The organism is Clostridium sp. HGF2, from assembly GCF_964240115.1.
In the GTDB taxonomy this organism is placed as follows: domain Bacteria; phylum Bacillota_I; class Bacilli_A; order Erysipelotrichales; family Erysipelotrichaceae; genus Clostridium_AQ; species Clostridium_AQ innocuum.
Genome location: NZ_CAXSSO010000010.1, coordinates 1 through 115,343, shown reverse-complemented (window position 1 = coordinate 115,343; position 115,343 = coordinate 1). Strand labels below are relative to the sequence as shown.

General features: G+C 44.3%; 105 protein-coding genes, 2 tRNA genes, 2 pseudogenes and 1 CRISPR repeat array (1 of these 110 running past the window's edge). Of the genes and pseudogenes, 25 read left to right on the top strand and 84 right to left on the bottom strand.

The window, feature by feature from the left end:
* From ACESPQ_RS16475 to ACESPQ_RS16445, 7 genes are all read right to left on the bottom strand, one after another.
* On the bottom strand, positions 1–193 hold the beginning of the coding sequence (locus ACESPQ_RS16475; protein WP_002608463.1) for a uracil-xanthine permease family protein. The gene continues 1,142 nt to the left of window position 1, outside the view; the window shows 193 of its 1,335 coding nt (coding positions 1–193); it begins with the start codon at positions 191–193; the stop codon falls past the left edge of the window.
* Positions 194–305: 112 nt separating this feature from the next.
* Positions 306–2,879 (bottom strand): cation-translocating P-type ATPase, encoded by a 2,574-nt coding sequence (locus ACESPQ_RS16470; protein WP_002608462.1) that lies wholly within the window; start codon positions 2,877–2,879, stop codon positions 306–308.
* 285 nt (positions 2,880–3,164) lie between these two features.
* A complete protein-coding gene (locus tag ACESPQ_RS16465; protein WP_233105398.1) occupies positions 3,165–3,584 on the bottom strand; it encodes a hypothetical protein in 420 nt (139 codons plus the stop codon).
* A 32-nt stretch (positions 3,585–3,616) separates the two neighbouring features.
* Entirely contained in the window at positions 3,617–4,714 is a 1,098-nt protein-coding gene (ftsZ, locus tag ACESPQ_RS16460) for a cell division protein FtsZ (RefSeq protein ID WP_002608460.1), read from the bottom strand.
* A gap of 22 nt (positions 4,715–4,736) precedes the next feature.
* Entirely contained in the window at positions 4,737–5,993 is a 1,257-nt protein-coding gene (locus ACESPQ_RS16455) for a cell division protein FtsA (RefSeq protein ID WP_373144553.1), read from the bottom strand.
* Positions 5,994–6,166: 173 nt separating this feature from the next.
* Complete coding sequence (locus ACESPQ_RS16450) at positions 6,167–7,588, bottom strand: cadherin-like beta sandwich domain-containing protein (RefSeq protein WP_373144552.1); 1,422 nt, start codon at positions 7,586–7,588, stop codon at positions 6,167–6,169.
* Between the two features lie 4 nt (positions 7,589–7,592).
* A complete protein-coding gene (locus ACESPQ_RS16445; protein WP_002608457.1) occupies positions 7,593–9,371 on the bottom strand; it encodes a dockerin type I domain-containing protein in 1,779 nt (592 codons plus the stop codon).
* Positions 9,372–9,767: 396 nt separating this feature from the next.
* Here ACESPQ_RS16445 and rpmB point away from each other — a divergent pair, with 396 nt between their 5' ends.
* Complete coding sequence (gene rpmB / locus ACESPQ_RS16440) at positions 9,768–9,959, top strand: 50S ribosomal protein L28 (RefSeq protein WP_002608456.1); 192 nt, start codon at positions 9,768–9,770, stop codon at positions 9,957–9,959.
* 289 nt (positions 9,960–10,248) lie between these two features.
* Here the strand turns inward: rpmB and ACESPQ_RS16435 are convergent, their stop codons facing one another.
* The 9 genes from ACESPQ_RS16435 to ACESPQ_RS16395 form a co-directional block, all read right to left on the bottom strand.
* Complete coding sequence (locus ACESPQ_RS16435; RefSeq protein WP_257337019.1) at positions 10,249–11,946, bottom strand: nucleoside kinase; 1,698 nt, start codon at positions 11,944–11,946, stop codon at positions 10,249–10,251.
* Between the two features lie 102 nt (positions 11,947–12,048).
* Positions 12,049–12,654: a thiamine diphosphokinase gene (locus ACESPQ_RS16430; RefSeq protein WP_008818931.1), complete on the bottom strand. Its 606-nt coding sequence runs from the start codon at positions 12,652–12,654 to the stop codon at positions 12,049–12,051.
* Positions 12,642–13,307, bottom strand: coding sequence for a ribulose-phosphate 3-epimerase (rpe, locus tag ACESPQ_RS16425; RefSeq protein ID WP_373144551.1), 666 nt, complete (start codon positions 13,305–13,307; stop codon positions 12,642–12,644). Before rpe ends, ACESPQ_RS16430 begins: the two co-directional genes overlap by 13 nt.
* Before the next feature lie 47 nt (positions 13,308–13,354).
* Positions 13,355–14,224 carry a ribosome small subunit-dependent GTPase A gene (gene rsgA, locus ACESPQ_RS16420; RefSeq protein WP_118002482.1) on the bottom strand — a complete coding sequence of 290 codons (870 nt, stop codon included), beginning with the start codon at positions 14,222–14,224 and terminating at the stop codon, positions 13,355–13,357.
* Complete coding sequence (pknB, locus tag ACESPQ_RS16415) at positions 14,221–15,954, bottom strand: Stk1 family PASTA domain-containing Ser/Thr kinase (RefSeq protein WP_002608451.1); 1,734 nt, start codon at positions 15,952–15,954, stop codon at positions 14,221–14,223. The genes rsgA and pknB overlap by 4 nt, the downstream gene beginning before the upstream one ends.
* Positions 15,947–16,696, bottom strand: coding sequence for a Stp1/IreP family PP2C-type Ser/Thr phosphatase (locus ACESPQ_RS16410; protein WP_002608450.1), 750 nt, complete (start codon positions 16,694–16,696; stop codon positions 15,947–15,949). The genes pknB and ACESPQ_RS16410 overlap by 8 nt, the downstream gene beginning before the upstream one ends.
* The gene (gene rlmN, locus ACESPQ_RS16405; RefSeq protein WP_002608449.1) at positions 16,693–17,748 is read right to left on the bottom strand and encodes a 23S rRNA (adenine(2503)-C(2))-methyltransferase RlmN; all 1,056 of its coding nucleotides are present in this window, start codon (positions 17,746–17,748) and stop codon (positions 16,693–16,695) included. Before rlmN ends, ACESPQ_RS16410 begins: the two co-directional genes overlap by 4 nt.
* An 802-nt stretch (positions 17,749–18,550) precedes the next feature.
* Positions 18,551–19,882 (bottom strand): TldD/PmbA family protein, encoded by a 1,332-nt coding sequence (locus tag ACESPQ_RS16400; RefSeq protein ID WP_002608447.1) that lies wholly within the window; start codon positions 19,880–19,882, stop codon positions 18,551–18,553.
* Complete coding sequence (locus ACESPQ_RS16395) at positions 19,875–21,272, bottom strand: TldD/PmbA family protein (protein WP_002608446.1); 1,398 nt, start codon at positions 21,270–21,272, stop codon at positions 19,875–19,877. Before ACESPQ_RS16395 ends, ACESPQ_RS16400 begins: the two co-directional genes overlap by 8 nt.
* A 224-nt stretch (positions 21,273–21,496) precedes the next feature.
* Between ACESPQ_RS16395 and ACESPQ_RS16390 the strand changes: the two genes are divergently transcribed.
* From ACESPQ_RS16390 to ACESPQ_RS16375, 4 genes are read left to right on the top strand one after another with little or no spacing between them, the layout of a single operon-like run.
* Positions 21,497–22,375, top strand: coding sequence for an AraC family transcriptional regulator (locus ACESPQ_RS16390; RefSeq protein ID WP_373144550.1), 879 nt, complete (start codon positions 21,497–21,499; stop codon positions 22,373–22,375).
* Positions 22,365–22,823, top strand: coding sequence for a GyrI-like domain-containing protein (locus tag ACESPQ_RS16385; RefSeq protein WP_002608444.1), 459 nt, complete (start codon positions 22,365–22,367; stop codon positions 22,821–22,823). Before ACESPQ_RS16390 ends, ACESPQ_RS16385 begins: the two co-directional genes overlap by 11 nt.
* Complete coding sequence (locus tag ACESPQ_RS16380; RefSeq protein ID WP_002608443.1) at positions 22,820–23,767, top strand: ABC transporter ATP-binding protein; 948 nt, start codon at positions 22,820–22,822, stop codon at positions 23,765–23,767. The genes ACESPQ_RS16385 and ACESPQ_RS16380 overlap by 4 nt, the downstream gene beginning before the upstream one ends.
* The gene (locus ACESPQ_RS16375) at positions 23,764–24,519 is read left to right on the top strand and encodes an ABC transporter permease (protein ID WP_009269400.1); all 756 of its coding nucleotides are present in this window, start codon (positions 23,764–23,766) and stop codon (positions 24,517–24,519) included. The genes ACESPQ_RS16380 and ACESPQ_RS16375 overlap by 4 nt, the downstream gene beginning before the upstream one ends.
* 523 nt (positions 24,520–25,042) lie before the next feature.
* On the opposite strand, the gene ACESPQ_RS16370 is transcribed toward ACESPQ_RS16375, so the two are convergent.
* From ACESPQ_RS16370 to ACESPQ_RS16295, 16 genes are all read right to left on the bottom strand, one after another.
* The gene (locus ACESPQ_RS16370) at positions 25,043–25,921 is read right to left on the bottom strand and encodes a DUF4261 domain-containing protein (RefSeq protein WP_257328231.1); all 879 of its coding nucleotides are present in this window, start codon (positions 25,919–25,921) and stop codon (positions 25,043–25,045) included.
* 9 nt (positions 25,922–25,930) lie between these two features.
* Positions 25,931–26,653: an SWIM zinc finger family protein gene (locus ACESPQ_RS16365; protein ID WP_257328230.1), complete on the bottom strand. Its 723-nt coding sequence runs from the start codon at positions 26,651–26,653 to the stop codon at positions 25,931–25,933.
* A gap of 4 nt (positions 26,654–26,657) precedes the next feature.
* Positions 26,658–27,458, bottom strand: a complete 801-nt coding sequence (locus ACESPQ_RS16360) for a DEAD/DEAH box helicase (RefSeq protein WP_373144549.1) — start codon at positions 27,456–27,458, stop codon at positions 26,658–26,660.
* Positions 27,459–27,463: 5 nt separating this feature from the next.
* Positions 27,464–27,790 carry an SNF2-related protein gene (locus ACESPQ_RS16355; protein ID WP_257271190.1) on the bottom strand — a complete coding sequence of 109 codons (327 nt, stop codon included), beginning with the start codon at positions 27,788–27,790 and terminating at the stop codon, positions 27,464–27,466.
* Between the two features lie 10 nt (positions 27,791–27,800).
* Positions 27,801–29,138, bottom strand: a complete 1,338-nt coding sequence (locus tag ACESPQ_RS16350) for an SNF2 helicase-associated domain-containing protein (protein ID WP_257328228.1) — start codon at positions 29,136–29,138, stop codon at positions 27,801–27,803.
* A gap of 344 nt (positions 29,139–29,482) precedes the next feature.
* Entirely contained in the window at positions 29,483–30,127 is a 645-nt protein-coding gene (locus tag ACESPQ_RS16345; protein ID WP_002608435.1) for an ATP-binding cassette domain-containing protein, read from the bottom strand.
* Positions 30,124–30,966, bottom strand: coding sequence for a DUF1430 domain-containing protein (locus ACESPQ_RS16340; RefSeq protein WP_257328227.1), 843 nt, complete (start codon positions 30,964–30,966; stop codon positions 30,124–30,126). The genes ACESPQ_RS16345 and ACESPQ_RS16340 overlap by 4 nt, the downstream gene beginning before the upstream one ends.
* The gene (locus ACESPQ_RS16335) at positions 30,967–32,112 is read right to left on the bottom strand and encodes an ABC transporter permease (protein WP_257337069.1); all 1,146 of its coding nucleotides are present in this window, start codon (positions 32,110–32,112) and stop codon (positions 30,967–30,969) included.
* 758 nt (positions 32,113–32,870) lie between these two features.
* A complete protein-coding gene (locus ACESPQ_RS16330; RefSeq protein ID WP_257271192.1) occupies positions 32,871–33,482 on the bottom strand; it encodes an ABC transporter ATP-binding protein in 612 nt (203 codons plus the stop codon).
* Positions 33,479–34,201, bottom strand: coding sequence for a hypothetical protein (locus ACESPQ_RS16325; RefSeq protein ID WP_009587813.1), 723 nt, complete (start codon positions 34,199–34,201; stop codon positions 33,479–33,481). The genes ACESPQ_RS16330 and ACESPQ_RS16325 overlap by 4 nt, the downstream gene beginning before the upstream one ends.
* Positions 34,202–34,859: 658 nt before the next feature.
* Positions 34,860–35,252 carry a hypothetical protein gene (locus ACESPQ_RS16320; RefSeq protein ID WP_233108953.1) on the bottom strand — a complete coding sequence of 131 codons (393 nt, stop codon included), beginning with the start codon at positions 35,250–35,252 and terminating at the stop codon, positions 34,860–34,862.
* A 255-nt stretch (positions 35,253–35,507) separates the two neighbouring features.
* Positions 35,508–36,800 carry a hypothetical protein gene (locus tag ACESPQ_RS16315; RefSeq protein WP_373144548.1) on the bottom strand — a complete coding sequence of 431 codons (1,293 nt, stop codon included), beginning with the start codon at positions 36,798–36,800 and terminating at the stop codon, positions 35,508–35,510.
* Positions 36,801–36,941: 141 nt separating this feature from the next.
* A complete protein-coding gene (gene rsmB, locus ACESPQ_RS16310) occupies positions 36,942–38,189 on the bottom strand; it encodes a 16S rRNA (cytosine(967)-C(5))-methyltransferase RsmB (protein ID WP_002608428.1) in 1,248 nt (415 codons plus the stop codon).
* The gene (locus ACESPQ_RS16305; RefSeq protein WP_002608427.1) at positions 38,186–38,965 is read right to left on the bottom strand and encodes a phosphatase PAP2 family protein; all 780 of its coding nucleotides are present in this window, start codon (positions 38,963–38,965) and stop codon (positions 38,186–38,188) included. The genes rsmB and ACESPQ_RS16305 overlap by 4 nt, the downstream gene beginning before the upstream one ends.
* Before the next feature lie 10 nt (positions 38,966–38,975).
* Positions 38,976–41,144, bottom strand: a complete 2,169-nt coding sequence (priA, locus tag ACESPQ_RS16300; RefSeq protein ID WP_257328224.1) for a replication restart helicase PriA — start codon at positions 41,142–41,144, stop codon at positions 38,976–38,978.
* Positions 41,145–41,534: 390 nt separating this feature from the next.
* On the bottom strand, positions 41,535–41,879 hold the full coding sequence (locus ACESPQ_RS16295) for a hypothetical protein (RefSeq protein WP_002608425.1): 345 nt from the start codon (positions 41,877–41,879) through the stop codon (positions 41,535–41,537).
* A gap of 114 nt (positions 41,880–41,993) precedes the next feature.
* On the opposite strand from ACESPQ_RS16295, the gene ACESPQ_RS16290 reads away from it, so the two are divergent.
* A complete protein-coding gene (locus ACESPQ_RS16290) occupies positions 41,994–42,647 on the top strand; it encodes a Crp/Fnr family transcriptional regulator (protein WP_257328222.1) in 654 nt (217 codons plus the stop codon).
* Positions 42,648–43,066: 419 nt separating this feature from the next.
* Here ACESPQ_RS16290 and ACESPQ_RS16285 read toward each other — a convergent pair whose 3' ends face one another.
* Positions 43,067–46,375: an EAL domain-containing protein gene (locus tag ACESPQ_RS16285; RefSeq protein WP_257379437.1), complete on the bottom strand. Its 3,309-nt coding sequence runs from the start codon at positions 46,373–46,375 to the stop codon at positions 43,067–43,069.
* 445 nt (positions 46,376–46,820) lie between these two features.
* The gene (locus tag ACESPQ_RS16280) at positions 46,821–48,200 is read right to left on the bottom strand and encodes an MATE family efflux transporter (protein WP_002608422.1); all 1,380 of its coding nucleotides are present in this window, start codon (positions 48,198–48,200) and stop codon (positions 46,821–46,823) included.
* Between the two features lie 104 nt (positions 48,201–48,304).
* Between ACESPQ_RS16280 and ACESPQ_RS16275 the strand changes: the two genes are divergently transcribed.
* Positions 48,305–48,979: a Crp/Fnr family transcriptional regulator gene (locus ACESPQ_RS16275; RefSeq protein WP_009587892.1), complete on the top strand. Its 675-nt coding sequence runs from the start codon at positions 48,305–48,307 to the stop codon at positions 48,977–48,979.
* Between the two features lie 96 nt (positions 48,980–49,075).
* On the opposite strand, the gene ACESPQ_RS16270 is transcribed toward ACESPQ_RS16275, so the two are convergent.
* The 24 genes and pseudogenes from ACESPQ_RS16270 to ACESPQ_RS16155 all read right to left on the bottom strand — a co-directional run bounded on the left by ACESPQ_RS16270 (position 49,076) and on the right by ACESPQ_RS16155 (position 65,474).
* On the bottom strand, positions 49,076–50,227 hold the full coding sequence (locus ACESPQ_RS16270; RefSeq protein WP_257379436.1) for a DUF349 domain-containing protein: 1,152 nt from the start codon (positions 50,225–50,227) through the stop codon (positions 49,076–49,078).
* A gap of 544 nt (positions 50,228–50,771) precedes the next feature.
* Complete coding sequence (locus ACESPQ_RS16265; protein ID WP_002608419.1) at positions 50,772–51,536, bottom strand: EFR1 family ferrodoxin; 765 nt, start codon at positions 51,534–51,536, stop codon at positions 50,772–50,774.
* Positions 51,533–51,898, bottom strand: coding sequence for an ArsR/SmtB family transcription factor (locus ACESPQ_RS16260; protein WP_008818968.1), 366 nt, complete (start codon positions 51,896–51,898; stop codon positions 51,533–51,535). Before ACESPQ_RS16260 ends, ACESPQ_RS16265 begins: the two co-directional genes overlap by 4 nt.
* Before the next feature lie 12 nt (positions 51,899–51,910).
* Positions 51,911–52,684 carry a nitroreductase family protein gene (locus tag ACESPQ_RS16255; RefSeq protein WP_257376898.1) on the bottom strand — a complete coding sequence of 258 codons (774 nt, stop codon included), beginning with the start codon at positions 52,682–52,684 and terminating at the stop codon, positions 51,911–51,913.
* A gap of 592 nt (positions 52,685–53,276) precedes the next feature.
* A complete protein-coding gene (locus ACESPQ_RS16250; RefSeq protein WP_257379435.1) occupies positions 53,277–53,939 on the bottom strand; it encodes a hypothetical protein in 663 nt (220 codons plus the stop codon).
* A gap of 152 nt (positions 53,940–54,091) precedes the next feature.
* Positions 54,092–54,364, bottom strand: a complete 273-nt coding sequence (locus ACESPQ_RS16245) for a transporter (protein WP_257379434.1) — start codon at positions 54,362–54,364, stop codon at positions 54,092–54,094.
* A complete protein-coding gene (locus ACESPQ_RS16240) occupies positions 54,361–54,558 on the bottom strand; it encodes a DUF4177 domain-containing protein (protein WP_257379433.1) in 198 nt (65 codons plus the stop codon). The genes ACESPQ_RS16245 and ACESPQ_RS16240 overlap by 4 nt, the downstream gene beginning before the upstream one ends.
* Positions 54,555–55,016 carry an NUDIX domain-containing protein gene (locus tag ACESPQ_RS16235; protein WP_257379432.1) on the bottom strand — a complete coding sequence of 154 codons (462 nt, stop codon included), beginning with the start codon at positions 55,014–55,016 and terminating at the stop codon, positions 54,555–54,557. The genes ACESPQ_RS16240 and ACESPQ_RS16235 overlap by 4 nt, the downstream gene beginning before the upstream one ends.
* Before the next feature lie 55 nt (positions 55,017–55,071).
* Positions 55,072–55,323: an HAD hydrolase family protein gene (locus ACESPQ_RS16230; protein ID WP_109770980.1), complete on the bottom strand. Its 252-nt coding sequence runs from the start codon at positions 55,321–55,323 to the stop codon at positions 55,072–55,074.
* A gap of 175 nt (positions 55,324–55,498) precedes the next feature.
* Entirely contained in the window at positions 55,499–55,651 is a 153-nt protein-coding gene (locus tag ACESPQ_RS16225; RefSeq protein WP_156346805.1) for a hypothetical protein, read from the bottom strand.
* 24 nt (positions 55,652–55,675) lie between these two features.
* Positions 55,676–55,888, bottom strand: a complete 213-nt coding sequence (locus ACESPQ_RS16220; protein WP_002608411.1) for an ATP-binding protein — start codon at positions 55,886–55,888, stop codon at positions 55,676–55,678.
* 370 nt (positions 55,889–56,258) lie between these two features.
* Positions 56,259–56,759 carry a GNAT family N-acetyltransferase gene (locus ACESPQ_RS16215; protein ID WP_109770979.1) on the bottom strand — a complete coding sequence of 167 codons (501 nt, stop codon included), beginning with the start codon at positions 56,757–56,759 and terminating at the stop codon, positions 56,259–56,261.
* Between the two features lie 40 nt (positions 56,760–56,799).
* The gene (locus ACESPQ_RS16210) at positions 56,800–57,153 is read right to left on the bottom strand and encodes a n-acetylglutamate synthase (RefSeq protein WP_109770978.1); all 354 of its coding nucleotides are present in this window, start codon (positions 57,151–57,153) and stop codon (positions 56,800–56,802) included.
* A 70-nt stretch (positions 57,154–57,223) separates the two neighbouring features.
* Complete coding sequence (locus ACESPQ_RS16205; protein WP_002608408.1) at positions 57,224–57,481, bottom strand: hypothetical protein; 258 nt, start codon at positions 57,479–57,481, stop codon at positions 57,224–57,226.
* Positions 57,472–57,981 (bottom strand): annotated as a pseudogene (locus ACESPQ_RS16200) (class I SAM-dependent methyltransferase). Before ACESPQ_RS16200 ends, ACESPQ_RS16205 begins: the two are co-directional and overlap by 10 nt.
* 755 nt (positions 57,982–58,736) lie before the next feature.
* On the bottom strand, positions 58,737–59,183 hold the full coding sequence (locus tag ACESPQ_RS16195; RefSeq protein WP_181952835.1) for a pyridoxamine 5'-phosphate oxidase family protein: 447 nt from the start codon (positions 59,181–59,183) through the stop codon (positions 58,737–58,739).
* 69 nt (positions 59,184–59,252) lie between these two features.
* Complete coding sequence (locus tag ACESPQ_RS16190; RefSeq protein ID WP_002608405.1) at positions 59,253–59,609, bottom strand: winged helix-turn-helix transcriptional regulator; 357 nt, start codon at positions 59,607–59,609, stop codon at positions 59,253–59,255.
* Between the two features lie 60 nt (positions 59,610–59,669).
* Positions 59,670–59,996: a MazG nucleotide pyrophosphohydrolase domain-containing protein gene (locus ACESPQ_RS16185; protein WP_002608404.1), complete on the bottom strand. Its 327-nt coding sequence runs from the start codon at positions 59,994–59,996 to the stop codon at positions 59,670–59,672.
* A gap of 25 nt (positions 59,997–60,021) precedes the next feature.
* A complete protein-coding gene (locus ACESPQ_RS16180; protein WP_153810621.1) occupies positions 60,022–60,189 on the bottom strand; it encodes a hypothetical protein in 168 nt (55 codons plus the stop codon).
* A gap of 329 nt (positions 60,190–60,518) precedes the next feature.
* Positions 60,519–60,961: pseudogene (locus tag ACESPQ_RS16175) on the bottom strand (GNAT family N-acetyltransferase).
* Positions 60,962–61,159: 198 nt separating this feature from the next.
* Positions 61,160–61,840 carry a dihydrofolate reductase family protein gene (locus tag ACESPQ_RS16170; protein ID WP_257366783.1) on the bottom strand — a complete coding sequence of 227 codons (681 nt, stop codon included), beginning with the start codon at positions 61,838–61,840 and terminating at the stop codon, positions 61,160–61,162.
* 752 nt (positions 61,841–62,592) lie between these two features.
* The gene (locus tag ACESPQ_RS16165) at positions 62,593–63,099 is read right to left on the bottom strand and encodes a hypothetical protein (RefSeq protein ID WP_044905376.1); all 507 of its coding nucleotides are present in this window, start codon (positions 63,097–63,099) and stop codon (positions 62,593–62,595) included.
* A gap of 113 nt (positions 63,100–63,212) precedes the next feature.
* The gene (locus ACESPQ_RS16160) at positions 63,213–64,007 is read right to left on the bottom strand and encodes a polysaccharide deacetylase family protein (RefSeq protein WP_257379430.1); all 795 of its coding nucleotides are present in this window, start codon (positions 64,005–64,007) and stop codon (positions 63,213–63,215) included.
* 6 nt (positions 64,008–64,013) lie between these two features.
* Positions 64,014–65,474 (bottom strand): aldehyde dehydrogenase, encoded by a 1,461-nt coding sequence (locus ACESPQ_RS16155; protein WP_257379429.1) that lies wholly within the window; start codon positions 65,472–65,474, stop codon positions 64,014–64,016.
* A gap of 327 nt (positions 65,475–65,801) precedes the next feature.
* Between ACESPQ_RS16155 and ACESPQ_RS16150 the strand changes: the two genes are divergently transcribed.
* On the top strand, positions 65,802–67,316 hold the full coding sequence (locus ACESPQ_RS16150; RefSeq protein WP_002608396.1) for a 4Fe-4S dicluster domain-containing protein: 1,515 nt from the start codon (positions 65,802–65,804) through the stop codon (positions 67,314–67,316).
* A 336-nt stretch (positions 67,317–67,652) separates the two neighbouring features.
* On the opposite strand, the gene ACESPQ_RS16145 is transcribed toward ACESPQ_RS16150, so the two are convergent.
* Positions 67,653–68,561, bottom strand: a complete 909-nt coding sequence (locus ACESPQ_RS16145) for a cation diffusion facilitator family transporter (RefSeq protein WP_008818984.1) — start codon at positions 68,559–68,561, stop codon at positions 67,653–67,655.
* Positions 68,562–68,813: 252 nt separating this feature from the next.
* Here ACESPQ_RS16145 and ACESPQ_RS16140 point away from each other — a divergent pair, with 252 nt between their 5' ends.
* Positions 68,814–70,745 (top strand): NAD(+) synthase, encoded by a 1,932-nt coding sequence (locus ACESPQ_RS16140; RefSeq protein ID WP_002608394.1) that lies wholly within the window; start codon positions 68,814–68,816, stop codon positions 70,743–70,745.
* 129 nt (positions 70,746–70,874) lie between these two features.
* Here the strand turns inward: ACESPQ_RS16140 and ACESPQ_RS16135 are convergent, their stop codons facing one another.
* The 4 genes from ACESPQ_RS16135 to ACESPQ_RS16120 form a co-directional block, all read right to left on the bottom strand.
* The gene (locus tag ACESPQ_RS16135) at positions 70,875–73,097 is read right to left on the bottom strand and encodes a GGDEF domain-containing protein (protein WP_257379428.1); all 2,223 of its coding nucleotides are present in this window, start codon (positions 73,095–73,097) and stop codon (positions 70,875–70,877) included.
* A gap of 474 nt (positions 73,098–73,571) precedes the next feature.
* Positions 73,572–75,311 (bottom strand): carbohydrate-binding domain-containing protein, encoded by a 1,740-nt coding sequence (locus tag ACESPQ_RS16130; RefSeq protein WP_257379427.1) that lies wholly within the window; start codon positions 75,309–75,311, stop codon positions 73,572–73,574.
* Entirely contained in the window at positions 75,301–75,972 is a 672-nt protein-coding gene (locus ACESPQ_RS16125) for a DUF4956 domain-containing protein (protein WP_257379426.1), read from the bottom strand. The genes ACESPQ_RS16130 and ACESPQ_RS16125 overlap by 11 nt, the downstream gene beginning before the upstream one ends.
* On the bottom strand, positions 75,954–76,658 hold the full coding sequence (locus ACESPQ_RS16120; protein ID WP_002608390.1) for a polyphosphate polymerase domain-containing protein: 705 nt from the start codon (positions 76,656–76,658) through the stop codon (positions 75,954–75,956). Before ACESPQ_RS16120 ends, ACESPQ_RS16125 begins: the two co-directional genes overlap by 19 nt.
* A gap of 134 nt (positions 76,659–76,792) precedes the next feature.
* Here ACESPQ_RS16120 and ACESPQ_RS16115 point away from each other — a divergent pair, with 134 nt between their 5' ends.
* Positions 76,793–77,905: a 4-hydroxybutyrate dehydrogenase gene (locus tag ACESPQ_RS16115; protein WP_009269424.1), complete on the top strand. Its 1,113-nt coding sequence runs from the start codon at positions 76,793–76,795 to the stop codon at positions 77,903–77,905.
* Positions 77,906–78,386: 481 nt separating this feature from the next.
* Here the strand turns inward: ACESPQ_RS16115 and ACESPQ_RS16110 are convergent, their stop codons facing one another.
* Together ACESPQ_RS16110 and ACESPQ_RS16105 are read right to left on the bottom strand one after the other, a co-directional pair.
* Positions 78,387–78,986: a DUF308 domain-containing protein gene (locus tag ACESPQ_RS16110; protein WP_257334322.1), complete on the bottom strand. Its 600-nt coding sequence runs from the start codon at positions 78,984–78,986 to the stop codon at positions 78,387–78,389.
* Positions 78,983–79,258 carry a hypothetical protein gene (locus tag ACESPQ_RS16105; protein WP_257334321.1) on the bottom strand — a complete coding sequence of 92 codons (276 nt, stop codon included), beginning with the start codon at positions 79,256–79,258 and terminating at the stop codon, positions 78,983–78,985. The genes ACESPQ_RS16110 and ACESPQ_RS16105 overlap by 4 nt, the downstream gene beginning before the upstream one ends.
* A 287-nt stretch (positions 79,259–79,545) precedes the next feature.
* Here ACESPQ_RS16105 and ACESPQ_RS16100 point away from each other — a divergent pair, with 287 nt between their 5' ends.
* On the top strand, positions 79,546–80,262 hold the full coding sequence (locus ACESPQ_RS16100) for a NifB/NifX family molybdenum-iron cluster-binding protein (RefSeq protein ID WP_002608386.1): 717 nt from the start codon (positions 79,546–79,548) through the stop codon (positions 80,260–80,262).
* 670 nt (positions 80,263–80,932) lie between these two features.
* On the opposite strand, the gene ACESPQ_RS16095 is transcribed toward ACESPQ_RS16100, so the two are convergent.
* From ACESPQ_RS16095 to ACESPQ_RS16080, 4 genes are all read right to left on the bottom strand, one after another.
* Positions 80,933–81,139, bottom strand: coding sequence for a heavy-metal-associated domain-containing protein (locus tag ACESPQ_RS16095; RefSeq protein ID WP_233105384.1), 207 nt, complete (start codon positions 81,137–81,139; stop codon positions 80,933–80,935).
* Between the two features lie 41 nt (positions 81,140–81,180).
* Entirely contained in the window at positions 81,181–81,738 is a 558-nt protein-coding gene (locus ACESPQ_RS16090; protein ID WP_109770973.1) for a hypothetical protein, read from the bottom strand.
* The gene (locus tag ACESPQ_RS16085) at positions 81,735–81,917 is read right to left on the bottom strand and encodes a 4Fe-4S binding protein (RefSeq protein WP_257328207.1); all 183 of its coding nucleotides are present in this window, start codon (positions 81,915–81,917) and stop codon (positions 81,735–81,737) included. The genes ACESPQ_RS16090 and ACESPQ_RS16085 overlap by 4 nt, the downstream gene beginning before the upstream one ends.
* Positions 81,918–81,980: 63 nt before the next feature.
* Complete coding sequence (locus ACESPQ_RS16080; protein ID WP_109770972.1) at positions 81,981–82,745, bottom strand: 4Fe-4S binding protein; 765 nt, start codon at positions 82,743–82,745, stop codon at positions 81,981–81,983.
* A gap of 348 nt (positions 82,746–83,093) precedes the next feature.
* Here ACESPQ_RS16080 and trxA point away from each other — a divergent pair, with 348 nt between their 5' ends.
* Positions 83,094–83,402, top strand: coding sequence for a thioredoxin (gene trxA, locus ACESPQ_RS16075; RefSeq protein ID WP_002608382.1), 309 nt, complete (start codon positions 83,094–83,096; stop codon positions 83,400–83,402).
* A gap of 795 nt (positions 83,403–84,197) precedes the next feature.
* Here trxA and ACESPQ_RS16070 read toward each other — a convergent pair.
* The 3 genes from ACESPQ_RS16070 to ACESPQ_RS16060 all read right to left on the bottom strand — a co-directional run bounded on the left by ACESPQ_RS16070 (position 84,198) and on the right by ACESPQ_RS16060 (position 86,650).
* Entirely contained in the window at positions 84,198–84,659 is a 462-nt protein-coding gene (locus ACESPQ_RS16070; RefSeq protein WP_257334320.1) for a pyridoxamine 5'-phosphate oxidase family protein, read from the bottom strand.
* 95 nt (positions 84,660–84,754) lie between these two features.
* Positions 84,755–85,402, bottom strand: a complete 648-nt coding sequence (locus tag ACESPQ_RS16065) for a DUF5680 domain-containing protein (RefSeq protein WP_257379461.1) — start codon at positions 85,400–85,402, stop codon at positions 84,755–84,757.
* Between the two features lie 465 nt (positions 85,403–85,867).
* Positions 85,868–86,650 (bottom strand): PHP domain-containing protein, encoded by a 783-nt coding sequence (locus ACESPQ_RS16060; protein ID WP_002608378.1) that lies wholly within the window; start codon positions 86,648–86,650, stop codon positions 85,868–85,870.
* A gap of 138 nt (positions 86,651–86,788) precedes the next feature.
* On the opposite strand from ACESPQ_RS16060, the gene ACESPQ_RS16055 reads away from it, so the two are divergent.
* The 4 genes from ACESPQ_RS16055 to ACESPQ_RS16040 all read left to right on the top strand — a co-directional run bounded on the left by ACESPQ_RS16055 (position 86,789) and on the right by ACESPQ_RS16040 (position 88,980).
* Positions 86,789–87,109: a DUF6442 family protein gene (locus tag ACESPQ_RS16055; RefSeq protein ID WP_002608377.1), complete on the top strand. Its 321-nt coding sequence runs from the start codon at positions 86,789–86,791 to the stop codon at positions 87,107–87,109.
* Complete coding sequence (locus tag ACESPQ_RS16050) at positions 87,106–87,321, top strand: helix-turn-helix transcriptional regulator (RefSeq protein WP_035303272.1); 216 nt, start codon at positions 87,106–87,108, stop codon at positions 87,319–87,321. Before ACESPQ_RS16055 ends, ACESPQ_RS16050 begins: the two co-directional genes overlap by 4 nt.
* Before the next feature lie 314 nt (positions 87,322–87,635).
* A complete protein-coding gene (locus tag ACESPQ_RS16045; protein ID WP_257379425.1) occupies positions 87,636–88,295 on the top strand; it encodes a TetR/AcrR family transcriptional regulator in 660 nt (219 codons plus the stop codon).
* Complete coding sequence (locus ACESPQ_RS16040) at positions 88,279–88,980, top strand: M23 family metallopeptidase (protein ID WP_257379424.1); 702 nt, start codon at positions 88,279–88,281, stop codon at positions 88,978–88,980. The genes ACESPQ_RS16045 and ACESPQ_RS16040 overlap by 17 nt, the downstream gene beginning before the upstream one ends.
* A 23-nt stretch (positions 88,981–89,003) precedes the next feature.
* On the opposite strand, the gene ACESPQ_RS16035 is transcribed toward ACESPQ_RS16040, so the two are convergent.
* From ACESPQ_RS16035 to ACESPQ_RS16015, 5 genes are all read right to left on the bottom strand, one after another.
* Positions 89,004–89,276: a DUF1905 domain-containing protein gene (locus tag ACESPQ_RS16035; RefSeq protein ID WP_257375934.1), complete on the bottom strand. Its 273-nt coding sequence runs from the start codon at positions 89,274–89,276 to the stop codon at positions 89,004–89,006.
* Between the two features lie 226 nt (positions 89,277–89,502).
* Positions 89,503–90,411, bottom strand: coding sequence for a phosphocholine cytidylyltransferase family protein (locus ACESPQ_RS16030; RefSeq protein ID WP_002608372.1), 909 nt, complete (start codon positions 90,409–90,411; stop codon positions 89,503–89,505).
* Positions 90,412–90,501: 90 nt separating this feature from the next.
* On the bottom strand, positions 90,502–92,088 hold the full coding sequence (locus ACESPQ_RS16025) for an ABC transporter permease subunit (protein WP_257277671.1): 1,587 nt from the start codon (positions 92,086–92,088) through the stop codon (positions 90,502–90,504).
* Complete coding sequence (locus tag ACESPQ_RS16020; RefSeq protein WP_373144547.1) at positions 92,078–92,863, bottom strand: ABC transporter ATP-binding protein; 786 nt, start codon at positions 92,861–92,863, stop codon at positions 92,078–92,080. The genes ACESPQ_RS16025 and ACESPQ_RS16020 overlap by 11 nt, the downstream gene beginning before the upstream one ends.
* The gene (locus tag ACESPQ_RS16015; protein WP_055201170.1) at positions 92,851–93,828 is read right to left on the bottom strand and encodes an extracellular solute-binding protein; all 978 of its coding nucleotides are present in this window, start codon (positions 93,826–93,828) and stop codon (positions 92,851–92,853) included. The genes ACESPQ_RS16020 and ACESPQ_RS16015 overlap by 13 nt, the downstream gene beginning before the upstream one ends.
* 184 nt (positions 93,829–94,012) lie before the next feature.
* Between ACESPQ_RS16015 and ACESPQ_RS16010 the strand changes: the two genes are divergently transcribed.
* Positions 94,013–94,612, top strand: a complete 600-nt coding sequence (locus ACESPQ_RS16010; protein WP_002608368.1) for a hypothetical protein — start codon at positions 94,013–94,015, stop codon at positions 94,610–94,612.
* A gap of 158 nt (positions 94,613–94,770) precedes the next feature.
* On the opposite strand, the gene ACESPQ_RS16005 is transcribed toward ACESPQ_RS16010, so the two are convergent.
* Positions 94,771–95,484, bottom strand: coding sequence for a phosphocholine cytidylyltransferase family protein (locus ACESPQ_RS16005; RefSeq protein ID WP_257337194.1), 714 nt, complete (start codon positions 95,482–95,484; stop codon positions 94,771–94,773).
* Positions 95,481–96,536, bottom strand: a complete 1,056-nt coding sequence (locus ACESPQ_RS16000; protein WP_002608366.1) for a pyridoxal-phosphate-dependent aminotransferase family protein — start codon at positions 96,534–96,536, stop codon at positions 95,481–95,483. Before ACESPQ_RS16000 ends, ACESPQ_RS16005 begins: the two co-directional genes overlap by 4 nt.
* A 768-nt stretch (positions 96,537–97,304) precedes the next feature.
* Between ACESPQ_RS16000 and ACESPQ_RS15995 the strand changes: the two genes are divergently transcribed.
* The 3 genes from ACESPQ_RS15995 to ACESPQ_RS15985 all read left to right on the top strand — a co-directional run bounded on the left by ACESPQ_RS15995 (position 97,305) and on the right by ACESPQ_RS15985 (position 98,860).
* A tRNA-Cys gene (locus ACESPQ_RS15995) sits at positions 97,305–97,378 on the top strand.
* 8 nt (positions 97,379–97,386) lie between these two features.
* Positions 97,387–97,474 (top strand) — tRNA-Leu (locus tag ACESPQ_RS15990).
* A gap of 282 nt (positions 97,475–97,756) precedes the next feature.
* Complete coding sequence (locus ACESPQ_RS15985; protein WP_373144546.1) at positions 97,757–98,860, top strand: DUF2974 domain-containing protein; 1,104 nt, start codon at positions 97,757–97,759, stop codon at positions 98,858–98,860.
* A 102-nt stretch (positions 98,861–98,962) separates the two neighbouring features.
* Here ACESPQ_RS15985 and ACESPQ_RS15980 read toward each other — a convergent pair whose 3' ends face one another.
* Positions 98,963–100,033, bottom strand: coding sequence for a metallophosphoesterase (locus ACESPQ_RS15980; RefSeq protein WP_109770964.1), 1,071 nt, complete (start codon positions 100,031–100,033; stop codon positions 98,963–98,965).
* A gap of 234 nt (positions 100,034–100,267) precedes the next feature.
* On the opposite strand from ACESPQ_RS15980, the gene ACESPQ_RS15975 reads away from it, so the two are divergent.
* Positions 100,268–101,404, top strand: coding sequence for an anaerobic ribonucleoside-triphosphate reductase activating protein (locus ACESPQ_RS15975; RefSeq protein WP_109770963.1), 1,137 nt, complete (start codon positions 100,268–100,270; stop codon positions 101,402–101,404).
* 18 nt (positions 101,405–101,422) lie between these two features.
* The gene (locus ACESPQ_RS15970; RefSeq protein WP_008819017.1) at positions 101,423–103,801 is read left to right on the top strand and encodes a ribonucleoside triphosphate reductase; all 2,379 of its coding nucleotides are present in this window, start codon (positions 101,423–101,425) and stop codon (positions 103,799–103,801) included.
* Positions 103,802–104,060: 259 nt separating this feature from the next.
* A CRISPR array of direct repeats spans positions 104,061–104,768; the repeat unit is 33 nt; unit sequence GTCTAGCCTCTCCTGAGGCTAGTGGATCTAAAT.
* A gap of 97 nt (positions 104,769–104,865) precedes the next feature.
* Here ACESPQ_RS15970 and yunB read toward each other — a convergent pair.
* The 4 genes from yunB to rbr form a co-directional block, all read right to left on the bottom strand.
* Entirely contained in the window at positions 104,866–105,549 is a 684-nt protein-coding gene (gene yunB / locus ACESPQ_RS15965) for a sporulation protein YunB (protein WP_002608361.1), read from the bottom strand.
* A gap of 115 nt (positions 105,550–105,664) precedes the next feature.
* Positions 105,665–106,342 (bottom strand): potassium channel family protein, encoded by a 678-nt coding sequence (locus tag ACESPQ_RS15960; RefSeq protein WP_002608360.1) that lies wholly within the window; start codon positions 106,340–106,342, stop codon positions 105,665–105,667.
* A gap of 12 nt (positions 106,343–106,354) precedes the next feature.
* Positions 106,355–107,752: a TrkH family potassium uptake protein gene (locus ACESPQ_RS15955; protein ID WP_002608359.1), complete on the bottom strand. Its 1,398-nt coding sequence runs from the start codon at positions 107,750–107,752 to the stop codon at positions 106,355–106,357.
* A gap of 246 nt (positions 107,753–107,998) precedes the next feature.
* A complete protein-coding gene (gene rbr / locus ACESPQ_RS15950) occupies positions 107,999–108,535 on the bottom strand; it encodes a rubrerythrin (protein ID WP_002608358.1) in 537 nt (178 codons plus the stop codon).
* A gap of 335 nt (positions 108,536–108,870) precedes the next feature.
* On the opposite strand from rbr, the gene ACESPQ_RS15945 reads away from it, so the two are divergent.
* The 3 genes from ACESPQ_RS15945 (at position 108,871) to ACESPQ_RS15935 (ending at position 115,254) form a co-directional block, all read left to right on the top strand.
* Positions 108,871–110,964: a glutamine synthetase III gene (locus ACESPQ_RS15945; RefSeq protein WP_009269443.1), complete on the top strand. Its 2,094-nt coding sequence runs from the start codon at positions 108,871–108,873 to the stop codon at positions 110,962–110,964.
* A 224-nt stretch (positions 110,965–111,188) separates the two neighbouring features.
* Positions 111,189–112,862, top strand: coding sequence for a Na/Pi cotransporter family protein (locus ACESPQ_RS15940; RefSeq protein WP_074747598.1), 1,674 nt, complete (start codon positions 111,189–111,191; stop codon positions 112,860–112,862).
* Positions 112,863–113,586: 724 nt separating this feature from the next.
* Complete coding sequence (locus ACESPQ_RS15935) at positions 113,587–115,254, top strand: Na/Pi cotransporter family protein (protein ID WP_009269444.1); 1,668 nt, start codon at positions 113,587–113,589, stop codon at positions 115,252–115,254.
* The last annotated feature ends 89 nt before the right edge of the window (positions 115,255–115,343 follow it).

The window sequence follows — 115,343 nt, the reverse complement described above, 5'->3', positions numbered from 1 at the left end:
AGCCCGTCAGTGTAGGCACCAGGATCGTTGCCCCAAACATTGCAAATACGTGCTGAAAGCTCAGAAACAGCCATTGCAGAAGCGGCGGGCGATCCCCGACATCCAGAATCATATCCGTTTGTTTTGTATCAGAACATTCCTCTTCGTCCAGAATGAGAGAAACATCCTCAACATGTTCTTCAAAATGCTTCATACATCTACTCCTTTTCAAAAAGACCATAGAAAAAGCAGGCACACAGGACCAGAGTCATATGTACCTGCCAATGGTCAACAGGAGTAGTATACCATATTTTTATGGCTACATGCTACCTCTCTTTGGCTATCCATTTACTGATTTCATTGATAAGGATAATACTGAAGGACATGCCGAGAACCATTGTCCAGGAGGACAGATCCAGCGGAACGGTTTTCAGCAGCATATTGAAGATTGGCAGCTGGCAGACTGCAATCTGCAGTGTGATTCCAAACACCATTGTCAGAATCAGCCACTTATTGCGCATGATTCCAACCTCCAGTATGGAATGTGTACGGGAGCGCAGGTTCAATGCATGGAACAGCTGGGAAATCGATAATACCATGAAGGCCATGGTCTGTGCCTTGGCAGGGCTGACATCCAGACCGTTACGGAAGGCAACCAGAGTAATGGTACCGATGAACATACCGTTCATAATCGTGAATATCATACCGCCGTGCGCAAACAGACTTTCTCTTCGGTCCCGCGGTTTTTCTTCCATGATGAATTTATCCATCGGATCAACGCCAAGCGCCAGTGCCGGAAAGGCATCTGTCACAAGATTGACCCACAGTATCTGTATGGCAGATAGGGTGGAGACAACATGCGGCATAAAGACAATGGCAAGAAACAGCGACATGATTTCACCGAGATTGCAGCTTAGAAGATAAAGCACAGCCTTCTGAATATTCAGATATATATTTCTTCCCTGCTCCACTGCCTCAACAATCGTTGCGAAGTTATCATCCGCAAGAATCATATCGGAGGCCTGCTTGCATACATCAGTTCCCGTCTTTCCCATAGCGATACCGATATCGGCATTCTTTAAACTCGGTGCATCGTTCACGCCGTCTCCTGACATGGCAACGACAAGCTGATGCTTTTTAAATGCGTTGACGATTCGCACCTTATGCTCCGGTGTTACACGGGCATATACACAATAGCTTTGTACATGCTGCGCCAGTGTTTCCTCATTCATTTCATCCAGATCTTTTCCGGTGATCACCTGCTGCTCCGTTTTTGCGATTCCCAGATTGCGGGCAATGGCAAATGCAGTGAGCGGATGATCTCCTGTAATCATAACAACCTGTATTCCAGCCTTGTGGCACAGCCTGATGGAATCCCGTACCTCCTCGCGAGGCGGATCGATTAAGCCGGCAAAGCCTATAAACGTCATTTTACTCTCCACAGCACTTTCATGCGGACTTTTCAGGGAGCGCATTGCTAAAGCGAGAACACGCTGCGCATCACTGCTTACCTTTTTGCTTGCTTCCAGTATGCGGTTTTTCTCATAGCTGCTCATCCGCACGGTTGTGCCATCCATACGAACCTGTGTGCACAAATCCAGTACCTTTTCCAGGGCACCCTTGGTGAATGCCACATACTCTTTTCCATGCTGATGAATCGTTGTCATGAGCTTACGTGTGGAATCGAAGCTGATCTCATTCACTCTCACGTAGGACAGGTCTTCTGCGTCCTTATGCATCCCGTTTTCTTCACAGAACGCCATCAAAGCGGCTTCGGTAGGCTCTCCGAGGATTTCCTCCTTCTGCACGGTTGCATTGTTGCATAAACAGAAGCCGCGCAGCAGCTCCTCACTGCGGTTCTGCAAGGCACCGTTTGCATAGGAGGAAACCACATGCATTTTATTCTGTGTCAGCGTTCCTGTCTTGTCGGAACAGATGACACTTACGGAACCAAGTGTTTCCACAGCATGCAGCTTACGGATAATGGCATTGTTGCGGCTCATGACCTGAACCCCCAATGCAAGTACAATGGTAACGACTGCAGGAAGTCCTTCCGGTATGGCAGCGACAGCGAGAGAAATTGAAAGCAGCAGCATATCAAAGAGGTCTCGTCCCTGCAATACAGCAACTACAAACATCGCAATACAGATACCGACGGAACCGATTCCCAATATTTTAGACAGATGGGCAAGACGCACCTGCAGCGGTGTCATGTCCTCTTTGGTTTCATCCAGCATCCGCGCAATTTTACCGACCTCACTGCTCATGCCGGTGCGTACAACAATGCCTCTGGCCTTTCCATATGTAACATAGGTGGACATAAAGACCATGTTTCTCTGATCGGAGATATTGATTTCCTCATCATATACAAGGGCCGCATCCTTTTCCACCGCTTCACTTTCTCCAGTCAGTGTACTTTCCTCCACCTTCAGATTGACGGATGACACCAGACGCATATCGGCCGGTATGTATCCCCCCACTTCCAGCTCCACCAGATCGCCAACAACCAGCTCCTTGGAGTCGATTTCCTTGAGAAAACCCTCTCTGACAACAAAAGCCTTCGGCGTAGACAGCTTTTCCAGTGCATCAATTGCTTTCTCCGCCTTGAATTCCTGTACAACGCCGATGATGGCATTCAGGATAATCACAGTCAGAATGATGGATGCATCAATATACTCCTTTAAAAATATGGATACGATTGCTCCGATAATCAATATAATTACCATCGGATCCTGAAATTGTTCCAGAAACATCTGGAAGACAGTTTCCTTTTTCTTCTTCAGCAGCTCATTTTTTCCCTGATCCCGGAGTCTGGCGGCAGCTTCCTGTTCACTCAGCCCCTTATCCAGATCACTGTAGGTTTCCTGAACTACCTCCTGTATGTTCATTCGATAAGGCATATACACCCTCCTTCACTACCACAATGTATGTGCCCGTACAGGATATATGTGTGCTTCGACAAAACCTCTGTGAAACAGACAGAAAAAAGTAAGCTCATAGCTTTGGGATTTTTCAAGAAGGAATACAAGCATCATCTAAACCGATCTGCTTTATCCTATATTCATATCCGAAAGCAGAAAGCCATTTGGCTTATAGGCCTTCGATTGTACTCACCCCTAGCTTTATCTGCCCTGAAAGCTTCTGCATAAGAAAAAAAGGACAGCCGCAATGACATGTCCTCGTATTCAGCTCAGGATTGATTTCTTTTTCTGCAGCATCTGCAGCTTCTCACTGAGCATCTCTTCCAGCTCCTCTACAAAGCTGTCCATATCGGATGCATCATGCTCCATAAACAGCTCCAGATAGATACGCTCGCAGGCAGCACGCTTGGTATCATAGGCTACAAAGGAACCGCTGAAGCTCTGCATTTCGGGAAAGCCCTCTACGCAGAGAAAGCCGTTGCGAAGATCTCCGCGAACACCCTGAAATTCAAACTGAGCCGGGCTGGCAAGCACGGTCGTACGCTTCATGGCATCCACAAAGTGCTCTAACTGCGGATGATTCTTTTGTGCTGTACTTACCAGCACAAGATCTGCCGGATGATGCTCCATCCAGCATTCAAAACGATGCAGAACAGCTGTAGCAAACTCATTTCTTGCCAGCATACTGTCATCAATATAATAAAATATCATGATGGTTAACGACGGGAGAAAAAGGATGGAATACCTTCACGGTCATCTTCTTCCAATTCCTGATACCGCGGCTTTTCCTCTGTCTGCACTCTTGCACTTGGCCGGGAAACCGGCTGAGTAAATGCGGATGCCGCTGGAATTTCTTCCTCTTCTTCCTCTTCCTTGTCAAAACCGGTCGCAATAACGGTTACGATGATGGAGTCTCCAAGCTTTTCATTGATAGCAACACCGAAAATCGCATCGATGTCATTGCCTGCAGCTTCCCGTACAAGCGCCATAGCATCCTCTGCGTCAAACAGTGTAATCGATTCCCCACCGGTGATATTAACGATGGCATTGCTCGCTCCGGTAATCTGCGCTTCCAGCAGTGGAGACTGTATTGCTTTTTCGGCTGCAGCACGGGCTTTGTCTTCGCCCTCTGCCATACCGATTCCAATCAGTGCAGAGCCCTGATTTTCCATGATGGTGCGCACATCCGCGAAGTCCAGGTTGATCAGTGCAGGAACAGCAATCAGATCGGTAATCGTCTGTACACCCTGCCGCAGCACATTGTCCGCCGCCTGGAAGGCCTCTGTCAGCGGACGACGGCCAATGACTTCAATCAGATTGTTGTTGGATACGATAATCAAAGAATCCACATACTGCTTCAGCTCGGCAAGACCGTCCTCGGCAGATTTCATTCTCTTCTTTCCTTCAAAGGTGAACGGTTTTGTAACGATACCTACCGTTAATGCCCCTTCTTCCTTTGCAATTTTCGCAAACATCGGAGCAGCACCGGTTCCGGTTCCTCCCCCGAGTCCTGTGGTGATAAACACCATATCGCTTCCCTTGATGGCTTCCCGGATTTCATTTTCATTTTCCTGAGCAGCACGTCTTCCCATTTCCGGATTCGCACCGGCACCCAGACCCTTGGTCACTTCCCGTCCAAGGACAATTTTATTTTCAACAGGAGAAATATTCAGTGCCTGAAGATCTGTGTTGGCAACATAAAACTCCACACCCTTGACACCTTCGGAAACCATGCGGTTTACGGCATTGCAGCCGCCTCCGCCAATACCAAACACTTTAATATTTGCTACCTGTTCAAACTGTAAATCGCTCATCGTTATTCCTCGCTCTCTCTTTTTATTTATCGCTTAACAGAATGCTTTTCAGTTTTCTTGTAAATCCGCCCTCTTCATCGACGGAGCTTTTCTTCGTAACCGTAGCCATGGTTTCTTCCACTTCCTGCGGATTACAGCAGACACGATCATCCCTGCGGATTGCCATCTGCTCTCTCCAGCTGTAGAACAGACCCAGACAGGTTACATAGGAACAGTCGCGGACACCAATGGTCTGCGGAACATAAATCTGTGCAGGTGCATTCAGATAGCGCAGCAGCTCCTGCAGGGAAGGTATTTCACAGCCCTCTCCGCTCAGCAGATAGCGCACATCGCCACTCTCAATAATCGGAGCACAGGTTTCGTTGATCATATTCAGCCAGTCCTTCACATGGGGAACTATGGCTTCACACGCCTGCTTTTCGCTGATTTGCTTCTGTTCACCGAACTTTGACCAGATATAGATGATTTGATCCTTTGCGGAGTCCGCATCAAAGGTACAGGTATTCTGTGCCAGTCGATAGCTTACATTGCCGCTCAGATGATACTGTTCCATCAGATCCTGCAGCCACACTCCATATCCATCCTCAATAACTTCACAATTCACGAGCTTGCCATGTGTAAACAGGGAAAGCGTTGTATGATCTCTCGCAAGATCGATTTGTATAACATATTTATCGACTGTTTGTTCAAATACGGCTGCTTCATTGGCCATGGCATAGGAATCCAGACATACATCCAGAATTTCCAGTCCTGCTTTCTCAATGCAGCGCGCATAGGCATATACAACCTCTTTATCCGCATACAGCAGATCCACATTCATGATCAGAACCTCTGCTGTTTCATCAATCGGCATTTTTCTGGACGTGATACCGTTTGTTATGTATTTGACGCAGCCGATATTTACCAGCTCCAGCTGTGGATCCGGTTTAAAGCTGACCGCTTCATTCAACCCCTTTTGAATATCACTGAGACGAATGCGTTTACTGCTTGCTTCCGGAACAACGCTTACTTTTTTGTTATGACGCTGTACGTTGACGGAAGGGATCGCCGCAAGAACACGCTCGATATGATATCCAAGTGCATCCTCAGCCTGCTTCTTGGCCTTGATAATGCCGTTCACAACATTCTGTTCATCCATGATTTTCTGTTTTTCAATTCCCTGTATGGGAGCTTTTTCCACTCTTAGAATATTAAACCGCGTTTCATAAAATTCACCGACAACCAGTCGCACTTCATGATCCGCTACTTCTATCGAGGCATATATTTCCTTTTTGTTCATAAGGTTACCTCCTTACCCACACTGGCTAAGCCAGCCTTTGGCGTACATTTATACTCATATATGATATCATAATTTAAGCGGTTTAAAAACCATTTCCAAGGATTTCTCATAAATTTTTTCTTTTTTTTCAAAGAGGTGCACAAAGGTTAAAATAAAGAGAGGTTTTCCCTCTCTTAATTGTCATCGGATATGTTTCTCAAAGCGTCCGCCTCCGCATCTCTTCTTGAATCAGAGATTGTCCGCTTCTGATATTTCACCGTCTTTTTCCTGCGGAAGAAGATAACTGCACTCAAACCTGCGAGTACCACACAGCTGCCGGCCAAGCCATAGATGACCCACTTATGCTTCTTCAGCGACGCATCTACATCCTTGCGATACTGATCATAGGCACTCTGCGGTATCGTTGCGGCACCGGAATACAGCTGCAGCGTTTTTTCCGTAGCTTCGTACTGGTAATACACCATGTTGCCTTTTTCATCCATGACATAGATCAAAGCGTAATTCTCAAATGCCGTATCCTTGAAGGTCCAGCCGTTGAGTTCATAGTTATCGATTTTCACCGTTGTGAAATTCATCCCTTCGCGCGTCTGGAGATTCTTCGGCACATCAACGACAAACACATTGTTTCCCAGCAGAGCCATCGGACGCAGCATAGTCTCGACTGTATTGGTATCCGTATTATAGATATAGTAATTCTTTTCCTTTGTTTTATCATCCTGCAGATAGACAACCGTCTTCTTCAACAGGTTGCTTTTCCATGCCTTTACTTCCTTGCCGTCCACCTTGATTTTCACAGCTTCAAAGGATTTCGCAGGCTTATCGACGCCATCCAGACTGCGGACAAAGCCGAGCTTCGCTCCATTGTAGCTTACGTATACAAGCGGTGTTTCATCGACATTAACTGTAATCGTATATTCCTTCGTGCTTCCATCCTCTGCCGCAACACTGACGGATATCGTGTTTTTTCCGGGCTTCAGGCTCTTTGTGCCTGTTCCATATACCATAGCCTTGCTGTCGGCAGCTGTTGCATTCACCTTGATACTGGAAACATCCCCATTCAGATTTACGGTATATTGCGTTTTAGAGGCGGTAAATTTCGGGCTCAGAGTTCCCTGTGAGATACTCAGACTTGCCAGATTGGCATTGCTTGACAGCTTCTTTTCTTCCTGCTTTTTTTCCTCCGGCTTTTGTGTTTCCTGTTTCTGAGGTGTTTCATTTTTCGGAGTTTCTTTCGGTCTTGTGACAACCTGCACGGATGCAGAACCGGATACCGGCACATCCTTTTCCGTATTAAAATCTCCCAGCGTACCGGATGCTGAAACAGTCAGAGTTCCTTCTGCAGAAGCAGTCACCGTAAAGGATTGTGAGCTGTTTTCCAGCCAATAGGTTCCATTAGCCGCTCCGCTGACACTTATATTTCCCGCACCGCCGGATGCGCTAACCGTAAAGGTAACACTGTCACCGACATATATCGTACTTGCACTGGCCGTAACACTCAGACTGGCTGCATGTATAAAGCCGGACAGGTTTAAGATTCCAGCCGCTACGATGAACACAGCTGCCAGTTTTACAAATTTCAGTTTGAATTTCTTCATCAAATTACTCCTTTATCGTACTCTTCCCCATAATATGGTTCTTGATTTTCACATAATCGGCAGGGGTGATTTTTCCATCCTTATTCACATCGGCAGCCGTTAATGCTTTGCCGCTCAGTGTGGATTTCTTCATGATATGGTTTTTTACCTTGACATAGTCGGCAGGGGTGATTTTTCCATCGTTATTCACATCCCCCAGCTTATAGGCACCGCTGTTATTGCCGGAATCACTTCCGCCGGAGGAGTCGCTTGTATAGCCGTTTTCAGACAGCAGAGAGCTGTGTACATAGCCGTAGCTGGTTCCGAAATTATAGCTGTTTCCGGAATAATCAATCGCCGTTCTCGCACTGTTCAACGGTACATCCAGCTGAATTTTATACCAGTCTGTACTTCCGCTTACGCTTTCTCCCTTTACCTTCCCGAGGATGTTAAAGGACATATTTCCATTTTTCGGTGTTGTATACAGGTTTGCTGAGGAGGTTGTCGCTTCCTTGCGGATATTGATTGCCCCCTGATCTTTAAAGACCAGCTTTTTGGAGCCTGCATCACTTTTTCCACTGACGTATTCATCCAGCTGCCACATCCAGTGCGCTGCACTCTCACCCCAGTATGGATCGGAAGCATAGGAAACATTCATACCGCTTGCCTTATCGCCCAGGAATGCTCCGTGATAGGTTGCATATTTCGGTGTGGAATACCACAGATTCACATAGTATTTATCATGATCCAGAATACTGTTTTGCGGTGAGGAATAGCCGTTTGCCAATCCGGGATCAGAATCCACCGCATTGTGCCCGAACAGATTGTTCTTGCTTAACGCGATAGAGCTGGTACCAAATGCACTCTCATTGACAGCAACACCAAAGGATGACAGTGCATAGGCACCATATGTATTCTGATAATTAATAAAATATTTTCCCATTTCATACATCTTTGTATCCTTGGTGTTATATAAATCATCCAGATAGCTCTTCACATAGCCGTTTATATCACTGGCAGTAAAGCTCGTTTTCGTACGGGATGAAACATACTGATAATAATTATAATACGGCTGTGACGGATTGATTGAATTCTTTCTTGTATTGGCCTTGTAGTCATCAATCATCTTCTGATAGGTCGTATAGAAATAATGCCCGTCATAGCTGTAGTATACCGTATTGCTCTTCATATAGCTCTGCTGCTTGCCGACCATTGCTGTACTTGTATAATACGGCTGCCGGATATTCAGCGTGATGGAATGATAAATGTTTCCGTTTTTGCATATGTAATAGTTTACGGACTGCACCGTATCCTCGTCCTCATAATTCAGAATCTCCACCTCATCGGCATCCACCAGACCGACAACACCGGCCAGCATGAACTTCACCTTGGTACCATTGCTTTCATATCCAAGAAACGCCCCGTCGGCAGCATAATATCCGTTGGTATAACCGGTATAGCCGGTCCCCACCTCTGTATAGCTGGTGTTTTTTCCGGAATCTGACTTCGTCTTGAAATTGACAACACCATATTTAATATCTCTGGCACCGCCGATTCCCTTTACCTTTGCCATGTTTTCTCTGGCCGCCTGTTCCTTTTTCGTTTCAGCCTCCAGCTTGGCAGTATCCTCGATGATGATTTTACCGTTTTCATCTATTCTTTTAAACACATGATTCTCCGGAAGTCTGGAGGAAACAGCCTCCGGTTCTTTTTCTGCAGTATTCTGCGCTCCTATGTAGCCCTGCTGAAGCAGTATGCCACCACATAAAAGAGCCGCTATACCTATCATAATTTTCTTCTTCATATCATCACATTTCCTTTTCATATAAAGTTTGTCAGTCTAATTATATAAGAAAGTAGGAGAACATGCAATTTTATTTCCACATGAAATTCTTAAGTTTTTGCGGAAGAGAAAAAAAGACAGGAATTCCGGAATATTTTACCTGTCGCCTTCTCAATCACAAAACTGTCACAGGAAACTATTTTACGTCAGGCTTTTGAAGCTTACTTGAAACCGCTTTGTTATGAGGCATTTACATCTATCAGGCAGAAGGTCTTTGCATTAGGTTGTAAGTGATTTTTATTGATACTGAATTCCCTGTACAATTTTTGAAAATTATTGTTGCATTTTACATTATAAGATGGTATGATATCTAAGCAAATTGTGTTTTAAAGTATTGTACGGAAGGAGGTAAACGGTATGTCAAAAGTTTGTGCAATTACAGGTAAAGGACCTTTATCAGGTAATAAACGCTCTCACTCTATGCGTGCTAGTCGTCGTAACTGGAATGTAAACTTACAGAAAGTTAAAGTCGTTGTTGATGGAAAACCTCAAACGATCCGTATTAGTGCTCGTGCATTAAAAACGCTGAAAAACAAAAAAGCTATCTAAGAGTGGATATGAAACAGGGTAACCTGTTTTTTTCTTTCTTTAGGAAACAAGGAGCCAATCATAGAGAAAGCAGATCATCCTGAAATACACAGGTGATCTGCCTTTTTGTAATACCATCAATGATTGCTTCTATTTAGAAATACCGTCAATATCCTGTTTATTGCAGGCATAAATCCATATCTGAAGCAGACATATAGCGTGCGCAAATACATTGGGATATCAATTCCTGTTTATAGTGCGGAATCATACACTGTATTACTTAATCATACTGCATGAAGGGAGTAGGAGATCAGACATCAAAAACACTGTTTCCTATGAATTCCGCAAGAATGCTGCTTCTTGGCACTGCCTCCTCGCTGCCATCCACAAAGTAGGCAAGCAGCTTTTTCAAACGATTAGCCTCCAGATACGCTGCTTCATGAGGATGCACCTGTTCCAGCAGCGGAATCACAATTTTCTTAAGAATGGACATTTCATATACCATGGAGGAATTGAAAATGGCATCTGCCTCCTCCTGATACGGATAGATGTTTTGATCCTCTCCCTGCTTTACATTCTTCCAGAAATGAATGGTATTTTGGGCACTCCAGCTGCGAAACTGATAGTCTCTGGCAATGCGTCGGATCAGACGGTAATCACTTGTGGGTATACGATTATGCTCATCCAGATTCAAGTGCGTCAATGCATTGATATAAATACGAAACTTCGCCTCTTCCGGCAGATCGGCGGAGGTCTTAGGATTCAATCCGTGGATACCTTCTATAATCAGGATATGATCATCCTCCAGCACTGTTTCTCTTTCCTTCCGCTCGCGCAGCCCCGTTTTGAAGTTGAACAGCGGCATATGCACCGCTTCCTTATGCAGCAGTTTCAGCATGGTGTCATTAAACAGCTCCAGATCCAGTGCCTCCAACCCTTCAAAATCATAGCTTCCATCCGGCAGCCTTGGACAGTCCTCGCGGTTTTTATAGAAATCATCCATAGAGATCGGCATCGGTTTTTTCCCAAGAATCTTAAGGTGAATGGCCAGACGTCTGGAAAAGGTTGTCTTTCCTGCAGAGCTCGGTCCTGCAATCAAAATGAATTTCGTATGCGGATGCCCCTGTACAATGGACGCCGCGAGCTCTGCCAGCTTCTTTTCTACCATCGTTTCGCTCATCAGCACCAGATCATCCATATAGCCCTGCTGAATCTGTGCATTCAGCTCTGCAATATTGGATACACCGATCAGCCTGCCCCAGGTTTCAAACTCCTGAAACACATGAAACAGCTTTGCCTGATTCTGAAATCCGTTTCCTGCGGACAGCCAGACACCCGGTGCATAAAAACGAATGGAAAAATGTGTGAGATAGGAGGTATCCGGCAGCATGATGCCGTAAAAATAATCATCATATCCGCACAATGTATAAATACTGCTGGTCGCACTTTTCCTGCATGCCAAAAGATTCGCCTTGTTTTTCATTCCCAGACGGTCAAAATAGGCCTGTGCCTCTGCTGTGGCCACAACACGTCGGTGAATCACCTCGTTTGCGGCAATGAGCTCCTTCATCCGCTTTTCAATTTTACGTACATCCTGCGGCTTACAGTATCCTTCCTTATCGATTTCGCAATACTGACCGCCACTGAGGGCATGCTCCATGCGGACACGGGCATCGGGAAACAGACTGCGCACCGCTACAATAAACAGAAAATTCAAGCTGCGCTCATAGATAAGCTTCCCGGTTTCACTATCCGCATAAATATAATCCAGTGCACCGCTTTTTTTGATTCGATAATTCAGATCATGCAGCTTTCCATCCAGCGTAACTGCATAAACCGCCTCCTTTACGTTCCATGCTTCCAGCAGCTCATGAACATAGGCACCTGCTTCACACTGCTTCACCTCACCGCTTTTCAGCTTCAACTCCAGCATAATCAGCCCTCCTTTTTCATCAGTATATGTCAGACAGCCCTGCTTCATACAGCTGTCGTTTATATTCCCCTTCATTATACCCGCTTCCCGGTAAAAACAAAAGAAAAAGGAACATGTCGTATAGACATGCTCCAAAGAAAGCATTTTTAAAGCTTCCTATATGTTTATTCCGTTTTGTTATGCGTCCCTGCACTGCATCATCAGCACACGCCCGTAATGTATGGTGATCCTCGCAATATTGCCATTGATTTCATTGGAAAGCGGATAAATATCCGTAACCTTCAAAACGCGTTCCTTCAAGGGATAGGCAACCCCCTCCTCACTGATGCAGGAATCCTCCAGAGGTAGAAAGGACAAGTAGGTATGCAGCTTTTCGACCTCATAGATTCCCGGATGCAATACCTTGATGATATTTGTATCATTCATCAGGGTCAGCGGAAGCTCACGATAGATCATCAGATGCAGATTGGCCATTTCATGATCCAGACGTCCACCCAGGCCGCCGTATAGGATAATGTCATCATAGCCCAGCTGCAGTGCTGCTTCGATTGCAACCTCAGTATCGGTTTCATTTTTATGGGAGGGGAGCTTTTCCACCTCACAATACTGCTTGAGCTGTGCAAGCTCCTCCCTTGTTATGCTGTCAAAGTCCCCTACGGCCTTGCGCATGGCAATACCCTGCCGCATGCAGCAGACAGCTCCATGATCTACGCCGATATAATCGGCATGTGCAATGACCGGCGCAGTCTCACACATGCCGGCAACGAGAACTACCTTTGACATGCCAACAGCTTATCCACGGATTCCGCAATATCGTTTTTGAACACATAGCTTCCGGCAACCAGCGTATCCACTCCGGCAGCTACGGCCAGCTTTGCCGTTTCCCCATTGATACCGCCATCGATTTCAATACGTGTATTCAGACCTTCCTTTTCAATCCGCTCACGCAGTACGCGCACCTTTTCCAGCGTATCCTCCATAAAGGACTGTCCGCCAAAGCCCGGCTCCACCGACATGATCAAAACCAGATCCATTTCCTTCAGATGTGCCAGCAGTGCGTCCACACCGGTTTTCGGCTTCACAGACACACCTGCCTGTACACCCATTTCACGGATTTTTCTGCACAGCTGAATGCAGGCATCCACATCCTTCACAGCTTCCAGATGGAAGGTGATAACATCTGCACCTGCCTTGGCGAAGATTTCCGCAACCATATCCGGATTTTCTACCATGATATGAACATCCATTACCATATCCACTGCTTTTTTAAAGCCCTTGAGAAGGTCCGGTCCAAAGGTCAGATTCGGTACAAAATGGCCATCCATAACATCAAAATGCATCCATTTCGCATTGCTTTCATCCAGCTCCTTCAGCTGTTCACTCGTTCTGGAATAGTCCAGTGACAGAATGGACGGAGCGATTACTAATTCTTTCATAACGTGTGTCCTCCTTCATAATTGTATTGTATTTTCTGTATGCTGTTTCAATACCGCGGCTTTGCTTTTTGTATCATATCCACAATTTCCAGATAATGCGCATAGCGTTCCCTGCGTATCATCCCATCCTCAACAGCAGCACGTATGGCACAATCCGGTTCATTGACATGAATACAATCGCGAAATCTGCATGCATCCTGAACATTTTGAAAATCAGGTATGCATTCGGCCAGCTGCGTGATATTCATCGCAGTAAAATCCAGTGAGGAAAAACCGGGGGTATCCGCCACCCAGCCGCCGGCAATCTCATGCAGCTCACAATGCCGTGTTGTATGCTTTCCTCTACCCAAAGCCTTGCTGATTTCCTGTGTTTGAAGATGAAAGGTAGGGTCAATCCGGTTTAACAGGGAGCTTTTTCCTGCGCCGCTCTGCCCTGTCAGCACACTGATATTTCCCTTCAAGGCCTGTATCAGATCCTCACTTGCATAGCCTTTCCCACTCTGATACACTTCATAACCGCTGTCGATATAATGCTGGATTTCCTCATGGATTGCATCATTTTCAGCGATGAGATCCAGCTTGGTGATGCATAAAACAGGACGGATTCCCGCATAGCATACACTGAAAATCAAGCGGTCAATCAGGGTTGTTGAAAAATCCGGGTCCTTGCAGGACATGACGATGATCGCCTGATCCACGTTGGCAATGGATGGGCGGACGAGGGCATTTTTACGGGGCAGAATTTTCTGAATACCGTTTTGATCCGCAAAGCGTTCAAATTCCACCAGATCGCCGACAACCGGAGAGTGCGCCTTACGCAGCTTTCCCATGGCAACACACAGCACCCGCTCCTGATTGGCTGCCAGCACCTCATAGCGGCTGGATACGATCTTGATAATTCTTCCTGTTTCTGTCATTTGTAAAACCTTATCGTTATAACATTCGGATTCTCCATCTGCTGGACATATTCCGTTCCCTCTGCAGGATCCACGTCTGTAACGACTCCTTTTTTAATGGTCTTTTGTTCCTCTTCACTCAGGTCATCATAGGAACGCTCATCCGATACCGGAAGTATTCCCGTCTTTTCTTTAATTAAAGCAATGGCCTCTTCTGCCGTTTTTCCTACAACGCCCTCTATCTTCCAGCTCATCAGCTGACTGACAGTTATTTTTAATGTATATTCTTTATCCGGATCCAGCTTTTCTCCGATTTCCAAGCCGCTTTGTTCCGCTATATATCCGGGCCACGTATTCGCCCTTTGCTCATAGCTGATTTCCAGCTTGATGTTTGGATTCTGTTCATTCAGTTCCTTTTCCACTTCCTCCGGTAAACGATGGCGGTAATCCTTTACCACAAACCAGGTTCCTCTGGAAACAGTCAGCGTCAGCTTGGATTTTTCACCAATTTCCTCTCCGGTATCCGGGGATACACGGATAACATGACCTTTTTCCACATCATCACTCAGCTCCTGCTTAATCGTAATATTATCCTTTTTAAACCCGCTGGAGGTCAGCGTCTGAATTGCCTCCTGCTGCGTCTGTGATGTGGACAGCTCCGGGACCTTAATCATCTTTTCTTTATCAAAAATTCCGCTCATCAGTACAAAGGCCGCAACACCGATCACACACAGCCCAACAATCATAGCAATGATGATTTTTGTGATTTTCCGATTACCGGAATCATCCTCTTCATCCTCTTCAATCGGCTCCACATGCTTTTTGCGCACCTCAGTTTTCTTAGTCTGCTTCTGCTTGCGCTGCTCCATGACCATTGTCGGCTGCGGATGCTCTTCCTCAAACACCAGCTTTTCGACATGTGCATATTCCGGAAGCAGGCAGCGGTGCAGGTCATACAGCATATCCTTCGCACTCTGATAGCGCAGCTTGCGGTTTTTCACGGTTGCCTTGATGATGATGTTCTCCACGGACTGCGGCAGTGTCGGATTGAAATCACGAACACTTGGTATCTCCTCACGCAGATGCTTCATTGCAATCTGGACGGGATTGTCTCCATGGAAGGGAACATTCCCGGTCAAAAGCTCATAAAACACGATACCAAGCGCATAGATATCCACCTGATTGCTTGGTGTTTCTCCCCGTGTTGTTTCCGGAGCCAGATAGTGCGCACTGCCCAGTACCGCATCACTTTGCGTCAGCTGTACCGTATCGTGCGCCAGCGCAATTCCGAAATCGGTAATCTTTACCGTACCATCATCCTTAACCAGAACATTCTGCGGCTTGATATCCCGGTGAATAATATCGTTTTCATGGGCATGCTGTACGGCGCTGGTCAGCTGAATCATGATGTTTACAGCCTCTTCCTGATGCAGTGCCCCACGCTGGGAAATCAGCTGCTTCAGTGTACGGCCGCGTACATATTCCATTACGATATAGTGACGTCCCTCAAACTCTCCGACATCGTATACATCCACTACATTGGGATGGTTCAGCTTGCTGACCGCATTGGCCTCCCGCTGAAAGCGCAGCAGTGTCACCGGATCCTTGCTGAGCTCCCCACGCAGCACCTTGATCGCCACCTCACGGTTCAATATGGTATCGATTGCCAGATAGACATCCGCCATACCGCCTTCCCCCAATGAAGAAACGATCATATAGCGCTCGGCAATCATTTTGTTGTTGTTATTCATGGAGATCACCTGCCTGTTCCACGATGATGACACTCACATTGTCATAGCCGCCCGCAAGAAGAGCCTTGTCAATCAGCATGCGTACCTTATCCTCCACGCTGCGCTTACTTTCCAAAATCTCGCGAATAATCGCTTCACTGACATAGCCGTGTAAACCATCACTGCAAATCAGCAGCGCCTTGTAATCATTTTTAATTTTATTGATATCGATGCGTACAGTATCCCATATGCCGAGGGCATTGGTCAGCATGTTGCGATTCGGATGCACCGCTGCCTCCTCTTCGCTCAATTCTCCGCGCTTCAGCATATCCGCAATATAGGAATGATCCTCTGTCAATGCCAGAAAATCATCCGCATACAGCCCATAGGTACGGGAATCTCCGACATTGAAAATGTAGGTCGTCGTTTCACATTTCAGAATACCAACTAGTGTGGTTCCCATTCCCTTTTGTTCTGTATTGCGTGTTGACTGCGTAAAAATCAGATCATTTGCTTCCTGTATGGTATCCTGCAGCCAGTGCTTGACCTGAACATCCGAGCTGCATTTTTCCATTTTCAAAAAGCTTTCCTTCATATGCTCAATAGCCATACGACTCGCAACATCTCCTGCAAGACCGCCGCCAATGCCGTCACAGACTACAGCTAACAGAGCATGCTCTCCGTTTTCCAGAAAACAGATGCTGTCCTGATTATTTCTTCTTCGAAGTCCGACATGACTCGCTCCATAATATTGAATACTCATGAACGGCTCCCTTCCTGTTCCTTCTTCAGATGCTTAACACGCAGCTGTCCGCATGCCGCGTCGATATCCGCACCATGCTCCTTACGAATCGTACAACGCACTCCCTGCTTCATGAGTGCATCATAGAATACCATGGCATGGGCATGATCCACTCCCTGAAAGCCGTTTTCATCCACAGCGTTGTAGGGAATCAGATTCACATAGGCATTCAGACCCTTTAACAGCTTTGCCAGCTGTGCCACATGCTCCTTCTGGTCATTGACCCCGCGCAGAAGAATATATTCAAACGTCAGACGGCGATTGTTCTCCCGTGCATAATACTGGATTGCCTCCATCAGCTCCTCCAGTGGATAGGCACGGTTGACCGGCATCAGACGATCGCGGAGTTCATTGTTTGGCGCATGCAGAGAGATTGCCAGATTGTATTGTGTGTGCTCCTTGGCAAATTCATAAATTTTCGGAACGACACCGCAGGTGGATATCGTAATATGACGCGCACCGATTCCCAATCCGCGATCATGATTGACAGTAGAAAGGAAATTCATCACATGCTCGTAATTGTCAAACGGTTCCCCCGTTCCCATTACCACAATATGACTCAGCCGATCCTCCTGCTTATCCAGATCACGCTGCACATACAGCACCTGGGCCACCATTTCTCCACTTGTCAGGTTGCGTTTCTTTTTTGTCAGACCACTGGCACAAAAGGCACAGGCCATATTGCAGCCTACCTGTGAGGTAACACAGATACTCTTACCATAATCAAACTGCATCAGCACACTTTCAATCAGGGAGCCGTCCTCCAAAGCAAACAGATATTTCGTCGTCCCATCGCTTGCCACCTGCTTATCACGCAGCTTTAGCGGCGTGAGAGAAAACTGCTGCTTCAGGGTCTCTCTGGTGTCCTTGGAAAGATCACTCATGTCATCTATGCTGACTGCACGTTTGCGATACAGCCATTGAAAGATCTGATGTGCACGAAATTTTTTCCAGCCCTGCTCCAGAGCCATATCGCCCATCTGATCGTATGTAAAATCATATAAACTTTTCATTTTATCACCGTATCCTATTTTACCATAGAATCCTTGCAGGGACCAAGGAGTTTCCATTTCTTAATAAAGTTTTCAGAAACTTACGATATTATCGGAATGAAATCCACATGGAAGGCAGAGAGAAGAAAATGAATAGCGTGTATAGGGGCTTACCCAATTGTGGTTAAATTCAAAATCTGAAGAATGCAACACGATTGTACTTATCAATAGAATTTGAATCTGTCTTTTCGCAAACACACAAAACTAGAAAGAAACATAAGACACTTCTTTCTATGAGATACAGTTTATCAAATTTTACAAAAAAATTTATTTCCTTTAGGAGTTTTGTATATTGCATTCGTATGTATATATGTAGGAGGTTCATCGGTATGCATACACTATACCTTAGAAATGCACCAGGTGAAAGGAGGAAGGATGGATTACATATTCTGGTTTCTCATCGCACTGATTGGTATCACACCGAAAGTGCTGCGGGAGCTTGGAATCATCCTGTACATCGTCCTGAAATACAAACGGCGGCATTAGTAAGCAGATAATCTCAGTGTTCTGTTAACTGGGATGATACTGCTACGGAAAGGAGTTGAACTCGCCGTTTTCATTACTCCTGGATTTGGTGCCTCTTACTGCGTCAAAAGGGACAGAGTTATGTGGAAGATACTCTGTCCCTTTCTTTTGACCTTTCGGTCTTTGGATTTGGCACCTATATTATAGAATATTTTCATGCCATTTTCAATGTAAAATTCATGCTTTTACGCAGACTTTTACGCAGCTGTTACACCAGCCATACAATGCCTGTATCACATTATAAACCACTGACAGAAAGCGATGTAAACAAAATACTCGGTGAACCAATAGATCCAGCATTCAGCTTTCCATCATTCCCCAGCATCTCCACCTGCTTCATTGCCTCCAGAAAATTACCAGCGATCGTGATCAGATTGACCGGCTTGACCTTTTTTCCGTCCTTCACATACCAGCCCTGAGATTGCAGTGAAAATTCACCTGTCATGGCATTCAGTCCGGCATGCAGACCTGTTATTTCCGTAACAATGATTCCTTCCTCCATCGATGCAATCATTTCATCCATAGATGTACTTCCATTTTCAATAAACAGATTGCTTGGAGCTATACCGACATTGGATGCATATCCCGCCTTAAATCCATTGCCCGTCGTTTCACAATTCATAAGCTTTGCGGATTTCAGATTGTGCAGATAGGTCTTTAAAACGCCTTTATCAACCAGTATCTTATTCCTGCAGGCAACCCCCTCATCATCAAAGCTTCTCGAGTTATAGCCGTTCTTCAACAACGGATCATCCACAATTGTAATTTTATCACTGAAAATCTGTTTCTCAATACTGTCATTCAATAATGAAATACCTTTGTAAGCATTTTCTCCGTCAAACATACCGCTAAAGGCCGCCAGCAAATCTGCCATTGCCTCATTTTCAATCAGAACCGGATACTGTGCACTCTGCACACTTTCAGCAGACAGCTTATCCAGCACCTTACGGCTCACACCTGCTGCAAATTTTTTCGCGTCGAAGCAAACATCATCATACAGATACTGCCAGTCACCTGCAATCTTTGTATCCTCTTGATCCTTCGCCATAACTGCTGTACTGATATACGCCGCATGCTGTGCATCATGCAGATGAACACCTAATGTATTATCAATGGCAATTTCCACATCGACTTCGCCATAGCTGGTATTCATAACCTGAGCGATTCTGGCATCCGATTCCTTTATATACTGCTCCACCGTCTTCAGCATTTCGATCTTTTCTGCATCCGGATGTGTATTCCATGTACAGCTGCGCAGCTGCAGCTGGGGATACGCAGAATCACCCGCATAAATTTCCACTTCATCCCTGCTTGTAATCACCTCCGCATTTTCCTTTATCCTGCAGAGCGTGTCCTCCAGTAAGGCATCATCATCCTGTTCCAGAAAACAGATACCCATATTTCCTTTATATATACCACGAATCGCAAATCCGTTACACTCACTGATGGTGTAGCCGTCCACACTTCCTTCAAACAGCCGTATGGATGTGGATCTGCTTTTCTGTTCATAGATTTCCAACTGTTCGATACCCGCAGCCTTTGCCGCGTCAAGCCAACGTTGCTTATGCATGTTCCTTGCCTCCCTTACTGCCACCAACCGTCATTTCACTAACTCGTATTGCCGGCTGACCGACATCTGTAGGTATGCTTCCGCTGCTGGATCCGCACATTCCCTGTGCACGCGCAAGATTACCTGCGACTCGGTCAATTTTCAGCAATGTATCCGAGCCGTTTCCAATCAGTGTTGCGCCCTTGACAGGTGTTGTTATCTTTCCGTCCTCGATCAAATATGCTTCTCTGACAGCGAAATTGAAATCACCGGTTGCCTGCACACTGCCACCAGCCATTGTCTTTGCATATAGTCCATACGAGGTTTCCTTTATCATATCCTCCAGCTGATCCGTACCGTTCAACAGGAAGGTATTGGTCATTCGGGACGTTGTTTCATATTTATAGGACTGCCGTCTGCTGGATGCCGTGGAAGGCATGTTCAATCGGCGTCCATTCAATGTATCCACCAGATAACTCTTCAATATTCCCTTTTCAATCAGTACCGTGCGTCGTGTGAAATTTCCCTCATCATCGATATTTGCACTTCCCCAGGCATTGGGAATCGTACCGTCATCCACAGCCGTTACACATTCACTCGCAATTCTCTGTCCCAGCTTTCCTGCAAAATTGGATTGATTTTTCGCAACCCCGCGTGCCTCCAGAGAGTGTCCGCAGGCCTCATGGAAGATGACACCGCCAAAGCCGTTGTCGATAATAACCGGCATAACACCGCTGGGACACGGCTGTGCATACAGCATCGTCATCGCAATGCGCGCCGCCTCTTTTCCGATATCCTCCGGTTTGTATGTATCATAAAACTCCATTCCTTCACTGCCTCCGGGAGAACAGCTTCCGGTTTCCCGCAATGCTCCATCCTGTGCAACGGCAGATACCGCCATTCTAGTCCGAATCCGGACATCACGAATATATTTTCCTTCCGAATTGGATATTGCGACATGCTGCTCATCATCCTGATAATTCACAATCGCCTTCGTTATATGCGAATCATAGGACTGTGCAGCTTCGCTAGCACGCCTCATAAGCGCCACTTTATCCTTTAGCGCAGTTTCGCGCGGTATGCGCCGTATGATATGAGCATTTTCATACGTTATTTCCTTTAATTGCACAGGAATATGCTTTCCCTGTTCCCCCAGACTGTCCGCCAGCTTTTTCGCAAATTCCTTCAGATTTTTTTCATCTGTATCATTGGTATAGCCGTACACGGATTCCAGTCCATGATAAATCCGCAGACCCAGCCCGCAGCGAATACCGCTGTTGGTGCTTTCAACCTCGTCATTCAGCATGGATATTCTGGTACTGTAATTGACTTCTTCAAAAATCTCCGCAAAATCACCCGTCGTACTGCAGGCAATTTCCAGTACATCTTCCAATATGTTTTTCTCTAACATAACGTCACCTCTCATCTGTTCATCATTATACGCCATCTTAAAGAGAGATTGCAAACAAAAGAGCCTGCATATATGCCTTTCCATGCACTTACGGTATTCCTGGTATGAAAATTAGGGATACTTGCACACAATTTTTATATAGCGTATAGTTTACAAAAGAGCGCAGGAAAAGCGAGGATTAAAAAAACGTATTGGCATATCCTATATGCAAGGGAGGAAAAGAAATGGAATGGTTAAGAAAGCTTAGTGATGCCATCGCATACATAGAGCAAAATCTTGATGCAGAGATATCGTACGAGGAGGCAGCCCGTATCGCATGCTGCTCCACCTATTATTTTCAAAGAATGTTTTCCTATGTCGCCGGCATATCGCTGTCAGATTATATCCGAAGACGAAGAATGTCGCAGGCTGCCTTCGATTTGCAGCGCTGTGATGCCAAGGTGCTGGATGTTGCCCTCAAGTATGGCTATACCTCACCAACCGCATTTAACAGAGCCTTTCAAAAGGTTCACGGTATCCCTCCGACAGCCGCAAAGAATATCGGCAAAACACTGCATGCATATCCGCCGATACAGTTTTCTGTCAATATCACAGGAGGAAGTCCTATGGCCTATCATATAGCAGAAAAAAAGGAGCTGCGCTTTGCCGGCATCCGGATACGCCTATGCGAGGAGATGGAGGAGAATCATAAAATTGTCCCCCATTTCTGGAAGGAAACAATGCAAAGTCCGCAATACACAGAGCTCTGTCAGCTATCTGATGCCGGTACGAATGCAATCTTCGGCATCAGCGTATATGAGGATCCCGATCACATTTTCTACTATATAGCAGTTGCCACAAGCAAAAAGATTCCATCCCGGTTTCATGAGCTGCGCATTCCTGCCGCGACCTGGGCTGTGTTTGAAAACAAGGGGAATTTCAAGGAAAATGTACAGGATATTTTCCGCCGGTTTTATACCGAATGGCTGCTGTTTTCCGGTTATGAATATGCACGGCTTCCCGATATTGAAGCATATCCTGTGCAGACGCAGGCACCATACGACAACCAATGCGATGTATGGATTGCCATTCAGAAAGAAGAGGAGAAGAAACATGGAATATAAAATCGAAATACGAGAGATTGAGCCGCTTTGTGTGGCATACATGAGTTATGAAGGAGATGTTACAAAAGCAAACCGGGTATTTCCCAAGGTGTTTCAATCAATACACGGGAAAACAAACGGGGCACCGTTTTTCAACTATCTGTCTATGAATCCGGAAACAAAGCAGGGAGCACTGGAGCTCTGTGTTCCAACGGATGAAGTGCCATGCACTCAGGATATTGAAGTAAAGCGAATGCCCCGCATCAAAGCGGTATGTGTTACCCATATCGGCTCCTATGCGACACTGCCGCTTGCCTATGCCGCAATTGATCAGTATGCGGTCAAACACAGCCTAAAGATTTCTGCACCCTTTCGGGAGGTTTTCATCAAGGGGCCGGGAATGCTGTTCAAGGGAAATCCGAAAAAATATATCACGGAAATACAATTTCCGATTCTGGAGGAAGCATGAGTGCCATACAGGTAAAGCAGGTAGTCAAGCAGTATAAAAACGGCGTACAGGCACTGAATGGTATATCTCTTTGCGTTGAACGGGGAGAGATTTTCTCTTTGCTTGGACAAAACGGTGCCGGTAAATCCACACTGCTCAGAATACTGACAACCTATTTGCAGCCGACATCCGGTAGAATAACAATGCTGGGGAAGGATTTGTGTAGGGATGCAGCCTCTCTGCGCTCGCAAATTGCCTGCGTTGCCCAGCAAACCTCCATTGATACGTATTTATCTCTGGAAGAAAATATGCTGCTTCATAGCCGTTTGTACAGAATCCCCAAAAGGGATGCCGAAAAACGGATGGAAACGCTCATTGTTGATTTCGGTCTGGAGCCGTATCGGCGCTATCCGGTATCCTCTTATTCCGGCGGTGTGAAACGGCGTCTGGATATTGCCCTGAATATGATGACGAATCCGAAAATTCTGTTTCTGGATGAGCCTACGGTGGGAATGGATGTACAGTCCCGTATTGCGATGTGGGGAATGATGAGAAAAATCAGAGATGATTTTGGTGTCACGATTTTTCTTACGACACATTACCTGGAGGAAGCTGATCAGCTCAGCAATACCGTCTGCATTATGAAGGATGGCAAGGAAGTAACACAGGGATCCCCCGCACAGCTGCGCTCTTTACTGCGGCAGAATTCGATAGAAATCACCTTTTCCTCTGAAGCAGAGGCAAGAAAAGGCTGTGGCATCCTAAAGGAGCAGATGTCAAAGGAAATCCTTCTACGTGCTGAAAAGCTTCTGATTTATACGCAGACCCCGCAAAGCGATATAGAAGCAGCAACGGCAGTATTATTGAAAAGGCATGCGGCATTTCAGGGAATAGAAATCGCTCAGCCGACATTGGAGGATGTATATCTGAGACTGACACAGAGTGAAAGGAAGGAATGTGTATGAGTGTTTTTACCCTTTTATACAGGAATATAAAATGGAGATTCCACAACAAATTCACCATTGTTATGACAGCTTTACAGCCGATTCTGTGGCTGATACTTTATAGTGCAATCGCTTCTTCAACGATGCAGCATTCCGGCATCGAAAATTATACGGCGTTCATGCTTCCGGGACTGATTGTCCTAATCAGCTTCTCGACCTGCAGCAGCAGTGGAATTATGAATTATCTGATGAAATCGGATGGCAGCTTCGATCGTATACTGATTGCTCCGCTCACACGCAGCTCCATTGTGCTTGCACAGCTTTTTGAAGCCGTATTGTGTACCTTTCTGGAGGTAGGAATTATGATAGCTCTCAGTCTTCTGTTTTCTGTCAGATTTTCCCTGCCACTCTCTGGATATCTCATCTTTATTTCACTGATTTTTCTGACCTCATTTTTTATGGCAGGGCTGTCTTATGGAATCAGCATGCTCCTTCCGAATGAGGTGATATACGAAACTGTTATGAACGCGATTGTACTTCCGGTGTTTTTTCTCAGCAATGCACTGTTTCCCATGACAGGTATTACCGGTTTCTTACATACTGCAATCAATCTCAATCCGTTTACCCATATGATCCAGGCATTGCGTTCTCTGATTCTATATGGCAGAATAGACACAGGGAATCTGACAGCTGTTTTGCTGCTGTTTATCCTTATGGGAAGCCTCAGCTTTTTATGGGCGTGCCGGCAGCTGGAAAAAAAGACAAATCTGTAGCTGAGGATAGTGTGATTACTTATGTATGCATGTTCCATATCTCTATGTAATCAGGAATCATGTAATACCGGAAGCAATGTTGTGCTATTTTTTAAACCTGGGAATAACCTTAAACAATTGTAAAAAGACGAGCGGTATATACTCGTCTTTTCTTATTTATAGGCGATTTTGTTTGATAGCCTCAAGAGAAGTCTAGCTCAATCATTCCTTTTATCTTCAAATTAACATCCATAAATTTAGACATATAATCCTCGAGGAGGGGCTAGACATTTGTCAGATACAATTGAAAAAGGAGCTGCCAGAATTTAGATACGCTAGCCTTGGAGAGGCTATACTGGGGTTACGATTGCTTAACCATATCATAGTTGCATTTAGATCCACTAGCCTCAGGAGAGGCTAGACCGAAGGCCCAAAAACAGCATTCATCCATAATAAAATTAGATCTATAGGATTAGAATAGCACTTGACTTACTAACAATCACCATAGCAGCTGAATCTCACATTATAATCTTTGCTGCCTTGTTTATGCTTCCATTTGCTCAACACGCTTTCCAGCACCAAATTCACCGGGATTCACATCAATAACCACCCGACTTGGAGAAACTAATGCATCCTCGTGCTGACAACGCCATCGCTCCTGTGCATTCCTACCATCCATAGTATCTCCGTCTTTGATAATATCTTCTCCCTGTGCATAAAGATAAGATGTAAAATTAAACATATAGCGAATAATAAAATCTATATCCAAATCATGAAAGTGACACTGCAAATCACACAATCCTATCGCTGTCAAACCGGTCGTATCCACAATCTTTTCCGAGCTCTCCGCAATATTGAACAATCGCACATTGACACCGCCATCAAGAAAATGCAGCGCAGGATTGCTCCAGCTGCTGTTTAACCAGTCAGCTCTTGGTACAATCTTTCCTGCATGCGGCCAGTACATCGCCACTGCCTCCGGATAAACCTCCATCATAATATCCGCAAATGCTGCAAGTATTTCACAACGCTCCCGCACAGGAAGCCCACTTGCCATAAAATCGGAAAACATGATTTCATATTGACAGTCTTCGAGTAGCTCCTCAACATTTTCACAGCTCCAGCATTGTTGCAAAACCAGTTCCGGTATCGTCGTTTTATCAAACGCAATCATCTGCGTTATAAACAACTGCGATGGCACCTTCATATCATCCTTATAGGTTACTTTATGATTACAGAGTGCATAGGAATACATACCCTCCTGCTCTATAACATCATCTACTTCGTTAAACCTCTTTAGCAGTCGCTCCCAGATTGCAAGAGCACGACTTTCAACCGGCTCCTTCAGCAGCAACTTTATGTAATATACACCCGCATACTTCCCCATGAACGCATCCATGGACACACTTTTTCTTTTTTCCATAACATCTCCTTATAATCCAAATACATCGTGAATTGCCACATTATCCATAATACGTGCACTTTTTTCATTTGCATGCTCCAGCATCATTTCCACTTTATTCCCAATCGCAACGTCGATAAATTTAGCTAAATCAATTCCACGCAGTGTAAAAAACAGAAACGGATTTTCATCCAGACGATTTCCTACTCCATACAATACTGCCGCAACATGCTTGCACATAATCGCCCAGTCGGGGCAGCTGCATTGAAAGCTGATTTCTCTTGGACTTGGGAAGAGGCCGCTCTCACCGGTAAACAGCTCCTGCAGACTCTGTGGGAATTCACCGCTGAGCAGTGCTTCCAGATTTTCAATCTGATTGGCACAAGCCTGCATTATGCGCTGGCAGTCTTCTTCCTTTAATGGTGATATGTGAATTTCCACCTTGTACGGTGCTTTCCGCCGGCCCTGAACCCGAGCTTGAATTCTTCCTGCACGAATCTGTAGATCAATCACAGTTCCCGTACGCACATATCGCTCTCCACGCTCCAGCCGTGATGCGAAATCTGCATATTTTTCAAGATTCTCACACCATGCCTTTCCCCACCAGCTGCTGGTGATTGCTCTTCCTTCTATCGTGACCGGCTCCATGCTGCGGCCCTTACTTTCTGCTTTCCTCATACTTTCCTCAGCCTTATATCGCAGCTCCTCTGCCGATAGCTGAGAATATTCTGCTGTTTTCCAATATCTGCTCATATGCTCACCTCGCATCCAAACGAAGAAGATTCATCAATTCCTCATTGTTCATCTCCGTAATCCATGTTTCTTTACCATCTCCGATTACCTGCTGTGAAAGCTCCACCTTGGATTTTATCAGTTCGTCGATTTTTTCTTCCACCGTTCCCTTACTGATCAGCTTATGTACAATTACATTCTTTTTCTGACCGATGCGAAATGCCCTGTCCGTTGCCTGATTCTCAACTGCCGGATTCCACCAGCGGTCAAAATGAATCACATGATTTGCGGCTGTCAGATTCAATCCGGTTCCAGCTGCTTTTAAGGAAAGAACGATATAGGGAACATAGGCTTCCTGTTGAAATGCGGCAACAATCTCTGAACGTTTTTTCACCGGTGTACCACCGTGCAGAACATAGCCCTCCTGATGGAAAATTTTGGCCAGAGTAGCATGCAGGTACGGAATGATTTCTTTATATTGTGTAAATACCAGAACCCGTTCTCTTTTTTCATATATCGTTTCACAGATTTCTTTCAGCATTTCCAGCTTTCCGCTATCCTGTATCCGGTACGATTCCTCTCCAAGATACTGATCCGGATGATTGCATATCTGCTTCAGCTTCGTGATGGTGGACAGCACAAGACCACGGCGTTCCATTCCTTCAGACTCTTTGATTTTCTCTTCCATATCGGCAATCAGCTTCCGATATAAGACAACCTGTTGTTTGCTGAGTGTGACATACTCATCGGATTCCAGCTTTTCAGGCAGATCCGCTATAATGGTTTTATCCGTTTTCAAACGCCGAAGCATAAACGGAGCAATCATCGCTTTCAGCTTTTGATATCCTTCCGGATGTTCCTCCAGACGTTTACAAAGGCTTTAAATTCCGTTGCTGTGCCCAGCAATCCCTTATTCAGCAAATCAAACAAGGACCATAAATTTGACAAATCATTTTCAATCGGTGTACCGGTCATGGCAATTCGCATCGCCCCCTTAAGCCCTTTGAGTGCCCTGGTCTGCTTGGTCAGTGGATTTTTGATTGCCTGCGCCTCATCCAGGATGATACAGTCCCATTCCTCATCCTTCAGGCAGCTCAGCTTTGCGGCCATTCCATAGGTTGTGATGGTAAGGAACACATGCAAGTCTTCATAATCCATACAGAGCTTATCACTTGTTTTGCCATGCAATATATGAAAATCCATCTTTGGTGTAAAGGAAATGCTTACCCTCACTGCTCCAGTTCCCCAGCAAAGAAGCAGGGACAATGAGTAGAACTTTGCTATCCGGCTTCTCCAGACGCAGCTCCTCCAGAAAGCTCAATACCTGAAGCGTTTTACCAAGCCCCATGTCATCCGCAAGACAGGCTCCGAAATGAACCTGCTGCATCTGCCGCAGCCAGCTGTAGCCTGCCTTTTGATAAGGACGAAGCACTGCCTGAAGTGTCGCAGGCACATGATCGCTCTGATGTTCAGCAGGCTTGCGAAGACTTTGGAGAAAAGACTGGAGCCATTCCCCATTGCATATGCTTACATCATCCTCTGTTTGCTGTTCTTCTTTTAGATTGGTTCTTAAAGCTTCCATTAACGTAATACTTTCATTTTCTGAATTTTCCATCTGCTTTAAAAGAGCCTGCAGCTTTTTATGGTTGACTTCAACCCATTTCCCCTTTAAAAAGGCAAGACCCTCACTTTGCAGAAGCAGCTGTTCGATATCTTCCTTGGTTAAAGCAACACCGTCCACACTGAATTCCGGTTGTATTGACAATAGAGAATCAAAACCGAGCAGGGAAGGCTTTTTCTCCCCCATCTTCATGGTTACAGAAACACCGGCATATTTTTTCCGCCACCAGTTCGGGATTCTGCATAAGATTCCACAGGCTTCAATTTCTTCTGTATGCTTCAGGATTTCATAGGCCTCCTGTGTCTGCAGGCGCAAAGGATGAAACAGCTCTCCATGCGCAATAAAGGAATCCAGTAAGTCACATGTCTTTGCAGCCTTGTTCAGACAGGATAACAGAGTCAGCAGACGGTCGCGCTCCTGCTTGAATTCTTCCAAAGCGTAACGAAGCGGCATGTGCCGGATCCTGCCTTCCGTATCCTTCGTCGCATAGGTTGCCAGAAAAGCAAATGGAAAATCCTCATCCTTGCTCTCAACCAAATGAAAGAAAATACGCTCTGCCACCTTTAGATTCTGATTTTTCTCAGCAAGATATAGTTTTACACTTCCCTCATACCTGCGGATTTCCCTGCAAAATACCTCGTGCAGGTGAACAAAGATATTCTGTACCCATTCATAGGTAATGAACTCACTGCCAATAGCAAAAGGCAGCTCCTTCTGCAATTGTTCCCATATGTCAACTGGCAATGTGATTTGCACCTGCTCTCTGGCGATTTCCAGCTCGCTTAGGGATGTTAAAACATGGATAAACAATTCTGCTGTACGATGAAGGAAACCGGTGGAAGCATGCAGTTGATGAATGCGTTCCTGAAAGCCGAAATCATACAAGGCACTGTATTAATCCTCCTGAAATCGTTGAAACCATTTAGAATCTTGCTGTTCTCTATCAACGGTATCCAACACAAACCCTGTTTCCGTAAACAGAAATGACAGATTTCTTACCTCTTCTTTTACCATAAAATCCCTCCATTTGTTATGTACAGTATATCGTATTTTTATTGCTGCATATATACTTTTTCATGAAATTTGAAGATTTTATCATAGCCAATGCATTTATCTGTGTTTCGGAAAATAAATTCTCACACACGATAAGCATCTCTTTTCACCATAACAATAGAATATACGAAAACTGGAGGCATATTCCGATTTTCAAAATCACTGCCTCCAGCTTTTTATATGTGTTTTTCCAATAAAATGACCTCATCACAACGCTTCGCAAGCACAGGATCATGCGTAACCATAACAACCGTCTTTCCTTTCTGATTCAAATCACGCAAAATCGAAAATACTATATCCCGATTTTCCTCATCCAAATTTCCCGTCGGCTCATCCGCAAGGATCAGTTCACAGGGCTTTACCATCAGCTTTGCCAGCGCTACACGCTGCTGCTCTCCACCAGACAGCTGACAGATTTTCTGTTGTTCGATACCGTACAGTCCCACCTTTTCCAGCGCCTGCGCAATGCATTTCTTTTTCTCTTCCTTACCGGTCTTCACATATTCCATGGCACTCAGCATATTCCACAAAACCGTATCATTATCCGACAATCCGTAATTTTGAAACAGGAAGCCGATTGTGTAGCGGAGCTTTTTCACCGCTCTGCTGCTGTTTGCGCGAACCTCCATTTCATCATACTGCACACTTCCCCTGCTCGGACGCTCCAGCAAGCCGATAATATTGAGAAGCGTTGTCTTTCCACAGCCGCTTGGACCGCATATCGCAATCATTTTTCCTATGGGCAATGATAGGGTGACATCATGTAGAACCGTATGTTTTCCGTATGTGTGTGTAATATTCTTTAACGTGATCGACTTCATCCGATATGCACCTCCCTGCTTTGATTTCGTACACCCTTATCTTTTACATAGACAAACAGCATCGACGCAATCAGACTGATCATCAGAAATACACCTGTGATTTTCCATTCCTCCTGTTGATGAAACAATGCGATTACAAACACAAAGGGTGCTGACAGCTCAGTAAACAACCGTAGATATACCCTGAAAAAGGAGGTTCCCTGTACCCGTCTGACAAAAATACGCTGTCGAAAGAAAAGCAGATACAAATGTGTATACTCTGCCATAACCAGCAGAATCAGCAATGCGGAGGGAACAAATACCATTCCCTGAAGAAGCAGCTCCTTCTCCAGTGTCTGCATGCGCTGCTGCAAACGCTCGCGACTGTTGACAAGCTCCAGATGCTCCCCGTTATGAACTGAGGTCAAAGTGCTCAGCTTATCCATATCCATATATACATAATTTGTTACCTTCTTCCTCAGACGAAAGGCATCATCACTATATACAACATAAAACATCGGGGAAGCTGTATCCAGCATACTGTCCAGCAAAGAAAAATCCACAGCATCCACCTGCTCATCCTGAATATACAGCCTCTCAATCCGATTGCCGTATGTTTCAAGATAGCTGACATCCACAGTAGTAAGCGATTCAGGAAGCAGGATATACACCGTATCCTTTTTGTCCGTTAATTCAATAAGGCTGCCATCCCGTTTTCTAAGAGGAAAGCGCTTTGTATAATTCAGATTCACTTCCGCATACGGCTGCAGCTCCTCTCCTTTTGGGATAACATCCTTTCGATAATAGATACCTCCTTCTCTATTTATCTTTTCGTATTCCTGCAGGTATATCCGATACATTTACATTTCATTCTTAATTGGCTTTTTGTTTCTGTAATCTTCCTCTATGGATTGCTCATCATAGCCGTCAAAGCGAAATCCGTCCTGATAATCAAATGCATACACATAGGAATCCAGCATATCCCGTTGGCGCAATAGTGCTTGAAAGGTAGGCAGATTCAATTGCATTTGTTTCCATGCAGTTATGCAAAGCGGCATCAGGACAAGAAGGGCGAGAATACCATATAGATAGTTCAGATTCATAAACCGTCTGGTGAAGCTTCTATTTTTTATAAATGCATAGACAGGACAGCGTAGAATCAACAAAACCGTACCTGCAAATACAAGAAACATACCGATTGAAAATCCAATCCAGAAGAAAGAAAGCAAAAGGATTGCCTCATAGGTCTGTCTGGCGACAAAGCCTATCATACAGATATAAGCAACAACAATACTGAGTAACGATACAGCCAGGATTTGAAAAAACAGCTTCTGATACAGTAACCTTCCAATGCGCAGCCCAGACATTCCCATACTTTTCAATATGCCGATGGTTTTTAATTTCTGATTCACCAGCATGATGAGAAGCAGCCCCAGCAATAGGAATGTTATGATTCCCATCGGAATTATGTTCTCTTTCAGATAGGATGAAAGCGTAAATGCATGTCGTTCAAAAGCTCCCATATCCTGTATTGCACCCGGATACTGCTGAGAGATATCGGTAAGAAAGGCATCTTTATCTGTATCCTGATCAAAATACAGGATATAATCTCCTGCGAGATTTTGAAATCTCTGATTCAGATTTTGAAATGGCTGAATAACCAGACGAATGTCCTGATTGAATAAGCGCAGGCTGTTTTGTTTTGTATCATAGCGCAACTGATTCTCATATACAAGATCATGCTCACTAATCTTGGAAATATCCATGTATTGAAAAATATCATAGGGACTATAGAGATACCAGATATACTCAGAATCATGCTGTTCTGTTCTTATCACCGTACAATTAAATTTTTGAGATAAGGCCTCCATGGTATTTATCATTTGTTTATGATCGAATTCATTGCTTTGCGGGGTTATTTCGAAAAAAGTCGCTTCCTTTTCTCCTTCCAATCCAAAGAAGCCCTGGATATCGGAAATATCGCGTTCATAAAATGCAAACTTCACGCAATAAACAACAAGAATTTGAGAAATACAGACCAATATGCATATTATTTTTTTCATATCGTAGCAAGAAAAACGGTATATATTTGTACCGTCACTCATCTATGCTTGTCCACCTCCATGCGTATGAGAATCATAATCTAGAAACAAGCTTTAAATATTGGATATCTATATTTGTTTCTACTGTGCGATTTGTAACTTTAATTGTTGATTTGACCTTAATTCTGCCATTAACGCTATAGAAAATCCAATGCTTACGGATTAAAGTCCTTCCCTTTGACTTCTTATATTCTATATACAAAAATAATAGAAAGCATATCGCGTCATAATTAATAAAACAAATTGAATCATCAGCTGTTTTTCTTGTGAAAGTCGCTGAAAAAGTATCATTACAAGCGTAAAAATGAGCCATTCTCCGATTGTATATAGCATAATAACTGCGATAGATACACGAATAGCTTTGCTATTATATTGCAAAAAGATTCTAAATAAACATAAAATCATGCAAGACATACCGCTGTATTTTACATACCATGTATACATCCCATGCTTTTGAAGTCGAATTGCCATTCCATATTTCATACGAAAATAAGGGAGTAACATATCACTATAGAAAAGCATATCACAGATAAGCCATAATAACATGGCATACATGAGCTGTATTTTTGGTATACCAAACAAAATCATCATGATATCTTCAGCCTCAAGAGCAGAAAACACTATTAGCAAAATAACTTTTATATACAGGAATCTTCCTTTCTTTATAATTCCATTATCTTTCCATTTTCTACACATAGTTTTCTATCAAATTCAATTTCATCCATAACATCATGTGATGCAATGATTACGGTTTTCCCTTCCTCATGGAGTTCCTGTATTATTTCATAAAACGTTTGCTGCGCCTCTTTATCCAATCCACGCATTGGTTCATCAAGCATAATAAAATCTTGATGTTCCATGATGGCCTGAATGATTCCCACTTTCTGAAGCATCCCTACACTATACTTTTTTAAAGGTTTTTTATTGTACAGAGCAAGATTAAATCTATTAACCAGCATCTCTACTTCCTGTTTATGAAAGGGTGAAGTTAACTGATATAAAAAACGAAGATTATCAAATAATGTTTCACATCCCATATACTCAGGATTCTCAATTAACGCACCTATTTTCACCTTTTTCATCCAATTCAATGTACCAGTGTCCGGTTCTAGTAAACCGGCTATGATTTTAAATATTGTAGATTTACCACTTCCATTCTTCCCACACAAATAAAGAAGCTCACCTTCATAAACCGTCATATTGCCATCTGATAAAATGCTTTGGTGTCTAAATGATTTTGAGACATGACATATTTCCAAAATCGCCTTTTTCATAAGAAAGCCTCCTTTTTCATTTTTCTGCAGGCAATAATTAAAATACTGATTCCACCTCCAAAATACACAATGGTTCCGATAATAAAATTATAAAATCCAATAGCTTCCATTAAACTACCCGGCGCAAATAAAGCAATCGGCAATATGCAGGATGGCATAGCCATAATCTCCGAATTTTGAGCATACCATGAGAATTGTAACAGAAATGGGTGTAAGAAACTGGATATGGAAAATATACCAATAAATAACAGTAGAGGCGTAAAGAAAACATATAGATATCGATTGCGTATGACATAACAAAGAGAAAACATGAAAATAGAATATATGCATATTCCTATAACAGTCGTAATAAAATAAATGAGAAAATCCGGAATATCATATGTTCCCAGAAAATAAGATAAAAGCTCTTGTCCAGATGGAATACCGTTCGGCTGTATGAATGCAATTACATAGCTGTTGAATAAAACCACTGCATATAACAATATCGAGAAAATTAATGTATATTTTGTGATTTGCTTAATGGAATAGAAAAACATCTGTTTTATTCCCACTCTAATCATCATTTGATGGATGTAACCACTACTTACAGCTTTATGATAATCCATCAATATTACATAAGGAAATAACAGCATCAAAAGCATTTCAAACCATATACTTCTTGGAAATGATGTTGTGAAATAAAACTGATTCAGCGGTGTCGCTTCTTGGTAAGCCTCCATATAGGTTATCACCCATTGCAATATGGTAAGGATAACCAATATCGTCGCTACTCTAAAACAATATTTATTTTTAGAAAGCATCATGTTTACCCCTTTCTATAAAAATGCGACTGGTATGAATATAAAATGAAAAAAAAGATTTAAGACAACAAGCAATAATAACATTATTTTATGAATATCTTCTGTAATGCTATAGATAACAATTCCTTCCAATAGAAGAAACAGAATGAAATTTGCAAATAGAAACAGTATCACTAAAACTGTATTCTGAATATACTGAACATTAAACGAACAGAGAACGATATAGTTTGAGACAACAAACAGGCTTGCATCTGCAGCTGCATTTCTCCATAATATCCTTTCAAATTTGTGCTTCATTAATCGAACAATTATGGTTTTATGTATAGATTTATATATTGAATATTTTCTATATAAATAATAGATGATGATATTATTTGATATCAATGTGATGTAATGGATTCTCATAAGATAATCATCAATTGATATATCTCTTGTATATGCGCAAATATAATATACAATACTCAGCAGATAAAAAAATGCTAGCAATATATTTTTTTTAAAATATCTCGTTTTTCCCCACATCATAATTAACCTTCTCTCTCAATAAATGAGACAGAATTCCTCTGTCTCATTTATTTTACCATGGTGTAAATTGTACATCGACAGTAATATTATTTGGTTCAGCGCCCTGTGAGAAAACTCTTCCTCTGAACAAACTACCTGTTAAATAGACGCCCTGATCAATATCCAGAGGTTGGAGACTACTATTTAATTTTTTTTGTCCCTGTCTCGCAGCAGGATTTCCATCACTGTGACAAATTCTTCCATAAGCACCAAGCCAGGCACTGGTAACACCACTCATCTTTCCATTATTCGTAGCATTTACCTTCATTCTTGAACCGGTCATATCTGAACTTCCGCCACCAGGAATAGACAGTCTACCTTGATAATATTGAGCAGATGCTGCACCGACACCTATTGTTGTGAAAAATAACATACCTGTAAATATCAATGCGTATAATTTTTTCATAAATTTTTAAGTGCTTACTTTGGATGAAGGCTGCACTTTCCTCCTTTTTATTCCTCTATAATAATACCTCAACCTCTAGATTGTATGCCTGGACCTGTTATTATTCCTGCATCTGAATACAGAAACGCCGGGCATACAAACGGTAAAATAAGTTTTTTCACAGCTATCATTTTATTTTCCTCCTTATTTTATATAATTATTATAAATTACTCCTTAACGACATACAAGACATGCAGCTAATCATAAAAAATCTTCTTATTTTCCTCGTTTATTCATGATTCTCATCGATTTTTTCCGCACATATACATGATAATCATAGATTGCTTTATATCCTTTCCCGTTATCACACAATAACTCAAGCTCCTCCTCTAAAATTTTAAGATAGAGTTTATCATTTATTTCAAGAAATGGTAAAACCTTTTTTATTAGATATTTCTTTTGTTCTTCATTATTAACTGTTTCAAGATTATAAAAGAACACATATAATAACCAATCAACCATATCGCCCTTTGCAACATCATCCGTTATCAAGTATTGATGCGGTATTGGAAGCCTCAACATGCGATATGCATGAGAGATACAGATTTCGCAACGCACAAGCTTCCTGTCAGAAAGCTTAATAGCTTCCTCCAGATATTCAATACTATCCTCATATCTACCTGCATATAACAAAAGTGTCCCCATATTCATATAACCGGTACTTTTTTGACGCAAAGATAGTTCATCATTGGTCAATAGAAAATTTTTAATTTTCTCTATATATTTACATGCCATACTGATATCAATATCAATATAAGCTGCTATTAACTTCATATATAAATAATACAATTGAATCTTATTATTTGTTTCCTGAAACAGTTTCTCCAATTCTTTTCCAGTATCTAAAAAATTCAGTATTTTGCCCTTTCGTAAATCTGCATTCATTGCAAACAACTGATTGGATAACAGTTGCGATGCATGATACTCATATTTATTCAACACATATCCTATTTTTTCATCTTCATTATGATTCGCATATACATATAGATAATACATTGACAATTGCTTCAAATCATTATGAAATACGGTAGTAATCGCATCAAGATGATAGAATTCACTTTCAGTGATGACTTGATCCATAGCACTGAAATATGCTTTTAAAATTTCAAACAGCCATAAGATTTCTTCATAGTAGAGAACCCCTCTACAAATTTCAAGCCTTCTACATGCTTTTTCCAACACATTTATGCTTTCCTTTTCTTTTCTAAAATCCATGAGTTTACATACCTGATGCGCTGTTTTATCTATAATCTGATTCCATTCATCGTCTTCCATCACTCGTTTGTTTAGTTTTTCTGCAGCGAATTCATATATAGCATCCCGTACCAGCATACGTTGTTTTTCCAAACCGCAGTATAGCTTTGAAGAACATACAGGAAGCTTTGTATTGCTATTTGTATAAAATGCTGACTGTTGCCAAATACCTTCCCCTGTTTCCTTCAAATTCTGATTCCTATAATAGGGTATCAATATATTTAATTTCTGTTTATATGAATCCGTTAATTTCATATAGCATCATCCCTTTCCCCAAGCTAAATATAACATATAGCATATATAAAAAAAAGACAGAATTTTCTGCCTTGCTCTATTAATACTATATTTAATGCTGTTAAGCTTTCATTATTTTATTAGGCGATACCATAATTTACTTCATGAAATCCTCTGCAGCTTCGCCATATAAAATCCATCCGTATGTGCAGTATACGGAAATATCGTTCGTTCCTCTATCAGGGTGAAGTTCTCATGCTCCTTTAAAAACGCCTGCACCTGCTTTTCGTTTTCTTTTTTATTCAGCGTACAGGTGGAATATACAAGAATCCCATGTTCCTTTACATGCTCGGCACTCTTTGCAAGGATCGCCTTTTGAATCGGAATCAGCGTATCCATATCACCGCTTTGCATATGAACCTTGATATCACTTTTTCTGGCTAATACCCCATATCCGCTGCATGGCACATCGCATAATACACGATCAAACAGAATTCCTTCGACTTCCTTGAGCTCTGTCGCATCCATAACCTGCGGCTTTAAAATCGTGATACCAAGACGCGCAGCACCCTCCCTGATCAGCTCTACTCTATGCTCATGAATATCGCCGCATACAATGCTGCCATCATTCTGCATCAGCTCAGCCATATGGTTCGCCTTTGTACCCGGTGCACTGCACACATCAAGAATCTGTTCTCCTTTTTGCGGATCCACGATACGTGCAATCAGCTGACTCGCTTCATCCTGTATGGAAAGCAGTCCCTGCGCATACCATGGTGTTGCGGCCAGCGATGCATCATACAGCAAAGCATCCTCACTCAGATATCCCTTTTGAAAGGAGGAATCCTGCTTCATCAGCTCATCTCTTGTTATTTTCCATGTATTTACGCGGGCAGCGTTTGGCTTTGTTTCCATATCCGCTTCACAAATCTTTTGTGCGTTATCCCAGCCGTACTGTGCCTTCCACATCTGTACAAGCCAGGTTGGATGAGAGGTCCTGATTGCCAGAGCTTCCTCCTCTTTGCCTGTAATTTCCCGCTTTCCTCTGCGCTGTACAGCGTGCAGTACAGCATTGACAAGCTTTGCGATGTTTCCATGAATCTGCTTCTTCGTGATTTCTACAGCATCATTGATAATCGCATAGGCGGGCAGCTTGTCCATGTAAAACAGCTGATACACACTCATATCCAGTAAAACACAAACCTCATCACTGGGCAGCTTTTTCACACAATCTTCCCACTGATAGCGGCACAGCCGGTAGTTTTGCAGAGTACCGTAAACAATCTGCGTGATCAGCCCCTTATCCTGCGGCTTGGCCTGATTCAGTCCCTTGCGCAGCAGCAGATTACTGTAGGTCTTATGTAAACAGATATCCCTCAGCATCGTATAAGCGATTCCTCTTGCGTTCATAAATATCCCCTCTTCCTGAAAAATTGTCGATAATACAGATAGCAGCCATAGGTGATCAGAAAGCCCATCGCTGTATCACTCAAAAAATGAGCACCCATAATCATGCGTGTCAGCGGCATGAAAAGAATTGCCGTTCCAATCAGCAGATAACGCCAAACGGACGGTTTCTCATACGGATTCTTTTTCCATTGCAGCCAGCACATAAGGGTTGTAAAGGCTGTTGTGTGACCGCTTGGAAAGGAATTGCTGCCAATCGATCCGCATGGCTTATACCATACACAGAACTGTGCGGCATCCTGCATATCGCGATAGCGGATACGTCCCCACGCCAGCTTGAGAATCGTCGTAATCAGCACCGCACTCAGCAGTACAAGTGTATAAAACACAAAAAATGAAAGATGCTTCTGTATCCAGTTATAGGGAATACGCTGTATCACTAGCTGCACAACAGCGATTAGTCCACCGCTTCCTGCAAGCAGGAGCAGCTGTACACCACTGTTCTGCAGGGAAACCCAGTAATGTAAGGCATCCTGCAGCATATAGTAGGATGCCGCATAGCCGATTAAAAGATAAAAAGCATTTTTCTTTACACGAAACAGCATCGCCATGGCAAGCACGGTCATCATTTGTACAGGTAGTAGTAAAAAGCGTTCAAATATCATACCTGTCATTGGAAGCGTCTGGTACAAGGTATCCGTGATCTGATAATCATAAACTGCACCGAAAGCTAACAGAAGCAGTGCCGCTCCCACCGGTATCCATTCTTTTTTTTGCATAACAGCCTCCTCAATCCAGCGCGACCGGAGATACATCGATATCCAGTCTGGCCTTTTCCTTTGCGGCGAGATGTGCATCATAAACCTCTCGGACACATTGCCCCAGCAGCTCCTGCTGTTTTCCCTTCAGCAGGATGCGCATACGCATCTCATCCTTGCGCTTTGTCAGCTGTGCCGGTCCCAGAATTCGATATCCCGCATGCGCTTCCAGCAGCTTTTTTGCTCTGGCGGCAGCCTTTGCGACCTCCTCCGGTGAGGTATGGGAAAAAATCATGGAGGCCAGATAGGTATACGGTGGATAGCCTGCAATATGCCGGTATTTCATTTCGTTCTGAAAAAAGGCTCGATAATCATGGTGCGCCGCACACTGTATGGCATAATGTGTTGTATCGTATGCCTGAATAATGACCTCCCCCGCCTTGGCACCGCGCCCGCTTCTTCCCACCGCCTGCTCCAGCAGATCGTAGGTCAGCTCTGCACTGCGATAATCACTGCGATTCAGCATGGCGTCCCCATTGATGATACCAACCAGTGTCACATTTTCAAAATCCAGCCCCTTCGCAATCATCTGTGTTCCCATAAGAATATCCGCCCTGTGCTCACCAAAGGCAGCCAGCAGCTCCTCGTGGGCATTTTTTTTCCCTGTCGTATCCGCATCCATGCGAATAATCCTGGCATCCGGAAATTTGATCTGCACAAGCTCCTCCAGCTTTTGCGTACCCAGCCCGAGATACCGCCAGGTATCACTGCCGCATTCGGGACAGTAATTCGGTACCGGCATCGTATATCCGCAGGTATGGCATTTCAGCTGTTTATCATCCTTGTGATAGGACATCGCCACCTCACAGTGCGGACACATTACGACATGGCCGCAGCCGATACAGCGAAGGATCGGTGTATAGCCTCTGCGATTCAGAAGCAGAAGGATCTGTTCCTTTCTTTGCAGCCGCTCATACATTGCAGCCAGCAGCTCATTGCTCAGCAGATAGCTCTCTCCCCGACCGACCGCCTTGCGCATTTCCACCAGCTTTACATCCGGAAAGCTGCCATTGATGCGGCTTGGCATTTCAATCAGCCGATAAACACCCTTAATTGCTCTGGCATAGGTTTCCAGAGAAGGCGTGGCACTTGCCAAAACGACCAGCGCATGATGATGTCTTCCTCTTTGCAAAGCGATATCGCGACAATGATAGCGTGGAGAGGAATCCTGTTTATAGCTGGTATCGTGCTCTTCATCCATGATGATAACACCCAGATTATCAAACGGCATAAAAACCGCACTGCGTGTACCGACCACGATCTGCACCTGATGCCGGCGGACAAGCTGATACTGCTCGTATTTCTCCTGTGCATTCAATCCGGAATGATAGATTGCCACATGCCTTCCAAAGCGTGCCGTTACCCGCTTTACCATCTGTGGAGTCAAAGAGATTTCCGGTACCAGAATCAGAACCTGCTTTCCCTGCTGCATGACAGACCTTGCCAGCTGCAGAAACACCTCTGTTTTCCCACTGCCGGTCGCACCATGCAGTAAAACAACCTCATGCCCGCTTACCTTCTGCAAGATATGCAGCGCCTGTTGCTGCTCCGGGTGAAGGGGCAGATCCTGCTGTGTGATTTCCTTTGACAAAAGTCGTGCCTGCGCTTCTTTTTCATATACCTGTGCCAGCCCAAGCTTTACCAGCTTTTTACCCGGTGTTTTATAAATCTGATAAAACTGTGAGCGAAGCATTTCCTTTTCTTCCTGCAGTGCCTGTAATGCGGCACGCTGCTTTACCGTCAGCCCATCCCCATCTTTCACATAACGTATCCAGGCTTCCCTCTTTGCATGTCCATGCGTTGATTTTGGTTTCAGCTTTGCCGGAAGCATGCACTGAAAGCAGCTGATCATTGGTACGATACAGGTTTTCGCCATCCATTCACCAAGAGCAAACAGCTCCTCATTCAGCAGCGGTTCCTCATCAATCACCTTGTCAATCGGACGTATGGTGAAGCCGTATCCGGCAGCCTGCTGCTCCGTGATCGTTTCCACCTGCATAACAAAGCCGATAATCGAGGTTTTCCCGAATGGCACCTGTACACGAACTCCCCGCTGTACAGAAAAGCCGTCGCAGGCATAGGTAAAGGTATGGTCCAGATGCATGATGGGATGTTCAACAAATACCTGTGCTATTTTCATATGCCGCCTCCTGTTCGAATGGTATTATTTTATCACAAACCAAAGCAGAATCCTATGCTGCATACCATATTTATATTAGGAACAATATCACACTGAAAAAAACAGATCTGCATATCCCGGATTCATACCGCGCATATGCCGCAGACAAAGGCTGAAAGAATCATATCCGTTTATCACTACCTGATGAAAGCTTCATATGGGACTAGTAGCTGATTCCATTAAATATTGAAATAACTTTCAGTTTGCAAGTATACTCTTTACTGTCCGTCATCGCTTTCTATACCTGCATCAGCATTTACTGTTTTTTTCAGTGTGCTACAAAACGCTAGCTCATGAACCAAACATTGTAAACTTAAAAACGATCTGTCCATCACACAGACCGTTTTTCCTTCATCTTCTTTTAAACCGATAAATGCCGGTACAAAGCATTGCAAATATGGATACAACTCCAGCCAGCAGCCAGATTTCATTTCCAGTAGAATCAAAGGTATCCGCCGCTGTATGCTTTATAGCTATTTGTGATTTTTCAGGACTGCTTTTCTGTACTCCAGCAGAATCAGCGTGTTCAAGCTTCGTATGTTCTGCTTTTACCTCATCCTTTTCAAAAATAACATGAATGGTATGATTTTCACTGACAGAAGAAAATGTATAGCTATCTAGCTGTCCCATAGATTTACCGTCAACGACGACATCCTGTACATGATAACCCCTGTAAGGTTTAAAGGTATAACTCATGCACTCTCCTGCTGTTACCTTTCCTGTACATTCTGTGTATACTATACAGGAAGCATGCAAAAGGACAACGCAAATTTCTTATTTCTGCTATACTATTACTGAAAGGATGGATATATGCATAATTACCTTGAAACACTTCCCTTCTGGAAGGAGCTTACAGATGACCAAAAGCAGCTGTTATCTACCCATATCATAGAGCGCAGCTTTCAAAAGGGGGACATTCTCAATCACGGCAGTCAGGAATGCACCGGTCTGGAAATGATGGTAAAAGGACAGGCACGTATTTTCATGATGTCACCGCAGGGGAATGAAATTACGCTGTATCGTTTATTGGAACAGGATGTCTGTGTATTGTCGGCAGCCTGTATGATTCATTCTCTGACCTTCACGGTCAGCATGGAGTTTGAAACGGATGCCGTGATCCTGCTCATTCCCAAGCAGATTCTGCAGATCGTTTCATCACAAAACTGCCGGGTAAAGGATTTTACGATGGAGCTGGTTGCAGATCGCTTTTCCTCCGTGATGAACACCATGCACGATGTCATGTTTTCCAGCAACGAGCACCGACTTGCCCAGGCGCTTTTAACACAGATGCAGCTTCAGGAAGCCACTTCCCTTCAGCTCACACATGATACGCTGGCACATGAGCTGGGGACTGCCCGTGAGGTTGTATCCCGCCTCTTGAAGCAATTTCAAAGGGATGGTCTGCTTCAGCAATCAAGAGGCTGTATCACCATACTTGATGAGCAGAGGCTTTCCCGCCTATAAAGTTGTTTATAAAAAGCAGGCAGAATACCCCCGCCTCAGTGGTCGATGAACGCTTGCTCTATAACTGGCAGTAGTTCACTAAACATCATATTCTGCTGTATGGCATTTCGTTACACGCATGCAAACTGCTTCACCGACATGATGCTTTTACATCAGCTATACAAAGTCAAAAAACGGCAGAAGGTGTTCCTGTCGTTTTTTTTCAGCTGCTTGATTGTCATGCTTCCTGCGCATGTACAGATGTACAGGAAATTAGACCTTATGTAAGAATCTGCAACTGTCTCTTTCTGATATAACAGCCGTGACGGCCACTCTAAGATGCAGCCGATGGAAAAACTTGTATGGTGCAGCGGAAATCCCTTACAAACTTGAAGCGGGTAACAGCTGCTACCGCTTGCTTATCTGAGGAACTGCCGATTCTAGCGGACCTTCTCAAGCAGCTGACGGGCTTTCACGATTTCATCAATATTCATACAGGTGCTGATGATGGCAAGGCGTCCCTGTTCCTCACATATTACACGTCCTCTGTCCTGAACCCATATAAGACTGCCGTCCTTCTGCACCATACGATAGCGTGTAGTATATTCCATACCTTCTCGGAAAGTCGTGCCGAGATCAAGCTCCACCTGTGCCCTGTCTTCCTGATAAATCGTATTCTCCACCATTCCATTGATTCCCTGATAGAGATCCTGATAGCTGTCATAGCCCAGAAAATGAATTATCTCCTCATTGGCAAAGTAGAGTGGAAAGCCTTTCTCGCAAAATCCTCCAATCATACCTCCCGGAAAAGATTCTGCATACAGCTTGGCGGCATGCTCCTTGTTTCTTTTGGTCAGCTGCCGCGGTGAATCCCTCTGATCGGCAATTCCCAGCAAATGATGCAATAGGCGCTGCGATTCCAGCAATTCATCCTCCTGCCTCTTTATCTTTGTGATATCCGTTAACAGGCTGTTATAAATGCGCACACCCTCCTCTTCGCGGATATAGCGGATATGCTGTTCCACCCATACGGTTTCACCGGTTTTTGTAAACAGCCGGAATTCCACGCTGCAATCCGTTTTCCACTGCTTTGGATTCGACCAGATACGCATCACCTCATCATGGTCACGATCATCAATGTACTCCAGCATTCCGTTTTCCAGAATATCCTGCAGCTCCTGTGTCGTATAGCCGTGCAAAAGGGATAGACCTGCACTGATTACACGACAGCTGAGCCGCTCATCGGGGTACACCTGATATTCAAATATATCTCCGGGCATCGTCTGTAGGATTGCCAGCAGCTCCTTCTGCAGACTCATCGTGGTGCTCACATCGCTGACTGAGCCGTAGAACAGCTTGCGATTTCCCTGTTTATGCAGGAAAAAGGCCTGCAGATGCATCCACATAAGCTCTCCGTTCAGACGGTACCGCCGAAAGGTTCCACTTGCCCCCATGGATCCCGCTTCTTGTGCCTTATGGAAAATATCCCATACAAGCGGCATATCCTCCGGATGAATCTGACGGGTGATGAGTCTGCTGCGCTCCTGTAAATCCACAGCATTGCAGCCTGTAATACGGTAGTAGCGGTCATTTACCATCAGAATCTGTAAATGCGTATCATCCTCGATTTCATACAATGCGATTCCCCCCAGAATATTGGAAAGCATCGCTTCACTTGTAATATCCTTGTGAAATAAATCCTCCAGATCTATACTGGGCAGGCGTTTCGCCTGCATGCCGCGAACATCAATACGCCCGGCATCCGCAAGAAGCTCACAGAAGTGCTCCCGGCTCATTGGCTTATAAAAATAATAACCCTGCATATATTCACAATCGAGGTTTAACAGGCGGTCCACCTGTTCATGGGTTTCCACACCCTCTGCAATCATCCGCAGGCCAAGCCAGCGTCCCATCGAGGTTATGGACTCCAGGATACTGGAATTTCTCGTATTCTGATGATTGGATGTATCCAGAAATTTCATATCGATTTTCAGAATATCCAGTTCAATGTTTGACAGCATGTTCAAGGAGGAATAACCACTGCCAAAATCATCCATCAAAACGGTGAAGCCGCATGCCCGCAGTTCATTGACAGTGGCAATCAATTGATCGAAATTCTCAGCGTAGGCACTTTCCGTTATCTCTATTTCCAAAAGCCGGGATGGTATTTCGTATTTTTTTATTAGTGCAGTAAAGACTTCACACAGGCGGAACTGAAGCATATCCACCCTTGAAACATTCACACTGACCGGTACCACTGGCAGCTTTTTCATCAATCTGTCATGCAGGAAGCGGCAGACCTCCTCCCATACATAGGAATCCAGCTTATAAATAAAGCCGCTTGTCTCCAGAATGGGAATAAATTCTCCCGGCGGCAGCAGACCGCGCTGGGGATGCTGCCATCGCACCAGTGCCTCGGCTGCGAGTATACGATTCGTTCTGGCACTGACCTGCGGCTGATAATAGACAACGAATTCCCGGTTATCCAGTCCGTTTTTCACACCGAACAGTACCTCCTGACGGTTTTCAATCAGTTTTTTCATTGAATCCTGATACACAGCAACGCGGCTCGCATAATTGCCTTTTCTGCTGGCTGCGGCAATTGCCGCCCGATCACACATCTGAGCAATCGGAAGCGTTTTATCCTGAATCATATAAATACCTACCGTGGGAAGAAATTTGATGGAAGCATCGTAGTCCTGTATCCAGCCGATGATCTCGGGCTCCAGCTTTTTTACATCACAGGCAGCCTGCGGCAGCAGCATGACGAACTCATCGCCGCCTATGCGTGTTGCAATGCCATTTAACTCCTGCACCTTTTTACGTATCTGATAGGAGATATACATCAGCAGATGATCCCCCTCCTGTATACCATACCAGTCATTGAACAGCTTAAAATGCTCGATATCGATATCTACAAGACCATACTCCTGATGAACATCCTGCATAAGGCGTTCCTGAGCAAGTCGTTCAAAGGTCGTTTTCCCATACAGCCTGGTAAGCTCATCGTAATGAGGCTTGTAATCCTGTCCGGCTGCGGGATTTGGAAGCTCCTCTGACATCGTATCTATCAGACAGAGACAGGTATCCGTCAGTTCTTCATTGGAGGAAGCAGTGATTTGGAATTTCATCCAGCGATATGCACCATGCAGCAGGATGCGGAAGCTGCAGCTGACATGAGAATATACGGCAATGCGTTTTTTCAGGGTGTCCAGATTCCAGAAATCTTCAAAATCTGCACGGTCTTCCTTATATACATACCGTGTACACAGCTTCTGTAGCAGCTTACACAGCGAGCCGTTTTGTGAAAGCCGTGGCTGCTGCCTGAGATTCTCATAAAGCATGGTAAAGGAATCCCTTTGTATATGAAGCTCCACAATAGCATACAGCAGCCCATCAGTTTGTGCATGGATCACACTGCCGGCTTTCCCAGGAGCTGCCGCATGCATGGATATCAGGGTACACAGCCCCTCCTTCGGCCATTCCACCTGAATCGCGACATACTCCATCCAGATTTCCAGCTTTTGATTGTATAGCAGCCTGTTTTCTATCTTTTGGTGTCCTGTCTTTTTCAGCGGGCAGTCAAAACAGGGCGTTTTGCTCTCCTGCAGCATTTGATAGCAGAATGCATGCTGTTCACATCCGGGAAAGTTCTGTTTTGCGGTTTCATCCATATAAACGATTTCATAATGCTGATTGATAACAAAAACACCCTTTTCGATTTCTTCATTGTTCAGCTTTTTATCCATAGGCGTGCTCCTTTACGACAGGAAGATTATAGTACTTTCCTTTATTGTACTATTTTCCAGATAAAACCTCAATGAAGATTCCGATGTTCCCTGCTATTACAATCCATTGTTCCAGCCGGACAGAGCGCTTTTGTAACTATAATGCTATTTATACCTTTGAAGAAATGAAAGCTTACTCTTGTAAATCATAATGCTGTATTCGCACAGCCATCCCAAAAGACAAACAAAAGGTACGGATAAGACCGCATTCAGGTCAGGTTAACCGGCAGAAAGCGGATACAGCTGACATGTACACTCCTGTGCAAAAGCCATGATTGCATCCCTTATTACATGCCGGTAAATCAATTGCCACAGGCATAACCAACCATACGCAATATCAAAATACTCGAATACGGTAAGCATCCTATAGGATTCTGAATCAGATATGTGAATTTGTATCCATATCCTATTCCTTCTGCAGGGAGGTGTTTATACTATTTTGGCTTATGAAGGTATTATGAGTGACCGCATGCTTTTTCATATAGAACCAGATGACAGCAAGCATGGCAGTGGAGGACAGCGGAGATACCAGTCCGTAAACGGCAAGAACCTCCACCCTGTAATGCATCAATGCAAAGAGCAGCGGTACGCGGATCACCAATGCGCCACCACAGGAGTTCAGCATGGTAAATACGGTTTTTTCACTTCCATTCAGATATCCGTTCATACAGAACAGGATGGAAACAGCAAGATAATCCAGACTGCAGCCTCTTAAAAAGGGGATTCCTGCACGGATGACTGCTGCATCCCTGGAAAACAGAGAAATCATGGATTGCGGGGACAGCTGTGCCCATAAAAAGAACAGAGAGGAACAAAGCATGGATACGCAGATTCCATAGCGGACGAAGCCGACAGCACGCTCTTTTTTACCGGCTGCCAGATTCTGTGCAGTCAACGCTGTCAGGGCATTGGAGACGGAGGTTGCCGGAAGCATGGCAAAAATATCAAATTTACTGGCAATCCCAACGGCGGAAGCTGCATACACTCCAAAACCATTTGTGATGGCAGTCAGATACAGAAAGGAGAAGCGCACCATGCATTCCTGAAAGGAAACAGGAATACCAATGGCAATCAATTCCTTCAGCACTGCTTTATCCAGCTTCAGACAGCGTCTTGAAAAGTGAAGGGCTGAACCCTGACGTCGCATATACCATATCGCGATCAGCATGCTGATTCCCTGTGAGACAACCGTGGATATCGCCGTTCCTGCTACTCCCATATGAAGAACACCCACAGTAAACAGATCGCCTGCAATATTGCAGACACAGGCAGCAGCCACAAACAACAACGGGCTTATTGAATCCCCATAGCCGCGCAGGAGTGCACTGAAAGCATTATATTCACAGATGAAGAAAATACCGGTTATGCAGATAAAGACATACTCATAGGCCTGTGCCATAGATGCCTGCGGTACCTGCAGCAGCTGAAGAATCATCCCTGTGCTGAAGGCCAGTATCAGGCTCAGGATAATAGAGAACAGTGCAAAAAAGGTAATCGTGGTACCGATCGTCTTTTCGATTTTATCAGGCTGCTGCCTGCCTGCATATTTTGCGACAAGAATGGTAGCTCCCAGTGTCAGTCCGGAAATCACGCTTGTGATTATCTGTGTGACCTGTGTGCCGGTGGATACCGCCGCAATGCTTTCCGCCGGACAATAAGCTCCGATAATCATCAGGTCAGCCGCCCCGTACAGTGCCTGCAGCAGATTGGCAAGCAGAAACGGTATCGAAAAGCGCAGCAGTACCTGCAAAATATTTCCCTGTGTAAGTGATGCGGTGTGTTTCATAAAATCTCTCCTCATTTTTCTTGTTCTTATTGTAAAGGCAGCTCTTCCCATATTCTGTAGCCTATGTTACAATTCAGAGAGAAAAATTTTAAGGGGAGATGGATATGCGTCAGATTAAAATTCCAGAGGAGCTGTACCACTGCTTTGAAGCGGCAGGCTATCGGCAGCACTATGAGGCCAATGAGGATATCTATATGCAGGGAGATGATGCGGGACGTATTTACTTTATCAGGAAAGGTCGTGTACGTGCCTATTATGTGACCTCACAGGGGCGTGAATTAACGTATGAAATTATTGAAAAGGGCAGGATATTCGGTGAATCCTCCTTTCTTTCACAATGTGCCAGACCGGTCTGCGTGGCAGCAGTTACACAGGTTGAGCTGATGGCCTGCGATCTGAATCAGCTGTATGTGTATATGGAGCAATCCCCCGGACTTATGCAGATCATGCTGCAGCTGCTGTCCAATACCTGTAATCATTTGACCGCACAGCTGCGCCGTATCACGCTGTATGACCGCTATCAGCGTATTGCCAGCCTGCTGCTGTCGGAAACAGCTGCGCCTGATTATGACCGCGGTATCACTTCTTCCAGCATCCCCTATACCCAGGAGGATCTGGCACTGATCCTGAATCTCAACCGGGTAACGGTAAACCGGGTACTCAGTGAGTGGAAGAAAAAAGGCATTGTGACAGCTTCCTATGGAAAGATCACGATACTCAAGCGTACCAGTCTGGAGGCGCTGTTTCCGGCAGCATCTCCAAAGCATTTGACTCGTTGAACATTCAGTAAGCTTCCTGTGAATACGGATAGCTTAAAAATGAAAAAAGAGTGACATCGACAAAATCACTCTTTTTTTATCATTTGATATCTGCTTCTATTTTGCCAGCGTTTTATCGATATCCGCCAGTTCTTCTTCCAGCTCACGGATAAATTCCTTCTTATCCGCTATCTGTTCCTCCATATCATTGATTGCCCGTTCTCCAATCAATCCGATAATATCATTCTGCATACGCTTGATCTGACGCTGCTGATCCAGAATCAGCTCCTGCTTGCGTGCACGTGCCTCCTGCATTCTCTGACGCCACTGAGCATGCCGCTGTTCATTCCAGTTGCGCAGCCCTTCAAAATAGGAATCCATTGCCGTACGGAATTCCTTCCAGATGTCATCTTCTCTTTCTCTGCCACAGGAACCGATGCTTTTCCATTCCTTGCTTAGATTTTTCATAACATCCGTATACTCCCGGGTATATTCCCCGCGCTGTGCAATTTCATTTGCCTGCTCTACCAGCCTGCGTTTTTCCTCGTATTTCCCATCCTGCTGTTCATGCAGCTGATCATAGTATTCGCCTCTTCGATCATAGAATTTCTGACGGCTTTCATTGAAGGCATTCCACAGACGATCCTCATGCTCACGGCCCGCACTTCCTGCCGCCTTCCACTGATCCATCATCGCACGGAACTTTTCTCCTGTCTTGTTCCATTCAACAGAATCCGCCAGTGCTGCTGCCTCTTTGATCAGCCCTTCCTTTATTTCTTTTGCATTCGAGAACTTCGTCTGCAGATTTTCCCAGTGCTCATGCTTGCGGTCAAAAAATTTCTGACGAGCCGCATTGAAGGCATCCCATAATTCATCATCTGTTTCTTTTCCTGCTGTTCCCGATGCTTTCCATTGCTGCATCAGCTCATTCATTTCCTCTGTTGCCTGATTCCAGTCATCGGAAGCAGCAACCTTTTCCGCACGGTCAATCAGCTCCTGCTTAATGGCCTGATTGCTCTGATACCCCTCTCTACGCTTCGCATAAAAGGCATCCATATAGCTGTCAAATTCTTCATTCAGCGTTTCTTCATAGGCACTGTCCCAATAAGAAATGCGTTTCCATCTCCTCTTTAAATCTGAAATTTCACGGAACACCGTGTTCCAGTCGGAAGATATTTCAATATTCTTCGCTTCTTCAATCAACGCCTCTCTGCGCCGAATGTCCTCATCATAGTCATTTACTTCAAAATCATCATGATCATTGTACATATGTATTCCTCCAGTAAGGGCGATTCCACCACAATCGCCTGCTATCAACTTAAATTCTATCTCAAATACGCTAAAAAGTCATTCATTTCTTTCATTTTTGTATAGAAATTGCGCTGATTATCATAATTTGGCGATAAAAGATAAAAAAATACTACATCACTGCATATTTTCATAATCAAAACAAGGCTTCTTCTGTAATTGTCTACTCAAAATATACGAAGCGCAGATTTTCCTCCATAGCTTCGCTGTCTCTTATCAGACTGTAGGGTTTATCTGCATGGTGAAGAACACCTGTTGCATAAAAAAAAGCATGATGCACAATCATAACATCCAAAAGCAGGTGAGTTGTTAAAGCAAAGATGATTCCGCTATACCGTTTCTGCATCACCTCTGTTTACATACAGCCTGCTTCTATCTGATGGAAGGCTGCATCACCGAGCACTGTCTTGATGTTCAGTCAGCTATCCTTCATCATACTGATGATTCTTTGGATTGCATAGCGTAAAGGCAGAAAAGCTGTCCTTACGTTTCTGCCTGTATATCATCATTCTTCCTTTGAAACCACATGTGAGCAGAGATAGCGAACCTTCCCCTTACTGCTGTTTCCATATTCAATCGCTTCTTTCGGACAGCTGCAGATACATGCCATGCAGTGGGTGCAGCTTTTCCCCCAGTCCGGTACCCCCTGCTTCAGTTGAATATTGCCCAGCGGACAGACCTGTTCACATTTTCCGCAGGAAATACATGCATCCGTTGCGTAAAATTTATCCGCATGTACGATCAAAGGATAAAATAAAGGATTGATCCAGGCACTGTTCACAAAATCCCTCACACTTATTTCCGGTTTTGGTATTCTGCGATGTGTCCGTATATACTCAGCTGCCTCTGCAATCTGCTTTTCTGCGTTATGGATGATGGTTAAAGCCTCCTGCTTTTTGGGAGCATCATAGAGTGCGATATAGTTTTCCGGCATGACGATTTGCATGCATCCCTGATAGCTCCATCCTTTTTCTTTGCAGAGCCGTTCAAGATAAGCACCGGCGTTTCCAATCGATCCGCCGCAGGTCATTACAAAATACAGTTCCCTGCTTCCCGTCAGCTCCACTTCTTTCAGCCATTCATGAACAACACGCGGAATCCGCCATGCATAGGTTGGAGCAACAATCACCCAGGGCTGCTTTGCATACAGTGCGTCCTTCTTCCTGTGTCGTATGGAAGAAAACAGATCAAAGCCTTCATCCTGCAACTCCCTCTGTAATCGTTTTGCCACATAGGCACTGTTTCCGGTTCCTGAAAAATATACAATCATAGATGTCTCTCCTCCTCTTCCTTCTGTAAATGAATCACACTGTCATAGATGAGGTCAATCAGCTGCTTGACCTGTTTCCACTGGGTGTTGTCCGCACTGATATAATAATAGTTTTTTGTCCCCTCCTTCCGCATATCAACAATACCTGCTTCCTTTAGAATCTGCAGATGATGCGATACAGAGGGTCTGGTCAAATGAGCCCTTTCAGCTATTTCATTGACACGGATTCCCGATCGCTCGCTTTGGATCAGTATCAACAAAATGACCTGCCTTGTTTCATCACCAATGGCAGTGAATGCCGTTTTACATGTATGAAAGCCGCTGGTGATATGCGCAATGCGCTTCTGACATTCCTTATCCATGAAAGTCCCTCCCTACATATAGCGGATATCGGCTGTATCCCGCTGTGCACTTCTCTGATATCGTATCTTAGGATACCCCAGAACCAGCGTTGTGACCGCTTTTTTTCCTTTTGGTATGTGCAATGCCGCCCGCAAGCTTCGCGAATGGTTCACCACCATGGTGAAGAATCCGCTGTACAGTACCCCCAAGCCGTTTGCCTCCGCAACAAATTCCATATTCTGTGCAGCCAGTGCCCCGTTAATTTCCTCTTTTGCTGCTATAACGATGGCAACCGGTGCCTGAAAAAAGAAAAAGTGATCATCAATGACGGTTCTTCTGGCCATGGAGCTGAACAGATTTGCAACCGGCTTCAATCTTCGAAAGAATTTCACTGCCTGCTGCTCCAAAGAAGCCTTTTCTTTATCGATAACGATATATGTCACATCCTGTTTGTTTTCTGCTGTATGTGTCAGTCTGCCTGCTTCCAGAATCTGAGAAATCACTTCGGCAGGGATTTCCGTTTCCTGAAACTGACGAATGGTTCGACGGAAACGAATCACCTCCAGCACCTTTTGAGGATCAAGGCGTACGCTGGATGCCTGCTCAACGGCAGCTTCACTGTAGCCGCTGATCGTGACGGCTTTCTTCGGACAGATTGCAGCACAGTGTCCGCACATGATACACTCTGCTTCCAGTATCTCTGCCTTTTTATCTTTTAGTTGTATATTGCTGGTGGGGCAGTCTTTCGCACACTGATCACAACCGATGCACAAGGAAGGCTTTATTTGTATTTCATGTCTGTTCATAACGGACTCCTTTCGTTAACATTCTTTAACCATTATAACAAACTTCTGCAAAATTGCAGTATCCGTAAAGAGACTCGTTACCAAAGAAATTATACACAAAACAGGAAAAGACCTACCCTTCATATTTCAATCTTTCGCACTCCCTGCTTCTAAAGCATCTCATGATAACCGGATGCTTGCTTTTTTGCTTAACGTCCTTTTCAAACCGGAACATAGCAGTGCTGCAGCTTTGCTATACACAGAATGGCATACAATATCGAAAGCTGCGCATATATCGGAGGGTCTTTCTTACTTTAAGGTGTTTGCAAAAGGAAGACTTCAACTTCTATTGATAAATACAATCGTGTTGAAGTCTCTCTGCTTTGAGTTTCCCTACAATCGAGAAAGAACCAAATTGGATACCGTGGTTTTTTGAGATAAGAATAAAACATGAAAAAGAGCTGTCTTTGCAGCTGCGTTTTCAATTATACAGTATATTTTGATGAATCATTCCATGATAGTTTGTTGAATTTAAACGCACACAGCGACCACTTATAAATTCAATCAAAGCCTGCTGCTTTCATTCCTATATATGAGATTCCTTTACTGTCCCTTACACCTTTTCCATACGAAGGACAGCATCCCCGTAATAACAGATATAGACAGCATTTTCATCATGAAACAAGATAACCTGCTCCGCCTGTTTCTTTTCTTCATCATATAAATAAACACTTGATGCGGAAGTGGTGAGGATGTCCAAGTCGGTTTTCATAATACGATCAACAATCTCTTTCATATTCACCCGCAAATCATATTGATACGGTGTGGTTTCCTTCACCTCCCAGTTTGATACTGCGGATTCCTTTTCGTCATACTGGAAAATACAGTACCCCCAGCGGCCGTGTCCATCCGTAAATGTACAGGAGTAGAATTGCTTATCTGTGTACAACTCCTTCAGCTCATGATTGCGTATAGAAACTCTGGCAAAGCTGTCATAATTCCAAATCGGCTGATCGATATCCTTTGTTTCTTCTTGAACCCACATCGCCATGAATCGCTGCACACTCTTATGCTTCATAAATGCCATAGCCGCTGTCGTACCATCTCCCCCGTAATACGAAGCTATCGCCTTTTCAAGCAATGCCTGCTTCAAAGAGAGCAACATATCCTTATTCCACATGCTTTGTACTGCAGTATATGAAGCAGTATCCTTACATGCCGTCATAAAAAATATGACCGACAGAGCAACCAAAAGCATTCTAATCTGCTTTATCATAAACCTTACCTTCCGATATGCATCCCTGCCCCACAGTAGCTACACTCATCTTCTTCCTTTCTTTACAGGCTGTCAGTAACACCCTCACTCTTTTCTTCTGATAAATTCCACAAAGGCAAACATGATGGAAATAACACTCAGAACAGCAACAATCAACTCCGACATGTTGTTTGCATATATTCTGCCATCTTTGGCTCCATAATGCCAAGTATGAGATAATAGCTGCACCAGAGCAGCCCCAGTAAAAGAACAAGGCAGGTGACATACTTGAGCAGACCTGCCGCTTTACTGATGAATTTGATATTTCTTGCGATTTGTTTCTGCGTATAGTCCTTTTTTATCAGCTTCTTTTTTACACCGCCGCCCACGGCACCTAGGAGCAGACTTACGGATAAACTGACGCATATCGAAAAGTATACACTCATAAGATCCCATCCTTTTCAAATATTAGATCGATTCTGCGGATACAGCCGTTTGCACTGATTTCTGTCGGTATCATTCCAGCATACCGGTAGCCCTTTGCGGCATAGTCATTTATGATATCACGATGCTCCATTATGACTGCCAGAACCACGTCCTTCATTATGTAAGCAACATTACCATATTCATATTGTTTCATAGGGTCTCCTTCCTGCGAACCTCTTGTAAATCATCTTGTTTATGTGCCATCAAATAAGCATCAATAAATTTTTTTGAAGGCGTGTATATGTTCTTTGGAAGCTGATCGATTGGAAACCATTTCCATTCATCCTGCTTTTCCGGCTCCATAACACAAAGCGTCCCGCTGCAGGCACGGGCTATCACCTGAATGGTGACATAATGCTTACCTGGCTGCAGATCATCAACGGCACTATACACCTGTAAGTCATTGATATCCAGATTGGTTTCTTCTTTTGTTTCCCTTACGGCACCCTCTAAAATCGTCTCCCCGTATTCCTGCTTTCCACCCGGAAGACACCAGGAATCCGGTTCATAAATCCCACCGGTATCCGCTGCATTGCATACGCGGTGTCCCAGCAACAGCCTTCCATTTTGAAGAATCAAAACACCGATTCCTACACGTATATAAGCATCCATAAGCTTCACTTCCTTTTTTCCTTGATATTCAATCAATCATCATGCAGATGGCCTGTCAGATCAGGTGATTTTCCTTACAATACCGGTAAATTTCTTCCTCCCTGACACTGCCGCAGATTACATCCGCCACGGCCTTTACATCCTGACTGGCATTGTCCATGGCGATGCCGGTTCCAACTGCCTGCAGCATTTCAATGTCATTGGTACTATCTCCAAAGGCGATGGCTTCCTCTTTGGTGAACGGAACATAGTCCAGAACCTTTTTGACACCGAGTCCTTTTCCACCATTTGCCGGAATGATATCCACCGCTCTCGATTATTCCTACCTTAATCTAAATTATAGTAAACAAAAGAGGTAATGTACAGCAAATACGCTGCATTACCACCTTTTCCTGTTATATTTCGTATGCTACAGGCTTTAACGCTTGGACGCATGGCGGATGAGAGAAGCCCCGCTGTAAATATGCTGCATTCAAAATCTGTTAAGCACAGACCTTTCCACCATTCCAGCTTCTGCTGTCGTCATGCAGCTGTGAGGCATGATGACAGTCACTATCTGTTTGACGGTAAGCCTTACTGCCATACGCGTTGTCTTTATCAGGTCTTACAGCACCGTTTTTTGGAATCCGCGGCATGTGCTTTCCCCTGTTGCTAAACTTTCACACGGTATGTGTTTTCTCTGCAGTATTTGGCAGCCGTATACAGATGCACAGCCTATTTTGCGCATACTCTGCAGAGATGCTGCCATGCATACGCTCCAGTAGACTCCGTGCGATTTCCAAGCCGAGGCCTGTACGCGAGAAAGCATTGCCGCATTCAAGCTGCGCACAATCTTTCTTTGCAGCATATGAACAACCGGTTCCTAATTCCATGTTGACTCCTTTCATGAATGTTTATACGATATGGGCTTCTTCTACTCCAGCAAAACTGTTTGGAAGTCTGTCAAAGATTTTTAACATTTGCATATGTTCTCTGTTTTGTATCTGTTTTATGTATCCTTTCTACGAATATACGAAATCAGAGTTGTTCTGTAATATGAATCAAAGGGGTTTTGTATAAGAGACAGTTTTATGCATTTTGCGGTTCTTCTTTTAAACGGCCGCATCTATATGGAGTCGCATTCCCCATATGTACCAGTGCCAGCACATCTGTTCTGCATACATTCCAGAATTGTATATCCACACATTCGCTTTCTGCATGACATGCTGTACGATCGTGTGGAGGATGCCGATCGACACCTGTTTATTTATCTGTATTCTTTGTTTTCTGCATCACATCATAGCATAGGAAATCACCGTTTTCTGTCGGTATGATATGATATGCACTTTCCCTGTAGCCGCGTTTGATATAGATTGCCTTTGCCGGAAGTGATGCATCGAATCTACAGATATCTGTACATTCGAATATTTTCTGCTCTGCAAAATCCATTAGCCTGCGGCCATATCCCTTTTTCTGGTGTGCCGGCAGAACAAACAGCCTGCATATCTCATGATTCTTCAGCGTGACAGTACCGACGGCAAGCTGCTTCTCATTCAATAAAAGATAAACACTGCCGGCTTCCAAGTCCTGACGAATTCCTGCGTCATTATGGTGTGAGAGAAAAAAATCTACTGCGCCCTTCGGATAATAGTGAGGATAGATTTCCTGTATCGTTTCTCTGGTGATCGTACGTACCACCTGCAATGTCTGTTCTTGGAATCCTGCCTGAATGATTCTGCAGCCCTCCGCATTTTCGTAATTCATAATTCACCTTCTCCTTTTCGTCCTGTTATCCATATGCTTCTTATATTTCTATGAGAATGGAGGTTCCCTTACTGTGGTCACCATTGAGCCACTGCCACTGCTCATGTAATTCTATGCAGTTATCCTTTAGAACAACTGGTATGCTGTGGCACTTCCCGATTTTGATTTCTTTCTTTATATTCAGGTGCTGATAGGTAAAGTCCAGCATTCCTGCTTCATCCACAGTTCCAATCAGAAATCCCTTCAAGATATCTCCGCCTGCATATTCTGCCCATATGACAGTATCCTTTTGATGGTAATGAAATACAGTCTGCTCACTGACCTCGCCATTCGCACTGTTAAGCTTTGGAATGAAGCTTTTTCCATCATAATCTATGTTATTTTCATTTGCCATCGTTATCGCCTCCTGTTTATGATCTTCCCTACTGCCTGCTATACAACGCGCCTTGCGTTTTGCATGCGCACTATTTCAGGAACATCACATTCTGAACCTTTTCCGTAATCCAGATTTCATCCTGCAGTATTTCAATATCATATCCGCTGACCGTCTTTTCATCAAAGGATTTCATAATGCATTCCAATCCGAACGCAGCATCCATTTTTCTGGGAAATCTGATCTGTGTTTCAAAAGAATCATGGTATGTAAAACCGGCAGTCTCTGCAAGCTGCCGCCATTCATACAGCGTATAAAATTTGATATGTCCATCCTTTTTCATCTGCATATAAGCATCGACAAATCGTTTTTCATCATCTTCATTGGGTGCTGGTCGCAGAGAAAGAAACAGCCTTTTTGCCGCAATACACGATATACTTCCTGAAATGTTTGCGTAATTGCGGGAAAATGATGCAGAGCATAGCGGGTTATGACCATATCAAAGGTTACAGCTTCGAATGGAAAGTCTATACCTTCATAGCATATAAGATGCAGATTTCTCCTATGTAAAGCATTTGCTTTATCACGATTCCTGCATCATGTTTCCGCAACGATATCCAGCCCATATATTTCACAGTCCGGATATCGCTTCGCAATTGCAAAGGAAAGATAACCTGTTCCTGTTCCCAGATCCAGTATTTTCATGCCCGGACGTATCGGTAGAAAACTCAGGATTGCTTCCAGGTGTGATGCGTCCTGTGTTTGCATATCATAATATGCTGCTTTTTTGAAGCTTTCTTCGAATCCTTGTTTTGTTTTCTCTATACTGTCTTTTGAATTCTGCTCCATGTCCATTTCCCCTTCCATGAAGAACAATCACTTTCACAAGTTTACGCTGAGTTATATTCAACGCATATCGTTCTATGCCGTTTTTTCAGCTGAAGCATAAGCTTTCCAGAACTTCCTGCAACCTTTAACAGCTCTTTGTGTAACTCATCCATGACTTTTTGTTATGGATATAAAATAGATGTAGCTGGTCATCCCACGGATCAGGGTGGTACAAAGATGGTGATTCTATGTAAAGCTACTGCAAACACAAAGCTTTGTATTCATATTTAGATGTACCGATCTTGAATTAAGATCCATTAACCTCAGGTTGAGGCTAGACGGGAAACGTGATGATATATCACTTCGTGAAAAGATTTAGATCCACTAGCCTCAAAAGAGGCTAGACCATTTGTGTCAATAAAGCCTGTTATGTAGATTATACTTAACAAAAAAGGGAATGTACAGTCTAATCTGCACAAAACCCTTTCCATAATTGTCTGCGGATATCCGATTCCTGTGAAAGGCATACATAAAATCCGAACGCATTACATGGTTTTTCCTTTTATTTCGCTTGTCCGGTTTCCAGCAACAGCCCACCTCCTGATCAATATATCCACAAAAAGCATTTACATTTACTGATGCTGAAGAAACAGAAGCTTCTGCTCTTTGAAGGCATATGTAGGTAACAGCCTGCAATATCCTTCTGCTTTTCCGACCATGAATTTCATTTCCCTGGGGCATATGCTTTTATCCATTGCATTTCAGCAGGGAATCGATTATTCAGGAGTTATCGGTTTCACAGCAGGTACAGCAAACGTTTCCGAATGAAAGTTGGAATAATATCTGCCCTTTGTTACAGTAATCTTTAAAACACAATAATCCGGATCCGTTACTCCCTCAGGATAATACATGGTATCCCCTTCTCTCCATATCATTTCCCTGCTTTTAGTATCCTCCAGAATTTCTGCAGTTCCTATCAGCATAACACCTCGAAAATAGCGTTTATCACAGAAATAAATACATGCCTTCGGGTTTTCTCGGTACTGTGCTGCCCGCATGGAGGATGTGTTTGTCGTAAAATAAAATGTTTGAATACCGATTCTCTTTCTCGGAGAAAGCATTGCCTTCGTGTTTGGAAAGCCGTCCAGATCCACGGAGCTGACAAATGCTGTTGTCTGTTTATCTATCAGCCTGCCAATCGTTGCTTCACAATCTTTCATCATATCACTCACCAACCTTTCCTCCATTGTAGTCTGATCGGAAGCATTTGTACATTACCCACTTTTTTGTGACTATATAAGTCCCTTTTCCTTCAAAAATTCCTCACGGTTATCCTCCAGCATCATTTCCACTCCGATTTCCTGCATGATTGCAATCGCCTCCAGCATATGCTCTCCGCGCTTGGTAAGATAATATTCAACATGCAGCGGATAACCGGCATACGTATGCTTTTCAACCATACCGTATTCCAAAAGCTCCTTCAGCTGTTCCATCAGCATTTTCTGTGTGATGCCCAGTATTTCTTTTTTCAAGGAAGATAATGAGCGGCGCCCTTTTCCAAGCTGCCACAGAATAATCGGTTTCCATTTACCTTTTGTAACATCATGCGTCAGCTCCAGAGGACAGGTGTATTCCATACGTGTTTTCAAATTGCTCCTCCTGTTTAGCTTTATCACAGCACTTGTATAGAGGCCGTGCAGTACATACCTTTACCAGCGTTTCATGTTTCTTTCGAATTTTTCTTTATATGCTGTCTTTAATTCTTCGGAAGATATATCATAACACAACAAAATATCGTTATAATACATTAGAACATCAGCTAATTCTTCAATTAGATCTTTTCTTATATCTTCCTGATGAGCCGCTTCAAAATCCCCATGCTTTTTTACGATGTCTATGACTTCGCCTATTTCTCCAATCATCCAAAGCAGCTTGTTCCTGCCTGCTAGAACAGAAATACCTTCCCATTTATCTTTATATTTCTCTTGCAAAATCAGCTGCATTTCTTTCATTTCATTGATCGTAAATTCATCCATGTTATCCTTCTTTCATTCTGGTTTATTACTTTCCCTTTTCTATACATTCAGGCAAGCTGCCAATCAGCAGCCCAACCACTAAACCAAGTGCTATATTATCCAATAATAGTCCGCCCATAAATCCCAAAATCAGGCCCCATGCGATTTTATCATTAGAACTGGATTTTCTGTTTTTCCTGTTTTTCACCATCATCCTCCTGCGCATATTCTGCTTATAGTAATCTATTCATGCTCATCTATGAGTTCCTTGTAGTCCTGATATCAACAAATGGGTAGGTAATGGATTCTCCAGTGGGAACTGTACACCTACCTTTGATAACATTCATATTACAAGCCTGTTTCAGAAAATTCTGATGACCAATGGTATCTACAAAAGCTTGATTGCACATAATCTTCTTCTATTGCCTTTTCTATTATATATAAGAATGAACCATATCTTTGATCAGGAGGCTCAGACCTATACATACAGCCTTTCCATACCCTGTGAATATTCTAGCAGATTCGTTTGTGTAATCGTACAGATCAATTCAATTTCATATATAAAAGTGGGTATGGATTGCCTTGTTCATCACACTCAGTCCTTTTATACACTTTAAATCCCATGTATTCATAAAACCCTTTTGCTAGAGGATTTTGTTCATTTACTGCCAGATCATTCACTGAATATTTTTCTATTCCGAATGTAAGCAATTCTCTGCCCAAGCCTTTTCCTCTTTCTACGTCAGAAATGAAGAGCATTTCAAGATGCTGCTCTGCAATTCCCATGAATCCTACGGGAACCTGATGTTCATTTACCACGATAATTAAATACGGTATTTCCTGTATTGCCTGTGGCACATAGTTCTTAATATTTTCTATTTCTTCCTCTGTCAGGAAGAGATGGGTTGCTTTTACAGAGCTTTCCCACACCTCTAGCAGCTGCCCTGTCAGTGTTGGATATCTATCTATGCTTCAATGATTTTCATTTTGTTATCCTCTGTAATTCTAACAAATATTCTATGAGTCAAAGTACCATCAACAACAAGCACTGCCTAACCAATACAGGCACGTGAAACAGCCCTCCTATTGCATATGCTGTTACAGTATCCATAAAAGAAAGTGTGCCGTCTTATCGCCATAGCGCCTATATACCAAAATACTGACATTTTAAACCGACCAGCTTTTCAATTGATCACTTTATATCTTAGGCGAATATACGAATTTCTCAGTACATCACACGCTTCCAGCTTCAGTACTCCCAATGCATGCAAGTCATCTACAGATGTGATGGAAGCTCCGTCAATCAGTGTCGCAGTATCTTTTCCGCCAATCAATATCGGGGCAACAACAATATCTATATAGTCCAGCAATTTATTCCTCAAAAAAAGTCCGTTCAAGGTACCTCCTGACTGTACCGTTAATCGACTGCATCCATAATCCTCTTTTAAAATTTCCAAAGCGCCTGCCAGATCCAACGTATCCTGCATGATGATGTGTAAATTATCTTCCTTTACTAAAAATGCCGGATGTGCGGGGTTTTGTGTAATCAACACAAATTCCTTGGACAACTGACAGAAATACCGAATGCCGTGCTCCGTTAGATGATGATTATCCAGCAACACAAAGGATACAGGCGATTTTGCCGGGAAATCCTCTTCATTTACTCCCATTTTCTGCTGAACTCGACCGGTATTAAAGGACCATAGATCACTCATTTGTTCAAATTCATAATATTGATGAAGTCCCTCCTTAACGCCGGTTATATTAGGAAAGTCTTTATCGACATCCAATTCATCCGATGACCCGGTACTGATTTTCCCGTCTACTGACATCAGCATAAACAAGGTGGTTACTGCTCTATCCATAATTCATTCCTCCTATGACTAGCTTCATTCTAACACAGTGAAATGAAATTGTCATGAATGAATAAACTCCCGAGTTGCAAGCTGGATTTCTTCATGAGGTAAAAAATAAAAGCAGTCACCTATTTACCACTTATTGACATAATCGAGCTTACTCAATACTTATATCATTTCGGTAGTTCACGATGGAACCTGCTATTTTAAGAATAGTGAATACAAAAAGAAGTGAATTCTATAAAAGACTCCACTTCTATTTCTATCGCTTTGATATTGCCTAGGTATCTTTCTAAATGCGATATAACGTAATTATAGTATATTTAACGTTTTTACGTAATACCTCTGTATAAATCTTCATAAGAAAGGGCAGGTATTTTTTGGCTTAAAGCAGATTCATTTCAGCTTGTTTACACAACCTTGCTACATTCCCAGATAAGCCGAAGTATACTATCCTGTTTAAACTGCATTGAAAAATAAAGAACGAAGTTTTTGCAAATGGGCATATCATTGGTATATCTCACTATGCTGACTGTTTTTATTTTGAATATATCAATTTATTCATCGATATCTTAATATCCCCTGCAGATCTTTTGTGTTTTCTTTCTGCTTTTCTTTCTCTCTAACATGACGATTTATACACATATAACTGTAAATAATTCTAATTCGCCAAATATGTAAATTCCCACAATAGTAAAGACCCCTGCAATACATGCAGGAGTCCGTTTGTTAAATGAATCGCCTGAAAAAGGAATCAGCTGTTAATCTTCGTATTCTTCGTACTCTTCGTATTTTCTATCTGTTTCATCATAGTCGAATGCTTCCGCATAATCCTCACGCAGATCATCATCACGCAGTCGGCAGTTTCTCATGCAGCGGCGATACTGCTCACGGCAGCGGTCCTCACAGCTAGGGCGTGGCGGACACGGTCTTGGCGGGCATGGTCTCGGTGGACATGGTTTTGGCGGACACGGTTTTGGCGGGCATGGTCTTGGTGGACATGGTCTTGGCGGACACGGACGGTGATTGCCGCAGCCACAGCCATGAGAGTTTCCATTGCTTCCACAACCGCAGTCATTGTCATGGTGATGACAGCCGCAGCTGCCATGATTACCACCGCAGCCCGGACGGTAGGTGTTGACACAGGAACAGCGAGAACGGCTTTCCGTATTGCAGCCGGACTGGTTTACCAGAATTCTTTCTCCATTGCGTGCGCAGGAAGACCCGCGTCCGCTGTTGGAAGAACAATTGCATCTTGAGTTATACATGTAAGATTTCCTCCTTTATATGAGATTTCATCCATCTCAATCCACTATATGCAAATGTCCGATGCCCAACATAGGCGTATCACAATGGTGGAGGGAAAATCTGTGTTTTTTTCTTACTTGCTTTCCAGCATGGCGCGGAATACATCCAGTCTGGTATAGGCGTTGACATTAAACCGCGGCAGTGCATAGGAATCATCACTGCGTTTTGCTTTGCAGTTCTCATTGTATCCAAAGGCAAGGCGCGTGCCGTTATCCTTTAGAATTTTCTGTATTCTTTTATTATATTTCCCATACGGATATGCGTAATAGGTGATAGAGCCCTGCTTTGCGGCCTGCTCCGTATCCCTTTGCAGCTGTTCATCGTTTAGCTGATCGATGCGAAAGCCATCCGCATTCTTATGATGAAGATCATAGGAATGTGAGAAATACTGAAGCACACGTTCATCCTGCATATCCGCATGGGAAGCATGCTGGCGAAGCTTAGGATCATAGGGACCGTGCTGCTCATCAATAGCCGAGCCAATCACGAATACCGAGCCGGTAAAGCCATAGCGCTTCAATACCGGCTGTGCAAATTTCGTCGTTGAATAAAATCCGTCATCAAAGGTGATGGCAATACTTTTCTCATCCAAATCTTTCTTCCCCATCTTCCAGGCATATACATCCTCCAGTGTCACACTGTGGTAGCCCTCTTCCTTTAACAGCTGCATCTGCCGTTCAAAATCAGAGAGGGAGATCACCCACATGTTGTTCGGGAAGAAGGCCTGTTTATCAGCATCCGGAACAACATGGTGATAGCCGATAATCGGTATGCCGTCCTCGCGGTTAAACGCCTGCACAAGCGCATTTCCCGCATACAGCAATAGCAGGATGCAAAGCAGAATGACCGTTAGCTTTCTCTGACGCATAAACACCTACTTCAGAAACAGACGCACCAGGCGCTGCTTGCATGTTGTATAGGGGTGATAGCGAAAAGGCAGATCGATCCAGTTCGCTTTTTTTACGATACTCTTGCAGTGAGAGAAGGTTTGAAAGCTGTCATAGCCGTGATAGCTTCCCATCCCGCTTTGACCAACACCGCCAAAGCCCATCGCACTCGTTGCCAGATGAATAATCGTATCGTTGATGCAGCCGCCCCCATAGCTAAGAGCTGACAACACCCTGTGCTGATTCTGCTTCTGCTCGCTGAACAGATACAATGCCAGAGGTTTTTCCTTATCCAGAAGTGTCTGTATAACCTCATCCAGATCCGTAAAGGTCAGTATCGGAAGCAGCGGACCAAAGATTTCCTCCTGCATGATGGCATTGTCCCATGAGATATTCTCAATTACCGTTGGCTCGATTTGACACGTTTCTTCACGGATGGCTCCGCCCATACAGATGCTTCCCTCCTGCATGAGTGCACAAAGGCGGTCAAAATGCTTTTTATTGATGATTTTCGGATAGGTTGCACAATCCATGGCACTTCCCTGAAAAAAGGTATGCAGACTGTCCTGCAGATAAGCCAGAAACTCATTTTTCACCGATGCCTCTACATATACATAATCCGGGGCAACACAGGTCTGTCCCGCATTCAGGAACTTCCCAAACGCAATACGGCGGGCAGCCAGCTTCAAATTTGCGCTCCTATCTACAATGCATGGACTTTTACCGCCAAGCTCCAGCGTGATCGGTGTCAGATATCTGCTGGACTTTTCCATGACCAGACGGCCGACCTCTACTCCGCCGGTAAAAAAGATATAATCAAAGCGCTGCTCCAGCAGCTCTGTATTTTCACGGCGGCCTCCCTCAACCACTGCCACATATTCACTGGGAAAGCAACGGCGAATCAGCTTTGCGATGATGGCAGAGGTTGCGCTCGCATAGGCACTCGGCTTGATGATGACCGTATTCCCTGCCGCTATCGCGCCAATCGCCGGCTCCAGTGAAAGCTGGAACGGATAATTCCACGGCGCCATTACCAGAACTACCCCATAAGGCTCAAACTGCGTCCAGCTTTTTGCTGAAAACTGTGCAAGTGGTGTATGAACGCGCTTTGGCTTTGCCCACTGCTCTATATGGCGAAGCTGATAGGTCAGCTCACTCAGCACCATACCGGTTTCGCTCATATACGCTTCCATATCGGATTTATTGAGGTCTGCGCGCAGAGCCGCATGAATTTCCGCTTCCATGTCGCGAATTGCTGAACGCAGCTTCTTCAATGCATTTCGGCGTATTTCCAAATCCTTTGTTGCCTGCGTGCGAAAATATGCACGCTGTTTCTTTACCAATCCTTTGATTTCCATACCATCACCTGTTTCCTTTGTTTCTGAAATTATAGCAGAATTCTGTCTGCTTGTGTACCTTACGGCTGAAAAACCTCTGCTGCTTTTCATCACCGGATTTCCATTCAAATCGAAACATACACCGCGATATGCATTGCCGCAGTATCGTATGCATAAAATATATCAAATTTTTTCCTCTATGAGTATTTATAAGGGATACATACCGCAGGCCACCCTGCTGGAACACGATGCTTTCGTTCCTGCTGCTTGGAATTTTTGTCTACCATGTGTCTTATTCATTTCCTTTGTCTCATAGCTTATCGCTGTCATTCACTGAAAAAGCGATTGATTATGGAGGTAACGAAAAATTTCACAAATTTACATTTCCTGCTTACAAATAGAAATAAATACAGTATAATGGAATCGAGGTGAAACGTTATGAGAGGTATTTACAATTCAGTAACTGATATAAGAAGAAATGTCTTTACAGAAATCGCCCGCCTTGCCTATGAAGGCGGAGATTATGCAAGCAGTATTGAAAAGCTGCCATTTAAAATTATCCCGGGAGAACGTGCTACTTACCGTGATTCTATTTTTCTGGAGCGTGCCATTGTTGGTGAGCGCCTGCGTCTTGGAATCGGTCTTCCTGTAAGAAGAATGGATGAGCATTCTTCCTTGAGTGATGGTATTGAAGAAAGTGCCATCGCCGAAAAATATTACGATGACCCACTGGTAAACGTTATCAAGTTTGCCTGCAATGCATGTCCGGAAAAGACGGTTGTGGTAACCGATACGTGTCAGGGCTGTCTGGCACATCCATGCAAGGAGGTATGTCCAAAGGATGCGATCTCTATGGTGAACGGAAAATCCTACATCGATCAGGAGAAATGCATCAAATGCGGACGCTGTATGGATGTGTGTCCATATGGTGCAATCAATAAGCTGGAGCGTCCTTGTGCAAGAAGCTGCGGTATGGATGCCATTACCTCCGATGAGCTGGGTCGGGCGGAAATCGACTATGATAAGTGTGTATCCTGCGGTATGTGTCTGGTGAATTGTCCGTTCGGTGCCATTGTCGATAAGGGACAGATTTTCCAAACCATTCATGCGATGAAGTCCGGTAAGGAGGTGATTGCCGCGATTGCCCCTGCCTTTGTCGGCCAATTTGGACCGACTGTCACACCGGAAAAGGTAAAAGGAGCGTTAAAGGAGCTTGGCTTTGCGGATGTTGTTGAAGTTGCAATCGGTGCTGACCTTTGTACAGTGGAGGAAGCTGAGGATTTCCTGAGCAAGGTACCGGCTGAGCAGCCGTTCATGGCGACCTCCTGCTGTCCTGCATGGTCTGTTATGGCGAAAAAGCTGTTCCCGGACTTCAAGCCGTATATTTCCATGGCTTTGACTCCGATGGTACTGACCGGACGGCTGATCAAAAAGCAAAAGCCGGACGCAAAGGTTGTCTTCATCGGACCTTGCGCCGCAAAGAAGCTGGAAGCCAGCAGGAAAAGTGTGAGAAGTGATGTGGATTTTGTCTTGACCTTTGAAGAGGTAATGGGGATGTTTGAAGCAAAGGGAATCAACCTGCCGCAGGTCGAGGCAGACGCTCCATTTGAGGAAGGCACTGCCAATGGTCGTGGCTTTGCTGTCAGCGGAGGCGTTGCCAATGCGGTGAAGCAGTGTATTCAGAAGGAGCATCCGGACAAGGAGGTTCTGATCGATTCCGCTGAAGGTCTGAAAAACTGCCGCACCATGCTGATGATGGCAAAGGCTGGAAAAAGAAACGGCTATCTGCTGGAGGGTATGGCATGTCCGGGTGGCTGTGTAGCCGGTGCCGGAACATTGCAGCCGGTAATCAAATCCAGTGCTCTGGTTAAGAAATATACAAATGATGCAGAAAAAAAGCTTGCATTCGAAAGTGAATATCTGGATAACCTGGATTTACTGACCAAAGAATAAACACATAAAAAAATAAAACAGACATCCTGTACAGCAATTCGAGGTTCTTTCTTACTTTAGGGTGTTTGCAAAAGGGGAGACTTCAACTTGTATTGATAACTGCAATAGTTGGAAGTCTCCCTATTTTACGTTTACCTGCAATCGAGAAAGAACCCAATTCGCTACAGGATGTCTTTTGAAAAAGGAAGTCCTTCGTGTACAGGGGCTTTCTTTTCTGACGATAGTATACTGTTCACCTTTAGAATAAGCTAAAGTGATGGACTTTCAGGCTGTCCTGCACTTGACCTTTCTGCGAGGATGCTGTAAGCCGTTTTTCAAATTACATATACCTGAGAATCAGCCTGCCGCTTCTTTGATATCCGGTGTGATTTCCACATAGACATCATCATAAATATCCTGCAGGGAGCTGCTCAGCTGCTTCTGTATAGCCGCAAGCTGCGTCACATTGATCATATTGGTATCGTTGCGGATGTATATTTCCACCCAAAGCTTTCGTCCGGTCTGTATGATATTATAAAAGGTTGGTTCATAGGAATACCGTTCGAATTCATGATCCGCCAGCCTTCGAATCCGCTGTGTTACATCCTCCTCAGGCGCAAACAGAATCAGACTGCGAAATGCATCCTTCATCATACGCCATGGCTGCGGCAGCATGATCATCGCAATGACGATGGCGATAATCTGATCCACATAGGGAGACAGCCACGCAAGCGAGGTATCGGCCAACAGGCCGGCACACAGAAACGCAGCGGCAACACCGATGCTGCTGCACACATCAATTTTCCAGCCCAGCAGCTCCGCTTTTATCAAAGGAGAATCGACACGGCGATTCATCACCAGTAAGGCGATGAGTATGACAGCGGACAGCACTGCCAGAAACAGCTCAAACCAGCCAATCATTCCCTGATCCACATGATTTCCGCCATTAACGATCATCTGTACATTACCAACGATCAATCCAATAGTTACAGCTGCCAGAAAACCTCCCTTCATCAACAAAAAGAAGGACTCCAGCTGGGAGTAGCCATATGGCTTGCGCTCCGAATACGGGCGGTACAGCAGCGGTACAAGAAAGACCATCAGCGCAAGGACAACAGCCTCCGCACCGTCATAGATACTGTCCATCAGCACCGCCTGTGAATTTGTATAGATTGCCATCATGACCTCGATTACGGAAAACAGAATTCCCGCAGCGACCGTCACATGCAGAAGACGCTGTTCATAATTCATTTTTTCTTTATTCATAGTATATTCAGCCTCACTTTTCCATAAAGAAATACCCTTCTCTATTGAAACGGGCCCGGCTGTATATATTGTTTGGATGTACGCTTTTTTCTTTTGTCCGAGTGGACAAGCATAGTTTCACAATCCTTTCCTGTTTCCATTGTATCGCTTTTTGTACTGCATTACAAGGTATGCATTCACCTTCCATATATGAATTTATTGTATTTTGCTTACTTTTTGCTTATACTAAACAGGAAAGTGAGGTCAGATATTATGGAAAATTACGGATACTTTCATGTTGCGTGTATTACGCCTGCTGTTCAGATTGCGGATGTGGAGACCAATCGAAAGACCATGCAGAGACTGCTGCATACCCTGCGCCCCGATATACGGCTTGCGGTGTTTCCTGAATTGTCGCTGTGTGCTTACACCTGTCAGGATCTGCTGTATCAAAATCTGTTGCTGGATGATTGTCTGGCAGCCTTGAAAGCACTGCGGGATGAGAATGAAAGTGAAGCCATCCTTGCAGTCGGTCTTCCCCTTCGACAGGGGAATCATCTGTTTAACTGTGCAGCGTTTCTATATAAGCATGATATTCTCGGCATCGTTCCCAAAACCTATGTCCCGAATTATAATGAATTTTATGAGAAGCGGTGGTTTTCAGACAGTGAGCAGCGCATGCTGGATACGATCAGTCTGTTTGGAAAGTCTGTACCCTTCACACCGAATCTTTTGATTCATGATGAAACAAGCGGCGCTGTAATTGCCGCCGAGGTGTGCGAGGACCTCTGGGTGCCTATTCCCCCATCTACCAGACATGCCGGGCATGGAGCCAATGTAATCGTCAATCTGTCTGCCAGTAATGAAACAGTCGGCAAAAGCGAATATCGCAAGGCGATAATCACAACACACAGCGCCAAAAACATGTGCGGCTATGTCTATACCTCGGCAGGTGTCAGTGAAAGTACAAGCGATCTGGTATTCAGCGGACATGACATCATCGCAGATAACGGCACCATCATTTCAGAATCCGAAATACTGGAAGAGGAACACATTCTCTATGGGGAAATCGACCTGGAAAAATGCCGCAGTGAGCGGCTGAAATTTCATACAGCGATGCAGATTCAGGACAGCTGCACCTATACAGAGGTTACGATACGAACTGCCCCGATTACGCAGCCGTTGCAGCTGATGCGTGACATCTCTCCTTATCCGTTTGTACCAGGAGAGGAAGCACAGCGCAGCAAACGCTGTATGCAGATTTTGCATATGCAGGCTGCCGGACTTGCACAGCGATTGAAGAAAATTAATTGTACACAGCTGATTATCGGTATATCCGGAGGTCTGGATTCCACGCTAGCGCTGCTCGTAGCACATATGGCGTTTGAAAGGCTCGGTCTCAACAGCAAGGGTATCCTTGCAGTAACCATGCCGGGATTTGGCACCACAAGGCGAACACGCGGCAATTCCCATAAGCTGATGGCTGCCCTGCATACAAGTGTGAAAGAAATTTCCATACATGATGCATGCGAGCAGCATTTCCACGATATCGGGCATGACCCGAAACAACTGGACATCACCTATGAGAACACACAGGCAAGAGAGAGAACGCAGATTCTGATGGATTTAGCCAATACATACAACGGCATTGTCTTGGGTACCGGTGATCTGAGCGAGCTTGCTCTGGGATGGTGTACCTATAACGGAGATCATATGTCCATGTATGGTGTCAATGCATCCATTCCCAAAACACTGGTACGCCATCTCGTAAAAACATATGCGCAGGAAATGCGAAAAACAGAGAAAACAGATATCGCTGATGTATTGGATGATATTTGTGCGACACCGGTTTCGCCGGAGCTTCTGCCACCGAAGGCTGATGATGAAATCGCACAGATAACGGAGGATGCCATCGGCTCCTATGCATATCACGACTTTTTCCTCTACCACATGCTGAGAAATCACTATGCCCCTGCCAAGATACTGAAGCTTGCAATGCTCGCCTTTCCACAGGAAGAACGTAAGGTTATCCTTGATACCATGCGGATATTCTACCGTCGCTTCTTTACACAGCAATTCAAGCGAAACGCAATGCCGGACGGCGTTAAGGTAGGTTCCATCTGTCTTTCCCCGCGCGGTGACTGGCGTATGCCGAGTGATGCCAGTGCAGCGGCGTGGATTAGGCAGGTGAATGACCTGCAATAGACCCCGTATGATCAGATATTTGCAATTCGCAGTGATATGGTATTTAAAAAAATGCAATACCATAAAAAGGTTCAAAGCAATCCATTCACGGACAGCCTTGAACCTTTTTCACAATCCTGCTGTAACACATCATCTATCTGCATTCTGCCTGCATATATAGGCCTCGAAATCCTCCACACACAGTGGCTTGGAATAATAATAGCCCTGAATTTCATCACAGCCATGCTCCTTTAGGAACACAACCTCATCCGCCTCTTCAATTCCTTCTGCCACACTGTGAATACCAAGCGTCTTCGCAAGACTCAAAACGCCGCCGACAATATCTCTGGCACGCTGCGTATTGCCGTGGTTTGTCTGAAAGAACACCTGATCCAGCTTGATGGTATCGATGGGAATATCCTTCAGCATATTCAATGAGGAATAGCCGCTTCCAAAATCATCCATGGAAATACGGAACCCATAGGAACGCAGCTCCTGAATAATGGCGAACAGCTCCATGCTGCGGTCAAAAATCACACTTTCCGTTATTTCTATTTCCAGCTGCTTTGTGGAAACGCCGTTGCGCTCAACAATTTCGAGTACACGCCGGGCAAAGCCGGGGCGGAAGATATACATTCTGGAAACATTGATGGAAATACGCAGCGAGGGATACGTTTGCTCCCACTTCTTTAAGAGCTGACAGACTTCATCCATCATATACATGTCCAGCTGTTCCAGAAATCCGTTTTTTTCAAACAGCGGGATAAAGGCCATTGGCGGAATCATGCCGAATATCGGAGAATCCCAGCGCACCAGTGCCTCCGCACTGTGGACAATATCATCATGCAGTGTAACCTTCGGCTGCAGAAAGACCTTAAATTCCTTATGCTGCAATGCCTGCTCCATCTGCCCCTCCAGCCGCTTCTGATACAGCATCGTATCGTACATCTTTTCACTGAAGAAGGTACAGCGCTGTTTCTTTTCTGCCTTGCCAAGCATCTTTGCATGCATACAGCGGTCATGACATGGAGAGAACTCACGATCCGTATTCTGGAGCAGATATACACCGGCATAAAAATCAGCCTTAAACTGTTCCCGCTGCTTTCGCATATCCTCCTGAACCGCTTCCATCAAAGCAGCATAACGACTCGCAATGCTATCCGTATCACGCATTTTCCACAAGACGATAAAACGGTCTGCGGAAATCCGTGCACAACGCTCATCCGCACTGCAGTTTTCCTCACACAGCCGCATGGTGGTAATCAGCAGCTGATCACCGCCCTGATAGCCATACAATTCATTTAACAGCTTGAAGTCACTGACGTCGAACTCAATCAGTGCATAGCTGTCGGCCTGCCCTTTATCCAGCAGCATCTGAACGTCCATGCGAAATTTATTGTAATTATAATGGGAAGTCAGATCGTCATAGAATACCACCTTGTCAATTTTCTTCTCATTGCGCACTCGTGACATATACAGATAGCATATGATGCCGCTGAGAACCAGAGCTACCAGAAACCAGGTAGCCGCCGCTATGACAATGACATTATTGATCTGACTGGTCACAACGCTTACCGGAACAACGGAAAACACATACCAGTTGTTATAGCCCAGCGGTTCATAGGCGAGATAGCGGTCTTCATTGTTCATCGACTTGAATTTTACAATACCGCTTTCCTGTTTTTTCAGCTTCTCCGTACCGAAATCATCGTAAAAGCTCAGCTGCTTGAGATTGTGTACGGCCCTGCTGGCGGTTTCACTGTTCGAATTAAGGACGATATTTCCTTCCTCATCCCAGATGGAGCTGAAGCCCTTGCCGTCATAAATTTCCATCAGCAGCTTATCTGCCACATCCTTTGTCCTGCTTGCCGCAAACAATACATTGCGGATACTGCCATCCTCTGCGCGAACCGGTGTGGCAAACACATTGAGATCATACCCCCCGATTTTATCATGCAGGGTATTGGAGAAGGAGGATTTCCCCTTCAGGGCTTCTTTGAAATATTCCCGGTCCCCCACATAAAACAGCATTCCGTCCGTTGTCAGACAGTTTCCCTTTTCATCGGTAATGCCGTAACGCATAAATTCACTGTTTGCACTGGCACTCATCAGTGCCTGAAGCAGCTTTTCCGTATCGGTGGTATGCTCATTCTGCAGCATATAGGATATGTTCTCCAAGGTTGACATATGATCATGAATCCGTATTTCAATCGCGGTTGTAGTAGAAGCGGAGATTTCCTGAACATTATGCTTCAGATCTGTAATCAGACTGTTCCGAATGCGATCGATATAAAATCCTGCAATGCAGGCAAAAAACAGAAGACTGAGTGCTGCAAGAACAATCGCCTGTTTAATGGATCCGTGTTTTTTCATATTCAGCTTCCTCCCTTCTACTAAGTTTATGTATATTATATTTTTATGAAGAGTATAAATTCCCTTTTTTTGTTACATTCTTATTATAAAGTCATTTTCCGGCATATACAACTGAAATTTGTCCATCTGATGAAAGGAAATCTCATTTTTTATCAAAACTGGTAAATCTTGTCTTTTACAGACAGGTAGCACATGAAAAAAGGTGACTGTATTCCTTTTTGATTCTTCTTCGCTAACAAGGACTGTAACATAAAAGAAGAAGTATCGTTCCTAACATTCTTAGAAACGATACTTCTTCCTGTTTTGTTATACTTATATTCTAATCAGATGAATCTCTGTTTGAGCAGCTCTTTTTCCATAGTAAACGAATACAAGCTCTCTTCAGAACAGCTCAGCGCTGTTATTTACAGACTTATAAGCTATACAAAGGATTAACTATTTGTACTTAACAATAATGCGTTCATCTCTTGTAGTTTATGGATGCCTACCGCCTCCCTGTGGCCCCTGCAGCATACCTGCGTTTCCATACGTGGACACCACATCATTCAGCGTCATGGATGCCAGCAACGTACCGCCCTTTGCGTTTGTAAAGACACCATTTTTCACGGAGGAGGCACTGCCGCCTACATAGATATCATAGGTACTCCCTTTCTTCAATGTCCCCGTACTGATGACCACATTCTGCCATGCCTTCACCGAAGACACACCCAGTATGGTTTCGCCATCTTCATCCTGCACATACAAAATTGTTTCCGCAGGTTGTGTACTGTCTGTACGAATCATAAGAGAGGGCTGCGTACTGGAGGTCGAAGGAGCCATCGCCATATCACTGCTTCCCACTGCAACCAGCGTTCCCCCGTTCATCGCAAAGCTGCCATCATAATCCAGTGCCCCGTTGCCGCCGCTTTCAGGCCCCATGACAATCAGGGTACCATCATTCATCACAATATCCTGATTGCTGTCCACACCATCTCCATCAGCGTCTACATAAATGGTTCCTCCGTCTATGGCAAGCAATGGATTCCCCAAATCACCAGCCGCATTGATGCCGTCATCACTCGCTTTTATCTGAAGTGCTCCACCCTTGATTTGAATGGTATTCGCCTCCATTCCTTCATAGGACTGTTTGACCTGTATTGTGCCATTGTGAATCGTCAGCGTATCATCCGCATGCACACCGTCATCATCACTTGACAGGGTATAGGTACCGCCTTTGATATCCATACTTCCATTGGCATGCAGGGCATCATCATGAGAGCTGATGGTATAGCTTCCCTTATACAGTACCATATTCTTAGCGGCCTTGATTCCCTTCTGGCTCTTTTGGACTGCTTCATCATGATCATCAAATTCTCCCCAAGGCTGTAATGCGGAGCCGGTGTCAACCCTATTAACGCTTCCCCCGCCGCTGGTAACCGTAAAGACCCCGTCGTAAATCGTAAGATCTCCTGCACTCTGTAAACCGTCCTGCTGTGCTTCAATAGCAAAGGTTCCCTGATCAATGCTCAGATTTCCCTGTTCCTTTTCATTGGTTGTCACAATGCCGTCACCCTGTGCCTTTACCGTGTAGCTGCCTTTGTAAATAAGTAAAGCGTCCCTGACCTTGATTCCATCGTTCTCTGCCGTGATGTTCAAATTTGTATCTACCAGCTTCAGCGTATCCTTGCACTGGATACCGTTTTTATAAGAAGCTGTGATGTTCAGTGTACCGCTGCCGTTGATCGTTAAATCATCCTTGGAAAACAATGCCGCACTTGGCTCTTCTTTTTCATCCACAGTATAGGAGGCTGTATCCTTCAGGGAGCTGGCAGTGCCCTTAGGCAGTGTGATGATGACCTTATCCGCCTGCTTCACATATACCGGTGCACTGTTTTTGCTCCTGATATGAGCATTATCCAATACGATGCGAACAACGGCAGCCTTGGCATCCACGACAACAGAACCGTTCTTCAGTGTGCCGCTCAGCTGATACGTGCCGGCCTTTTTTATCTTCACATCACCGCTTTGCTCATCCAGTGAAATTTTTTGTGCATCATTGATTTCCGTATCGTAGTCCTCTGCCTCCAAAGAAAGAGTGCTGCTTTGTTTCACCGCAGAAGTATTTGTGTTAACGGCAGATGTGGTGTCCTCAGTATCCGAATCACTTTGACAGCCTGCCAATACAAGTGCTCCGGCCAGAAAGGCGGACATCCATGCGGCTTTTTTATAATTCATTCTGCATCGCCTGCCTTTTTGCTACAATTACATTCAGATTGCCATTGCGGCAGCGAATGTCATCCACCATATGCTTTTCCTGTTTTACTTCCTTCAACTCCACATGATAGGTCATTTCCAGCATGGCGCCAAGCTGTATCGTTTTTACGCGGACAAGCTCAGCACTTTTACAGTAGCTTTGCAGGATATCGTCAAATACCTCTGTATAATCCAGATCCTCGGGGATCACGATTTTCAGTTCCTTATACAGCTGCAGATTGTTCGGCTGCAAAAGAGTAAACAGCAGCCATGTACTCATACTGACAACAATCGTCATAAATGCCGCAAAGCTGACATAGCCCATGCCGATTGCCAGTCCGGTTGCCATGGAGAAAAAGATGAACAGTATCTCCTTACTGCTGCCCGGAAGTGAGCGAAACCGTACAAGACTGAAGGCCCCGACAACGGCAATTCCGGTTCCCAGATTACCATTGACCATCATGATGACAAACTGCACAAGAGCGGGCAGCAGTGCCAGTGTGACAGTAAAGCTGTGAGAGCAGTACCCAAGCCTTCGATAAAACCATGCAATGATCAGTCCCAGACCAAGTGCACTCATGCAGCACACCACGCCGTCCAGGATCGTCAGACCCTGTTCCAGATTTAAGATGCTTGTAAACATAACAGTTCTCCTTTTTCTTTTTTATAAAATACCTGTCCCACCTTGGAAAAGGATGTTGGGTACAGCCGCATATCCGAAAGTACGCTGCTCAGCCACAGCGGATAACTCCTTTCAGCCTTGATTTCCAGCAGAATCATATCTCTGTGAAACAACTCTTCATTGCTTTCGTGATCGTTTAAGGACAGATGGTCAAACCTGCTACGAATATGGCTGTCCATCGTGATGCGCAGCTGCTGTTCCTGTTTTCCGACATAGGAAATACGATCATATGCCAGAAAGATTCTAGGCTGCACCTGATAATGGTACAGCGTATAGGATAGTTCCTTTTCAATCTGACTAGCACTCAGATAGGGATTGTTCAGAAACCTGCGGCATTCACCATAGCTCAGCTGCATTCTGCGCTTGCAGACTATCTGTGCATATTTGCGTTTGATTTCCAGATATATGGGTTCCTCTTCACTGCATACCGGTGTATAGCTGCGGATGCGCAGCTTCTCCTTAAAGGGCGGCTTTTCAATGGAACGGTGGATAAGATCAAACTGCTCCGTATCCAGATAAAGATTGTATATGGTGCTTGCCGGATAAATGTCCTCTGTAATATATGGTTGGATGCGCATTACAAAGCTGCGGCACTGATCTGCATCCAGCAAATATTTTTTTTCAAATCTCTGTATAACCTGCTTCATAGATATCACCTCGGTCATAGTTTAGCAAAGGTGAACGGATATTTCATGATGGTGCCTTGAAAATTAAGTGAAGTTTTCAATGCTTTTTTTTAAGAAGCTGTTACAATAATAGCAAGAGAAAAAAGGAGAAGATTATGGACGTATTTCAACAAAAAACAAAGATTCTGCAATATGAAACGGTACAGGAGTTTCTGAGGGATTTCACCTTTCAAAAGAAGGATTACATTTTAGCAAGCCGCAGTATTTACGAAGCATTCTTTCGGGATTCCACCGGCAGGGCTTCTATCGCCTTTCACAGTGATTATGGTCAGGGAGAACCCGATGATCGCATGCTGGATGCGATGCTGAAAGATATGCGGGAAAAACAGCCTGAGCGTATTATTGCAATCGGCGGCGGCAGTGTGATTGACTGTGCCAAGCTGTTTGTATTGGAAGGAACTGCCAGTGCTGAGGATATGTTTCTGCACAGATGTACACCGGAAAAAAGCAGGGAGCTGATCGCCATACCGACAACCTGCGGCTCTGGCTCTGAGGTCAGTCGGATTTCCATCTGTGAGCTTACATCACTGCATACCAAGCTGGGACTGGCCGTCGATGCACTGTATCCGGATCAGGCAGTTCTGATTCCAGAGCTGCTGTCCAAGCTGCCGTTCTTCTATTTTGTAACAAGCGGCATTGACGCTTTGATTCATGCGAGTGAATCCTTTGTATCCCCTAAATCCAATGCCTATACCCGCATGTTCAGTGCGGAGGCTATTCGCCTGCTGCTACATGGGTTTCAAGTTATTGCAAAAGAGGGTGAAGATGCACGCATGCGACTGTTAGGGGATTTCATGCAGGCCAGCAACTTTGCGGGCATCGCATTTGGCAATACCGGTACAGGTGCAGTACATGCCCTCAGCTATCCGTTATCGGGAATCTACCATGTAACACACGGGGAAGCCAACTATCAGTTTTTCACAGCTGTATTCCAAACATATGAAGCACGGGAAAAATATAGTGTATATGATATAAAGAAACTGTTTTCAGAAGCTCTTTCCTGTTCCATGGAGGATGCCTTTACCTGTATGGAAACACTATTTTCCACGCTTCTTGCACGAAAGCCGCTGCATGAATACGGTATGAAGGAAAGTGAAATCAAAGGATTCACAGACAGTGTAATCGAATCCCAGCAGCGCCTGCTTTCCAATAGTGCAATACCTCTTTCAAGAGATGAAATTCACTCTATTTACAAGGCTTTATTTTGATTGTGCTGGAACAAATGACAAAACTGCATATAAGCTTTTGAAAAAGCATTAAATAGATTCATCTGTGGAAGTCCGCATTGTCTGATAACAATCAGTTGACGAAATCACAAATGTCCGTTGAAGCAGTGCTGCTGCATCATGCAGATTGGAAAGATTTTAAAGCTGTGATCTTGACTCCCCCCTCTGCATCCGACATGATGCCTTTATCAATATTAAGAAAAGGTGGGAAATGATACGCTGCCTAGCACACAGTATATGCAAAGCTATCCACATTGCCGCCTATACGATAAACAAAAGGAATCAAGCTCATTTTTTACGATGTACTTGATTCCTTTCCTTTTTCGCCTGTTAAATCCCTTGTTTAATTTTCAGCAAGTGGAAGTCACTGCGAATCATTTACTAATCTGATTTTATCCGTATCTGCATCTGTGTTAATAGGACCTAAAGCATGCAGTCCTGCTTTATATGCGGCTGTCCCCATTCATTCCTGAGCATCCTCTATCTTCATATTTTTCATGGTAACCACTTCCACAAGCAATGTGATTCCACCCATAGCCAAGTAGCCTGCAAGTGCCGTATTCAGCATCACAATGGATATGAGCGGGATTATCAGAAAAACAGCAGCAGCAAGTATATTCAAAACTCCGCTTGCTATCACCCAGCTGTAATCAAAGATACCAAAAAAATGCAGCTTATTGGCAAAGGTGATTTTATTCACACCAAAAATCATCAATAGAAATCCAAACATATAGGCAAAAACTGATACTGTGATTTCCACCGGTGAGAACAGCAGAAGCATACCGATCACCGTATTCAGAACAGCACCAATCAGCGTTCCCCCATCCCGTAAAAGAACCGGCATATAGTAATAATCCACCAGCTGATACATTCCCAGTGCAATTATCACAAGTGCGGCAGCTGTCTTTAATGCCTGGTGCATCGGTACTGCGGAATGCATACACAAAACTGCGCAAACCAGCATACAAAGACTTACAACAGCACCAAGCAGCCTAACCGATTTCAGCTTGCGGTTCCAGTTCTCACTGAATACACGTGCAAAATCTCTGAATCGCTTCATCATTTACATGCATCCCGATTCCCGACATTCCCATGCAGTACGTGTCTGCACATACGCAAGCGCTCAAGCATTGGCATATCCTTCGGTATTGTCAGGACGGCTTTCTCTTTATCCTCCTGAGTATCGGAAAGCTTTTCCTTCAGCTTATGCAGAGGCAGAGAATCCAGGCGCTTTTCCATCCTTTTCATATTGCGATAATCCTTCACAAAGGAAGCCCCGGCACATAGAGCAGCAACTCCACCAATGGTACAGATACATTTCCAACCCTTTTTCATTTGGCATTCCTCCTATCCTGTCTTCATTTTAACGCTGCCTTCCTTACGCTTCCATATACAGAATCCCGTATATGTCAAAATCGGCAGCACTAATTTCAGAAGCAGCATTGACAGCTGCTTCCAAAAATGCATAGAAATGCTGTGCGAATAACAGCAATGCTTATTGACAGATGCATCTGCCGATACGCTACAGCTATTTATACAAAATAACAACAGAGCTAATTTTCAGTATTATTATTGACATATGCAAATAATTGACGTATGATAACATAGAAGGAGCTGATAAAATGCCACGACCTTGCAAGAAAAAATGCGTGTCCTCCATACCGAGCTATACTGCTTTCATCCATACAGATGAGCCGATTCCCGCAAGTCATATCCAAATGAGTGTAGAGGAATATGAGACCATTCGTCTGATTGATTATCTGGGATGGAATCAGGAGGAATGTGCAAAGCAGATGCAGACCAGCAGAGGCAGCGTGCAATCCCTGTATAATGAGGCAAGACGCAAGCTTTCCCGCTTTCTCATGGAAGGCAGTGCAATGGTGATAGCCGGCGGCAATTATCAGCTGAACCTTGCACAGAAACCAACAGGAGATGATAGTATGAAAATTGCAGTTACGTATGATAACGGACAGGTGTTCCAGCACTTTGGACACACACAGATGTTTAAGCTTTATGAGGTTACAAATCAGGAAGTCACAGCAACCAGACTCCTGGACACCAATGGTAACGGCCACAGTGCGCTGGTCACCCTGCTGAAAGCAAATCAGGTGGATACACTGATCTGCGGCGGTATCGGAGGCGGTGCGAAGAATGCACTTGCGGAAGCCGGTATCGAGCTGTATGGTGGCGCATGTGGTGATGCAGATGCACAGGTTACCTCCTTTCTGAACGGCAATCTGCAATACAATCCGAATATCCAGTGTTCTCACCACGGTGAGGGACATACCTGCGGAAGCCATGAGGGACATGGACATTCCTGCGGTTCTTCTCATCTATAGACCATAACAAATACACTCTCACAAAAGGACTGTGCATCGCAAAATGATGAAATTTCAGCTAACAGAAAACCATCAAATGCCAGCACAGTTTTTTTCTGTTCTGATGATGATTATGACTGTTCAACATCTGTCTGCGCCAGCTTGCTTCTGAAGTCAGGTATCCGCGCTTCTATATTCACCCATTGCATTTGGATTTTCTTCTCCATTCATACAGATCATACAGACATAAGGATGCCTGTAATTCGCAACAGCTGCAAGTAAGGCTTCCAAGCGACCGATATATCCATGCCCTAGAAACACTATAAGGATAAGCCTATGTATCCTGCTTCTGCTCCCTCTACCGCATATATACCGTACACGCCCTGCCATAAAACAAAGGGTTCAACATCCTGAAAAAGGCTGCAATCATCATATTGTGTTCCAATAGAAGAAATGCTGCATCCTGTAATGAAATGGGGAGGTACCTGCTATAACATCTATTCGAAAAACGCAAGGAACCATGAGCGTCGTTTTGATACAGTATTGAAAGCGACAGTGTCTCCACCGCTACTGTGAATTTCAAAACGCGGACGCACAAAAAAACGTCTTTGAAATAAGACGCTGTCTTCTAAATCATATGGAGGAACACGCAGTCAGCAGCCATTCAGACAACAGCTGCAGGCTGCACTCCTTACCCTTTTACATCATATCCGGTGTCTGTGATTGCCTGTATAATAGCGGCATCATTGATCCGCTGCGCATCATACTCCACATTGACAATACCGTCTTTTGCACTTGCCGAACAGGCGCTAACGCCTTCCATGCCTTGCAGTGCCTTATTTACACGCTGTTCACAGTGCTGGCACATCATACCTTCAACCTGAAATGCTTTTTTCATAAACTCACTCCTATCTTTACCGTTATCATAGCATACTTTCATCAGAATTTCCTTTTTTTTACTCTGCATACCATCTGTGTCATGGTACCCATTGGACAGTATACACACCATGTCCGGGGTTTATACACCAGCATGGTGAGGATGCCCAGCATCGTGCTTGTCAGCATCAGACTGTAAAAGCCGTATGCAAACTGCAGTATCCAGTCCGGTGCACCGGACTTTACAAACCATGGAATCCGCACAGTCCATAAAAGTGTGATGGAAGCGGATAGCGGCTTTCCCTGCAGAACAGCATAGCTCATATACAGCATACTGGCAAACATTGATAAAAAGAACAGCAGGAAACCATAGCGAAACCACCTGCTTCTCAGCCATCCAGGACAGGCTCGCTGTGCAGAAAACCGATTTCCCAGACGCTGCATAAGCTGTCCCCGGCCGCAGTAATGATTACAGTAGCTCTTTTCTCCTTTTCCAACAGCCAGCAGCAGCGGTACCAGAAAACAAATGAGTCCCAGCCAGGCAAACAGAATATGAAACAAACCGAGAAACAAATACAGCAGGGATGCAATCCAAAAATAATCTGACCATTTCTTTTTCATGAATGCACCTCAATAACGCTTGCAGGACAGGACTTACTGCAAAGACCGCAGCCTACACAGCGCACAGAATCAATGACTGCGTAACAGCCATGCGCAATGTGTATCGCCTGACGGGGACATGTGACAAGACAGGTTCCACAGGCAACACACTCTTTTTCTTCTACAAAAGCTTTTTTCAAAACAGCTCCTCCTTCTGCCTGTATTCAGTATACAGAAGAAGCTGCCGTTTTACCGTGACTTTGTCACAGAAACAAATCGTTACTCTTTCTTGTCACACAGGCCTTATGCAGCTTTCTAACAGAAACCGCCAGCAACAGCTTATTCAAGCTGCGGGCATGTACAGGACAAACAGCGACGCAGCGCATACAGGATATACAACGGTCTGTGTCTGTTTTTTCCGGATGCTTTATCGGGATCGCCTGTACAGGGCATTGTGCGGCGCACTGCCCACATTGCATACACGATTGATTTGCAGAAGGCTTCAACGGAACTCCGTTATAGGGCTTATACGGATGGTTTCCCGTTACTTGCAGCTCACATGCCGCATCCTTTTCCAAATGCTCCCGTATCTGACGGGCAAATACATTAAGCTCCTGTGTATCCTGTGCATCGGGACGTCCGGCTCCATACTGATGCATGATGGAATGCTCGGCAACAGCCGCGATCGCGGCACGGCACACAAAGCCGCTTTCCTGTGCACGTTCCTTCATCTCCAGCAGAGTATCCTCATAGGCACGATTGCCATAGCTGCATACCAGAATAGCAGAAGCATGATTTCCCTGTATGACACGCAGTCGCTGCAATGCTGTTTGTGGTGCTCTTCCTCCATAGGAAGGCATAGCTATGATGCAGGTATCATCCTCTTTAAAATAAGGAAGACTTTTTGTTACCTGTAGATCACAAAGGTCGATACAGATACGTTGTTCTTCCTTCCATTCACGCTCCAGTATTTCAGCAATGCGCCTTGTTCCGCCGCAGGGACTGAATAGAATCGTATAAAATGCCATGATAAAATCTCCTCTCCTTTCAGGTATACAGATGCATTCGGAAGCAAGCCTTCACAATCTTGGTATAAGCATGCATACCTGAACCCTTTTGTATCTTTCTCCATTATAGAACGATGGGCGGTGTGATTCAATACGCCCTGCCGTTTTTCCTTCACTGCCGGAAAAAGTCAATGCATAAAAAACCTGCCTCCTCAAAAACTGTTTTTCCCTCCTTGTATGATTACCCGCTTATCCTAGTACAGGAGCTGTAGGACAGACTGTATATTTCAGGAATGTGATAAAGTCACTGAAGTTTTTGTTCGCCGGTAGTATGCTTTATGCGTAAGATAAAGCAAGGAGGTCATGATTATGACAATACATGTAACAAGCGGGAATTATGAAGAGGAAATACTGGACAGCACAGAGCCTGTCCTCATTGATTTCTATGCAGACTGGTGCGGTCCCTGTCAGATGCTGAAGCCGGTCATCGAACAGATCAGCGAAGAGGCGGAACATACAAAAATCGTGAAAATCAACATTGATGAAGAGCCTCAGCTGGCCGGCATGTTTCAGGTTATGAGCATTCCAACACTGGTATATATGCAGAATGGTTCCATACAGGGAAGTGTCAGCGGCTATCACAGCCTGGAACAAATCAAATCCTGGATTGGGGAATAGCATGCTGTTCTTCAAACAACGCCGAAAGTAGAAGCAAATTCCATGAAGGAAGGCATGGTGCTGAAGCATAGTGAAAAATGCAGGAGATCTAGCGTAACCTCTAACTCTTGATTGTTTGTACAACACAGTTTCTCTGCAAACATACTGCCATGGAGCAAGTATGATGAAAAAGCAGTACATGGATATTCATCACTTACCTTCAAAGCATAGCTGTCCGTACTTCTACATTCATGAAAAGATAGGGTATCATATTTCTTATAGTAAAAATACCTTCATCCTATCGCTATAAACGCTTATCAACTTCTTTACAGTGGCATGCAGTCTATCTGCATGCTTTTCAAGCATACCTAGTTTTTTATATTTTACACTTGACTTATAGTGAACTTTAAGTTGTATAGTAAAGGCGTATGAATCTTTATATCAATCATAAAGGAGGAGTTAGGATGAAGAAAGCACTAATTGCATATTTCAGCACTGGTGGATCGAAATTACACTGGTATAGTCAATGTAATCAGGCATTCCAGACAAGCTCTATTATGGAGCTGCAGTTTTAATACGAGCCATTGAAACTGCACTTTCTCACAATCAGGTCATGCATTTGGCGGCTATGGCAGTTCTCTTATATAAACCTCTGCATCAGGCTCTATATGAACATATACAAAAAACCGTAGAAAACAGATTACATCACAGTAACGTAATCCACAGTCTGCGGTTTTTTATCTGCAGGGCTTATGGCAGACATACAGATGATATCCGTATGCTCATATCCCAGTAACTATTACCAATCATATACGTTCAATCATCGTTCAGATAGACTTCTTCATGATACTGCTTTTCATGAAGATAGAGTCTTTCTATCATTGGCGATCCATTGATATAGCTCCATCTTTGAATGAACGTTGGCCTCACTACAAATAACCTTTCATTTGGAAGCTGGCTATAGGCTTCAAAGGACGATGGAAAATGTTGTTGAAACAGTCTGCAAAAGTCCTCATGCTCGATAGGTCGTCCGATTTCCTCACAAATTCCTTCAAGCTGAATATTGGAGAAGCATAATGCAACATTTGGATTTCCCTTTATATCCTTATATTTACGCATCCCTTTATCCGTTTGAAAGTAAAGGCTTCCCTCCAGAATGACGAAACTCATTGTTCTAGCGGAAACCTTGTTGTTAAGAGAAGTCGCAAGTACCAGTTTGGCGTGGTCCCCGATTTGTTGAAATATCTCTGTGTATTTCTGCTGATATTTATTCTGCATAATTGCCTCCGTTTCCAACTGCGTACAGTCACTGATTTTGATACAGATCATACCGGATCAGATTATTTAATAAAATCAGCTTATCACGCCTTTCCCTATCGAATCACTCCGCCGTGAAAACAGCCCTCATATATTTTCTGCGTCTGATAAAATATGCTTTCATGACCTTGAAATAAACAGATGTCTCCTTCTACTTCTGAAATATAGGTATATTCTCCTTTTCTGTACATAGCAGGTCCCCTATAGGGTCTTTGCGTATCGACAAGCATAAGTGCCTCTTTCAAAAAATCACCATGAAAGGCTTCATGTAAAACTGTTCCGTAATAATTCATACTCCAGCAGGCCTGAGCATCCCTGTAAACCAGCTCCTGACCGGAAAAACAGGAAGCGCCAAAGAATGAATCTCGGTATGTATATGGATTTCTGGAAAACATATAGTCATGGGAACCTTGTCTTGTCCCTTCTGTTTTATTTTTCTGCGCCGCATAGGTTGATTGCTTGGCAGTTACTAAAAATTCCGCGAGGGCTGTTGTGTGAACCTGATGTGAACTTTCACATATACAATCATCATCCTTAACCAAATGATCAATCGTTACTCCAAATAACCGAGACAAATCAATCAGATATTCCAAACTCGGCAGAATCGTTCCCTTCTCCCATTTTGTAATCGTTTGTCTGGAGACACCTAATCTATCAGCTAATTCTTCTTGTGTCATCATATTCTTTTTCCTATACTCTATCATTTTTAAATGAAACATGAACTCGCCTCCCTGATAGATCTATCATATCATGTCTTTTCCAGTTATCCTAGAAACTGTCGTTTACATTTTTGCTATACATGAGTACTCTGCGTCTCTCCAGAATGCAATAACAAGGAATCGGATATGTTTAAAAAAAGAGCCGGCACCATACTGATTTTTGCCGCTCTCCTTATACCCTGCTTATGTTTGACCCAAACAACTACGGGATTCTTTAGCTAACACAGATTTCTCATGCTGATTCTTTTAACCGCATGAAATCGCCTGTTTTCATCATTTCCTACTATACCGCATTCGTACTATCACCCTGATAGGATGAGAATCGCATGCTTCCCTACCCAAAAAGTCAATCAATACGTATTCATGATTTGCTGCATGCGTGAACACTACACAGAGATACATCCCTTATGATATAAGAACGCATGTGTTACCTTCCATATCATAACGGTCTTATTCCCACGCAATTTCAATCGGCTTTCCTTCCTGAAAGACTGTCAGCTTTGAAATATCATGCCGCCGCAGAAATTCCTTTCCCTCATCAAAATGGTAGGCATAGGCTTGCGCTTTGTGCGCGTCCGAGCTCATGGTAAACATCCTCCCTCCCATCTGTATATACCAGTCCACCACGATTTCATATAAAGGCAGCTGTCCATACTGAAACATACTGCGGGTATTCAGCTCCAGGGCAATGCCACGCTTAATCATTTCCGGAAATATTTTCTCCATATACGGATGTGCAATGGTGAGAAATGTATCGGTATCAACATCCTGTATGCGACTGACATAATCAAAATGACTGAGAACATTGGCTGGAATACCACTGCGCAGCGCATCGAGCATCTGCTGGAAATAAGAACGCAGAATATAGATGATATCATGCTTTTTAGCTTCCTCATCCATATAATCAAAGATTCCGTTCTGATGTATACTGAGCAGGATAATATCAAATTGCTTGCATTGCAGCCAGGCCATAAGCCGTCCATGATGTTTTCTGAGCCAGCCGATTTCCACACCTTTCAGAAGTCGGATGTCTGTATTTTTCTGCAAATTCTCAAGATATAAAGAATAGCGGTCATAGTCCATCCAGCTATCCATGAAATGGTTGGCGGAATTTTCCAAATCCACGTGCTCGGTAGTCACAAAGCAACCATCCGCATGCTTCAGATAGTCAGACAGCTCTGTTTGTGAATCAAAGGAAAAACTGGAATGGACATGCTGATCGTAATAGTTCATAGGTGCCTCCTTATTCATGTATATTCCTTATCGTAAAAACAACATGAATTCTCTATCTGCATTCTAGCAGAATTATTGCAGAAAAACAATGAAGATAAAAAATACCAAGTGTACTTGGCAAGAAAGGCGGAATACCCTATGAATAAAGAAGAGATCCTCGCAAGGAGCAGAAATGAAAACAAAGGCATGGATATTATAGAGCTGCAAAGTCTTGAAAAAGCAAGCAGAATCGCAGCACAGGTCGGCATGCTGCTATGCTGCTTTGTCGCAGTCATGGAGGTCGCTGTAACCGGACAGGTCAGTATGGAAAGCTGGCTAATCTATTTCGGCATACTAAGCACACTGTTCCTTATGAAATACCGCCTCATGAAAAAACGGCATGAGCTATTTCTTTCCATTTTTTATACTGCACTGTTTCTCATGTTCCTCGTTCTGTTTCTGTGGAAGCTGTTATGCTGAAGGAAGAACTGATTCTACGCAACCGGCTGAAGCAGGCCCGTACCGCTATGCACCTATCCCAGACACAGCTGGCAGAGCTTGTCGGTGTTTCGCGCAACACCATCAGCTCCATTGAGACAGGACAGTTCAATCCGACCGCCAAGCTTGCTCTCATCCTGTGTATTGCCCTCGAGCAGAAATTTGAAGACCTGTTTTATTTCGATGAAGCATGATATCGTTTATATTTTTAAAAGCAAGGTGACAGAAGCTTTTCTACAGTATTTCGTGTCGAGGTTCTACTCGATGGTAGGCAAACTTAAAACAGGGAGACTTCCAAACTATTGTAGTTATCAATAGAAGAAAGTCTTCCTTTTGCATACACCCTAAAGTGAGAAAGAACTCGTGTTGAAACGCTTTTTTTATAGTGATTTCAATTATATAAAGCAACATGTATTTTGTAGGATAAAGCAGCATGTATTGACCTATTAGATAAACGATGGTATACTGTTATTGACCTATCAGGTAAAAACAGATAAGGAGGATATATATGTCCGCAATAACGCCACAGCTTCAGGAACAGCGAAAAGCAGCACTGTTGAACGCTGCATTGAGAGAATTCGCAGAGTACGGCTATGAGCAGGCTTCTACAAACAGAATCGCAAAGGAAGCCGGACTTTCCAAGCCGCTTATGTTTCACTATGTTGGTAATAAACAGCAGCTGTTTCTCTTCGTTTATGAATACTTCTTCGACCTGCTCAATAAGGAGTATTACAGACAGCTGGATTGTACAGAGCCGGATGTAATCAAACGGCTTCATGGTGCATATCGGTTACAGCTGCGCCTGCTGTATGCATATCCATGGGTATTCGATTTTTTCAAAATGTATGCGAGCATGGATATCCGGATATTTGATGAAGACCTGCAACAAAGGCTGAAAAAGTGCAGGACGAAGGACTGTACCGATTTGTTTGAACAATATGATCACAGTCTGTTTATATCGCAGCTGGAGGAAGCCGCATGTATGCAGATTCTCTATTGCTCCTGTAAAGGGTTTGGTGATCTGATGCTGGAAAAAATCAGAACAATGCAAAAGGAAGAGCTCAGCTTTTCTACCGTCGAAGAAAATTTACATGTATTTTTCGAGGGTCTGCGCAGACTTATGTATAAGGACTGTGCAGCCGAAGCTCCCCATGCCTGCAATGAATAAGCCGATTCTTATGCGTTTTCCGTTAATTGGCGAATGGAATACGCCCAATACACCGGGAAGCCGCATCCCCAGTCATGGCACAAATGCGCTGGGTACCAGATACGCCTATGACTTTCTGCAGCTGAACTGGAAAAAAAGAGGACATCCCTGCTATCGCTCCCATGTCCTTTCGTATCTGTTATTCGGTGTCGCATTATCTTCGTGCTATTGCTATGGATTGCCTGTGTATGCCCCATGTGATGGAAGGGTTGTATATGTGATGGATGGCTGCAGAGAAAGAAAACGCGCCTGGTTTTTCTCTGATGCCCTGATGGCTTTTAAAAACAGTCGTCGCAGGCAGAACCAAGAAATATGTGAAATCAGCGGAAATGCCGTAATAATCCAGTATACGGATACGATCTATGCCGCCTTCTGTCACCTGCAGCCGAATTCGATTGCGTTGGCTGTTGGACAGTATGTCAAAGCAGGAGATTTTATCGGCAGCATCGGACACAGTGGCAATTCCATGTTCCCCCATCTTCATTTCCAGCTCATGGACAGTGCTGATTTTCTGCATGCGAACGGGCTTCCCTGTGCCTTTACCCAATATGAGGTGTTGGAAAACGGACAATGGCACACTGTATACGGAGGTATCCCCACAGCACAGCAGCGGATACGCTATGCCCCGGTAGATGAATACGTATAAAAGCCGCTTTGGAATCTGCTTCCTCAGCGGCTTCTTTCCTGTATGGTAACATGAATGCTGTCTCCCGGCTGCTTCCCTATTTTAGCGCGAATATCCTTGCGCACACCTAAAATATGGCGGACAGTCTGCATGCGGACAAGGGAGCCGTCATATGCCACATTGTCAAATGTCGCATGTACGCAGACCCTCCCCTTTTGAAACTCTTCTTTTACATCCCACGGAAACTCGATATAGGCACCATCGATACCATCAACCTTTTGCAGCACGGCATCAAATTCATAGACTTTAGGATTCATTTTGCACACAGCCTTTCCTCTTTCATATCCTGTACAGCTTTACAGCGCCCATACACAGGATATTCCTTGTTCTATCCGAAACAGAGAAAAAGGAAGTTCCTCGGTAAGGCTTTTTACGCATAAGACGATTGTGGCTCCATCTTATTCCAGATGCATGCAATGCATGGAATAGCCTCCTGCATCCCTTACCGTAATGAAAGCTTTTTACCTGGTGAAATTCCTCTCGTTAAACATTATAGATGGGATCGATCTGCTTCAATTCCTTGAACGTATCGATTTCCACGATATCCTCCTTACGGACCGGCTTTACTATGACCTTGTGATTGGACAGCTTTTCACGCAATGCCACCTCATCCCAATACTTTTCCTTACCGCCCGGCATTTTAAACACCTCTTCGATATCCTTCGCCATTTTCTCTCCATCTTCCTTATTCCAGAAGGAGATTCCCACCATCTGATGACAGTCCTTGCCACCTACGGCAAGTCTGCTGATATAGCCCTTTCGGGTATAGAAGCACCAGTCATCGGTAACGTCCATTTTAATACCGCAGTAATTCGTCGTATATTCATATTTGCGAATAATTTCCGGATTGTACAGCAACAGATCGCTTTCCAGCACATAGGCATTGCACATCATATCCTTAATCAGATAGGCACTGGAAATATTATTGGTTTCGTTAAACAGCGGATTCTCAATGAATTTGATTTTCGGATATTTGTGCAGGAGTACGTCAAACTGCTCTCCCAGATAGCCGCGCACGATTGTGATATCCTCGATCCCTGCAGCCACGACAGCATCCAGCAGGGTTTCTATGATGCGCTTTCCATGTACCAGAACAAGTGGCTTGGGTGTATTTAAGGTGATCGGAACCATGCGGGATCCAAAGCCGGCCGCAAGAAAGATCGCCTTCTTCACGCGATAGGGCTCCAGTACCTCGTAGCCCTTGAGGGTAACATCGTACATAGAGCTGCCTCTGGTTTTGATCACCTCGCTGTCCTGCAGCTCCGTCAGGGTTTTATTGATGACACCGAGAGAAAGATCCAGCTTTTTTGCCAGTCTTCTCTGGGTGCATTTGTCGTTTTGATGGCGTTCGATATACACAAGGGTTTCAAACTGATTTAATGTAAGGTTCATATACTTATCTCCTCTTTACAGCGCTTTTATCATTATAGCAGAGTACAGCGGTTTTGCAAATACTCGAAATACACAGGAGAAAGCCTCCCGCTAAGCCTCATGATCCTTGATCAGCTTTCTTTTCACCACATATACAAGCAGCTTCACAATCAGATTGACAAGTAAAATCACAACAGAGATAAAGGCGGTTGCCTCGATCAGTGACTGCGAATCAAATTGCGGTATCAGCAGCGAAAGCGGCATGTTGCGAAAATTGGCCAGAAAGGATACTGCGGATATCGTCACCATGGAATTGACGAACAGATAGCTGAACATCTCTACAATGGTTCCCTTTGTGCAGGGAATGTAGACATCCTTCAGCATACGGAAACGGGAAATGCCCATCGCTGTGGAGATATCCTCCAGATTGCTGTGAAACTGCTGGAGCGAATTGTATGCCATCAGATAAGGATTGGCAAAGAAATGCGTGATGTTGACGAGCACCAGAATTGCAATGCCGCCATACAGAAAGCTTCCCTTGTAAAAGAGCACATAGCTCAGACCGAGAACGACGCCGGGTATGGCTAGGGATATCATGGACACCAGATGCAAAACACGACTGGATAGCTGTGATGCATTACGGGCTGTCATAAAGGCTGTTAAATAGGTCAGACAGACGCCGATCATAGAGGTCAGCATTGCAATCGCCAATGAATTTTTCAAATACATGCGTACTCCCAGATCCATCGCCTGCGTAATATTGTCCAGTGTCAGGGAAAGATCAGTTGGATAATGACGGACAAAGGAAAGCACGGCAAAGGTGATCAGCGGCAAAGAGAGAAAAACAACCGTGGCAATGCATACGATATGGGCGATGCGGTCACGCTTCGCATTCGGCGCAATCTGATAGGAGCGTGTAACCGTGGAGCTGCTGCTCTTGTTTTCATTTTTTAAATCAAGCACAAAGGCGATAACTGCAGGAATCAGCAGCAGGATTCCGATGATGGCTCCCTTCGAAAAATCAAGCAGTCCGATGACCTCACGATACATATATACCGGAAGAGTGATGGATTTCCCACCGACGACAAGCGGTACACCGTAGTCGGTGAATATCATCGTGAAGACAGAAAATATAACGCTGATCAGCGGGCCCTTGATATTGGGCAGCGTAATGGTGAAGAACTGCTGGCGCTTGGATAAGCCAAGCACGCTGGCAGCCTCATAGGTCGTGTAGTCCTCATATTGAAAGGTATCGTTCAGCATTAGAAAGGCAACCGGAAAGGAATACAGAATGGAGCCTAAAATAATACCGACATAGCCGTATAGGAAAAACCTCATGTGCAGCAGATTGGATATGATGCCGTTATCTCCGAACAGCAGAACCAGCCCCATCCCATGTGATATGGAAGGAATGAGCATCGGCAGGGTGAACAGCATTGTGAAAACGGAGCGATGCCGGATATGGGAACGGTTCATAAACCAGGCGAGGACAAAGGCCAGCGATACGGATAACAGGGTTGCCAGAATGGTGGTGCATAAGGAATTGATCACCATTGGCTGAAACTGCGGGGATGTGAGTACCTTTTGAATATCTTTCATATCGATATGTATCAGCAGGGTGATCAGCGGACAGATGACGAAGAAAAACAGAAACAGGGCCACAAGGACACGGGAGGCCTGATAGCGTTTATTGCTCATAGACCTGTTTCCCTGTACATTTACACAGACTTTCCAGCTTACCGTCCAGATGTGCATTGACAAAGCTCTGAATATACCGGTTGGCCGGATGGTGGTAGATAGTTTGCGGTGTGTCGATCTGCTCGATATTTCCCTCACTCATGACCATGATGCGATCGGACAGATAGAATGCCTCCTCCTGCTCATGGGTAATAAAGATCATGGTGGAATGAAAGCGTCTCTGAATGTCCTTCAGCTCCTTTTTCATGACCTCGCGCATGCTCACATCCAATGCGCTGATCGGTTCATCCAGCAATATGATTTTCGGATTCAGCGCCAGTGTTCTTGCGATTGCCACACGCTGCTGCTGTCCGCCGGATAACTGGGAGGGGCGTTTTTCAGTCTGATCGCTCATTCCAATCGCATCCAGTGTCTGCAAGGCGATTTTTCGACTTTCCGCTTTTTTTCCAGGGTGCAGCTTCAATGCATATTCCACATTTTCCAATACGGTCATGTTGGGAAACAGTGCATAGTTTTGGAATATGATTCCCATATTTCGCTCACTCGGCTTGAGGTGGGAAATATCCTCCCCGTCCATCAGGATTTGCCCTTTGGTTTGCTGTTCCAGTCCGATCAGGATTCGCAGAAGGGTTGTCTTGCCGCAGCCGCTGGGTCCCAGCACACTCAGAAATTCCCCTTCATGCACAGTGAAGGATATCGTTTTCAATACATCCTTGCCATCAAAATTTTTATACAGATCGCGAACGATCAGCTTCTCTTTTTCTAATACTTCCATAAGTCCAGCAGCCTTTCTTTTTCATGTATGTCCTCAATACCGCTCATATCGGCATATGGGATGTGTGTCGGATAATTTTGTATCGTATTCTTCTGATTTTGCAGGATAACCTCCGGTGAGAAATGCTCCTTATCATATAGCAGAAAATCGTTGATGATGAAATCAAACACCCTTTGTACATCGGGATCATCCGCATGACGCTTCATCAGACCGGTGCCCGTCAGAGAATAGGGGGAGCCTTCCTTTGGATAGATAATTTTAAAGGGAGAGCCGGTGTTAATCTGATTGACCGCCTGAAAGGTCAGTCCCAGCCCAATGCCGACCTCACCCTGAATGAGCAGCTTGATTGGGCCGCTGCCGGATTCCGTAAACTGCTTGACATTGAATTCCAGCTTGTCAATATAAGCCAGTGCTTTTTCTTCTCCCATGGTGTTCACCAGATTTTTGAAGAAGAAATAGCCGGTGCCACTGGATTTCGGATCAGGCATGGCAATCAGATTATAGTATTTGCGATCCAGCAGATCCTCATAGGTTTTCGGTTCACTGAGCTTATGCTTTTTCAAGACATCCGTATTGATGATAAAGGCTCCTGCCTGCCGTTCCCAGGTCACATACGCGTTGCCATGATCCTCGGGTGCCAGACCGTTCAAATACTGCAGACGGCTCTTTCCCCTGATATCCGCCAGCTGATCCTTAATTTTCTCCATGTAGGAGGTTTCCAAACCAACGACGATATCCGCATCGCTTTGTTCCTGCTCCACAGATATCTTTGCCGCAGCCTTGGCGGTGGATACATACATGACCATCACATGCAAATCCGGAAATTTTTCATTCAGCTGCTTCTGCAGCTCCTCTCCACGGAATTGTTCCATGGAGGAGTAGACGATAATCGTATGCTGTTCGTTGGATATGCTTACGAGTAAAGCCATGGTGATTACAATCATGGCAAGAATCAGCTTTTTCATACACCTCAACCCTATCTTTGTTCATGTAGTACCCATTTTATCACATTAAGAAAACATTTCAATCTTATTTTCGCATTTCACTATTACAATTTTGCAACAATTCCAATGCTATTTGAACATATTGCAAGTTTTGTATAACCCTTTTTCCCCTGACGTATACTAGAAAAAGGAAAGGAGGAGTTTCATGAAGCATAAACTGCCGATTCTGCTGGTTATCTGCATGCTGCTGCAGCTGGGCGGCGTACACGCTGCGGAAAAGGAAGAACGGCTTCTCTTGATGAGTGATGATCTGGCGTGGCTGATCGATGTACGCATCAAAGAGGATGACAGTCTGCAAATCGGCTTTCTGCCTGCGGATCTGCTCGTACCGATCGCCTGTGCACAAGGCTATGCTGCACCGCTGTCCAATGTAAAAATGGAGACAAACCGGGAGTGTATCACAGAGAGTGTCGGTAATTTTCTGCATGTCGATTATGATCACAGCATCTATCTGCATATGAAAACCTTCAGCAGGGATGTCGGGCTGACACTGCCGGATACCGGATTGAAAACAAGTGGCGAGCTGGTGGATTTCATGCATAAGGCAAGCGATAAGCTGGAAATGTCGATGCTGTTTCATTATAAGAATTATATTACCAGTGATCTATCCGCGATGGATTATATCCGATACTATCGCAGGCTGCATGGAAAAAAGCTGAGCATCACCTACGCATATATGAATTATATGGATATGGAGGATGCCTCGATTCCTATGGATAATCAGCTTCATGTGCGAAAGAAATAAGCATGCCGTTGAAAGAAGCCTTTCCAGTATGTACACGATATTCAAATCAGGCTGCCGGTATACGGCACAAAAAAGACTTATCAAGACCAGACCTCATGCCTGGCTGTGATAAGTCTAATTTTATTTTTATGTGCTTACCTCCGCATTGGCTGCGCAGGTTACAGACACTGTGGATGCCGGTGCACATAGTCCAGTATATTTTCATAATCCTGCAGAACATCGATTTCCGACCAGTAGTGCCCTGCGATATCCTGTACCGGAATCTGCTTCTGCGGTATCATGGAATACAGTGTATTCTCCCACCAAAGCTGATAATCACCTTCATGGACGAGCAGCTCCAGCTGTTTGCGAAAGCAGGCGATCTCCTGCTTCTGTATCCGGGCAATACCGACATACTCACTGGTACGCTCAGCCTCCGGCATATCCTTTCCATAATCTGTCAGGATTCCGTTTTCACAATGGAAAAAGTAATCTCCGCTCAATCTGCGGGAGCTGTCTGCCAGTAAAACGATTCCACGCTGATCCGCAAGCAGAAGGTCAAGAATATCCTGCTGCCAGAAAACATCCGCATTCGCAAGCAGAAGATCCTGTGCTTCATCCAGCTGTTCTCTGGAAAACCAGAGGGATGCGATGCTGTTGGTAACCCTATAAAACGGATTTTCATAAAACGTGATTGGATAATCACGGAGTGCTTCCCTGATCAGATATCCTTTAAAGCCCAGACAGATGCATACCTCCATATGATTGTTCAGCAGCAGCTCGACCGTATGACGAATCAGAGGCCCGTTGCCGATATCCAGCAAACACTTCGGTTCATTTGTTTTCGTGGCGATGCGGGTACCCATACCGGCTGCCATTAGAATTGCTTTCATTTTCCATACTCCCTCAGCCCGTCGCACAGGGCATCATAATCACACAGCTTCAGATTTCCCAGATGCCCCACACGCAGCATACGCTCCCTCATTGCTCCTCCGCTCGGGGTCAGTGTGATGGCATAGTTCTTTTTCAGAAACTGATAAACCTTCTGCGCATCACCGTCAAACAGCAGTGGAGTCAGGGCGTTGCTGAGAGGAAAGTGTGGAAGCTGTATTCCCAGCTTTTGAACTCTGCTTCGAAAGTAGGCAGCACGCGTTGCGATCCGCTGCTGTTCAAGGACAAAGCCATCCCCCTGTAAGTGCTGCAATCGCTCATGAAGCTCCATAAGGATACCCACTGCCGGTGTGTTGGGAGTCTGTCCCCTCTCCATATTGCGTGCATGCTCCTTTAAGCTCAAATACAGGCAGATATCATCTTTGGGCTCGACCATATCGCGATAGAAGGATTCCTGCAAAACCACCATGGACAATCCACAGGACAATGCCAGTGCTTTCTGAGAGGAAAGAATCAAGACATCGATTCCCATTTGGTCCATATCCAGCGGATCAGCCATAAAGCTGCTGATGGCATCCACAATCAGATACATATTCTTTGCTTTCGTAAATGCAGAAAGCAGCTGAATATCATAAAGCTGTCCGGTGCTTGTTTCATGCAGATTGACAAGCAGGGCACAATATTCATTTTGAAAAAAAGCGTCCAGGTGTTCCTTTCGCAATGCCTCCAGCTCCTGCAGACACAGCTCATCATAGGGTATCCCGTAAATTCTGCACAGCTGCACAAAGCGCTCGCCAAAGCTCCCTCCGCGAAGTATCAGTACCTTGTCCTGTCTGCGAAAGCTGCAGGCAACAACCGCCTCCATTGCTGCACTTCCGCTGCCGCACAGAAACAATGCTCTTCCTTTACGACAGCCGCATAAGGTCAGCAGCTGCTGTTCGTTTTCCTTCATGATGGATGAGAATTCATCATTGCGAAAGTATGGCAGCTGTGTACCGCTGACCTGTAATGTTTCAGGATACATCTCAACAGGTCCCACTGTGAACAATTTCATAGTATCATCTCCAGTTATTTGTTCATATTTTAGATTATATTATGCAAATAAGAAAAATACAACTGAATTTTTAATCATATTTTGTTCATATTCTAAAATGTATTTCTCATTTTGAAACGAACAAAAAGATTTGGACAGATTCTTTTTCATTCCCATCCTTTGGAATTTTGATTCTATGGTACATGTACAGAAAGAAAAGCGCGGTGTCTATTTAATCATATGTATAGGACTATAATCAGCTACTTTTATCAGCTGTGCTCCGTCAGCTTGATTGGCCTGTGTTCTATGAGTATGTTAAAAAGCCATATTGTGGAAAGGTTCTTACTCGATTGTGGTTAATTTTAACTAAAGGAGAATGCAATCCTATCGTAATTTATCAATTGAATTTGAATTCTCCCTTTTGCAACGAACCTAAAGTAAAAGCCTGTGAAAATCCCTGCTTGCTGTTTTCTACAATATTTTATAGTGCTTGCGCCAATCTCGATATTCTTGTTTTAATCTCCTGTTTCTTCATAAACATGGGAGGTTACGATTCATGTAGGTATAACAAATCAATCAGTGATATGATAGCGTGTGCTCCTTTCTGTATGAGTTTACTGCCCTACGTAATTTCGTTTTTGCCCTTATCTATGCTATTATCTGCTATCAGATCCGTGAATAGTGACAAATCTTCCAAAAAAAGCTATAAAAGAGCAAAATGCCTATTGCAATTTCTAAAAATTATTGTATAATATTAAAGCAACATGTTTCAAAAAGAATATGTCAGATGGTTCCGTAGCCAAGTGGTAAGGCAATAGACTGCAACTCTGTGATCATCGGTTCAAATCCGATCGGAACCTCCATTTTTGTTGGGATCGTGGCGAAATAGGCAGACGCAACGGACTTAAAATCCGTTGGGAGTTAATCCCGTGTGGGTTCAAGTCCCACCGTTCCCACCATTCAGAAAAACAGTCCTTGAAAAAGGACTTTTTTTATATAAATACTATGGAAGTGCGATGTGAACTATTTTCAGGGAACGGTGGACGATTCAGCAAGAACAATCTCCTTCACCTTATAATGCTGACTGAAAATGTGAATGAAGGAAAAAGCGACACAGTGTTTTATGGAGGTATCTTACATGCAGGTCCTCCCTCATGAAAACAATAAGCACCTGCTTCCAGAGCAGACCACCTTCAAAGTGGTAATGGATACACCTGAAAAAAACATAGGAGAATGATAGTATGAGCAATCTGTTTGATTATCTTACATGGAGAAATGATTTAACGTTTTCAAAAGTTCCCTGCTGTGCAGTGGATACCCTCATATGCAGCTGTCTATCCTATCTGCGACTGCAGCCGGTGTTTGACAAACAGGACATGCTCTATGTCAAGCGTGCTTCTGAAATTATAAGGGCGATAAATCCGGAGGAAATTCACTTCCGCGTAAAGGAAGACCTGCAGCTGCTGCATAAAATGGCAGAAGGCAATCGATATGGGAATGTAATACTATGTGGATATGTCGACCATCTGGATCCCTCTATGGAAAAACAGTTTTCTGCCCTCACCTGTCTGCTGGAGGATGATGTCATGCTGATAACCTATCGCGGAACAGATAATACACTTGTTGGATGGAAAGAGGATTTCAATATGACCTTTCTGGACACCATTCCCTCCCAAAAGGAAGCGGTACAGTATTTGGAGGCGATGGCAATTGCATATCCCGACCGGCGTATAATCCTATGCGGGCATTCCAAGGGTGGAAACCTTGCGGTCTATGCAGCTGCATTTTGTTCTTTCGCTATACAGAATCGGATACAGCGGGTATACAATCACGACGGCCCGGGTTTTTCCGCAGAAACGCTGCAAGCAGCAGGCTATCGCTCTATTGCACAGCGTATAGAAACCTTTGTTCCACAATCCAGCGTTGTCGGTATGCTGATGGAGCATGAGGAGCATTATACTGTGATTTCCAGTACACAGATTTCCCTATGGCAGCATGACCCCTATTCCTGGGAGGTGCTTGGTCCTGATTTCGTACGAATGGATGCGTTAGATCGCCAGAGCATCGTTCTGGACAGCACCATCAAGCACTGGATCAGTGAGCTGGACCGCTCCCAGAGAGAAGCCTTCACGGATGCTGTGTTTCAGATACTCAGCAACACCAATGCCGCCTCCTTTAAGGAAATGAATGAAAACCGGATGCATAGCACTGCTCTGATTTTGAAAGCATTAAACCGCACGGACAAGCAGACTAAAAAGATGCTTTCCGATATCATCCTGAAGCTGTTGTCCAGTGCGAAAAGTGCCATCGAGACAAATCTTGAAAACGGAAAGCCTACAGACTGATTACGTGTTCTTCAATCCCATGCACAAGCGAGTAAAAAGAGAATATCAAATTCCAGTGAACAATACTGAAATCGCATTCTCTTTTTTTGTATCCTGCATGCATCACTTTGGCCGTATCGTAACGAACAAAATTTCATTATGGGATGCGACCCGCATCGGAAAGCCCCATGTGCCTGCTCCTGACGATACCAGCATGCGATAGCCGACATCATAGTTGCCATATGCTCTTGGGTACGGGATTCTGGTCAGCACAGTATTCGGGAAAATCTGACCGTTATGCGTGTGTCCGGATAGCTGCAGCAACTGTGCATCCAAGGACTCTTCTACAGATTCCGGGCGATGCTCCAGTAAAATCACAGGCTCATTCCCCTGATATTCCTTCGTAAGGGAAGACCAGGAGCGTCTTTCTTCTCCCCGATCCCTTCGTCCGATTATTCTAACACCGTTCACCACTGCAGATTCATCCTGCAAAATATGCACACCTGCAGAGCACAGCATTGCCTCATATTCCCTGCGCCGCTTCTGTAACAGCTCATGATTCCCACCTGCATAGTAAACATCTTTATGCAAATCGGAAAGCATTGTACAAAGAGCTTCCATATCCTTTTGTGAAGTTGATTCATCAAATAAATCTCCGCCAAGCAGCACTATATCACATTTCCCAGCCAGACGCTTTATAGTATTATAAGGTGAAGAAAGCGTTGTACCTGCATGCAGGTCAGTGATATACAGAAGTTTTTGTTCCTGTTTCATTCCCTTTAATTCAACAATTTCCTGACGCACCTTTACACGGGCTGCACACCCGATTCCATATACGGAAAACAAAAGCATGACAACAGAAGCAAGCACATAGAGCCTTGAATGAAACTCCTTGGAATACCTTCTGCAGTACAGCTTATGCAGCAAAGCAAGTAGACAAAAGCCTGTCATCTGCGCTACATATACACTGTTCAGTACCAAAACAAGTGCCCCCCGCATCGGCATCGCATCCTTGTACATCGCAAAAAACGGTGTAAAGCGATAAATCAGAAAAACGCTGCCTAGCAGAGATAATATCAATAAAGCATAACGGATCTGCTTTTTCTTATACAGCTTCTTTATCATATGCCAGAAAAACAGCTGCATAAGGATAAGAAGCAACAGACACAAAAGTAAAAACAACTGCATTCTCATGAATTTCACCTTCCCTATTATCCTAGCACAGAACGAGGCTGCTCTCTACCCCGTATCAAAATTTTTGCAAAACCTTTTTTATTTTTGATAAAAGATTACTTATCCAATTTATACAATTATAAAAATTTGTAATGACTTTGCTTTTCATTTGTTACATTCTTTACAAAGGTTGAATGTTCAACTTTTGTATGCTATCATTCTTATAGTTGAGTGGTCAACCATTGGAGGGAAGACATGGATAATAGCAACTATTTGTATTTAAACACCTCGATTCTGTACCGCTGCGGTCAGAAATATTATGATAAGAAATTGAGCGGACACGATATCAATGCAGCACAGATTCTCTTTCTGATTCTTATTTATGAGCAGGAGGGGCTGAACATGCAGCAGCTTGCGCAAAAGGGCTGTTTTGATAAAGGGACCATCACGAAAAGCATTTCCCGTCTGGAGGAGCTTGGTTATGTGACTACACAGAGCAGTCCCCAGGATAAACGTATCCGATTGCTATATACGACTGATAAAACAAAGGACATCATCCGTGATATCTATATGATTCGTCAGCAGTGGTGGGAGCTTTTATCCAAGGATATCGGTGCACAGGAGCTGCAGCAGTTTGAAGCAACGCTCAGCCGTCTGAGTGAAAACGCACGCAGATACGAGCAGCAGGAAGAAGCAGGCATCAAGCTGTTCGGTATTCAAAAGCTGACTCTGCTGGATTACCCGCAGAAAATGGCGAGCACGATTTTCACAGGCGGCTGCAATTTCCGATGCCCCTTCTGCCAGAACAGTGACCTTGTCTTTCTGCCGGAAAACATGCCGGAGCTGCAGGAAGAGGATGTGCTTAGCTTTCTGGAAAAGCGAAAAGGAATTTTGGATGGTGTCTGCATCAGCGGCGGGGAGCCTCTGCTAAATCCGGAGCTGGCAGGATTTCTGAAAAAAATCAAGGACATGGGCTATGCAGTCAAGCTGGATACAAACGGCAGCAGTCCGGATCAGCTGAAGCACCTTGTTGAAGAGGGACTTGTTAATTATGTGGCAATGGATATCAAAAATGCTCCGCAAAAATACAGTGAAACTGCCGGCATCCGCAATCTTGATCTCAGCGGCATACAGGAGAGCATCACCTATCTGAAGGAAGGACATGTTGCTTATGAGTTTCGTACAACCATTGTAAAGGAGCTTCATACAGCTCAGGATATTCAGGATATGGCTGACTGGCTCCAAGGTGCAGCCGCCTGGTATCTGCAAAATTTTGAAGACAGCGACCGTGTTATTCAGAAGGGATTGCATGCGTGGGATGAAGAAACCCTGCAGCAGTTTCAGAAATTGGCGAAAGCGAAGGTTCCTAATACAGAGCTTCGTGGTATATAGAAGGAAAGGAAGAACGATATGTATCAGGTTATTAAAAGAGATGGAAAGATTTCAGAGTTTGACATTGCCAAGATCAGCAATGCCATTCAAAAGGCATTTGATGCGGTGGAACGCCAGTATCATCCAAGCATTATCGATATGCTCGCTTTGCGTGTCACATCCGATTTTGAGCCAAAAATCAGACATGACCGCATTCAGGTGGAGGATATTCAGGACAGCGTGGAGTCCATCCTGATTCAATCCGGTTACGGTGATGTAGCAAAATGCTATATCCTCTATCGGAAGCAGCGGGAAAAAATCCGGAATATGAAATCCACAATTCTGGATTACAAGGAGCTTGTCGACAGCTATGTGAAAGCCACCGACTGGCGCGTAAAAGAAAATTCAACGGTCACCTATTCCGTAGGCGGACTGATTTTGAATAACTCCGGAGCAATCACTGCCAATTACTGGCTGAGTGAAATCTATGATGAGGAAATCGGAAATGCTCATAAGTCCGGTGATATGCATATTCATGATTTGAGCATGCTGACAGGTTATTGTGCCGGCTGGAGTCTGAAGCAGCTGATTCAGGAAGGCCTGGGCGGTGTCGGAGGAAAAATCACCTCCAAACCGGCAAGTCATCTTGCGACACTCTGCAATCAGATGGTAAACTTTCTCGGCATTATGCAGAATGAGTGGGCAGGTGCACAGGCCTTCTCTTCCTTTGATACGTATCTGGCACCTTTTGTAAAAGCGGATAATCTGAACTATGATCAGGTTAAAAAATGTGTGGAGTCCTTCATATATGGTGTCAATACACCAAGTCGCTGGGGTACACAGGCTCCCTTCTCCAATATCACCTTGGATTGGACGGTTCCTGCCGATCTTGCGGAGCTGAATTGCATAATTGGAGGCAAGGAAGTAGATTTTAAATATAAGGATTGTAAAAAGGAAATGGATATGGTGAACAAGGCATTTATTGAAATCATGATTGAGGGAGATGCCAATGGACGTGGTTTCCAGTATCCGATTCCCACCTATTCCATTACCCGTGACTTTGACTGGTCGGAAACAGAAAACAACAAGCTGCTGTTTGAAATGACCGCAAAGTATGGGACACCTTATTTCTCAAACTATGTTAATTCCGATATGGAACCGAGCGATGTGCGAAGCATGTGCTGCCGCCTTCGTCTGGATCTTCGAGAACTGCGTAAAAAAAGCGGTGGATACTTTGGAAGCGGCGAAAGCACCGGCTCTGTTGGTGTAGTCACGATCAACATGCCGCGAATTGCTTACCTTTCAACAGATAAAGAGGATTTCTATAAGCGACTCGATCATCTAATGGATATTGCTGCACGCTCCTTAAAGGTAAAGCGCACGGTCATTTCCAAGCTGCTGGAGGAAGGCTTATATCCATATACCAAACGGTATCTTGGAACCTTTGCGAACCACTTCTCCACATTGGGGCTGATCGGTATGAATGAAGTCGCGTTAAATGCCAAATGGCTTGGCATGGATCTGACACAAAAGGAAGCTCAGAAATTCACAAAAGAGGTTCTGAATCATATGCGTGAGCGTCTGGTAATTTATCAGGAGGAATATGGGGATCTGTATAATCTGGAGGCTACGCCTGCGGAATCAACAACATATCGTCTGGCAAAGCATGACAAGGAACGCTATCCGGATATCATCACTGCTACAGAAGAAGGAAATACACCATATTATACGAACAGCTCTCACTTACCTGTTGGCTATACAGAGGATATTTTTGAGGCACTGGATGTACAGGATGAGCTACAGACCTTGTATACTTCCGGAACTGTGTTCCATGCGTTCTTGGGAGAAAAGCTTCCGGATTGGAAAGCAGCAGCAGCGCTGGTAAGAAAAATTGCCGAGAACTACCGCCTGCCTTATTACACCCTTTCTCCCACCTATTCCATCTGTCGAAATCACGGATATATTAACGGGGAGCATTATACATGTCCGCAATGTGGTGGTGCTACTGAGGTATGGAGCCGAATTACGGGATACTATCGACCTGTACAGAATTGGAATGAAGGAAAGAGTCAGGAATTCAAAGAACGTAAGGTTTATGATATCGGACATTCTGTGTTAAAAGGAAAGGATGCCCTTCCACATGTTGAGAAGGAAGCTGATACCGTCAGGGCTGTAAATGAAGAAGGTGTTTTTCTGTTCACAACGAAGACCTGCCCAAATTGTAAAATAGCTGACACCTGGCTGAAAAGCGCTGGAATATCCTATGAAAAAGTGGATGCCGAGGAACAGGCTGAATTAACAAAAAAATTCTCAATTATGCAGGCACCAACGCTGGTCGTATGCAGAGATGGAAGCTGTGAAACATACAGTAATGCATCCAATATTCGTAAGTACATTGATATGATGCAGAAAGCATAAGCAAATAAGAGGATATATTTCATACTGGAATGTATCCTTTTTATGTATTTGGAATTTTTTCTGTTATAATAATAGTAGATGGTTATCCCGCTAAATAATCCAGCGCGAACCATAAGCTCACATGAATTCCCTGGGAGGTTCGCGCATCATTTTGTTCAAATTCACACAAATGTAACAATTTCAACACAATTTTCATTAACCAAAGTTTTATATTTGTGTAAATTTGTTTCATTTAGGGGATTTCATGGGATTTTTCACGGTCTAGCCTCTCCTGAGGCTAGTGGATCTAAATTATTCCGTTACCGTTTGTTTTGGCGAAACGACTAGTCTAGCCTCTCCTGAGGCTAGTGGATCTAAATTGGCATCCGCGTTCAATATGGACAAAGCGGAAATCGTCTAGCCTCTCCTGAGGCTAGTGGATCTAAATCTGACTACAAAGTATTTGATTGCTAAAATGATTGTCTAGCCTCTCCTGAGGATAGTGGATCTAAATTTGTACCAACAAGTCAAGATATGGCTTTGTAGATAGTCTAGCCTCTCCTGAGGCTAGTGGATCTAAATTGTTTTACGTGAGCCGGTCAGAAATATCAAAGATGTCTAGCCTCTCCTGAGGCTAGTGGATCTAAATTTTTGCAAGCGAAAGCGACTTCGATCAGGAAGAAGTCTAGCCTCTCCTGAGGCTAGTGGATCTAAATACCTGCGCATTGTACGTAATTAAATGTAAGAAAGGGTCTAGCCTCTCCTGAGGCTAGTGGATCTAAATATTTGCACGAGTGATCAGAACCTCATCCATCTCGTCTAGCCTCTCCTGAGGCTAGTGGATCTAAATTCCTTTCCGGCGCTTGCCTGATGCTATGCAAATTTGGTCTAGCCTCTCCTGAGGCTAGTGGATCTAAATTTCCTTCGTGATTCCAGGCACTGTAAGGTAATTCCGGTCTAGCCTCTCCTGAGGCTAGTGGATCTAAATAGTTTCTGTCAATGGGGTCGCATGATGCGGATAGAGTCTAGTCTCTCTTTAGGCTCACAAACCAAATAATAAACAATACTCCAGTAATACTTTCTCATCACTTTCCAGAAGAACTACTATATGGAGTAAAATCAGGCACCTGTCCATTCACAATCTGTACAACCAACGGTATCTCCGTTTTCGTCTCCAGCTCTGACGTACTCAAAAAAGTTATAACCTGCGCATTCACCTTAACAACAAGTGATATTTTAATCATGGTGTTGTTGATTCCATATGGCTTTGATTCCGTTTTTATCTCTCCTGTAACATCATTCAGCATCCGCATACGCACTCTGATTTTCGGCCCCTTATCATATAAAAAGAAAATATGACTCAGATAACCTGCCGGTACTTCATACAAAACTCCATCCTCATAGAAGACATCCTTCGTCGTAGGATCCTTTTTACCATCCTGTGCAGCCAGCAGTGATTTATCAATCGTATTCAATGCCGAATACAACAGCTGATTTAATTTATACGAATCATATTCAATACTGGTTATATCCCCGTTCTTTGTGCGATTTATTTTAAACAGTGCATCGGTATCATATTCAATATCCGCCAGCACTTCCTTCACAATATTATTGATTGCAAACCCTGTATGCTGCTTGGCAATCGCCTGAAGCTGCGGCTCCATATACGTATTAAATGAACGGACAACACATCCAAATCCAAGAACGATCGCGACCAGCAGAAGAATCAGCTTCTGCTTTTTATATTTCCTGCTTTTGACTTTTCTCATTGAGCATCCTGCCTCTATTAACAATAAAAGCATCCTCCATTAAAACAGTATATGAAAGCATACCTGAAAACATGTGTATCCATTATGCACAAAAAAAAGATGCAGTTTTCGCATCTTACAGCTGATCCAGCACGTCGAATCGATCCAGTGTCTTGCAATCCGCAATCACAACCAGATGATCCTCCTTCTGTATTTTATACTCTGCATCCGGGCACACATTCAAATGCTCCTGCAAATAAGAACGAATGCCCACAACATTGATACCGAATCTTCGGCGCAGATCAAGTTCAATCAGAGATTTTCCTACCCACTGCGGCGGCGTAGGTATTTCCACGATACTGTACTCCTTGTCCAGATCCACAACATCGATAATATTTTTCCCTAATACGCCCTTGGCAACCTGTTCGCCCATTTCCTTCTCCGGGCGCACAACCTTATTGGCTCCAAGCTCCGTGAATATCTGCATATAGCGCTTGTTTTTTGCCTTTGCCACGATATACGGAACACCCAGCTCCTTCAGATTGATAATGCCCATCACACTCTCCTCAAGGTGGCTCCCCATACTTACAATCGCAATATCACAATCCTGTACACCCGCCTCGCGCAGCTGATTGATATCGGTAATATCACACATCATACTCTGTGTAACAATATCCGCCATGCGATCTACGCATTTTTCATCATTATCCAGAGCAATCACCTCGCAATTATAGCTGCTCAATGTCTTCGCTACTGTTGAACCGAAAATCCCTAATCCGAGTACAACATACTGTCTGTTTGAAATCTTTTTCATTTTTCTATCTCCTTATCCCACAATTATGTTTCCATTTGGGAATGATACCTTATTGGCTGAATTTCTATTTGGCTTATTACGTGTCAATGACAATATCAGTGTGGAAATACCGATACGTCCGACATACATGAGGAAGATGATGATCAGCTTGCCTCCCACACCAAGAGAGGTAGTGATTCCAAGACTGGAGCCTACGGTCGCCATTGCGCTCACCGCTTCAAAGGAAAGACTCAAAAACGGCTTTTGCTCAACGATATTCAACAGGAAAATCCCGGTAAACAACACAACCAGATTGATGAAGAAAATTCCCATCGCACGAATGATGATTCCTCTTCCGATTTTCCTGTGAAGAACAACGGTGTGCTCCCTCCCCTTCAAAGAGGAGATAATATAGATGACAAGCACCGCAATCGTCGTCGTTTTGATACCGCCGGCCGTACCTCCCGGAGAACCACCGATAAACATGACAACCATCATTAGCAAATCGGTTGCAGGCTTCAAGCCAGCATAGTTAATCGTTGTAAAGCCTGCCGTTCGAAGTGCTATGGATTCAAACATTGCAGTCATCAGCTTCTCGAATATATTGAAATCTCCCAGCGTTCTGGAATTTGTGAACTCCACCAGCATAATCAGCAGTCCGGGTATGATAATCAGAAACAGACTGACACTCAATACGATTTTGGTATGCAGAGACAGAGAATGTCTGAACTTCTTGAATGTGATCCGACGATGCAGCAGCGGTCCCACCTTATCCCGAATATCAAACCAGACAGCAAAACCCAGACCACCCAGTACAATCAGCGCCATAATTGTCAGACACATCAGCGGATCATGCACATATTCCTGAAGACTCACCGATCCAAGCGTATCGAACCCGGCGTTACAGAAAGCTGAAACAGCCAGAAATACCGCTTTAAAGCTGCCATCCACAAGTCCGAAGCGCGGAATCATGCGAAACGATATCAGAATCGCACCCACAGCCTCAAAAAACAAGGTATAGTACAGGATGTCCAGCAGAAACTTCCGCATATTTACGACCCTTTCCTGATTCAGCATTTCCTTCATAGCGATTTTCTCATTCATAGAGAGACGGTTTTTCACAATCAGAATAAAGACCGCCATGAATGTCATCAGTCCAAGACCGCCTACCTGAATCAGCAGAAGCAGAATCAGCTGACCAAACCAGTTAAGCTGATCAGCAACCGTAAATACACTTAATCCGGTTACGCAGGTAGCACTGGTTGCCGTAAACAAAGCATCCAGCCAGTTCAAAAACTGAAAATTCTTATTGGAAATCGGCAGCATCAGCAGCAGTGTTCCGCTGAGAATCACAAGCAGGAAGCTCGATGCAATCTTCTGTGCAGGAGATAGTTTTTTGAATCCCAGCACCGAATGAATAAAATTTGTCATATCAATTTAACCAGACTTTCTTTCTATTTGTTCGCAGGAAACTGACATAATCCTATGCAGTCTTCACCTTTTATTTATACAGAACAGACAGCGGCCGCTGAAAGATGTATCAAATATATTCTACACATATTATATTTTTTTACAATACGCTTTTCTAAAAAACATATAAACTTTCCCAATACTTTTTCTAATGACGCAAAAAAAAGGCTCCTTTCCTATCGAAAAAAGCCTTTTCTATGCTATGAATTAGTAATTCTCTTTGCGAACCTCGAAGTAAGAACGCGGGTGATTGCATACCGGACATACCTCTGGAGCCGTTTTTCCAGTGTGCAGGTGTCCGCAGTTCAGACATTCCCACAGGGTTTCCTCTGCTTTTTCAAACACAGTACCATCCTCAATATTGTTCAGCAGAGCAACATAGCGCTGTTCATGTGTTTTCTCAATAGCCAGAACACCTTCCATCGTATCAGCGATGTCATCAAAGCCTTCCTCGCGTGCTTCCTTTGCCATACGTGCATACATGTCTGTCCACTCGAAGTTTTCACCGGCAGCAGCATCCTTCAGATTGGTAACCGTATCCGGCATACCGTCATGCAGCAGCTTAAACCACAATTTTGCATGCTCCTTTTCATTGTTTGCTGTCTGTTCGAAAATATTGGAAATTTGAACATAACCGTCTTTCTTCGCCTTGGAAGCATAATACGTATACTTGTTTCTTGCCATGGATTCTCCGGCAAATGCCTCATTCAGGTTCTTTTCTGTCTTTGTTCCTTTTAAGTTCATATTTTTTCCTCCTTTTAAGCAGTCTTCGCCCCATTGTATGTAAATCCTGCTGTCCTTATGCGTTCAACCGCCGAACTGCAGGAAATAGAAAGCGTTGACAGCCTCTTTACCGATATTTATATTATACTCTACTTTTCCAATTATTTCATTCTTTTTTCTATGAACCCATCATTTCCCACAATACAGAAATTTTTCACAGTTTATGACAAAAATAGAATTTTTATTCGCATTTCTCCAAATTTTTTCTATTTTCTATTTGATTTTTAAATTTTTTCATGTTTTTATATACAAAAAATTCATTTTGCAGTAAAATTCCACTATAGGAGGAATCTATCATGGCAGAAAAACACCCTTTTGATGATTTTGGAATCAATCTCTTTAGTGAATGTGTGATGAAGGAATGTCTCCCTCATCCGATTTATAAAAAATGGAAAACCGCAACCCGCAAGGAGGATGCGCTGGATCGTCCGACGGCAGATGCGATTGCGCATGCAATGAAGACATGGGCAATGGACAAGGGAGCGACGCATTTTACGCACTGGTTCCAGCCGCTGACCGGCTCCACTGCCGAAAAGCATGACAGCTTTATCGAGCCTGGGGATCACGATCAGCCGATTTCCAGATTCAGCGGGAAGTCCCTGATCAAGGGCGAGGGGGATGCCTCCTCTTTTCCAAGCGGCGGTTTACGGGCAACCTTTGAGGCACGCGGGTATACGTATTGGGATTGTACCTCCCCGGCCTTTCTGCGGGATAACGTTCTCTGTATCCCTACCATCTTTGTTTCATACAACGGAGAAACCCTGGATAAAAAGGCACCTCTTTTAAAATCAGCGGAAGCGATCAGCAAGCAGGCCACCCGCATTGTCAATCTGTTTAAAGATAAGGATATCAAGCATGTCAATGCCATGGTCGGTCTGGAGCAGGAATACTTTTTGATTGATAAAAGGATGTATCTGGAGCGTAAGGATCTGGTGCATACCGGACGCACGCTGTTTGGTTCCATGCCGCCAAAGAGCATGGATATTCGCGGTCATTACTTTGGAAGCATCCCTTCCCGTGTACAGGCCTTCATGACAGAGGTGGATGAGGAGCTGTGGAAGCTTGGAATCTATGCAAAGACCGAGCACAACGAGGTAGCTCCCTGTCAGTTTGAAATCGCACCGCTGTTTATCGATGCCAATGTTGCGGTGGATCAAAATCTGATCATCATGGATGTGTTGAAGAAAAAGGCAGATAAGCACGGTATGGCATGCCTGCTTCATGAGAAACCGTTTCAGGGTGTGAACGGAAGCGGAAAGCACAACAACTGGTCACTGGTTACCGATGATGGACAGAATCTTCTGGAGCCGGGGGATCGCCCGCATGAAAACATTCGTTTCCTGCTGTTTGTCTGTGCAATCATCGAGGCTGTGGATACATATCCGGAGCTGCTTCGTATGGCGGCAAGCTGCTATGGGAATGATTACCGGCTGGGAGCTGATGAAGCACCGCCTGCTGTTGTTTCCATCTGTATGGGTGATGAGCTGGAAATCATTCTGGAAAAGCTGCGTAACGGTGAACATGAAATCAAACCGGATGTGGAGACACAGCCATATGCGATTGCGAATCTGTCGTATGTACCAAAGGATACCAGTGACCGAAACCGCACCTCTCCCTTCGCCTTTACCGGTAATAAATTTGAATTTCGTATGGTAGGAAGCAGTCGCAGTGCATCAACGACAAACATTATCTTGAATTCCATTGTTGCGGATTCACTGCGCAGTATCGCCGACACTTTGCAGCAGTATAAATACATTGACGATATCCGCAAGAAGTCTCTGGACATCTGCCGTGATATTCTGCGCAAGCATTCCCGTATTCTCTTTTCCAAGGATGGCTACAGTGAGGAATGGCTTCAGGAGGCACAGGAACGCGGATTGCCGAACATTAAGCATTATGTGGACAGCATCTATTCCATGCTGGATGACAAGGCAGTGGAAATGTTTGAGCGAAACAAGGTATATGACCGGCTGGAGCTGGAGGCCCGCGTTGATATTCTGACAGAGGAATACCGTAAATCCGTCAAAGCGGAGGTGCTGACGCTGCTGGATATCAGTAAAAAGGATATCCTCCCTGCTCTCGTTCGTGAAATCAAATTTTATACAGATGCACAGAATTCTCTTGGTACAGAGAACAGCTATTATCAGCGGAAAATCAAGCATTTGTGTGATCTGTTAGCCACCTTTGATGAACGCTATCATGATTTGAAGAAGCATATGATTGAGCGTCAGCAGTATCCGGATAATATGGAAAAGGCACAGTATCTCAATCAGGTGATTGTTCCGAAAATGGAGGAGCTACGCGCAGTGATTGATGCGATTGAGGAAGCGGTATCCTCGGATAATTACCCGTTTCCAACCTATGATGATATGTTTATCTCCATGCAATAGCATTGCGTCGTCTGTCAGTGACAGGCGGCTTTTTTTTATTCGCTTTGTCTGTGTTAATAATTTATTTATACTTTTGAAACAGCAAATTCATAAACGGTGGAATTTGTTAAGATTTCGTAAGCGTATTTCTCTGTTTTAACAAAATGTTAACAAAACCTGCTTGTTTCTTTTTCCTTCGTTATTTATACTAAAGCCGACTTGATAAGGAAAGGAAGCGATGATGTATGACCATTCAAAATGTATTATCTCTGTTGGGAGGTCTGGCACTGTTCCTATATGGAATGCATATGATGAGTGTCGGTCTGGAAACGGCTGCCGGGGACCGCATGAAAGCCATTCTGGAAAAGCTGACCAGCAACCGCCTGCTCGGTGTTGCCGTAGGAGCCGGCATCACTGCCGTTATCCAAAGCTCCTCTGCCACAACCGTTATGGTTGTCGGCTTTGTGAACAGCGGACTGATGACGCTGAATCAGGCAGTCTGGATTATTATGGGGGCCAATATCGGCACGACGATTACCGGGCAGCTGATTGCCCTGGATGCCTCCCGCATTGCCCCGCTGGTTGCCATCATCGGTGTTGTCATGGTGACCTTCCTGAAAGGAAAGCGCATCAATTCCATTGGAGACATTCTCGCAGGGCTTGGAATATTGTTTATCGGTATGGATATGATGTCCAATTCCATGACACCGCTGCAGGACTCTCCTGTATTCCTGAATGCCATGACCTCCATTTCCAATCCGCTGCTTGCGATTGCTCTGGGAGCCGGCTTTACTGCACTGATTCAAAGCTCCTCCGCATCCGTTGGAATATTACAGGCTCTGGCTTTGAGCGGACTGATTCCACTGTCCAGCTCGATTTATATCATCTTCGGACAGAATATCGGTACCTGCATTACCGCCGTGCTGGCATCCCTGAGTGCGAACCGAAATGCCAAGCGGACAACCATTATTCACTTATCCTTTAATATTATCGGAACCATGCTGTTCTTCTGCTTTATCCATATCTTTCCGTTTGTGGACTGGATGTGTGAAATCACTGCAAACCCGGCGGCACAGATCGCCAATACCCATACGATTTTCAATATCGTAACAACCCTGATTCTATTGCCGTTTGGAAACCGTCTGGCTCATCTCGCACAGCTGCTGATGCCGATACGCAAAGAAGAGTATCAAAGGGATGAAGCAAATCTGCCGCTTGCCTTTGTTGATGTCAATAATATTGGCAGTGTTCCGATTGCCATCTCCTCCCTGCGCAAGGAAGCGCTGGCGATGCTGAAAATGGCACAGACCAATTTGATCGAAGCACTGCACGGCGTTTGTCAAGAAGCATGTAGCATACAGGATATCGAAAAGCGTGAAAAGCGGATCGATTCCATCAATTATCAGATTTCCGATTATATGACCTCTGTATCCACCCTGCCTATGAATCCCACTGCATCCAATACAATCAACGCACTGTTTAAATGCTATGCGGATATCGAACGCATAGGAGATCATGCAATCAATATTCTGCAATACACCAAAAATGAAAAGGAGCGTCTGCAGGATGTCGGTGTGATTCGTGAGGAGCTGAAGCAGCTGGAGGAGCTGCTGGATAAAAGCTTCCAGCTGTTGTATACCAACCGTTTGGAATCACAGGATGAAAGTCTTTTGAAAATAGAACGCATAGAGGCCCGTATTGATGAATTAACGGCAGAATTCAGAAACCGGCAGATCGAACGCATGGTGCATAAGCAGATACATGCGAGAGATTGTGTTATCTACTCGGAAATCATGACAGATATCGAACGTGTCAGCGACCATATCATGAATATTATTGAAGAATGCCGCCGCTGCAGCTTTACCTTGAATGACGAGGAATTAAAGGATATGCCGCTGATTCAGGAATGTGCTGCATAATAAAACTTACAACGGTAGTAAAACAGGAACGCTGTATCCAGAGACTGTTTGTATGGAAAGCTGATGAACGCGTCAGCATTGGGTAAAAAACAGTGTGTAGCTTTATTTTTTCGGAAGCTATTGGCATTTACTTTGCATGTGCATCACAACACCATCCTTATGAACAGGAAAACCGCATACTTCACAACTGCAGCTGCAGTTCTTTCCTAAATTCAATTTCAGCCGTATTCAAATATCCCTTCGATATTTCATAAACAGACACCAGCTCTTATCGTGCACAGATACCGCATTTTCCACATGCAGGCAATACAGCGGTTCTTTCTCGATTGTAGGGTAATATAAAACAGGAGACTTCATCACTATTGTATGTATCAATAGAAGCTGAAGTCTCCCTTTTGCATACACCCCAAATTAGAAAGAACCAATACAGCACCTACATTTGTTCCCTCGATATAGATGCAGGCTTTTTGATTTTCCGTATTTCCATCACAGCCTGCTTACTGTTTACAGCGATAGCGAAGACATCAACTCATGCAGTCATTTCACTGCAAATCTTAACCGTTATATTACATTTTCGATTGGAAAACGGTTTCAAATGAGATTTATAAATATTTTGTGTTAATTATTAACAGAGTCTTAACAAAACCTATATTGTATGAATATCTGTTTCCCGATATACTAAAACTATGTTCGTAACAATACTCGAACAGGAGGTTATGTATTCATGACATTTGATAGTATTCTGAAATTATTCGGGGGTCTTGCCCTGTTCCTGTATGGTATGCATATGATGAGCTCCGGTCTGGAGGGGGCTGCGGGAGATCGTATGAAAACCATTCTGGAAAGACTGACCAGCAACCGTTTTCTGGGCATTATCGTGGGAGCGGCCATCACAGCAGTAATCCAGAGCTCTTCTGCCACTACCGTTATGGTTGTCGGCTTTGTGAATTCACAGCTGATGACATTGAATCAGGCAGTCTGGATCATCATGGGTGCCAATATCGGTACGACGATCACCGGACAGCTGATTGCCCTGGATGCATCCAAGATCGCACCGCTTGTGGCTATCTTCGGTGTTGTACTGGTCACGTTTCTCAAAGGCAAGAAGGTCAATGCCTTCGGCGAGATCTTTGCCGGTCTTGGTATCTTATTCATCGGTATGGATATGATGAAGGATGCCATGGTTCCCTTACAGCAAAGTGAGGCATTCATTCATGCCATGACAACAATTTCCAACCCTGTTCTGGCAATTCTGCTGGGCGCTGGCTTCACTGCTCTGATTCAGAGCTCCTCTGCTTCCGTCGGTATCCTGCAGGCACTGGCTGTCAGCGGTCTGATTCCGTTAAGCAGTGCCATCTATATCATTTTCGGACAGAATATCGGTACCTGCATCACATCGGTACTGGCATCACTTGGCGCCAATCGAAATGCCAAGCGGGCAACCATTATTCACCTGTCCTTTAACATTATCGGTACAATTGTCTTCATGGCGTTTGCGGCTCTTGTTCCGTTTGTATCCTGGATGGAAAGTGTTACCTCCAATCCGGCGGCACAGATTGCCAATACACATACGATATTCAATATCGCCACCACGCTGCTGCTGATACCGTTCGGTTCCCGTCTTGCCAAGCTTGCGCAGGTAATCCTTCCTGTGAAGCAGGAGGAAATTGAGGATGCAGGCTACAACATACCGCTCACCTTTGTAGATGAGGACAATATCGGTTCCGTGCCGATCGCCATTTCCTCTTTACGTAAGGAAGCAATGGCAATGCTCCAGCTGGCAGAAACAAATCTTGCAGAATCCATGGATGCCTTATGCGGGAATGCCTTCAGTCTGGAGAAAATTAAAAAGCGCGAGAAACGCATTGATTATATCAATTACGAAATCACCAATTATATGACGCTGGTCAGCTCTCTGAAAATGAATGAGTCTGATTCCACGACCTGCAACGCCTTATACAAATGCTTTTCCGACATCGAGCGGATCGGCGATCATGCAATCAATATCATACAGTATTCCACCGATGAGGATAATAAGCTTTCCAGCTCAAAATACATAGAGGATGAATTGCATCAGCTGGCTTCCCTTCTTTCCAAGAGCTTCTCACTGCTGTCAACCTACAGCCTGGATTCTCAGGATGAATGCTTTGAAAAAATCGAACGGATCGAGGATCGCATTGACGAGCTGACCGCAAGCTATCGACAGGCACAGATTGAGCGACTGATGGAGAAAAAGGTCAATGCCTTGGATTGTGTCATCTATTCTGAAATCCTTACAGATGTGGAGCGTGTATCCGATCATATCATGAACATCATTCAGGAAGCCAAGCGCTGTAACTTCACACTGAGTGATGAGGCTATACAAAGCGACCCTGCCCTGTCTGCAGCCTGAGACACCGAATGGCAATGTCATTAAGTTAAGAGGATGAAAACAAACAGGATGCGGTTTTATTTTATCTCATTCTGATAGGATTAAGAGTA

Excerpts from the sequence above, each read along its gene's own strand:
- ACESPQ_RS16470 (WP_002608462.1), bottom strand. The coding sequence starts at position 2,879 with ATGCCTTATCGAATGAACATACAGGAGGTAGTTCAGGAAACCTACAGT.
- ACESPQ_RS16465 (WP_233105398.1), bottom strand. The coding sequence starts at position 3,584 with ATGCTGGCAAGAAATGAGTTTGCTACAGCTGTTCTGCATCGTTTTGAA.
- ftsZ (WP_002608460.1), bottom strand. The coding sequence starts at position 4,714 with ATGAGCGATTTACAGTTTGAACAGGTAGCAAATATTAAAGTGTTTGGT.
- ACESPQ_RS16455 (WP_373144553.1), bottom strand. The coding sequence starts at position 5,993 with ATGAACAAAAAGGAAATATATGCCTCGATAGAAGTAGCGGATCATGAA.
- ACESPQ_RS16450 (WP_373144552.1), bottom strand. The coding sequence starts at position 7,588 with ATGAAGAAATTCAAACTGAAATTTGTAAAACTGGCAGCTGTGTTCATC.
- ACESPQ_RS16445 (WP_002608457.1), bottom strand. The coding sequence starts at position 9,371 with ATGAAGAAGAAAATTATGATAGGTATAGCGGCTCTTTTATGTGGTGGC.
- rpmB (WP_002608456.1), top strand. The coding sequence starts at position 9,768 with ATGTCAAAAGTTTGTGCAATTACAGGTAAAGGACCTTTATCAGGTAAT.
- ACESPQ_RS16435 (WP_257337019.1), bottom strand. The coding sequence starts at position 11,946 with ATGAAGGGGAATATAAACGACAGCTGTATGAAGCAGGGCTGTCTGACA.
- ACESPQ_RS16430 (WP_008818931.1), bottom strand. The coding sequence starts at position 12,654 with ATGTCAAAGGTAGTTCTCGTTGCCGGCATGTGTGAGACTGCGCCGGTC.
- rpe (WP_373144551.1), bottom strand. The coding sequence starts at position 13,307 with ATGAAAGAATTAGTAATCGCTCCGTCCATTCTGTCACTGGACTATTCC.
- rsgA (WP_118002482.1), bottom strand. The coding sequence starts at position 14,224 with ATGACAGAAACAGGAAGAATTATCAAGATCGTATCCAGCCGCTATGAG.
- pknB (WP_002608451.1), bottom strand. The coding sequence starts at position 15,954 with ATGAATAACAACAACAAAATGATTGCCGAGCGCTATATGATCGTTTCT.
- ACESPQ_RS16410 (WP_002608450.1), bottom strand. The coding sequence starts at position 16,696 with ATGAGTATTCAATATTATGGAGCGAGTCATGTCGGACTTCGAAGAAGA.
- rlmN (WP_002608449.1), bottom strand. The coding sequence starts at position 17,748 with ATGAAAAGTTTATATGATTTTACATACGATCAGATGGGCGATATGGCT.
- ACESPQ_RS16400 (WP_002608447.1), bottom strand. The coding sequence starts at position 19,882 with ATGCATAAGCAACGTTGGCTTGACGCGGCAAAGGCTGCGGGTATCGAA.
- ACESPQ_RS16395 (WP_002608446.1), bottom strand. The coding sequence starts at position 21,272 with ATGTTAGAGAAAAACATATTGGAAGATGTACTGGAAATTGCCTGCAGT.
- ACESPQ_RS16390 (WP_373144550.1), top strand. The coding sequence starts at position 21,497 with ATGGAATGGTTAAGAAAGCTTAGTGATGCCATCGCATACATAGAGCAA.
- ACESPQ_RS16385 (WP_002608444.1), top strand. The coding sequence starts at position 22,365 with ATGGAATATAAAATCGAAATACGAGAGATTGAGCCGCTTTGTGTGGCA.
- ACESPQ_RS16380 (WP_002608443.1), top strand. The coding sequence starts at position 22,820 with ATGAGTGCCATACAGGTAAAGCAGGTAGTCAAGCAGTATAAAAACGGC.
- ACESPQ_RS16375 (WP_009269400.1), top strand. The coding sequence starts at position 23,764 with ATGAGTGTTTTTACCCTTTTATACAGGAATATAAAATGGAGATTCCAC.
- ACESPQ_RS16370 (WP_257328231.1), bottom strand. The coding sequence starts at position 25,921 with ATGGAAAAAAGAAAAAGTGTGTCCATGGATGCGTTCATGGGGAAGTAT.
- ACESPQ_RS16365 (WP_257328230.1), bottom strand. The coding sequence starts at position 26,653 with ATGAGCAGATATTGGAAAACAGCAGAATATTCTCAGCTATCGGCAGAG.
- ACESPQ_RS16360 (WP_373144549.1), bottom strand. The coding sequence starts at position 27,458 with ATGATTGCTCCGTTTATGCTTCGGCGTTTGAAAACGGATAAAACCATT.
- ACESPQ_RS16355 (WP_257271190.1), bottom strand. The coding sequence starts at position 27,790 with ATGGATTATGAAGACTTGCATGTGTTCCTTACCATCACAACCTATGGA.
- ACESPQ_RS16345 (WP_002608435.1), bottom strand. The coding sequence starts at position 30,127 with ATGAAGTCGATCACGTTAAAGAATATTACACACACATACGGAAAACAT.
- ACESPQ_RS16340 (WP_257328227.1), bottom strand. The coding sequence starts at position 30,966 with ATGTATCGGATATACCTGCAGGAATACGAAAAGATAAATAGAGAAGGA.
- ACESPQ_RS16330 (WP_257271192.1), bottom strand. The coding sequence starts at position 33,482 with ATGAAAAAGGCGATTTTGGAAATATGTCATGTCTCAAAATCATTTAGA.
- ACESPQ_RS16325 (WP_009587813.1), bottom strand. The coding sequence starts at position 34,201 with ATGGAGGCTTACCAAGAAGCGACACCGCTGAATCAGTTTTATTTCACA.
- ACESPQ_RS16320 (WP_233108953.1), bottom strand. The coding sequence starts at position 35,252 with ATGAAAAAATTATACGCATTGATATTTACAGGTATGTTATTTTTCACA.
- ACESPQ_RS16315 (WP_373144548.1), bottom strand. The coding sequence starts at position 36,800 with ATGAAATTAACGGATTCATATAAACAGAAATTAAATATATTGATACCC.
- rsmB (WP_002608428.1), bottom strand. The coding sequence starts at position 38,189 with ATGAACGCAAGAGGAATCGCTTATACGATGCTGAGGGATATCTGTTTA.
- ACESPQ_RS16305 (WP_002608427.1), bottom strand. The coding sequence starts at position 38,965 with ATGCAAAAAAAAGAATGGATACCGGTGGGAGCGGCACTGCTTCTGTTA.
- priA (WP_257328224.1), bottom strand. The coding sequence starts at position 41,144 with ATGAAAATAGCACAGGTATTTGTTGAACATCCCATCATGCATCTGGAC.
- ACESPQ_RS16295 (WP_002608425.1), bottom strand. The coding sequence starts at position 41,879 with ATGAGTTATACCTTTAAACCTTACAGGGGTTATCATGTACAGGATGTC.
- ACESPQ_RS16290 (WP_257328222.1), top strand. The coding sequence starts at position 41,994 with ATGCATAATTACCTTGAAACACTTCCCTTCTGGAAGGAGCTTACAGAT.
- ACESPQ_RS16285 (WP_257379437.1), bottom strand. The coding sequence starts at position 46,375 with ATGGATAAAAAGCTGAACAATGAAGAAATCGAAAAGGGTGTTTTTGTT.
- ACESPQ_RS16280 (WP_002608422.1), bottom strand. The coding sequence starts at position 48,200 with ATGAAACACACCGCATCACTTACACAGGGAAATATTTTGCAGGTACTG.
- ACESPQ_RS16275 (WP_009587892.1), top strand. The coding sequence starts at position 48,305 with ATGCGTCAGATTAAAATTCCAGAGGAGCTGTACCACTGCTTTGAAGCG.
- ACESPQ_RS16270 (WP_257379436.1), bottom strand. The coding sequence starts at position 50,227 with ATGTACAATGATCATGATGATTTTGAAGTAAATGACTATGATGAGGAC.
- ACESPQ_RS16265 (WP_002608419.1), bottom strand. The coding sequence starts at position 51,536 with ATGATTGTATATTTTTCAGGAACCGGAAACAGTGCCTATGTGGCAAAA.
- ACESPQ_RS16260 (WP_008818968.1), bottom strand. The coding sequence starts at position 51,898 with ATGGATAAGGAATGTCAGAAGCGCATTGCGCATATCACCAGCGGCTTT.
- ACESPQ_RS16255 (WP_257376898.1), bottom strand. The coding sequence starts at position 52,684 with ATGAACAGACATGAAATACAAATAAAGCCTTCCTTGTGCATCGGTTGT.
- ACESPQ_RS16250 (WP_257379435.1), bottom strand. The coding sequence starts at position 53,939 with ATGATAAAGCAGATTAGAATGCTTTTGGTTGCTCTGTCGGTCATATTT.
- ACESPQ_RS16245 (WP_257379434.1), bottom strand. The coding sequence starts at position 54,364 with ATGAGTGTATACTTTTCGATATGCGTCAGTTTATCCGTAAGTCTGCTC.
- ACESPQ_RS16240 (WP_257379433.1), bottom strand. The coding sequence starts at position 54,558 with ATGAAACAATATGAATATGGTAATGTTGCTTACATAATGAAGGACGTG.
- ACESPQ_RS16235 (WP_257379432.1), bottom strand. The coding sequence starts at position 55,016 with ATGGATGCTTATATACGTGTAGGAATCGGTGTTTTGATTCTTCAAAAT.
- ACESPQ_RS16225 (WP_156346805.1), bottom strand. The coding sequence starts at position 55,651 with ATGCCGCGGATTCCAAAAAACGGTGCTGTAAGACCTGATAAAGACAAC.
- ACESPQ_RS16220 (WP_002608411.1), bottom strand. The coding sequence starts at position 55,888 with ATGGAATTAGGAACCGGTTGTTCATATGCTGCAAAGAAAGATTGTGCG.
- ACESPQ_RS16215 (WP_109770979.1), bottom strand. The coding sequence starts at position 56,759 with ATGAATTACGAAAATGCGGAGGGCTGCAGAATCATTCAGGCAGGATTC.
- ACESPQ_RS16210 (WP_109770978.1), bottom strand. The coding sequence starts at position 57,153 with ATGGCAAATGAAAATAACATAGATTATGATGGAAAAAGCTTCATTCCA.
- ACESPQ_RS16205 (WP_002608408.1), bottom strand. The coding sequence starts at position 57,481 with ATGCAGATGAAAAAGGATGGACATATCAAATTTTATACGCTGTATGAA.
- ACESPQ_RS16195 (WP_181952835.1), bottom strand. The coding sequence starts at position 59,183 with ATGATGAAAGATTGTGAAGCAACGATTGGCAGGCTGATAGATAAACAG.
- ACESPQ_RS16185 (WP_002608404.1), bottom strand. The coding sequence starts at position 59,996 with ATGGATGAATTTACGATCAATGAAATGAAAGAAATGCAGCTGATTTTG.
- ACESPQ_RS16180 (WP_153810621.1), bottom strand. The coding sequence starts at position 60,189 with ATGATGGTGAAAAACAGGAAAAACAGAAAATCCAGTTCTAATGATAAA.
- ACESPQ_RS16170 (WP_257366783.1), bottom strand. The coding sequence starts at position 61,840 with ATGGATAGAGCAGTAACCACCTTGTTTATGCTGATGTCAGTAGACGGG.
- ACESPQ_RS16165 (WP_044905376.1), bottom strand. The coding sequence starts at position 63,099 with ATGTATAACTCAAGATGCAATTGTTCTTCCAACAGCGGACGCGGGTCT.
- ACESPQ_RS16160 (WP_257379430.1), bottom strand. The coding sequence starts at position 64,007 with ATGCGTCAGAGAAAGCTAACGGTCATTCTGCTTTGCATCCTGCTATTG.
- ACESPQ_RS16155 (WP_257379429.1), bottom strand. The coding sequence starts at position 65,474 with ATGAAAAGCAGCAGAGGTTTTTCAGCCGTAAGGTACACAAGCAGACAG.
- ACESPQ_RS16150 (WP_002608396.1), top strand. The coding sequence starts at position 65,802 with ATGAGAGGTATTTACAATTCAGTAACTGATATAAGAAGAAATGTCTTT.
- ACESPQ_RS16145 (WP_008818984.1), bottom strand. The coding sequence starts at position 68,561 with ATGAATAAAGAAAAAATGAATTATGAACAGCGTCTTCTGCATGTGACG.
- ACESPQ_RS16140 (WP_002608394.1), top strand. The coding sequence starts at position 68,814 with ATGGAAAATTACGGATACTTTCATGTTGCGTGTATTACGCCTGCTGTT.
- ACESPQ_RS16135 (WP_257379428.1), bottom strand. The coding sequence starts at position 73,097 with ATGAAAAAACACGGATCCATTAAACAGGCGATTGTTCTTGCAGCACTC.
- ACESPQ_RS16130 (WP_257379427.1), bottom strand. The coding sequence starts at position 75,311 with ATGAATTATAAAAAAGCCGCATGGATGTCCGCCTTTCTGGCCGGAGCA.
- ACESPQ_RS16125 (WP_257379426.1), bottom strand. The coding sequence starts at position 75,972 with ATGTTTACAAGCATCTTAAATCTGGAACAGGGTCTGACGATCCTGGAC.
- ACESPQ_RS16120 (WP_002608390.1), bottom strand. The coding sequence starts at position 76,658 with ATGAAGCAGGTTATACAGAGATTTGAAAAAAAATATTTGCTGGATGCA.
- ACESPQ_RS16115 (WP_009269424.1), top strand. The coding sequence starts at position 76,793 with ATGGACGTATTTCAACAAAAAACAAAGATTCTGCAATATGAAACGGTA.
- ACESPQ_RS16110 (WP_257334322.1), bottom strand. The coding sequence starts at position 78,986 with ATGATGAAGCGATTCAGAGATTTTGCACGTGTATTCAGTGAGAACTGG.
- ACESPQ_RS16105 (WP_257334321.1), bottom strand. The coding sequence starts at position 79,258 with ATGAAAAAGGGTTGGAAATGTATCTGTACCATTGGTGGAGTTGCTGCT.
- ACESPQ_RS16100 (WP_002608386.1), top strand. The coding sequence starts at position 79,546 with ATGCCACGACCTTGCAAGAAAAAATGCGTGTCCTCCATACCGAGCTAT.
- ACESPQ_RS16095 (WP_233105384.1), bottom strand. The coding sequence starts at position 81,139 with ATGAAAAAAGCATTTCAGGTTGAAGGTATGATGTGCCAGCACTGTGAA.
- ACESPQ_RS16090 (WP_109770973.1), bottom strand. The coding sequence starts at position 81,738 with ATGAAAAAGAAATGGTCAGATTATTTTTGGATTGCATCCCTGCTGTAT.
- ACESPQ_RS16080 (WP_109770972.1), bottom strand. The coding sequence starts at position 82,745 with ATGGCATTTTATACGATTCTATTCAGTCCCTGCGGCGGAACAAGGCGC.
- trxA (WP_002608382.1), top strand. The coding sequence starts at position 83,094 with ATGACAATACATGTAACAAGCGGGAATTATGAAGAGGAAATACTGGAC.
- ACESPQ_RS16070 (WP_257334320.1), bottom strand. The coding sequence starts at position 84,659 with ATGCAGAATAAATATCAGCAGAAATACACAGAGATATTTCAACAAATC.
- ACESPQ_RS16065 (WP_257379461.1), bottom strand. The coding sequence starts at position 85,402 with ATGATAGAGTATAGGAAAAAGAATATGATGACACAAGAAGAATTAGCT.
- ACESPQ_RS16060 (WP_002608378.1), bottom strand. The coding sequence starts at position 86,650 with ATGAACTATTACGATCAGCATGTCCATTCCAGTTTTTCCTTTGATTCA.
- ACESPQ_RS16055 (WP_002608377.1), top strand. The coding sequence starts at position 86,789 with ATGAATAAAGAAGAGATCCTCGCAAGGAGCAGAAATGAAAACAAAGGC.
- ACESPQ_RS16045 (WP_257379425.1), top strand. The coding sequence starts at position 87,636 with ATGTCCGCAATAACGCCACAGCTTCAGGAACAGCGAAAAGCAGCACTG.
- ACESPQ_RS16040 (WP_257379424.1), top strand. The coding sequence starts at position 88,279 with ATGCCTGCAATGAATAAGCCGATTCTTATGCGTTTTCCGTTAATTGGC.
- ACESPQ_RS16035 (WP_257375934.1), bottom strand. The coding sequence starts at position 89,276 with ATGAATCCTAAAGTCTATGAATTTGATGCCGTGCTGCAAAAGGTTGAT.
- ACESPQ_RS16030 (WP_002608372.1), bottom strand. The coding sequence starts at position 90,411 with ATGAACCTTACATTAAATCAGTTTGAAACCCTTGTGTATATCGAACGC.
- ACESPQ_RS16025 (WP_257277671.1), bottom strand. The coding sequence starts at position 92,088 with ATGAGCAATAAACGCTATCAGGCCTCCCGTGTCCTTGTGGCCCTGTTT.
- ACESPQ_RS16020 (WP_373144547.1), bottom strand. The coding sequence starts at position 92,863 with ATGGAAGTATTAGAAAAAGAGAAGCTGATCGTTCGCGATCTGTATAAA.
- ACESPQ_RS16015 (WP_055201170.1), bottom strand. The coding sequence starts at position 93,828 with ATGAAAAAGCTGATTCTTGCCATGATTGTAATCACCATGGCTTTACTC.
- ACESPQ_RS16010 (WP_002608368.1), top strand. The coding sequence starts at position 94,013 with ATGAAGCATAAACTGCCGATTCTGCTGGTTATCTGCATGCTGCTGCAG.
- ACESPQ_RS16005 (WP_257337194.1), bottom strand. The coding sequence starts at position 95,484 with ATGAAAGCAATTCTAATGGCAGCCGGTATGGGTACCCGCATCGCCACG.
- ACESPQ_RS16000 (WP_002608366.1), bottom strand. The coding sequence starts at position 96,536 with ATGAAATTGTTCACAGTGGGACCTGTTGAGATGTATCCTGAAACATTA.
- ACESPQ_RS15985 (WP_373144546.1), top strand. The coding sequence starts at position 97,757 with ATGAGCAATCTGTTTGATTATCTTACATGGAGAAATGATTTAACGTTT.
- ACESPQ_RS15980 (WP_109770964.1), bottom strand. The coding sequence starts at position 100,033 with ATGAGAATGCAGTTGTTTTTACTTTTGTGTCTGTTGCTTCTTATCCTT.
- ACESPQ_RS15975 (WP_109770963.1), top strand. The coding sequence starts at position 100,268 with ATGGATAATAGCAACTATTTGTATTTAAACACCTCGATTCTGTACCGC.
- ACESPQ_RS15970 (WP_008819017.1), top strand. The coding sequence starts at position 101,423 with ATGTATCAGGTTATTAAAAGAGATGGAAAGATTTCAGAGTTTGACATT.
- yunB (WP_002608361.1), bottom strand. The coding sequence starts at position 105,549 with ATGAGAAAAGTCAAAAGCAGGAAATATAAAAAGCAGAAGCTGATTCTT.
- ACESPQ_RS15960 (WP_002608360.1), bottom strand. The coding sequence starts at position 106,342 with ATGAAAAAGATTTCAAACAGACAGTATGTTGTACTCGGATTAGGGATT.
- ACESPQ_RS15955 (WP_002608359.1), bottom strand. The coding sequence starts at position 107,752 with ATGACAAATTTTATTCATTCGGTGCTGGGATTCAAAAAACTATCTCCT.
- rbr (WP_002608358.1), bottom strand. The coding sequence starts at position 108,535 with ATGAACTTAAAAGGAACAAAGACAGAAAAGAACCTGAATGAGGCATTT.
- ACESPQ_RS15945 (WP_009269443.1), top strand. The coding sequence starts at position 108,871 with ATGGCAGAAAAACACCCTTTTGATGATTTTGGAATCAATCTCTTTAGT.
- ACESPQ_RS15940 (WP_074747598.1), top strand. The coding sequence starts at position 111,189 with ATGACCATTCAAAATGTATTATCTCTGTTGGGAGGTCTGGCACTGTTC.
- ACESPQ_RS15935 (WP_009269444.1), top strand. The coding sequence starts at position 113,587 with ATGACATTTGATAGTATTCTGAAATTATTCGGGGGTCTTGCCCTGTTC.